Origin of the sequence: Lentzea sp. CC55, assembly GCF_021056325.1 — a bacterium.
Taxonomy (GTDB): Bacteria; Actinomycetota; Actinomycetes; order Mycobacteriales; family Pseudonocardiaceae; genus Lentzea; species Lentzea jiangxiensis.
In genome coordinates this window covers 1-110,229 of sequence record NZ_JAJCXE010000028.1, presented here as the reverse complement: position 1 = coordinate 110,229, position 110,229 = coordinate 1, and the positions used below count along the sequence as shown (strand labels likewise).

At 71.2% G+C, this 110,229-nt stretch carries 95 protein-coding genes; 44 read left to right on the top strand and 51 right to left on the bottom strand.

All coding sequences use genetic code 11. From position 1 onward, the window contains the following. Positions 1-43: 43 nt before the first annotated feature. From L6E10_RS24295 to L6E10_RS24285, 3 genes are all read right to left on the bottom strand, one after another. The gene (locus L6E10_RS24295) at positions 44-364 is read right to left on the bottom strand and encodes a cellulose binding domain-containing protein (RefSeq protein WP_236221839.1); all 321 of its coding nucleotides are present in this window, start codon (positions 362-364) and stop codon (positions 44-46) included. After that, positions 361-696, bottom strand: coding sequence for a lytic polysaccharide monooxygenase (locus L6E10_RS24290; RefSeq protein ID WP_236221838.1), 336 nt, complete (start codon positions 694-696; stop codon positions 361-363). Before L6E10_RS24290 ends, L6E10_RS24295 begins: the two co-directional genes overlap by 4 nt. A 204-nt stretch (positions 697-900) precedes the next feature. Beyond that, positions 901-2,100 carry a serine hydrolase gene (locus tag L6E10_RS24285; RefSeq protein ID WP_236221837.1) on the bottom strand — a complete coding sequence of 400 codons (1,200 nt, stop codon included), beginning with the start codon at positions 2,098-2,100 and terminating at the stop codon, positions 901-903. A gap of 124 nt (positions 2,101-2,224) precedes the next feature. On the opposite strand from L6E10_RS24285, the gene L6E10_RS40925 reads away from it, so the two are divergent. The 4 genes from L6E10_RS40925 to L6E10_RS24265 all read left to right on the top strand — a co-directional run bounded on the left by L6E10_RS40925 (position 2,225) and on the right by L6E10_RS24265 (position 5,941). Next, positions 2,225-3,340: a sensor histidine kinase gene (locus tag L6E10_RS40925; RefSeq protein ID WP_236221836.1), complete on the top strand. Its 1,116-nt coding sequence runs from the start codon at positions 2,225-2,227 to the stop codon at positions 3,338-3,340. A gap of 58 nt (positions 3,341-3,398) precedes the next feature. Further along, the gene (locus L6E10_RS24275; RefSeq protein ID WP_308102867.1) at positions 3,399-4,055 is read left to right on the top strand and encodes a response regulator transcription factor; all 657 of its coding nucleotides are present in this window, start codon (positions 3,399-3,401) and stop codon (positions 4,053-4,055) included. Positions 4,056-4,634: 579 nt separating this feature from the next. Continuing rightward, on the top strand, positions 4,635-5,123 hold the full coding sequence (locus tag L6E10_RS24270; protein ID WP_236221835.1) for a DUF2243 domain-containing protein: 489 nt from the start codon (positions 4,635-4,637) through the stop codon (positions 5,121-5,123). Next, the gene (locus tag L6E10_RS24265; protein WP_236221834.1) at positions 5,120-5,941 is read left to right on the top strand and encodes a cytochrome c oxidase assembly protein; all 822 of its coding nucleotides are present in this window, start codon (positions 5,120-5,122) and stop codon (positions 5,939-5,941) included. The genes L6E10_RS24270 and L6E10_RS24265 overlap by 4 nt, the downstream gene beginning before the upstream one ends. A 37-nt stretch (positions 5,942-5,978) precedes the next feature. Here L6E10_RS24265 and L6E10_RS41245 read toward each other — a convergent pair whose 3' ends face one another. From L6E10_RS41245 to L6E10_RS24250, 3 genes are all read right to left on the bottom strand, one after another. Continuing rightward, the gene (locus L6E10_RS41245) at positions 5,979-6,323 is read right to left on the bottom strand and encodes a J domain-containing protein (RefSeq protein ID WP_374237410.1); all 345 of its coding nucleotides are present in this window, start codon (positions 6,321-6,323) and stop codon (positions 5,979-5,981) included. Between the two features lie 126 nt (positions 6,324-6,449). Further along, the gene (locus L6E10_RS24255) at positions 6,450-6,662 is read right to left on the bottom strand and encodes a hypothetical protein (protein ID WP_236221832.1); all 213 of its coding nucleotides are present in this window, start codon (positions 6,660-6,662) and stop codon (positions 6,450-6,452) included. Positions 6,663-6,932: 270 nt separating this feature from the next. Continuing rightward, the gene (locus tag L6E10_RS24250) at positions 6,933-7,235 is read right to left on the bottom strand and encodes a hypothetical protein (RefSeq protein ID WP_236221831.1); all 303 of its coding nucleotides are present in this window, start codon (positions 7,233-7,235) and stop codon (positions 6,933-6,935) included. A gap of 136 nt (positions 7,236-7,371) precedes the next feature. Here L6E10_RS24250 and L6E10_RS24245 point away from each other — a divergent pair, with 136 nt between their 5' ends. Continuing rightward, entirely contained in the window at positions 7,372-7,689 is a 318-nt protein-coding gene (locus L6E10_RS24245; protein WP_236221830.1) for a MerR family transcriptional regulator, read from the top strand. A gap of 71 nt (positions 7,690-7,760) precedes the next feature. On the opposite strand, the gene L6E10_RS24240 is transcribed toward L6E10_RS24245, so the two are convergent. From L6E10_RS24240 to L6E10_RS24230, 3 genes are all read right to left on the bottom strand, one after another. Continuing rightward, the gene (locus L6E10_RS24240) at positions 7,761-8,411 is read right to left on the bottom strand and encodes a response regulator transcription factor (RefSeq protein WP_236221829.1); all 651 of its coding nucleotides are present in this window, start codon (positions 8,409-8,411) and stop codon (positions 7,761-7,763) included. Beyond that, positions 8,408-9,445, bottom strand: coding sequence for a sensor histidine kinase (locus tag L6E10_RS24235; protein WP_236221828.1), 1,038 nt, complete (start codon positions 9,443-9,445; stop codon positions 8,408-8,410). The genes L6E10_RS24240 and L6E10_RS24235 overlap by 4 nt, the downstream gene beginning before the upstream one ends. A 145-nt stretch (positions 9,446-9,590) precedes the next feature. After that, positions 9,591-10,937: an alpha/beta fold hydrolase gene (locus L6E10_RS24230; RefSeq protein ID WP_236221827.1), complete on the bottom strand. Its 1,347-nt coding sequence runs from the start codon at positions 10,935-10,937 to the stop codon at positions 9,591-9,593. A 280-nt stretch (positions 10,938-11,217) separates the two neighbouring features. Here L6E10_RS24230 and L6E10_RS24225 point away from each other — a divergent pair, with 280 nt between their 5' ends. Next, a complete protein-coding gene (locus tag L6E10_RS24225) occupies positions 11,218-11,691 on the top strand; it encodes a hypothetical protein (protein WP_236221826.1) in 474 nt (157 codons plus the stop codon). Here the strand turns inward: L6E10_RS24225 and L6E10_RS24220 are convergent. The 3 genes from L6E10_RS24220 to L6E10_RS24210 all read right to left on the bottom strand — a co-directional run bounded on the left by L6E10_RS24220 (position 11,675) and on the right by L6E10_RS24210 (position 13,936). Further along, positions 11,675-12,733, bottom strand: coding sequence for an ABC transporter substrate-binding protein (locus tag L6E10_RS24220; RefSeq protein ID WP_236221825.1), 1,059 nt, complete (start codon positions 12,731-12,733; stop codon positions 11,675-11,677). The genes L6E10_RS24225 and L6E10_RS24220 overlap by 17 nt on opposite strands. 168 nt (positions 12,734-12,901) lie before the next feature. Beyond that, positions 12,902-13,132: a hypothetical protein gene (locus L6E10_RS24215; RefSeq protein WP_236221824.1), complete on the bottom strand. Its 231-nt coding sequence runs from the start codon at positions 13,130-13,132 to the stop codon at positions 12,902-12,904. Positions 13,133-13,318: 186 nt separating this feature from the next. Further along, a complete protein-coding gene (locus tag L6E10_RS24210) occupies positions 13,319-13,936 on the bottom strand; it encodes a flavodoxin family protein (protein ID WP_236221823.1) in 618 nt (205 codons plus the stop codon). Between the two features lie 138 nt (positions 13,937-14,074). Here L6E10_RS24210 and L6E10_RS24205 point away from each other — a divergent pair, with 138 nt between their 5' ends. After that, the gene (locus tag L6E10_RS24205) at positions 14,075-14,251 is read left to right on the top strand and encodes a hypothetical protein (protein ID WP_236221822.1); all 177 of its coding nucleotides are present in this window, start codon (positions 14,075-14,077) and stop codon (positions 14,249-14,251) included. Here the strand turns inward: L6E10_RS24205 and L6E10_RS24200 are convergent. Continuing rightward, entirely contained in the window at positions 14,209-15,513 is a 1,305-nt protein-coding gene (locus L6E10_RS24200; protein WP_236221821.1) for an MFS transporter, read from the bottom strand. The two genes, L6E10_RS24205 and L6E10_RS24200, sit on opposite strands and share 43 nt — an antisense overlap. 180 nt (positions 15,514-15,693) lie before the next feature. On the opposite strand from L6E10_RS24200, the gene pdxY reads away from it, so the two are divergent. Further along, entirely contained in the window at positions 15,694-16,545 is an 852-nt protein-coding gene (gene pdxY, locus L6E10_RS24195) for a pyridoxal kinase PdxY (protein WP_236221820.1), read from the top strand. A gap of 102 nt (positions 16,546-16,647) precedes the next feature. Here the strand turns inward: pdxY and L6E10_RS24190 are convergent, their stop codons facing one another. The 4 genes from L6E10_RS24190 to L6E10_RS24175 form a co-directional block, all read right to left on the bottom strand. Beyond that, positions 16,648-17,925, bottom strand: a complete 1,278-nt coding sequence (locus L6E10_RS24190; protein ID WP_236221819.1) for a glycosyltransferase — start codon at positions 17,923-17,925, stop codon at positions 16,648-16,650. Between the two features lie 78 nt (positions 17,926-18,003). After that, positions 18,004-19,428, bottom strand: a complete 1,425-nt coding sequence (locus L6E10_RS24185) for a cytochrome P450 (protein WP_236221818.1) — start codon at positions 19,426-19,428, stop codon at positions 18,004-18,006. A 103-nt stretch (positions 19,429-19,531) separates the two neighbouring features. Then, a complete protein-coding gene (locus tag L6E10_RS24180; RefSeq protein ID WP_236221817.1) occupies positions 19,532-20,665 on the bottom strand; it encodes an aminotransferase class I/II-fold pyridoxal phosphate-dependent enzyme in 1,134 nt (377 codons plus the stop codon). Positions 20,666-21,068: 403 nt separating this feature from the next. Then, a complete protein-coding gene (locus tag L6E10_RS24175) occupies positions 21,069-21,431 on the bottom strand; it encodes a hypothetical protein (RefSeq protein ID WP_236221816.1) in 363 nt (120 codons plus the stop codon). A gap of 234 nt (positions 21,432-21,665) precedes the next feature. Here L6E10_RS24175 and L6E10_RS24170 point away from each other — a divergent pair, with 234 nt between their 5' ends. From L6E10_RS24170 to L6E10_RS24160, 3 genes are read left to right on the top strand one after another with little or no spacing between them, the layout of a single operon-like run. After that, positions 21,666-24,887, top strand: a complete 3,222-nt coding sequence (locus tag L6E10_RS24170; protein ID WP_236221815.1) for a hypothetical protein — start codon at positions 21,666-21,668, stop codon at positions 24,885-24,887. 2 nt (positions 24,888-24,889) lie between these two features. After that, positions 24,890-28,948 carry a hypothetical protein gene (locus L6E10_RS24165; RefSeq protein WP_236221814.1) on the top strand — a complete coding sequence of 1,353 codons (4,059 nt, stop codon included), beginning with the start codon at positions 24,890-24,892 and terminating at the stop codon, positions 28,946-28,948. Positions 28,949-28,960: 12 nt separating this feature from the next. Then, positions 28,961-29,116, top strand: a complete 156-nt coding sequence (locus L6E10_RS24160) for a twin-arginine translocase TatA/TatE family subunit (protein ID WP_236221813.1) — start codon at positions 28,961-28,963, stop codon at positions 29,114-29,116. 60 nt (positions 29,117-29,176) lie between these two features. On the opposite strand, the gene L6E10_RS24155 is transcribed toward L6E10_RS24160, so the two are convergent. From L6E10_RS24155 to L6E10_RS24140, 4 genes are all read right to left on the bottom strand, one after another. Continuing rightward, positions 29,177-29,344, bottom strand: coding sequence for a hypothetical protein (locus L6E10_RS24155; RefSeq protein ID WP_236221812.1), 168 nt, complete (start codon positions 29,342-29,344; stop codon positions 29,177-29,179). Positions 29,345-29,422: 78 nt separating this feature from the next. After that, positions 29,423-30,820, bottom strand: coding sequence for a PLP-dependent aminotransferase family protein (locus tag L6E10_RS24150; RefSeq protein WP_236221811.1), 1,398 nt, complete (start codon positions 30,818-30,820; stop codon positions 29,423-29,425). Further along, positions 30,817-31,137, bottom strand: coding sequence for a hypothetical protein (locus L6E10_RS24145; RefSeq protein ID WP_236221810.1), 321 nt, complete (start codon positions 31,135-31,137; stop codon positions 30,817-30,819). Before L6E10_RS24145 ends, L6E10_RS24150 begins: the two co-directional genes overlap by 4 nt. A 166-nt stretch (positions 31,138-31,303) precedes the next feature. Then, positions 31,304-34,066, bottom strand: coding sequence for a LuxR family transcriptional regulator (locus tag L6E10_RS24140; protein ID WP_236221809.1), 2,763 nt, complete (start codon positions 34,064-34,066; stop codon positions 31,304-31,306). 279 nt (positions 34,067-34,345) lie between these two features. Here L6E10_RS24140 and L6E10_RS24135 point away from each other — a divergent pair, with 279 nt between their 5' ends. Further along, entirely contained in the window at positions 34,346-36,769 is a 2,424-nt protein-coding gene (locus L6E10_RS24135; RefSeq protein WP_236221808.1) for a hypothetical protein, read from the top strand. A gap of 83 nt (positions 36,770-36,852) precedes the next feature. Here L6E10_RS24135 and L6E10_RS24130 read toward each other — a convergent pair whose 3' ends face one another. Both L6E10_RS24130 and L6E10_RS24125 read right to left on the bottom strand, forming a co-directional pair. Then, positions 36,853-38,286 carry an MFS transporter gene (locus L6E10_RS24130; RefSeq protein ID WP_236221807.1) on the bottom strand — a complete coding sequence of 478 codons (1,434 nt, stop codon included), beginning with the start codon at positions 38,284-38,286 and terminating at the stop codon, positions 36,853-36,855. A gap of 131 nt (positions 38,287-38,417) precedes the next feature. Next, positions 38,418-38,900: a DUF4396 domain-containing protein gene (locus tag L6E10_RS24125; protein WP_236221806.1), complete on the bottom strand. Its 483-nt coding sequence runs from the start codon at positions 38,898-38,900 to the stop codon at positions 38,418-38,420. A 335-nt stretch (positions 38,901-39,235) separates the two neighbouring features. Between L6E10_RS24125 and L6E10_RS24120 the strand changes: the two genes are divergently transcribed. The 7 genes from L6E10_RS24120 (at position 39,236) to L6E10_RS24090 (ending at position 45,214) form a co-directional block, all read left to right on the top strand. Beyond that, positions 39,236-39,610: a DUF6153 family protein gene (locus tag L6E10_RS24120; RefSeq protein ID WP_236221805.1), complete on the top strand. Its 375-nt coding sequence runs from the start codon at positions 39,236-39,238 to the stop codon at positions 39,608-39,610. A 57-nt stretch (positions 39,611-39,667) separates the two neighbouring features. Further along, positions 39,668-40,288, top strand: coding sequence for a DUF305 domain-containing protein (locus tag L6E10_RS24115; protein WP_236221804.1), 621 nt, complete (start codon positions 39,668-39,670; stop codon positions 40,286-40,288). 360 nt (positions 40,289-40,648) lie between these two features. Next, positions 40,649-40,930 (top strand): metal-sensitive transcriptional regulator, encoded by a 282-nt coding sequence (locus L6E10_RS24110; protein WP_236221803.1) that lies wholly within the window; start codon positions 40,649-40,651, stop codon positions 40,928-40,930. Positions 40,931-40,962: 32 nt separating this feature from the next. Then, positions 40,963-41,172 (top strand): heavy-metal-associated domain-containing protein, encoded by a 210-nt coding sequence (locus tag L6E10_RS24105; RefSeq protein WP_236221802.1) that lies wholly within the window; start codon positions 40,963-40,965, stop codon positions 41,170-41,172. An 11-nt stretch (positions 41,173-41,183) separates the two neighbouring features. Further along, the gene (locus L6E10_RS24100) at positions 41,184-42,125 is read left to right on the top strand and encodes a hypothetical protein (protein WP_236221801.1); all 942 of its coding nucleotides are present in this window, start codon (positions 41,184-41,186) and stop codon (positions 42,123-42,125) included. Then, a complete protein-coding gene (locus L6E10_RS24095) occupies positions 42,109-44,367 on the top strand; it encodes a cation-translocating P-type ATPase (RefSeq protein ID WP_236221800.1) in 2,259 nt (752 codons plus the stop codon). Before L6E10_RS24100 ends, L6E10_RS24095 begins: the two co-directional genes overlap by 17 nt. Positions 44,368-44,425: 58 nt before the next feature. Next, the gene (locus L6E10_RS24090) at positions 44,426-45,214 is read left to right on the top strand and encodes an alpha/beta fold hydrolase (protein WP_236221799.1); all 789 of its coding nucleotides are present in this window, start codon (positions 44,426-44,428) and stop codon (positions 45,212-45,214) included. 15 nt (positions 45,215-45,229) lie between these two features. On the opposite strand, the gene L6E10_RS24085 is transcribed toward L6E10_RS24090, so the two are convergent. After that, positions 45,230-45,811: a TetR/AcrR family transcriptional regulator gene (locus L6E10_RS24085; RefSeq protein WP_236221798.1), complete on the bottom strand. Its 582-nt coding sequence runs from the start codon at positions 45,809-45,811 to the stop codon at positions 45,230-45,232. A gap of 179 nt (positions 45,812-45,990) precedes the next feature. Here L6E10_RS24085 and L6E10_RS24080 point away from each other — a divergent pair, with 179 nt between their 5' ends. The 5 genes from L6E10_RS24080 (at position 45,991) to L6E10_RS24060 (ending at position 50,605) form a co-directional block, all read left to right on the top strand. Continuing rightward, positions 45,991-46,470 carry a DUF2269 domain-containing protein gene (locus tag L6E10_RS24080; protein WP_236221797.1) on the top strand — a complete coding sequence of 160 codons (480 nt, stop codon included), beginning with the start codon at positions 45,991-45,993 and terminating at the stop codon, positions 46,468-46,470. 88 nt (positions 46,471-46,558) lie between these two features. Beyond that, entirely contained in the window at positions 46,559-46,921 is a 363-nt protein-coding gene (locus tag L6E10_RS24075; protein ID WP_236221796.1) for a BlaI/MecI/CopY family transcriptional regulator, read from the top strand. After that, complete coding sequence (locus L6E10_RS24070; RefSeq protein ID WP_236221795.1) at positions 46,918-47,832, top strand: M56 family metallopeptidase; 915 nt, start codon at positions 46,918-46,920, stop codon at positions 47,830-47,832. Before L6E10_RS24075 ends, L6E10_RS24070 begins: the two co-directional genes overlap by 4 nt. A gap of 151 nt (positions 47,833-47,983) precedes the next feature. Then, positions 47,984-48,301 carry a hypothetical protein gene (locus tag L6E10_RS24065; protein ID WP_236221794.1) on the top strand — a complete coding sequence of 106 codons (318 nt, stop codon included), beginning with the start codon at positions 47,984-47,986 and terminating at the stop codon, positions 48,299-48,301. Between the two features lie 102 nt (positions 48,302-48,403). Next, the gene (locus tag L6E10_RS24060; RefSeq protein WP_236221793.1) at positions 48,404-50,605 is read left to right on the top strand and encodes a DEAD/DEAH box helicase family protein; all 2,202 of its coding nucleotides are present in this window, start codon (positions 48,404-48,406) and stop codon (positions 50,603-50,605) included. 54 nt (positions 50,606-50,659) lie between these two features. Here the strand turns inward: L6E10_RS24060 and L6E10_RS24055 are convergent, their stop codons facing one another. From L6E10_RS24055 to L6E10_RS24035, 5 genes are all read right to left on the bottom strand, one after another. Next, positions 50,660-51,874 carry a putative PEP-binding protein gene (locus tag L6E10_RS24055; RefSeq protein WP_236221792.1) on the bottom strand — a complete coding sequence of 405 codons (1,215 nt, stop codon included), beginning with the start codon at positions 51,872-51,874 and terminating at the stop codon, positions 50,660-50,662. A gap of 131 nt (positions 51,875-52,005) precedes the next feature. Further along, positions 52,006-53,859 carry an FAD/NAD(P)-binding protein gene (locus L6E10_RS24050; RefSeq protein WP_236221791.1) on the bottom strand — a complete coding sequence of 618 codons (1,854 nt, stop codon included), beginning with the start codon at positions 53,857-53,859 and terminating at the stop codon, positions 52,006-52,008. Between the two features lie 125 nt (positions 53,860-53,984). After that, positions 53,985-55,049 carry a cobalamin-independent methionine synthase II family protein gene (locus L6E10_RS24045; protein WP_236221790.1) on the bottom strand — a complete coding sequence of 355 codons (1,065 nt, stop codon included), beginning with the start codon at positions 55,047-55,049 and terminating at the stop codon, positions 53,985-53,987. Positions 55,050-55,177: 128 nt separating this feature from the next. Then, positions 55,178-55,723, bottom strand: coding sequence for a DUF6239 family natural product biosynthesis protein (locus L6E10_RS24040; protein WP_236221789.1), 546 nt, complete (start codon positions 55,721-55,723; stop codon positions 55,178-55,180). Beyond that, positions 55,701-56,255 (bottom strand): hypothetical protein, encoded by a 555-nt coding sequence (locus tag L6E10_RS24035; protein WP_236221788.1) that lies wholly within the window; start codon positions 56,253-56,255, stop codon positions 55,701-55,703. Before L6E10_RS24035 ends, L6E10_RS24040 begins: the two co-directional genes overlap by 23 nt. A gap of 181 nt (positions 56,256-56,436) precedes the next feature. Here L6E10_RS24035 and L6E10_RS24030 point away from each other — a divergent pair, with 181 nt between their 5' ends. Genes L6E10_RS24030 through L6E10_RS24020 form a run of 3 tightly spaced genes read left to right on the top strand, consistent with a single transcriptional unit; the run spans position 56,437 to position 60,158 of the window. Then, on the top strand, positions 56,437-57,609 hold the full coding sequence (locus tag L6E10_RS24030) for an acyl-CoA dehydrogenase family protein (protein ID WP_236221787.1): 1,173 nt from the start codon (positions 56,437-56,439) through the stop codon (positions 57,607-57,609). 21 nt (positions 57,610-57,630) lie between these two features. After that, positions 57,631-58,032, top strand: a complete 402-nt coding sequence (locus tag L6E10_RS24025) for an SgcJ/EcaC family oxidoreductase (RefSeq protein WP_236221786.1) — start codon at positions 57,631-57,633, stop codon at positions 58,030-58,032. Continuing rightward, entirely contained in the window at positions 57,990-60,158 is a 2,169-nt protein-coding gene (locus L6E10_RS24020; protein WP_236221785.1) for a helix-turn-helix transcriptional regulator, read from the top strand. Before L6E10_RS24025 ends, L6E10_RS24020 begins: the two co-directional genes overlap by 43 nt. On the opposite strand, the gene L6E10_RS24015 is transcribed toward L6E10_RS24020, so the two are convergent. Further along, entirely contained in the window at positions 60,148-61,539 is a 1,392-nt protein-coding gene (locus L6E10_RS24015) for an NDP-hexose 2,3-dehydratase family protein (RefSeq protein ID WP_236221784.1), read from the bottom strand. The two genes, L6E10_RS24020 and L6E10_RS24015, sit on opposite strands and share 11 nt — an antisense overlap. Continuing rightward, entirely contained in the window at positions 61,536-62,639 is a 1,104-nt protein-coding gene (locus tag L6E10_RS24010) for a DegT/DnrJ/EryC1/StrS aminotransferase family protein (protein WP_236221783.1), read from the bottom strand. The genes L6E10_RS24015 and L6E10_RS24010 overlap by 4 nt, the downstream gene beginning before the upstream one ends. A 151-nt stretch (positions 62,640-62,790) precedes the next feature. On the opposite strand from L6E10_RS24010, the gene rfbA reads away from it, so the two are divergent. After that, complete coding sequence (gene rfbA, locus L6E10_RS24005) at positions 62,791-63,666, top strand: glucose-1-phosphate thymidylyltransferase RfbA (protein ID WP_090096827.1); 876 nt, start codon at positions 62,791-62,793, stop codon at positions 63,664-63,666. On the opposite strand, the gene L6E10_RS24000 is transcribed toward rfbA, so the two are convergent. The 3 genes from L6E10_RS24000 to L6E10_RS23990 are packed head-to-tail and all read right to left on the bottom strand — an operon-like array spanning position 63,616 to position 66,399. Continuing rightward, a complete protein-coding gene (locus L6E10_RS24000; RefSeq protein WP_236221782.1) occupies positions 63,616-64,602 on the bottom strand; it encodes an NAD(P)-dependent oxidoreductase in 987 nt (328 codons plus the stop codon). The two genes, rfbA and L6E10_RS24000, sit on opposite strands and share 51 nt — an antisense overlap. Position 64,603: 1 nt before the next feature. Continuing rightward, the gene (locus L6E10_RS23995) at positions 64,604-65,767 is read right to left on the bottom strand and encodes an epoxide hydrolase family protein (RefSeq protein WP_236221781.1); all 1,164 of its coding nucleotides are present in this window, start codon (positions 65,765-65,767) and stop codon (positions 64,604-64,606) included. Positions 65,768-65,769: 2 nt separating this feature from the next. Further along, positions 65,770-66,399: a DUF2306 domain-containing protein gene (locus L6E10_RS23990; protein WP_236221780.1), complete on the bottom strand. Its 630-nt coding sequence runs from the start codon at positions 66,397-66,399 to the stop codon at positions 65,770-65,772. 351 nt (positions 66,400-66,750) lie between these two features. On the opposite strand from L6E10_RS23990, the gene L6E10_RS23985 reads away from it, so the two are divergent. Genes L6E10_RS23985 through L6E10_RS23975 form a run of 3 tightly spaced genes read left to right on the top strand, consistent with a single transcriptional unit; the run spans position 66,751 to position 70,141 of the window. Beyond that, positions 66,751-68,082 carry a nucleotide disphospho-sugar-binding domain-containing protein gene (locus L6E10_RS23985; protein ID WP_236221779.1) on the top strand — a complete coding sequence of 444 codons (1,332 nt, stop codon included), beginning with the start codon at positions 66,751-66,753 and terminating at the stop codon, positions 68,080-68,082. Continuing rightward, positions 68,082-69,317, top strand: coding sequence for a class I SAM-dependent methyltransferase (locus L6E10_RS23980; RefSeq protein WP_236221778.1), 1,236 nt, complete (start codon positions 68,082-68,084; stop codon positions 69,315-69,317). The genes L6E10_RS23985 and L6E10_RS23980 overlap by 1 nt, the downstream gene beginning before the upstream one ends. A 23-nt stretch (positions 69,318-69,340) precedes the next feature. After that, a complete protein-coding gene (locus tag L6E10_RS23975; RefSeq protein WP_308102864.1) occupies positions 69,341-70,141 on the top strand; it encodes a TIGR03084 family metal-binding protein in 801 nt (266 codons plus the stop codon). A gap of 174 nt (positions 70,142-70,315) precedes the next feature. Here the strand turns inward: L6E10_RS23975 and L6E10_RS23970 are convergent, their stop codons facing one another. After that, entirely contained in the window at positions 70,316-71,902 is a 1,587-nt protein-coding gene (locus tag L6E10_RS23970) for an MFS transporter (RefSeq protein ID WP_236221777.1), read from the bottom strand. Positions 71,903-72,008: 106 nt separating this feature from the next. Here L6E10_RS23970 and L6E10_RS23965 point away from each other — a divergent pair, with 106 nt between their 5' ends. Further along, positions 72,009-75,137 carry a BTAD domain-containing putative transcriptional regulator gene (locus L6E10_RS23965; protein WP_236221776.1) on the top strand — a complete coding sequence of 1,043 codons (3,129 nt, stop codon included), beginning with the start codon at positions 72,009-72,011 and terminating at the stop codon, positions 75,135-75,137. A 14-nt stretch (positions 75,138-75,151) separates the two neighbouring features. Here the strand turns inward: L6E10_RS23965 and L6E10_RS23960 are convergent, their stop codons facing one another. After that, a complete protein-coding gene (locus L6E10_RS23960) occupies positions 75,152-75,598 on the bottom strand; it encodes a helix-turn-helix domain-containing protein (protein ID WP_236221775.1) in 447 nt (148 codons plus the stop codon). 86 nt (positions 75,599-75,684) lie between these two features. Between L6E10_RS23960 and L6E10_RS23955 the strand changes: the two genes are divergently transcribed. The 3 genes from L6E10_RS23955 (at position 75,685) to L6E10_RS23945 (ending at position 78,755) form a co-directional block, all read left to right on the top strand. Then, complete coding sequence (locus L6E10_RS23955; RefSeq protein ID WP_236221774.1) at positions 75,685-76,629, top strand: carboxymuconolactone decarboxylase family protein; 945 nt, start codon at positions 75,685-75,687, stop codon at positions 76,627-76,629. A gap of 133 nt (positions 76,630-76,762) precedes the next feature. After that, positions 76,763-77,749, top strand: coding sequence for a DUF1702 family protein (locus tag L6E10_RS23950; RefSeq protein ID WP_236221773.1), 987 nt, complete (start codon positions 76,763-76,765; stop codon positions 77,747-77,749). A 7-nt stretch (positions 77,750-77,756) separates the two neighbouring features. Next, on the top strand, positions 77,757-78,755 hold the full coding sequence (locus L6E10_RS23945) for a carboxymuconolactone decarboxylase family protein (protein WP_236221772.1): 999 nt from the start codon (positions 77,757-77,759) through the stop codon (positions 78,753-78,755). 51 nt (positions 78,756-78,806) lie between these two features. On the opposite strand, the gene L6E10_RS23940 is transcribed toward L6E10_RS23945, so the two are convergent. Genes L6E10_RS23940 through L6E10_RS23930 form a run of 3 tightly spaced genes read right to left on the bottom strand, consistent with a single transcriptional unit; the run spans position 78,807 to position 82,335 of the window. Continuing rightward, the gene (locus L6E10_RS23940; protein ID WP_236221771.1) at positions 78,807-80,150 is read right to left on the bottom strand and encodes a cytochrome P450; all 1,344 of its coding nucleotides are present in this window, start codon (positions 80,148-80,150) and stop codon (positions 78,807-78,809) included. Next, entirely contained in the window at positions 80,147-81,808 is a 1,662-nt protein-coding gene (locus L6E10_RS23935; RefSeq protein ID WP_236221770.1) for an FAD-dependent oxidoreductase, read from the bottom strand. The genes L6E10_RS23940 and L6E10_RS23935 overlap by 4 nt, the downstream gene beginning before the upstream one ends. Next, on the bottom strand, positions 81,805-82,335 hold the full coding sequence (locus L6E10_RS23930) for a DUF5987 family protein (RefSeq protein ID WP_236221845.1): 531 nt from the start codon (positions 82,333-82,335) through the stop codon (positions 81,805-81,807). The genes L6E10_RS23935 and L6E10_RS23930 overlap by 4 nt, the downstream gene beginning before the upstream one ends. Positions 82,336-82,831: 496 nt before the next feature. Between L6E10_RS23930 and L6E10_RS23925 the strand changes: the two genes are divergently transcribed. Next, a complete protein-coding gene (locus L6E10_RS23925; RefSeq protein ID WP_308102863.1) occupies positions 82,832-83,686 on the top strand; it encodes an AraC family transcriptional regulator in 855 nt (284 codons plus the stop codon). Between the two features lie 62 nt (positions 83,687-83,748). Here L6E10_RS23925 and L6E10_RS23920 read toward each other — a convergent pair whose 3' ends face one another. From L6E10_RS23920 to L6E10_RS23880, 9 genes are all read right to left on the bottom strand, one after another. Continuing rightward, on the bottom strand, positions 83,749-84,258 hold the full coding sequence (locus L6E10_RS23920; RefSeq protein WP_236221769.1) for a flavin reductase family protein: 510 nt from the start codon (positions 84,256-84,258) through the stop codon (positions 83,749-83,751). A 20-nt stretch (positions 84,259-84,278) separates the two neighbouring features. Then, entirely contained in the window at positions 84,279-84,716 is a 438-nt protein-coding gene (locus L6E10_RS23915) for a thioesterase family protein (RefSeq protein ID WP_236221768.1), read from the bottom strand. A gap of 1 nt (position 84,717) precedes the next feature. After that, complete coding sequence (locus L6E10_RS23910; protein ID WP_236221767.1) at positions 84,718-90,450, bottom strand: type I polyketide synthase; 5,733 nt, start codon at positions 90,448-90,450, stop codon at positions 84,718-84,720. Continuing rightward, the gene (locus tag L6E10_RS23905; protein ID WP_374237415.1) at positions 90,447-91,463 is read right to left on the bottom strand and encodes an enediyne biosynthesis protein; all 1,017 of its coding nucleotides are present in this window, start codon (positions 91,461-91,463) and stop codon (positions 90,447-90,449) included. The genes L6E10_RS23910 and L6E10_RS23905 overlap by 4 nt, the downstream gene beginning before the upstream one ends. Positions 91,464-91,468: 5 nt before the next feature. Beyond that, positions 91,469-93,328, bottom strand: coding sequence for a CRTAC1 family protein (locus L6E10_RS23900; RefSeq protein WP_236221842.1), 1,860 nt, complete (start codon positions 93,326-93,328; stop codon positions 91,469-91,471). Positions 93,329-93,375: 47 nt separating this feature from the next. After that, positions 93,376-94,359: a DUF1702 family protein gene (locus L6E10_RS23895; protein ID WP_236221766.1), complete on the bottom strand. Its 984-nt coding sequence runs from the start codon at positions 94,357-94,359 to the stop codon at positions 93,376-93,378. A 90-nt stretch (positions 94,360-94,449) separates the two neighbouring features. Continuing rightward, entirely contained in the window at positions 94,450-95,418 is a 969-nt protein-coding gene (locus L6E10_RS23890) for a DUF1702 family protein (RefSeq protein WP_236221765.1), read from the bottom strand. 76 nt (positions 95,419-95,494) lie between these two features. After that, entirely contained in the window at positions 95,495-96,151 is a 657-nt protein-coding gene (locus L6E10_RS23885) for a MerR family transcriptional regulator (RefSeq protein WP_236221764.1), read from the bottom strand. Next, complete coding sequence (locus tag L6E10_RS23880; protein WP_236221763.1) at positions 96,124-97,092, bottom strand: hypothetical protein; 969 nt, start codon at positions 97,090-97,092, stop codon at positions 96,124-96,126. Before L6E10_RS23880 ends, L6E10_RS23885 begins: the two co-directional genes overlap by 28 nt. 74 nt (positions 97,093-97,166) lie before the next feature. On the opposite strand from L6E10_RS23880, the gene L6E10_RS23875 reads away from it, so the two are divergent. The 3 genes from L6E10_RS23875 to L6E10_RS23865 all read left to right on the top strand — a co-directional run bounded on the left by L6E10_RS23875 (position 97,167) and on the right by L6E10_RS23865 (position 100,500). Further along, positions 97,167-98,234, top strand: coding sequence for an NAD-dependent epimerase/dehydratase family protein (locus L6E10_RS23875; RefSeq protein ID WP_308102862.1), 1,068 nt, complete (start codon positions 97,167-97,169; stop codon positions 98,232-98,234). An 86-nt stretch (positions 98,235-98,320) separates the two neighbouring features. Then, positions 98,321-99,862 (top strand): acyl-CoA carboxylase subunit beta, encoded by a 1,542-nt coding sequence (locus L6E10_RS23870; protein ID WP_236221840.1) that lies wholly within the window; start codon positions 98,321-98,323, stop codon positions 99,860-99,862. Continuing rightward, positions 99,859-100,500 (top strand): maleylpyruvate isomerase N-terminal domain-containing protein, encoded by a 642-nt coding sequence (locus L6E10_RS23865; protein ID WP_236221762.1) that lies wholly within the window; start codon positions 99,859-99,861, stop codon positions 100,498-100,500. Before L6E10_RS23870 ends, L6E10_RS23865 begins: the two co-directional genes overlap by 4 nt. Here L6E10_RS23865 and L6E10_RS23860 read toward each other — a convergent pair. Next, positions 100,481-101,146, bottom strand: a complete 666-nt coding sequence (locus tag L6E10_RS23860; protein ID WP_236221761.1) for a TetR/AcrR family transcriptional regulator — start codon at positions 101,144-101,146, stop codon at positions 100,481-100,483. The genes L6E10_RS23865 and L6E10_RS23860 overlap by 20 nt on opposite strands. A gap of 69 nt (positions 101,147-101,215) precedes the next feature. Between L6E10_RS23860 and L6E10_RS23855 the strand changes: the two genes are divergently transcribed. Beyond that, positions 101,216-102,235: a carotenoid oxygenase family protein gene (locus L6E10_RS23855; RefSeq protein ID WP_236221760.1), complete on the top strand. Its 1,020-nt coding sequence runs from the start codon at positions 101,216-101,218 to the stop codon at positions 102,233-102,235. Between the two features lie 210 nt (positions 102,236-102,445). Beyond that, the gene (locus L6E10_RS23850; protein WP_236221759.1) at positions 102,446-103,033 is read left to right on the top strand and encodes a hypothetical protein; all 588 of its coding nucleotides are present in this window, start codon (positions 102,446-102,448) and stop codon (positions 103,031-103,033) included. A 23-nt stretch (positions 103,034-103,056) separates the two neighbouring features. Here the strand turns inward: L6E10_RS23850 and L6E10_RS23845 are convergent, their stop codons facing one another. Beyond that, positions 103,057-103,917, bottom strand: coding sequence for a hypothetical protein (locus L6E10_RS23845; protein WP_236221758.1), 861 nt, complete (start codon positions 103,915-103,917; stop codon positions 103,057-103,059). Between the two features lie 370 nt (positions 103,918-104,287). On the opposite strand from L6E10_RS23845, the gene L6E10_RS23840 reads away from it, so the two are divergent. Then, entirely contained in the window at positions 104,288-104,737 is a 450-nt protein-coding gene (locus L6E10_RS23840; RefSeq protein ID WP_236221757.1) for an enolase C-terminal domain-like protein, read from the top strand. Positions 104,738-104,786: 49 nt separating this feature from the next. On the opposite strand, the gene L6E10_RS23835 is transcribed toward L6E10_RS23840, so the two are convergent. Beyond that, positions 104,787-105,560, bottom strand: a complete 774-nt coding sequence (locus L6E10_RS23835) for a FadR/GntR family transcriptional regulator (protein ID WP_236221756.1) — start codon at positions 105,558-105,560, stop codon at positions 104,787-104,789. A 325-nt stretch (positions 105,561-105,885) separates the two neighbouring features. Here L6E10_RS23835 and L6E10_RS23830 point away from each other — a divergent pair, with 325 nt between their 5' ends. Then, complete coding sequence (locus L6E10_RS23830) at positions 105,886-108,258, top strand: RICIN domain-containing protein (protein ID WP_236221755.1); 2,373 nt, start codon at positions 105,886-105,888, stop codon at positions 108,256-108,258. A 510-nt stretch (positions 108,259-108,768) separates the two neighbouring features. Then, positions 108,769-110,109 (top strand): endo-1,4-beta-xylanase, encoded by a 1,341-nt coding sequence (locus L6E10_RS23825; RefSeq protein WP_236221754.1) that lies wholly within the window; start codon positions 108,769-108,771, stop codon positions 110,107-110,109. Positions 110,110-110,229 lie beyond the last annotated feature (120 nt).

The following is a 110,229-nucleotide window of genomic DNA, read 5'->3' as shown; positions in this document are numbered from 1 at the left end:
CTGACTTCGCAATCACCACCGCACCCGGAGGCCTCACCCATGATCAAGCCGACACACCGTCACCAACGTGTTGGCCAGGTACACCTAGACCCGCGAACGGCTCGACAACGCCCACCACGCCCAGCACCGGCACGGGATCAGGACGCGGTGCAGGTGGGGTCGGGGTACCCGCGGTTCCGGAGGCGACGAAACCGAAGGTGGTGGAGGCGCCCGCGCCCACGATGCCGTTGTGGGCGGCGTTGCGGGCGGTGATCGTGGACCCGCTCGTGGTCAGGGTGGCGTTCCACGAGGAGTTGATGCGCTCGCCGTTGGCGAACGTCCAGTCCACCTGCCAGCCGGAGATCGCCGTCGCGCCGGCGGTCACGCGCGCCTCGGCCTGGAAGGTGGCCGAGCAGCCCGCCGAGGGGTTGCCGTCATGGTGGTGGTGCCACCGTCGGTGAAGTTCACGTCGCTGCACGCGTAGTAGCTCTGGTCGAGGTGGCTGGCCTGCCACACCGTGTACAGGACGTGGTGGCCGGTGCGGCCAGGCGCGTTGATCTCGACGGGCGTCCGGGTGCTGGTGGGGATCCTGCCGGTCTGGCCGACGAGCTCCAGGTCGCTCCACTTCAGGGCCTGGGTCTTGGGGTTGAAGCCCTGCTTGGTGGCGTAGACGACGGCCGCTACGCCGCAAGGGACAAGCCCGTCCGCGATGGACAACGGGGTGCGCGTGGTTCGGCGCCCTCGAGTCGGCCCGCACGACGCCGGTCGCGTGGTCGGTCGCCCGGACCGCCCTTGGCTCGACAGAGTGGCTCGACAGAGGTGGTCGTGCCAGGGGCGGTCGAGGCGGCGCCGGGGGCAGCCGCGGTGGCGGGTCGTCCTTCGCGCTGGGGGCGCCGCTGGTCGCACTCCCCCTGTTCGGCATCACCCGCGGTCGCAGAGCGCGTTCTTGACCAGGTCGAAGGACGGGTCCTCGAGCGGCGTCGGCGGGGTGGACGAGTCCTTCGGGATCACCGAGTCGGTGTTCATCGAGACGATGACACCGCGCTTGCCGTCGGGCGTGATCCCGTTGCGGGTCTGGAAGCCCTGGATGTCACCCGCGTGTGACCAGTACCCGCCGCACGCGGTGGGAATCCAGGCGATGCCCAGTCCATAGCGCGCTTCCGGCCACACCGACTGCAGGCTCGGCGCCGGCACCGTCTTCTGCATCTCGGCCAGCTCCGCGGGAGCGAGGAGCCTGCCCGAGATCAAGGCTTCGAGGAAGACCAGCGCGTCGTTGGTGGTGCTGACCAGCTCTCCCGCCGCTTCAGCGTAGGACGGGTTCAGTTCGGTGACGTCCACGGGCTTTCCGAAGCGCAACGGGTCCGCTGTGACGTCCTCCGGGAAGCGCTCGTACGCGGTCGCGTGGGGATGCGGCAGCGCCGTCGAGTGTCCGGGAGCCGAGGTGTTGCGCAGGCCCAGGCGCTTGATGATCCGCTCGTCGACGGCGGCGCGCCAGTCCTGGCCGGTCACCTTGCCGATGACCATTCCGGCCAGCACGTAGTTGGTGTTGGAGTAGCTCCAGCCGGCGCCGGGCGCGAAAGCGGGGGTCTGACGCATCGCGAGGGCGACGAGGTCTGCCGGGGAGTGCTTGTCGAACCGGTGCTGCCGGAAGTCGCTCTCGGTGAACACCGGCACACCGACGAGGTACTCGGGGATGCCGCTGGTGTGCTGGAGCAGCTGACGAACGGTGATCTTGCTGCCGTCGTTCCCGTTGCCGGTCACGACTCCGGGCAGCCACTTTTCGACGGTGTCGTCGAGCGACAGGCGCTTTTCGCCGACGAGTTGGAGCAGCGTGGTCGCCACGAAGGTCTTGCTGAAGCTCGCGATGCGGAAGTGGGCGTCCCACGGCACCGGTGTCTTCGCGTCGGTGTCGCCTTCCCCGCTGCGGACCTTCACGGCACCGTTGGGCGTGCGCAACTCGGTCAGAACGCCGGGGGCACCTTTCGACACCAGTGCGTCGGCATCTTTCTGCAAAGAGGCGCGGGACGCGTCGTTCCCATTTCGCTCGGCGTCGGCCGGCGAACATCCGATGACGAACGAGATTGTGGTCAACACCACCAGTGCGGTCGTTTTCGTGCTCATGAGATCACCGTAGGAGCGCATCGATGCGATGTCGTCATCCTTGCCGGTCGTCCCTTCTACCCCTCTGGTGGTAGGGCGGATCTCCCTTGTTTCCAGGCAAGAATCTCCTGGTAGGGTCCCGCCGGTGCGCAAGCTTCTCCGGCCGACGTGGGCGGACCTCCTTCTCGCCCTGGTCGCCACAGTCCTCACCCTGGCCAATCAGGTGGGATATCTCGGCGCCGATCTCACGCTCGTGGATTTGTCGCTCGCCGCGCTCACGGTGGCGCCTATCGCGATTCGACACGTCGTACCGGTGACGTCCTTGTGCGTGATTCTCGGTTCCTCGGTCGTCTACGCGTTTTTTGGTCATGGCGCAGTGGGCAACTTGGGGCTCGGTGTGGTCATCGGCGTGTTCACAGTCGCCAACGTGCGCAGTTCGCGGATTGCCGCGGTGATGGCAGCGCTGTCGGCGCTCTGCCTGCTGGTGCCCGAATACGTCGGAGAGGTGACGCTGAAGTGGCCGGAGGCCGTGCAGGCCGTCCTGGTCCTGTTCGTCGCCTGGATGGTCGGCGAGAGCTCCAAGAAGTGGGCCAGGCGTGCTGAGGAAGCAGCTGAGCGCGAAGGTCGCGCGGCCGCCGAGGAGCGAGTGCGGATCGCACGGGAGTTGCACGACATCGTCGCGCACCACATGTCCGTGATCTCTTTGCAGGCCGGGGTGGCCGAATACACCCTCGCGTCCGCTCCGGCCACCGCGCGTACCGCGATTTCGGCTGTCTCCGAGTCCTGCCGGCAAGGCCTGACCGAGATGCGCAGGCTGCTCGACGTGCTGCGGGTGGAGGACGAAACCGAATTCCCGGACGTGCAACTCGCGAGCCCGGGCCTCGACGCTCTTCCCGGCTTGGTGGACCGCACGCGCGACGCCGGCCTCACCGTCGAACTCGTGGTGCGGGGCACACCGCGCGCCTTGCCTCCCGGGCAGGACCTCTGCGCCTATCGCGTCGCGCAGGAATCGCTGACCAACGTCCTCAAGCACGCTGGTCCAGCGGCCGTGGAGGTGGTGCTCGACTACCGTGCACACGAACTGATGTTGACCATCACCGATGACGGCGCGTCAAGGCCCCCCAGCGTCAAAGCGAAATCGCATGGCATTCAGGGGATGCGTGAGCGCGCCGAACTCTACGGTGGCGTCCTGGACGCCGGACACCGCTCTCGTCGAGGGTTCCAGGTCGTGCTGCGCCTGCCGATTCCGGACCAGAGCTGATTTCCGAACACCGGACGAATGCACGAGCTGGAGAGATGTGATGGCAGTCCGCGTTCTGGTGGTCGACGACCAGTACCTCGTTCGCCACGCCCTCATGGCGTTGCTCAACGCCGCACCCGGCATCGATCCCGTCGGCGAGGCATCAGACGGCGAGCAAGCCGTGGCGCTGGTCGCCGACCTGGCGCCCGACGTGGTTCTGATGGACATCAAGATGCCGGTCATGGACGGGCTCAGCGCCACCCGTCGCATTCTCGCGATGCGTCCGGAAACCCAGGTGGTCGTGCTGACGACCTTCGACATCCCCGAGTACGTCTACACGGCGCTGACCGATGGAGCCGCCGGGTTCATCATGAAGGACACACCTCCCGATCGGATCATCGCGGCGGTGCGCACGGTCGCGATGGGAGAGATGCTGATCTCGCCGGCCATCACCCTGCGGCTGGTCCAGACCTACGCGCAACGCCATCGCGTCGAGCTCCAGGCGAACACCCGGCTGCCGGACCTCACGCCACGAGAAACCGAGATCCTGCGGCTGATCGGAACAGGATCGACCAACGAGGAGATCGCGAATCAGCTCGCCATCAGTGAAGCAACGGTGAAGACACACGTGAAGCACACGATGCGGAAGTTGAACCTGACCACCCGCGCTCAGGCTGTCGTCGCCGCTTACGAGAGCGGGCTGGTCGTTCCGGGCTCCGCGGCACACGGCGGCTGAGACGTCGACGGTCTCCGCATCGAGCCCCGAGCGATGCTGCGCGGTCCTCTGTGGAGGATGCGTCACAGACGGGTCCGAGAAGACGTGGTGGTCCGCGCCCGGCCAGGTCGGCGCCCGCCAAGGGCCCAGCGCTCGACACCGCACCCGCTCCGCGTCGGGCGCAGGCCGTTCCGCATTGTGAGCGATCGTGCCGAGCAGGTCTTTCGCCACCTCCCGGAACTTCACCGCGGCTCAACACCGGCGGTACCGCGTTCAGACAGCCTGCGCGCTGAATGCCGCCACGTTGAAGCAAGGCGCTCGCGTGGTATCGACCAAGACCGTGAGAACCGGTTGAGCCTTGTGCGATCAACAGCGAGACCGTCACACCGGGCCGAGACTCGGATAGGCCGGCCGTAGCCGGGTACTCAAGCCGATGTGATGAGACGCGCACCGCGGCAAGGGCTGTTCACCGGCCCAGCCGGGGTCGTGGTGACGCTGGTGGAGCAGGCAGAACAACGTCTGACACCTGCGTGCCCACCCCGATAGCGCGAACGTCTCGGCACGACCCGCCACGTCACCGATCGGAGGACTGCGCGCCTGATGAGCGAATCCGAAGGGCAAGCCCTACCGACCTCCGCACCGAAAGCCGTGCTCCTGCCCGGGAGGTCGCTGGCTGTCTGCGCGTTGATCGGCGCGGCGCTGATGGCCGCGGTTGACGAGATCGTGTTCCACCAGATCCTGGCCTGGCACCACTTCTTCGACCGGTCCACCCCGGCGGTGGGGCTGGTGTCGGACGGCCTGCTGCACACCGCCGAGTTGCTGGGCTTGGTGGCCGGGTTCGTCCTGTACGCCGATCTGCGCCGTCGTCGCGCTCTCGCCCCGGCTCATGCTGTGGCCGGGCTGTTCCTCGGTCTGGGCGGCTTCCAGCTGTTCGACGGCATTGTCGACCACAAGGTGCTGCGCCTGCACCAGGTCCGCTACGGCGTGGACCTGCTGGTCTACGACCTGGTGTGGAACGGCGTGGCGCTGGCGCTGCTGGCCGTGGGCGCCGTCCTCGCCGTGCGGGCGCGTCGGCAGGCCGGCTCGTGAGCGACCCTCATCTGCACCACGTGCCCGCTGCGGCGCCCACGGGACTGATCGGGATGGTCATCGCGGTGGTGGCCGTGCTGGCCGCTTCTGCTTATCTGGCGGGCAGCATCCGGCTGCGCCTGCGCGGTGATGCGTGGCCGGGACGGCGGGACGCCTGCTTCACCGCCGGGTGCGCCGTCCTGGTCTACGCGCTCCTCGGACCGCTGCCGGGAGGCCCGTTCACCGCCCACATGGCCCAGCACCTCGTGCTGGCCATGATCGCCCCTGTGCTGGTGGTGCCGGCCCGCCCACTGACCTTGCTGCTGCGGGTGCTTCCGACGCGACCCCGGCGCACGCTGCTGGCCGTGGCGCACTCGACTCCCGTGAGCGTGCTGGTCTTCCCTCCACTGGCGGCAGTGCTGGACGTCGGCGGTCTGTGGCTGCTCTACCGGACTCCCCTGTTCGCCGGCCTTCACCACCAGCCGCTGCTGCACGCCGCGGTGCACGTGCACGTCGTGGTCTCCGGCCTGCTGTTCACCTTCGCCGTGTGCCAACTGGACCCGGTTCGACGCCGCTGGAGCCTGGCCTGGCGCGCCACCGCCCTGCTCGGCGCCGGCGCCGCCCACGCCGTCCTCGCCAAGACCCTCTACGCGGCACCTCCGCCGAGTACCGCCTTCGCCACTGCCGACCTGCACACCGGCGCCCAGCTGATGTACTACGGCGGCGACCTGACCGAAATCGCCCTCGCCGCGATCATCGCCGTCCAGTGGTACGCCGCCAGCGGCCGCACCCTGATCCGCCGGCAACGCCGAGGTGAGGTCAGCTCCGCCTTCCGGTGACCGCAACGAGCAAGGGGGCTCGACTCCGGCGTGGCCGTCAACGGCTCCGGTGGCTGCGAACGGGGCCCACGCGGATGTCCGGCTGATCACGACGGGGATCTCGGACGCGAACCGGGATCGAATTTCCGCCCGCGTCGGGCCGGGTGTCGGCGGTGAACGGCGCGGGGTCACCGGTGGTGCGGCGGCAGGCGTCGCGCAGTTGGGCGTGTGCGGCCACCACCTGGGCCAGCCGTGCCGGGTCCGCGGGCTCTGCGCGGGTGTCCGGGTGGAGAGCGAGCAGAAGCGCTCGGTAGGCCGTGCGGATCTGGGCCGGGGTGGCGTCGCGCGGGACGCCGAGCACGCGGTGCGGGTCGTGTGATGATGGGTTTCGGTGCGTCGGCATGGCCGGATCACTTCCGCGGCCGGGCGGGTGCGACGTGGTCGTCGCGGCGCGACTCGTGCCGTTGTGGACAGTCTCCTGTGGAGGCCGCGTGGTGGGTGGCGTGCGAGCGGGGTTCCGGGCGGCGGCTCATGCCAGGCCTCCGGCGGGGTCCGGTTCGTCGTCGGGCGGAGGCACGACGCGGCGCTGGTCGGCGACATCGGCGGGGTCGGCCTCGATCACCTCTCCCGGGGCCGCGACGTCGCCGGGATCGGGAACACCGTCGAGTGCGATCTCGTCGAGTTCCGGCCAGGCGGGACGCAGTTGGTCGGTCACGTCGTTCCACGGCTTGTCCAGGTCCATCACGAGTCCCCCTTTCGCGGTTGCCGTTCCGGCACGACCCGATGCCCGCCACGGCTTCCGGTAGCCGTGACGGGCGTGATCCAGGCTCAACTCGAAGGTCTGCGAAACGCGTCTCCGGCAAGGCTCGGGCCGTGGCGGTCGCTTTGATCGCGTCACGAGACGCAGACCGGTTGTCGCGTCGAGGCGGGAACCGGCGGGATGACGAGCGAACAGCCACGACGGATCGGCCGTGCCCTGCGCTCTACCACCTCCTGGACAGCGTTCGAGGTGTCACGTCGAGGGTCCGACCGCCGGGCGCGGAGGAGAGCGCTCCCGCGCGCCCACTTCGCGTGCGGTCCGGTCGCGGGCGCCGGATTCCCGGCCGGGCGGTGTGGCCGTCCGCACCGGTGGTGCCGGATGGCGAGACCGCTCGCGCGGATGCCTTCGAAGCGGCGGGACGGGTGACTCGGGGAAGTTCGCGGCCACGATCTCGTCGAACTCCGCCCGCACCCAGCCGAGGTCGGCGACGACCACGTCCGCGAACACCGGCGCGCCGCCGCGCTCGACGTGGGGAACCACGTTCTCGCCGCTCATCTCGATCACTCCCGGGCCACTGTCACCAGGTCATCGACCGACACTTTTCTTATAGCGCGCACTGCAGATTGTGTCAAGCAATCGCCGAAGATAGTCTTGAGCAGCGAATTCACCCAGGTTCAAGGAGCCGTCCACGGTGCCCCTCGACGACCTCGACGACGTGGATCACCCGGCCTACACCACCGGCCAGGCCGCGGAGCTGCTCGGTGTTCAGCAAGCGTTCCTGCGCAGCCTGGACACCGCGGACCTGCTGCGCCCCCACCGCTCCGGCGGCGGACATCGCCGCTACAGCCGCCGTCAACTCGAACTGGCGGGCCGGATCCGCGTCTTGTTCGACGAGGGCCACACGCTCGCCGCGACGGCCCGCATCATCGGGTTGGAGGACGAGCTCGCCGCCGCCCGGAGCCAGATCGTCGAGCTGCGCAGGCAGCTGGGGCAGGTGTGCCGCCACTGACGCCACTTCACGACCGCGGTCAGCACGGACCGCGATCGGCGACACCTGCCTGGACTTCGTCACCGGCCTCGTCAGGAAGGGCTCAGGATGGCGTGCTCGTAGGCGTAGATCACCAGGTGCACGCGAGTGCGGAGGCCGAGTTTGGCGAGTACGCGCGCCACGTGGGTTTTGACCGTGCCTTCGCCGACGGTCAAGGCACGGGCGATCTCGGCGTTGCTGAGGCCTCGTGCCACGTGGCGCAGCACCTCCTGCTCGCGCGGGGTGAGCAGATCCAGGCCGGTCGGTGCGGGGCGGGGCGCGAACTGCGCGAACCGGCGGATGGCGCGGCGGGTGACCTGCGGGTCCAGCAGCCCCTGTCCCCTCGACGCCGCGCGGACGGCCTCGACGAGCAGAGCCGGTTCGCTGTCCTTGAGCACGAAGCCCGCCGCGCCCGCCCGGAGCGCGCCGAACAGGTACTCGTCGACGTCGAACGTCGTCAGCGCGACCACCGCGGGCGCCGGGGTGACCGATTCGGTGATCCGGCGGATGGCCGCCACCCCGTCCATCCGCGGCATCCTCAGGTCGAGCACCACCACGTCCACGCCCAGCCGGCGGGCCTTGTCCACGGCTTCGGCGCCGTCCACGGCCTCGTCGACCACCTCGATGTCCGGTTCGGCGTCGAGGACCAGGCGCAGTGCCCACCGCACGGGCTCTTGGTCGTCCGCGACCAGGGTGCGGATCACCGCTGCTCCCCCAGCGGGAGCCGGGCTTCGACGAGCCAGCCGCTGGGCCGGTTCGGCTCGATCCGCAGGGTTCCGCCGAGCAGCCGGGTCCGTTCCCGGATGCCGCGCAGCCCGGTGCCGTCGGTCGCCGGGCCGGGTGTGGTGGAACCGTTGTCCGCCACGGTGATCACGACGGCGTCCGGTGTGTGGTGCAGGCGCAGGTCCACCTTGGACGCGTCGGAGTGGCGCAGGGCGTTGGTGAGCGCCTCCTGCGCCAGCCGGTAACCGGCGTGGTCGACCAAGGGCGGCAGGGTGCCCGGCGCGGAGCCGTCCCTGGTGAGGGTCACGGTGCGGTTCGGCCCGGTGACGTGGTCCACGAGGGTGTCCAGGTCGGCCAGCGTGGTGCCGTGCGTGGGCAGTGCGGCCAGAACGTCGCGGACCTCGGTGAGCGCGGTGGCCGACACCTCGGCGATCGTCACCAGCGCCCGGTCGGCGACCGCGGGCAGGGAGCGGGCGACGTGCCGGACGGCGTTGGCCTGCATCCGGATCACGGTGAGGTGGTGGCCGACGGCGTCGTGCACCTCGCGGGCGATCCGGGCGTGCTCCTCGGCGATCACCCTGCGGGTCTCTTCCCGGTAGAGGCGTTCGGCGTGGTCGGCGCGGTCGCGGTGCAGGCGCAACGCGGAGCCGGCGGCAGCCGGCGCGATGCCGAGCAGGAGCAGGTCCGTCCACGTCGCGGCCGTCGGTGAGCGGACTCCCGCCGCGGCCAGGACGAGGAACCCCGCCACGGCCAGGACGAACACCGTACGCCGGGGACGGTGGTACGCGGCGGAACCGAACGCGGCCATGGCGGCCAGGCGCCCGGACCACTCCGGCACGGCGACGACGACCACGATCGCGGCGGATGCGAACGCCGTGGTCAGGGGAAAACGACGCCGTAGCAGCAGAGGTACCGCCACCGCGACCGACGCGGCGACCATGACGACCGGGTTCGCGGAGCGGTGTTCGACCAGCCCGAGCACCGACACGACGACCACGGCCACGCCGGCGAACACCGCATCGCCTCCGGCGGTGTCGCGAAGCCGCTCCGGGAACGTCCGCGTGCTCGGTGGAAACGACCACCACGAGCGCGGTCCCGCCGGACGGATGGCAGAACCGGGCATCCGGCGGTCGTCCATTCCCCAGTTGTACACGGCCCGGTCAGACCGATGAGCCGCACCGCGCGTCCGGCGCGGGCAGCTGCCCGGTCAGGAAGTAGCGGTGCACGTGGTCGCGGACGCAGGCGTTGCCGTTGAGGTAGAGCCCGTGGTTGCCCTCCACGGGCAGGTAGGCGCCTCGCAGCTGGGCGGCGACCCGGCGGCCGTGCTCGGCGGGGGTCAGCGGGTCGTGTTCGCCGTTGGCCACCAGCACGTCCGGCATCGGGGGCAACGCCGCCGGCGGGTTGACCCCTTCTCCGGGCACACCCGAGCAGTGCCCGGAGACCCGCCACGGGACCGCCGCCCACCCCAGCCGGGGCGCGACCGCCCGCACCCGGTCCTCCACCCGCTTCACGGCCGGGAAGTCGTCCGGGAAGGGGAAGTCCGCGCAGAACGCCGTCCGGGCGAGACCGACGTCGGACGGACCGGGCCGCGGTGTGATCGCCGTCGTGTCGCCGGCCGCCAGCTGCGCGAGTCCGGTGGCCAGCGCGGGCCAGCCCCTGTCGTTGCCGATCCTCGCCGCGGCCCACCTGAGGACCGCGGACACCTCCACACCGGGCGTGGACAACACGCGGTCCCACACCGCGATCAGGTCCTCGCCGTGCAGTGCGCAACCGGCGTCAGCCGCGCACCACCGCGCCATCCGGTGGAGGTTGTCCTCCGCCGTGACGGCACCGGCCCGAGCCCACTCAGCCGGGTCGCGCCGGGTGTGGTCCAGCACGCTGTCCAGGTACATCCGCCCGACCCGGTGCCCGAAGAGGTCCGCGTACAACTGCCCGTACACCGTGCCGTAGGAGTTGCCGAAGTAGTTGAGCCGGCGCTCCCCCAGTGCGCGCCGGACGGCGTCCATGTCGTGTGCGACCTGGCGAGCGTTGAGGCGCCCCCGGTACGGGCCCATCGCCGCCGCGCAGTCCGCCGCGAACCGGCCGTTGGCGGCGGCGTACTCGCGATGGGCGGACTCGGTCACCGGCGAGGACAGCGGAGCGGGATTCGGACTCGGGCAGGCGACGCCCATGCCGCGCGGGTCGAACACCACGACGTCGAACCGCGCCGCGAGGTCCGCGAACTGGTCGCGATAGCCCGGGAACGCGAAGTTGGGGATGGCCGACCCCGGACCACCGGGGTTGAGCAGGAGGACACCGGTCTTCTGCTCCCGTGCCGGGATCTTCAGCAGCGGAACGGCGATCCGGGTGTCACCGGAAGGACGGGTCCAGTCGGCGGGAACCAGGACTTCGCCGCACCTCAGCCCGTCGTAGCAGTCCCGCCAGTGCAGCCCCTCGGCGGCGGTGGCAGGCCCCGCGCCTCCTGCGAGCACGGCGAGTGCGGCCAGGAGCGTCATCAACGCTTTCATGCCCACGATTCGATCACCCGGACCACGCGGGCGCGTCTGCCTTTCGACAGACATTCCGCTCATCGCGACGACCGGCCCCGCACCGCGCGAAACACTCGCTGGACAGGCCCATTTCACCTGGACGTGTGGCTTGTCGGCGAAGCGGTACCGCTGGGTGCGCGGACCGTGCCGAGTGGACAGCCGTTCGAGGACCGGTCGCTACCCCATCGATCGATGTGCCCTGTGGCACAACGGGCCTAGCGTCGGCGAGGGGAATCCGACCGGACGCGGAGGTGCGTGGATGAAGGTTCAACCGTGGCTCGTGGTGCTCGCCCTCGCCGGGACGCTCGTGGGCGCCGATCAGGTGGACCAGCGGCAGACGACGATCGAGCTGACTTCCAAGCGGACGCTCATGTCGGCGCCGGTGAACATCGCGGTGGGAGGCGGGTTCGTCAGCGGCGGTGAGCTGGCGGACGGGCAGGGCCGGGCCAAGGTGGGCAACGGCTTCTCCCACTGCGGCGTGCTGTCGGTGTCCGTGGCGGTGCCGCCCGCGGTGACGGCGCACTGCACCTCCACCTTCCGGCTCCAGGACGGGGAACTGCACCTGTCCGGCCTGCGTGACTACAAGTCGATCGCCGAAGGCTTCGAGAACACGACCATGGCCGTCATCGGCGGCACCGGCCAGTACTCCGAGGCCCGCGGCGAGGCCAAGGTCACCCGCGTGACGGACAGGGCCGACGTGGGTTACCGGTTCACCATCACGCTGGCGGACTGAGGAGCAGTGCGCCGCCGACCGGCACGCCCGGGACGCGGCGGTTGTCCACGACGACCAGTTCCGGGCGCTGTCCGCCGCGCCACTGCCCACCCGCCAGCGCGATCTTCGCGACGCCGGGCGCGGGGCCGTCCGTCCAGTCCAGGGTTCCGGCGAGGGTGTCCAGCCTCAGGCCTGACAGCGCCTCGGCCGTCCCCGCGCGGGAGCGCGAGGCGGTGACGGCGTGGCAGACGACCTCGAGCGCGGCATGCGCCACGCCGAGCGGTTGCGTCCACGGCATGCCGGTCGCGTTCTCGTAGGCGGCTGCCAGTGCGCGCCCCGCGCCGTCGCCGTGCTCGGGAGTCCAGTAGACGATCGTGGCGATCCGGTCCAGCCGGGCGTGCGCGGCGACGCTGAACGGGTAGGTCAGCCAGCGCGAACAGGTGACCAGCCGGGGACGGGCACGCCGGATGGCCGCGGCGAGGTCGGCGGCGGTCGCGGCCGAGGTCACCACCTCCACCTCCGCCAGGTCGGGCAGGTCGTCGCCGTGCTCGCGGTAGGGCAGGTCGACCAGCACGTGCCCGCGTGCTTCGGCCACCGGGCGGAACCACCGCCGCAGCGCACGTCCCTGCGTGCCGTCGTTCCACAGGCAGCCCACCCGGCGTGCGGCGCCGAGGTGCTCCCACAGGTCGGTGAACACCTCGGCGATGTCGTCGACGCCCCAGCTGAAGTGGAACGCCCACCCCGGCCGGTGGTCGTCGCCGAACACCTCGGCGGCGAACACCTGCCACGGCAGGGTCGTCGACACGCACGGCACCTCCCGCTCGGTGCAGGCACGCGCGACCGCGGGCAGCGTCTCCGTGCCGCCCAGCGTCACGACCGCCCGCACGCCTGCGTCGGCCAGCGCCGACACCGCGGCGCTCGCGCCCTGCGGCGTGGAGCGGCTGTCGTGGACCAGCACGTCCACCGGCCACGGCAGAGCGCCGGCGACGAAGTCCAAGGCCGCGCCCAGCGGCGCGAGCCTCCCGGTCCGCGCGAGGACGATTCCGATCAGTGGCTTGGGCACGTCCGGCACGGTAGCGACGGGCTGATCGCCACGAATGAGTGATCACCCCGTTCGGACACGGCGCAGCACAGCCCACAAAGGACGTTCCGGTGGTGACTGCCGTACCGGGCCCGGGGTGGCGCCGGCGATCCGGCGGACCGGATCGCCGGCGGCGTCGCCGTGGCGGCGTCAGCCGGTCAGGCGCCGGGTCAGCAGTTCCTTGCCCTCGTCGGCGCCCTTGCGGCTCGCCTCCTGGGCGCGCCGGAACAAGTCCGCCAGCTCGCCGTCGCCCGCACGCTCCGCGTCGGCGATGTAGGTCTCGAGCCGCAGCACGTTGCTCAGGCACGCCTCGACGAACCAGATGATGTTGTAGTCCTTGTCCGGCGTGCCCGTGACCTGACCGGTCCCGTTGCTGGACATCCGCTCCTCCTCCTGGTCGGGTTCTCTCCCGGCGTGGTACCCGCGCCTGGTCAGCCGACACGTCCGCTGTCGGGGCCCCACCCAGGCGGAGGCCGCCATACGGGTTCGCCGCACCGCCCGTTCACAACGCGGCGAGGGGTCGCGGCAGGGCCGCGACTCCTTTTCAGCCGCTCACGTGGACAGTCCTCACCGGACCGGCGGGTACTGGTCCTGCTTGAGCAGGCGCGCCAGGTGCGCGGCGTTGCTCGCCAGCTTCTTGTTGGTCGAGGCCACCGGATCAGGCGTCTGATCCAGCTCGATGTAGTCCTTCGGGTTCATGGCCTCGTTGTTCCAGTACGTGCCACCGCTGGCCGGGATGGTGAAGCCGACGTCGTCGAGGGCCTGGAAGCAGTCCGCGATGATCTTGTGCGCGCCGTCCTCGTTGCCGACGACCGCGACCACCGCGACCTTGCCGTAGGTCAGCAGGCGGCCCTCGTCGTCGGTCTCGGACAGCTCGGCGTCCAGCCGCTCCATCACCCGTTGCGCCACGCTGGACGGGTGACCCACCCAGGTGGGCGTGGCCAGCACCAGGATGTCGGCGGCCAACACGCGTTCACGGATCATCGGCCACTCGTCGCCCTCGCCCATGTCCTTCTCCACGCCAGGACGCACGTCGTGGTCCACGACCCGGATCAGGTCACCCGTGACGCCGTGTGCGGCGAGTTCGTCCAGCACCTCGCGGGCGAGCTTGTCGGCGCTCGACGGCTCGGGTGAGGGCTTGAGGGAACAGGTCAGCGCGAGCGCGGTCAACGTCGTGGGAGCCATGCACAGGACCTACCCGCTCCACCCGGCCTCAACCACCGAGAACGAAAGCGACGACCCACATCGGGGAAGCCCGCGTCGAACCCGGCAGCCCGGGTAGCCAGCACTTCGGACCGACTGCGGACGGCGAGGAGGACAGCAATGGAGGAAACGGACATCCAGGCTCTGCACAAGAAGGCCGAGCTCCTGGGCGTGATCAACCACGACGACTTGGCACCGGACGAGCTGCGCAAGGCCGTCGAGGCACGCCAACACGGCGCCGACCCCCGTCAGGCTCAACAGCACGTCCAAGGCGACACCGCTGCCGACGAACCCTGACGCGAGGCGGCCAGGGCGCGGTTGTTCAGCGCCGGACAGAAGACCAGCGTCACCAGGATGAGGAAAACGCCGGCGACGACATAGGAGACCTGGACGCCGAACGCACTGGCGAGAACACCGCCGAGTGCCGCACCGACCGGCCCTCCGATCATGACCACCAGTCTGCTCGACGAGAGCACCCTTCCCAGGAGCTCATCGGGCACGATCTGTTGGCGCAACGTGCTCACCACGACTTTCTCCGCGGTCATCAGCGCGCCGGTCACCATCATCATCACGGCCGCGACCCACGCGTTGGCGACAAGTCCCAGAACCAGAACGGCCGCGCCCACACCGGCTTTGCCCACGATCATCACCGTGCCGGGGCCGAAGCGCTTGCCGGCGGACGCGGCGGCCAGTCCCCCGAGCGTCGCGCCGACCGCGGTGGCCGTCAGCAACAGGCCGAAACCGAGGTCGGGGAGTTCGAGGACGTCCTCGGCCAGCAGCGCGAGCATCGCGAACTGAGCGGTGGCGGCGACGTTGCCGAGGCAGGAAACCACGGCCAGGGCCCGCAGGGTCCGGTTTCCGGACAACCAGCGGATGCCCTCGACGATGTCGCTCCGCACGCTCTTGCGCGGAGCCCCGGTCGTGTTCTCCGGCTTGGCGTTCGCCCGGATCGAGAAGATCAGCAGACCGCTGGCGGCGAACGAGAGAGCGTTGGCGGCGAACGGCAGGATGTTCCACACCGCGAACAGCGCGGAGCCGAGCGGAGGCCCCGCGAAGTCCTCACCGCCGCTGTCCGCCGCGGCGATCCGCCCGTTCGCCGTGGCCAGGCTCCGCGGATCGCGGGAGACGAAGTCGGGAACGGCCGACTGGGCGGCGATGTCGAAGAAGACCTGACCGACGCCCAGCAGGAGCGCCGCGAGCACCAGCCACACCAGGTCCACCCGCGCGGTCAGGACCAGCACCGCGAGAGCGACCAGGACCACGAACCGGCCCAGGTCGGCCCACACCATCACCCGCCGGCGGTCCAGCCGGTCCACCACGACACCGGCGTGCAGCGACAGCAGCACCCAGGGGATCTCGGCGGCCATCACGACGAGGCTCAAGGCCATCGGGCTGCCGGTGCTCTGCAGGACCAGCAGGGGCAAGGCGGCGGCGTGCATGCCGGTACCGGTGGCCGACACGAGAGTGGCGCCGAAAAGCCTGTGGAACCGGCTGTCCAACCTCACCTTGGCGTCATCAGACCTCTTCGCCGGCACGTCGAGGATTCCTCCCGTCAGCACGCCGGCAACAGACCACGACCTTCACCGTTCGCGGTCGGCTCGGGCACCGGCAGCACACCTGCCGGGCACGGTACCGATGCCGGCGGCACCACTACGACCAGTGCGGGCGGTCCTGCGACACGACCACCGAGGTGGTCCAGCGGTGTCACGACGTCAAGGTGTCCGTTCTAGGCTGGGCGGATGAAGGTTCTGTCCATCCAGTCGGTCGTCGCCCACGGCCACGTCGGCAACTCCGCCGCCGTGTTCCCGCTGCAGCGCCTCGGGGTCGAGGTCGTCCCGATCCCCACGGTGAACTTCTCCAACCACACCGGGTACGGCGCGTGGCGCGGTCCGCTCCTGCCGCCGTCGGACGTGGCCGAGATCCTGCTCGGGGTAGAGGACCGCGGCGTGTTCGGGCAGGTCGACGCCGTGCTGTCCGGCTACCAGGGTGGCACGGGCATCGCCGATGTGATCATCGACGCGGTGCGCAGGGTGAAGGCCGCGAACCCGGCGGCGCTCTACGCGTGCGACCCGGTGATGGGCAACGCCAAGTCCGGCTGCTTCGTCGCGCCCGAGATCCCCGTGCTGCTGCGCGACCGGGTCGTGCCGGTGGCCGACATCATCACCCCGAACCAGTTCGAACTGGGCTTCCTCACCGGCACCGCGCCGGCGAGCGTCGAGGAGACGCTGGCCTCGGCCGACCTCGCCCGCGCGATGGGCCCGTCGACCGTGCTGGTCACGAGCGTCGAGCGGCCCGACCGGGAGGAGGGCACGATCGAGATGCTCGTCGTGGACACCGCCGGGTCGTGGCTCGTGAGCACCCCGCACCTGCCGTTCAAGGCGAACGGGTCCGGCGACGTCACGGCCGCGCTGTTCACCGCCCACTACGTGCAGACCAAGGACGCGGCGCTGGCGCTGGAACGCACCGCGTCGAGCGTCTTCGACCTGATCGACCTCACCTACCGCTCCGGTGAGCGCGAGCTGCGGCTGGTGCAGGCCCAGGAGTTCTACGCGACGCCGCGGATGCAGTTCAAGGCCGAGCAGGTGCGCTGAGCCCGAGTCGCGCGGTCGCCACCCCGTGCGGGTCGGTGCCCGGTCACGAGACCGACAGCACCGGGGTGGCGGCCGACGAACGCGTTGTCGAGCAGCGCGCCGTCAGTTGTGCACGGCCGACTGGATTCCCAGCTCCGCGGCCCAGCGCTCGACGACGTCCGCGGCGGCCGTCCGCACGGTGTTCGCCGAGACCCGTGCGCCGAGCTCCTTCGCCCGGTCGGTGCGGTCCAGCGCCGCGTCCACGGCGGCGCCGAGCCGGTCCAAGGTGATCTTGTGGAACGGCAGGCGCACGCCGGCACCGAGCTTCTCGACGCGCCACGCCCAGTAGGCCTGGTCGGCGAGCACGCCGGCGATGACGGAAGGCAGACCGGCGCGCAGGACGGACGCGGTCGTGCCCGACCCGCCGTGGTGCACGGCGGCGCGGCACCGCGGCAGCACCGCGTCGAAGTCGACGTTGTTCGTGACGTACAGGTGGTCCGGCAGCTCGGCGCCGTCGGCGCCGAAATCGCTCCAGCCGGCGCAGATCAGCCCCCGCAGGCCGCGCTCCCGAGTCAGCCGGGCGATGTCGCGCAGCATGGCCGCGGGGTCGGCCACCGGCGTCGAGCCGAAGCCGAAGAAGACGGGCGCGCTGCCGGCGTCCAGCCAGGCGTCCAGGTCGGCCGGCACCTCTTCGCCGAGGCGGGCCCGCAGGTCGGCGGACAGCGCCTGCCACCCGACGATCTCGTGCCGCGGATGCCATTCCGCCGGCCTCGGCGCGACGTCCTCGCTGTACATCGCCACCGACGGGATCAGCTCCACGCGCGGGGCGCGCTGGAACCTCGGGATGCCGAGCACGTCGCACATCTCGTCGATGTTCGGCTTGCTCTCCTGCCAGAACGCCCTGTCCAGCAAGCGCCAGCTGGCCAGGTTCAGCCAGCGCAGTCGCAGGTCGTGGACAGGCGAGAGGAAGCTCGCGTGGTTCCCCGCGTCGAGGACCGGGTACGGGCTGGACGTGCGGTGCGGCACGCCGAGCGCCTTCGCGAGGCACTCGCCGCGGTACACGGTCGTGATCGTCGAGATCACCAGGTCGGCACCTTCTGCCGCGGTGACGCACGCGTCGATGATCGACCGGTTCGCCTCGCGCTCCTCCAGGGTCATCGCCTTCAGGAACGCGAGGACCTTGCCTTGTGCCATGTGGTTCCGCGCCGTCTCGGAGGTCAGGAGCGCGTTCATGTCCGGCTTCATCGGGACGACGTCGATACCGGCACGAGCGACCCACGCCGCGAGGTTCTCGTTCACCGTCATCACCACCGAGTGCCCCCGGCGCCGCAGTTCGTCGCCGAGCGCCACCATCGGCTGGATGTCTCCCCGCGAACCGTGCGCGAGCATCGCCACTCTCATGGGAACTTCCTTCGCAGTGGTCTGTGAACTCCTGTGCGGAAGCGCCGGATCCCCGGTCTTCCGTCCACACCGGACGTGTCAGGTGATGCGGTCGAGGTGCACGGGGAGACCGCCGGTCGGCGACGGGGTGTTCGACCAGTCCCACCGCGCCCGGTAGCCCTCCGGCAGCCGCCACCGGTGCCGCAGCAACAACTCGTGCAGGATCGTCTTGACCTCCAGGAAGCCCAGCACCATCCCGATGCACTTGTGCGCACCGCCGCCGAAGGGCACCCATGCGAACCGGTGCGCCTTGTCCTCCCGGCGCGGTTCGGCGAACCGGTCCGGGTCGAACGCGTCGGGGTCGCGCCAGTACGCCGGGTCGTAGTGGTTGGCGGCGGGCATGACGACCGTGGTGGTGCCCGCCGGCAGGTGGTAGCCCGTGAGGTCGACGTCGCGGACCGTCCTGCGCACGAAGGTGGGCACGGGCGCGACCAGGCGCAGCGACTCCTTCACCACCAGGTCGAGCGTGGTCAGCCGGTCGAGACCGTCGATGTCGGGTGCCGGCCCCAGGGCGACGGACTCGGCACGGGCCCGTTCCTGCCACTCCGGCCGGCGAGCCAGGTGGTACATCGCCGCCGTCGCCGTGGTGGCCGAGGTGTCGAGCGCGGCCACCATCAGGAAGATCATGTGATCGACGATCTCGGTGTCGGTGAACCGCCGGCCGTGCTCGTCCCGTGCGGAGGCGAGCACCGAGAACAGGTCGCCGCCGGCGCTGTTTCGCCTGGCGGGCAGGTCGGCCTTGAAGTACTCCTCGAGCATCCTCCTGCCCCGCAGCCCCGCCTGCCACCTCCCGCCCGGCACGGGAAACCGCGCCAGTGCCGTGGTGCCGTCGACCGCGGCCTTGAACGCCCGCATCACCGGCTCGTTCGTGCCGAGGGCGCGCGCCATGAACACCTGCGAGCCGATGTCCATGGTGAGCCGGGCCATCAGCGGGTGGGCGGCGAGCCGGGCCGGCAGGTCGTCGAGCACCTCGCGGACGACCTGGCCGGCGACCTCCGCGTAGGCGGCGAGCCGGGGCCGGGTGAAGGCCTGCTGCATGATCCGCCGGTGCTGCAGGTGCTCGTCGTCGAGCATCAGCAGGCCACGCCGGAAGAACGGGTCGAAGAACAGGTTCCACCCGGACTGCGAGAAGGCCTTGTCCTTGTTGGTGAGCACGGCCTGGGTGGCGTCGGCGCCCCCCACCACCGCCATCTTGACGCCGAACGCCTTCATCCACGACACCGGTCCGTACCGCGTCACCCTGGCGCGTTCGAACCGCGGGCCGTACCGCATCCACGCGAGCCCGTGACCGACCAGGGGAAGACCGGCGTCACCGGGCACGGCCCGCAGGCCCGAGCCCGGCGGCGGCGCGGCCAGGTGCCCGGTCCGCGCGGTTCCGCCGCGCAGCACCCGCGACTCCAGCCAGCGCGGCACCGGCGCCGTGCTGATCGACAAGCGGCGCGTCTGCTGTTCGTGAACCGTCATGCCGGTTCTCTTTCCTGTCGCAGGTCGGGTATCGGTGCGTGAGGGCGGGGACGGGCGTCGTGGCCGTCCCCGCTTCGGACGGCTCAGCTCCGCCGAACCTGCGTCAAGAGATCACCCGCAACGCACGGCCCACCTTCTCGAACGCCTCCAACGTGCGCTCCAGGTGCTCAGGGGTGTGCGCGGTGTTGAAACTGGTGCGGATGATGCTCCGCCCCCTGGCGACGGCCGGGGGGATGGCCGGGGTGGCGAAGACCTTCTCGTCCCACAACCCGCGCCAGAACTGGAGAGCGGTGCCCTCGTCCCCGACCAGCACGGGGATGATCGGGCTGTTGGAACCGAGCAGGTCGAAGCCCAGGCCCAGGAGGTTCCGGCGCATGAAGTCGACCTTGGCCCACATCTGCTCGCGGTGCTCGGGCTCGGAGCGGATGACGCGCAACGCAGCGAGACTGGCGGCGATGTTCGGAGCGGGCAGAGCGGTGCTGAAGATGAGCAGCCGTGCGGTGTGCTTGACGTGGTCGATGACGTCGGCCGTGCCCGCCAGGAACCCGCCGACGGACGCGAGCGCCTTCGAGAACGTGCCCGCCACGACGTCGACGTCGTCAGCCAGGTCGAAGTGGACGTGCGACCCTTCACCGTGCGGCCCGAGCACGCCGGTCGCGTGCGCGTCGTCGCACACCACTCGCGCGCCGTACCGCCTGGCGACGTCCACGACTTCGGGAATCGCGCCGATGTGGCCGGACATCGAGAAAACGCCTTCGGTGTAGATCACGCGTCCGCCCGGCAGGCCTTCGTCCTCTTTGAGGAGCCGCTCGAGATCGGCGGCGTCGTTGTGCTCGAAGCGCCGCGGGCGGTTCGCCATCAGCCGCGAGCCGTCGATCATGCTCGCGTGGTTCTCGCTGTCGAAGTACAGGATGTTGCGGCGTCCGCCCAGCGTAGACACGGCCGAGGCGGTCGAGAGGAAGCCGGCGCTGAAGACCAGTGCGGATTCCTTTCCGAGGAAGTCCGCCAGTTCGGCCTCGAGGGTCTCGTGGAGCTCGAGGGTGCCGGTCAGGAACCGCGATCCCGAACAGGACATGCCGAAGTCGTCCACCGCGTCACGCGCGGCCTTGCGCACCCGTTCGTCCTGCGTGAGGCCCAGGTAGTCGTTGGAACCGGTGAGGACGTACTGCTCACCGTCCACCACCACGGTGCCGCCGTCGTGCCGGGCCATGGCCTTGAAGAACGGGTACATGCCCATTGCGCGTGCCTGGTCCGCTCGACGCGGGGCCCGCAGATCGGCGAAAGCGTCCACAACGGGTTCACGAAGGAGGCTCGAGGTGCCTCCGATGATGCCAGTCTCGCCCATGGCCGAACACTCCTGGTTCGTTGCTCCGCGAAAATTCCCGCACGACTGATGAAACAGACGTTATTGCACGGAGCACCAAATTCCGCCCATCGCTCAGTAATCGCACAACCGAAAGGGCGTTTCCTCGTCGGCAGGAATCGCGGATGGTCAAGCCATCCGCCGAATTCGAACGCGAAAGCCGAGAACGTGCATTTGCCGAGCCTTTCGGATGCGCCGCTGGAGACCGGACCACGGCTAGTACGGCGATGAGCGGTGACGGCGCCCCCGTGGCGACCGGGGACGCCGTCACCGGCGATCACAGCTCGCGGATGGCGATGTCCCGAACGCCGTTCCAGCACCATCCCGCGCTCGCCGAGCCCCACCGGTAGGGCGAGGAGGAGACGGCGCCGCTGGTGGCGGTGGACCCACCCACGCACGTGACGACGATGTACCAGCCCGCCTCGCCCGGCCACAGGCCGTTGTAGCAGGACGCGTCACCGTGGGTGAAGCCCGCCGTCACGCTCGTGGTCAGCGTGCAGTACATGCCCCTCTTCGGCGTGGACGTGATCACCGATCCCGGCGGCGCCGCGGTCGCCACCGCGGTCGTGCTCGCGATGACGCCGACGGCGAGTGCCCCCGCCACCACCGCCTGCCCCGCCTTGCGCAGCAATTCCTTCATCATGTCCCTCGTTCGTTCCCCTCGTGGCGCGGTCCCTTGCCGCGCAACGTCATCCTGCGGCCGTGCGCCGCGCCCGTGACAGGACCACAAACGCCGGAACTCCGGCAGACCAGTCCACTGGGGACGGAGTGGCAGTGGTCCTGTGCAGTCCACCGGTTAGTGGACCTGACGGCCGGTGGGGACCGCACACGACGCTGGGGCGTGGTTCATTCCCGGACGTGGTGAGGACGTGCGATGAGCGAGAACGATCTGCCGGCCGACGGAGAGCAGGGCAAGGCGGTCAGCCGCCGCCGGTTCCTGTTCCTGGCCGGAGCGGGCGGCCTGGTGCTGGCGGCCGGATCGTCGGGAGGACCGCCCGACGACGTGATCGCCGGCATCGCCCTGACCGCCACCGCGACCCGGACGCTGCACCTGCGCCGCCGGGAGGACTCGCTCAACCTGCGGATCGACCTGTTCAACGCGGACCTGGTGCGGACCGCCACCGGGTCGGAACTGCGCAAGGTCGGCGCGGGCAGCGCGTTCATGGTGGTGCACTTCCCACCGCAGGCGGTGCTGGAGCAGATGCTCACCACCGCGCTGACGACGGGCAACCTGCCGCTTGCCACGAGGGTGTCGGGGCCGAGCCGGCTCGCCTTCGACATCACCGCGGCCCTGCCCATGGCCACGACGGTCGACGCGTTGCTGGCGTGGACCGCGTTCACGCCCCGGCTGGCCCCGACCGCCACCACCACCCAGACCGCGTCCGCGCTCGTGGCGCCGATCGACACCGAGACCGCCCTGGAGCTGCCGTGGCGCATCCTGTTGTCGCCCAACGAGAACGAGGGCTGGAAACACTCCACCGCCCCGGTGACGCGCAACGGGTGGACCGAGCTGTGGCACACCCGGCTGGGCGCCAGGAACGGCTCCGAGGTCGAGGACGGGCCGCAGGCCCGCGCGATGCGGGCGATCTGGCTCGCCGACCCGCAGATGGCGTCGTGGGTGCGGAGCCCGGGGAGCGTGCCCGGAACCGAAGACATCAACCACGTGCTGATGCCGAAGCAGCGGTTCTCCATTGTCCGGCTGTCGGCTGACCCGACGCTGCGCACCGGGGTCCACCCGTCGCTGCCGAAGCCCGTCGAGGTCTCCGGGCTGACCCTGAGCAGCCTCGGCGCGAGCTTCGAGGCCGAGGGCGCGTGGAGCTACCCGGACCACCCCACCCTGCAGCTCAGGGGCTGGCAGCACCGCGCCACCCTGGGTCGCGACCACCACATGCGCACCGAGAACGCGGGTTACCTGTACCCCTACGGCCACCGCGCCTCGCTGGTCGACGTCGCCGAACGCCGGATCGCCCGTCGTCCCAACCCCGACGGCACCCCGGGACCGTGGTACGCCTATCTGCGACACACCCAGTACATCGTGGTGCAGCAGCGCACGGTCACCTACTGGCAGGACGAAGCGCTGGCACGGGACGGGCGTGAACTGCCGTTCACCTCGATCCGCGTGCTCACCCGCAGGACCCCGGAGCTGGCCACCGGCCGCCAGGACTTCGCCGACCCGGCCAAAGCGGTCAGTTCGTTCGTGCCGAAGGCTTCCAGCGCGCCGACCACGCCGTTCCCGTTCCACCTGCGCGGGATCGACCACGAAGGCGGCGAGGTCGACTTCACCGTGCCGGTGGTGTTCGTGCCGTCCGCAACGGCCACCAGCACCACTTTGCTCAACGACATCCGCAGGACGTACAACACCGGCACCACCGCCGACCCGATCGCCGTGCGCACCGCCGACATGGGAGGCCGCAAGATCGCCCTGGCGGACCGCGGCCCGTACCCGGAAGGCAGCACCACGTCCAACGTGGACCGGATCGTGTTCCACGCCGACACCCTCACGACGGCCGGCCGGGCGCCGTTCCACCCCCGCATGGAACGGGCCGTGGTGCGGCTGCCCGAGGTCGCCGCGGTGACCGGTACCGCGATCCCCGCGGCGGCGTTCGAGTTCGCCGAGCCCTACCTGAGCCACGGCATCTCCCCCGAACCCGGGGAACCCGAAAACCCCGAGGAGAACGTCGGCGCGGTCTACCTGGCACTGCACTCGTCCGCACCGCCGACGCCGTTCGGGGTCTCGCCGGCCAACAGCGGCGGCCTGGCCACACCCGGCGGCAGCATCCAGGCGATCTCGGCCAAGCAGGGCGCGGTCGCCGTCAGGCCGATCGACGTGGCCAAGGAGTTCTACGACCCGGCGCAGATGTTCGGCGACGGCACCAAGGCCAAGTTCCTCGGCGGTGTCCCGCTCAAGGACCTGCTGGCCTCGCCGGAGGATCCGCCCGTGCGCAACCCGGAAGCCGCGCCGAAGATGGGCCATCGCCGCGTGCCCGAACTCGGCGTCGACGAGTTCTCGATGTACTGGATGCCGAAGGTCAAGGCCGCGATGGGCTTCGAGCCCGGGGAGAACACGCCCTACCCGCTCGTCCTGAGCTCCGTGTACAGCGTCCCCTACAAGAGCGGTGTGGAGTCCAGCTGGCGGACCAACGCCGAGATGCGCGACTTCACCCTGCACCTGCTCGGCGAGAACAGCGCTTACCACTGGATCAGCCTGGAGTTCAACCACCTCCGGTACGCGTCGGCCAGCGGCATGAAGACGCAGCTGGACTGCAACCTGCGGCAGGTGAACCTCGAGCAGGCTCTCGAGTTCTTGCAGCCGATCGCCGAGAAGTTCTCGATCCTGGGCGGCAAGCTGGAGATCACCGTGACCTCGGCGGGCCTCAGGGCCGGGTTGCGGTTCCAGCTGCCGGAACTCCCGATGGGCCCGTTCTCGATCGCCGAGACCGCGCTCCACGTCGGCGTGGAGGTCCCGTTCGACGGCACCCCGGTGCGGCTGAACTTCGCGCTCAACAGTCGCGAACGGCCGTTCCAGCTGCGCGTCTTCGGGTTCAACGGTGGCGGCTACGTGAGCCTGGCGCTGGGCGCCGACGGGATGGAACGGCTGGAGATCGGCTTCGTCTTCGGTGCGGGGCTCTCGCTGAACGTGGGCATCGCCTCCGGCATCGTCGAGATCGTCGGCGGCATCAGCTACCTGCTGGAGAAGGTCCAGGTCGTCGAGAACGGCACCGAGGTGGTGCGCCAGCAGGTCGGCCTGGTCGCGTTCCTGCGGATCCGCGGGGCCCTGAAGCTCTGGGGCTTCCTCACCGTGTCGGTCGAGTTCTACATGGGCCTGACCTACCTGCGGAAGACCGACGGCAGCTCGGTGCTCTTCGGTGAGGCGTACGTGACCGTGTCCGTCGAGTGCTTCTTCGTCAGCGAGACGTACACCCTCCGCACCCAGCGCGAGTTCTCCGTGTCCCCACCGCCTTCGGCGAGCCGTTCCGCCGGCGGGGACCGCCTGGCCCTGGCGGCGCCGACGATGCCCGCCCACCCCTTCGGCGCCGCCTTCACCCAGCAGGACTGGGCCGGCTACTGCGCCGCGTTCGCACCACTGGGAGCCTGATCATGAGCAGTCAGACCATCACCTGGACCGTGCTGCCCAACGGGCTCACCCCCGCCCTGGACAGGGTCTTCTTCTCCGTGCACGTCGCGCCGCGACTGTCGACCGCGCCCGACCCGGCCGGCTCGCTGAACGACTTCGCGGACTGGCACGACTGGCCGGGCAAGGTGTCCGCGGCGACGTTCGGACTGGAGTTCCCCGGCGTCCTCGACCGGAACGGCGCTCCTCTGCGCGTCTCGGCCAGACGCGTGTCCACGCCGGTGAGCAGGCACTGGAAGGCGCTTTTCCCGCTCTCGTCGAGAGTCGCGGGCCACAAGCTGCCCAAGATCGTCAAACGGCGCCTCCGCTCCTACCCCACCCGGCACGTGCGTGATTTCGTCAACCAGCGCTACGGCCTGTTCGGCGCGCGGTACCCCGAGCAGTTCCCGCCGCTGAACGACCTGGCGGCGGCGGACGCGTTCGGTCCCGTCGGGTTCGAGTTCGACAGCGACCGGACCGGTCCCGGCCTGCAGCGCAAGGAGCGGCTGCGCACCGCGCTGGAGAAGCTGTTCACCCTCGACTCGCAGGACCCGGCCAGGTGGGCGGTACCGTTCCGGCCGGGCGACGCCGCGACCGCCGACGGCATCGGGACGTCGTTCCTGCAGGCCGAGCGGTTCCACCGCAGGCGCGAGCCCGTGGCCGGGGATCCGCCGAGGCTGGATCCGCCGAAGCTCGACTTCCACCAGGTGGTCTCGATGACCCGCGAGCACAACCACCTCCAGCGGCTGCTGGGCCTGGTGCTCGACTTCGAGTCGACCGACCCCGCCCTGCTGGCCCTGGCACAGGGCAACGAGCGGGACACCGAGGTCCGCGTGGTCACCGACCTGAAGCCGGTGCTGGGCGGCGAGGCCGAGGTGCACGTGCGGCCCCTGATGCGGTGCCGCGTGGGCAAGGGCGCGAGAGGCCACGTGTTCACCGCGATCCCGGACGCCGACAGCGACCAGCGCGACCGGATGCTGCGGGTGGGCGACACCGATCGGTTCGCCGTGGTACAGGTGGACCCGGACAACGCGGCGCTGGCCGTGCGCCAGTTCGCCGACACCGTGACCCGTGCGCGTCACGAACAGGGCGGGCAGGTGGTCAAGCGCAGCGGGGTCACGCCGGACACGCAGGCCCTGCCGGCGCTGCACACGGCCGGGTTCTCGGTCGGCAGGCTGTCGCGGGCGTCCCAGCTGGCGCAGAAGGCCGACCGGAACCAGAAGAACAACGACGCCGCGTTCAAGCCGGACGGCGGGAAGATCACCGACGACATCACCCTCAACGCCGACGACGTGGTCCGGGGCTACCGGTGGGACGTGCGCGACGAGACCACCGGGAAGTGGTTCTCCCTGATGTGGCGCGACGGCTCCTACGTGTTCGTGCGCACCGCCGGCGAGGAGGTCGGGGTGCTGGAGGAGACGGCGGCGCAGACCGCGCTGACGACCTCCGGTGCCGCCGGCGACGAGGACCTGTACGTCCAGGAGTCGCTGGTGCACTGGGCGGGCTGGAGCCTGGCCGTGGGCCGGCCCGGCAAGGGACTGGCCGCGGACAACGGCCTCGCCGACAACGAGGGGCCCGGGGACCAGGACTTCCAGTTCCGCACCAGGTTCAAGGCCCGTGCGCTGCCGCGGCTGCGGTTCGGCAGGCGGTACCGGCTGCGGGCGCGGGTGGTGGACATCGCGGGCAACTCGGTGACCGCCGAGCAGGCCGACGCGATGACCGACTCGGCGCTGAGCACCGCGGTGGAGACCTTCCGCCGGTTCGAACCGGTGCCGGCCCCCGAGGTGCTGCTGCGGTCGGTGCCGGGCGAGGCCGAGTCGCTGGAGGTGATGGTGCTGCGCGGCAACACCGGCGGCGACACCGCCGTGGGCACCGTCGACCGCCACGTGCTGCCGCCCCGCACCACGGTCCGGGTCGCCGAACAGCACGGGATGCTCGACCGGACCGCCGACGGCAGGCCGATGGACGCCGTCGCGTACGCCGATCTGGCCACCCGCGACGCCGCCGTGCTGGAGCAGCACGCCTCGGCGCGCACCCTGCCCGCGCCCAAGGACGACCACTGGTACTACGACACCGACACGCTGCCCGTCCCCTACCTGCCGGAACCGCTGGCCAGGCGCGTCCTGGTGCGCGGGCTGCCCGGCGGCACCACGTCCACCACGATCGTCGCGGCCGACCCGGCCACCTGGCCCAGTGCCAAGGGATTCCGCATCCGCCTCCAGCAGGGCGCGCCGGGCTGGTCGTGGAACGGCACGGAGCGCGTGCTGACCGTGCGGCTGATGCCGGGCGACAGCTACCAGCTCCAGCTCTCCGCGCAGTTCAACTCGGCCGACCTGGACCTGATGGCGCTGTGGCCGCTGGTCGAGAAGGGCGCGACCGACTGGAACACCGCCCACCCGTCGGAGCAGGTGAACCTCACCGCGCTCCGGGAGTCGGTCGTCGGCGGACGGCACTGGATGTTCACCCCCGCCAGGACGCTGACCCTGACGCACGCCGTGCGCACACCGCTCGCCGTGCCGGGCATCGGCTCGGTCACCGCCAGGCGGCCGGTCGAGGGCCAGCTCGGCTCGACCTGCGCGGTGCTCGGGCCGTCCATGACGGTCAGCCGCAAGAGCACCGGCAGCGTGGAGTTCGCCGGCCGCTGGAAGATGCCGGTGGACGACGGCGTGAGCGCCGTGGAGCTCGAACGCGAGTTCCGGGGCGCCCCGGTCACCGTGGTGGTGGACCGGACGCTCGGGCCGGCGCCGGACACCGAGACGGTGGAGTTCCAGGCACGGCACGAGTTCGGTGACACGAAGCACCGCCGCGTGCGGTACGAGGTGCGGGCGGTCACCCGCTTCAGCGAGTTCTTCCAGGAGCACCGGGAGGTCGCGTTCAGCGGGGCGGAGCACACCCTCGGCGTGCCGATCGACCCCGCCCACCTGGTCGTGGTCGACAAGCACAGCCAGCAGCGGTACCACCCCGGCCCGCTGGGGAGCACCGCGGACAAGGCCTCCGGCGACTACGTGATCACCAACGCGGCCACCGGCACGTTCCGGCGCACCGACGGCGGCAGGCTCACCTCGCCCCGCACGCTGGAGGTGTCGTTCGTCCGCCCGGAGACGCGCAGCGCGGCCGCGGTCATCGAGCAGAACATCCCCAGCACGGCCCGTCCCGCCGCGCCCAAGATCCGCCAGATCGTGCCGATCTTCCAGTGGGAGAGCCCCGCACCCGGCCAGAGCGTGCGGCGCGGCGGCGGGCTGCGGGTGTACCTGGAGCGACCGTGGTTCTCCAGCGGTGCCGGGGAGAAGCTCGCCGTCCTGATGTGGCCGGACGTGGTCAACGACGCGCCCGAACACATGCGCGGCGTGGTGACCGCGTGGGGCGCCGACGGGGCGATGCATTCGACCGTGATGCCCGACGACGTGACCACGAGCTCCTTCCCGCAGGCCGCCGTCTACGGCTCGGGCTCGCACATGACGGTGCCGGAGTTCCCGGCCACCGAGCTGAAGTTCGCCGCGTACGACGTGGCCTACGACTCGGTTCGCGGTCTGTGGTTCTGCGACATCCGCGTCACGAAGGCGGGTGACGAGCGGCTGCAGAACTACTTCCCGTTCGTGCGCCTGGCGCTGGCCCGCTACCAGCCCAGCTCGGTGCCCGGCTGCGCCCTGTCCTCGGTGGCGACCGCGGACTTCACGCAGCTCGCGCCGGACCGGACGGTCGTCGTGACCGGCACCGGCGACACCCGGACCGTCCAGGTGACCGGCCCCGGTCCCCTGCACACCGACTCCGGCCGGCTCAACGAGGTCCGGGTCACCGTGGAGCGGCAGCTCGACGGCGTGACCGACCCGGTGCTGCGCTGGCAGCCCGCCGCCGGGAGCGTCGCCGGCACGATCTCCAACCCGACCAGCGCCAACGGCATCCAGACCTGGACCGGCACGGTCCTGCTGCCCACGGGGGCCGGTGCGCTGCGACTGGTCGTCGAGGAGTTCGAGGTGCACCGCGACGGCAACGGCGGCACCGCCGCCACCCGCCTGGTCCACACCGACACCGTCCCGCTGGCCTGAGAGGAGAGCGCCGTGCCACTGGGTACGACGGAAGTCTTGCTGATCCTGCTGGTGGTGGTGCTGCTGTTCGGCGCGAGCAGACTGCCGAAGCTGGCCCGGTCCCTCTCGGACGCGCGCCGGGAGCTGCGCCGCGGCGGCGACGAACACGACCGCGACGACGGGAGATAGCGCGAAACGGCCGGTGCCGTCCCCTTCCGAGGAAGGGGACGGCACCGGCTTGCAGATGACTCAGGGCCTGCTGCTCCCACCGGCGCCGTCGTTGTCGGCGTACATGGACACGGGGACGCCCGCGTCGTGCGAGTCGCCGGCGGCCGCTGCCACCGCCTGACCCGCGGTGATGGCGAGAGCGGCGGCCAGGACCACTGCGGCGGCGGCCGCTGATTTGCGGATGTTCACGAGAACTCTTCCCCTCGGTTCTTCTTCCGTTCACCGCGCGTGGACCGCGCGGAGTTCTGGGACGGCCGGTGCCACGGCCTACAGGCCGCTCGCCCGGCCGATCACGGCGTGGCCGGCGCGCAGCACGGCGATCAGCTCCTCCAGCGCCGTGCGCAGCGCCCGCTCGGGCAGGTGCCCGTGCCCGAGGACCAGCGCGTTGCCCGCCGGGCGTCCGGGCAGGTGGAACGACGCCAGCGTGGGCACCTCCACGCCGCGCAGGGCCAGCTCGGCGTGCACCTGCTCGGCGCGGACGTGGCAGGGCAGGTGCACCACGGTCACGCCCGGCGTGCCGAGCGCCGCGAGGCGGACGGCAGGACGCAGAGGAGCGAGCGCGGCCCGCACCAGGGCGTCCTTCCGCTCGAACAGGCGTCCCAGCTGGCGCAGGCGACGCGTGACGTGTCCCCCGGCCAGCAGGTGGGCCATGGCGGACTGGGCCACGGCGGACGGCTGGTCGTTGCCACGGCACACGCTCCACGTCACATCGCTGAGCAGGCTGCGGTGCATCAGCACGTAACCGACCCGCAGCGACGGGGCGAACACGGTGCGGAAGTCGCCCACCGCCACGACACGTGCGCCGGCCAGGTGCAGCAGCCGGGGCAACGGCGCGGCGGAGGGCACGATGTGGTCCTGCGCCACCGCCACCAGGTAGCCGTTCTCACGCCGGGCCCAGTCGGCCAGCTGACGGCGGCGCAGTGCGGGCATGACGGCGCCGCACGGCGCCTGCCCGTCGGGTGAGACCACCACCGCCGTGCAGGACGGTGGCACCACCCCGCTCCACAGGCCGTCCCGGTTCGCGGGCAGCGCCACGGCGGTGGCCCCGGCGTTCTCGACCGCCTGCCCCAGCACCCGCGGGGCCGGGTCCTGCACGGCGACGCGCCGGCCACGGGCTCCCAGGGCGGTCAGCACGTACATCACCCCTTGGGGCGCGCCGGTGGTGATCAGCACCTCGTGGTCCTCCGACACGAGGCCGCGGGTGCGGCGCAGGTGCTCGGTGACCGCCTGGCGCAGTTCCGGCAGACCGCCGCGGGGCAGGTCGCACGTCAGCGGCGGCTGGAAGCTCGCGTGCCGCCACGCCGCACGCCACGCGGCCAGCGGGAACCCGTCGCGGGTCGCCTGGCCGGGGGTGCAGTCGACCAGATCGCAGCGGGGTGCCGCCGGCGGTAGCGCGTGGACGGCCGACGGCCGGTCCGCCGGGCGGCCGGCGACGTAGGTGCCGGAACCCCGGCGGCTCTCCAGGTAGCCGCGGAAGTACAGGACCTCGTAGGCGGCGAGTGCGACACCGCGCGAGACGTCCAGCCGCTCGGCGAGCGTCCGCGTGGACGGCAGCCGGCGGCCGTGGGCCAGCTGCCCGCGGTCGACAGCCGTGGCCAGCTGCTCCGCCAGCTGTTCCTGCAACGGGCGGCGGGCTCTCCGGTCCAGGCTGATCGGAATCGTCAAGCTCTCCGGGTCGCGCATTGTTCCCCCTGTCGTGCGAACGCCGCCTCGACGACGTCCGGACCGACCCTCGTGGCCTCGACGATCCGCTCGAAGGGCACCCCTGCCCGGCGGAAGGTCAGGCCCAGGTGGTCGGGCGTGCCGTCGCTGAAGAGGCAGAAATAGGTGTCGTCACCCGGTATGGCCAGGCAACAGACGAACGCCGCGGTCCCCCCGCTCGCGGCCACCACCGCTCCCATCGCGGCGGCGACCTCGTCCGCGGCCGCGCCGGGCAGGTAGCACTCCACCAGGAACAGCTGCCCGGCCGCCTCCGTCGTCATGCGTCCAAGCCTGCGGTGAAGACACCCCCTGACGAATCGGGGAACGACCCCACAGTTGGGGTCCGTGTCGAAGTCCGTGTTCGCGGTAGCCGGGCCTGAGGCGGCCTTTCGGGGGCACGGTCGGCCGACCCACGTACAACACCGGGTACGCGGGTCGGTACAGGTCTCAGGGCCGCGGCTCCCTCAGGAACTCGAGCCGGCTCAGTTCGCGGCGCGAGCGCACGCCGGTCTTGCGGTAGATCCGGCTCAGGTGGGCCTCGACGGTCTTCGTCGTCACGTACGCCGCCGCGGCCACCTCGCGGTTGCTCAGCCCGCCGGCCACGAGCCGGGCGACGTGCAGCTCCGTCGCGGTGAGGCCGTGCTCGTCGTCGCGGCGCAGCCCCAGCCTGCCCAGCTCGGTGTCGGCCTCGCCCACCCAGCGGGGCGCGCCCAGCCGGTCGAACTCGTGCCGGGCGGCCAGCAGCGCCTCTCGTGCGGTCAGCTTCTCCTTGCGCCGCCTGAGCACCCGGCCGCGCACCAGGTCGGTGCGGGCCCGTTCGAAGGGCATCGGCAGGTCCGGCGCGGAGTCGAGCGCCGCCTGCGCGCCCGCCAGATCGCCGCGTGCCATCCGCACCAGCGCCGCCGACCTGGCCGCCACCGCGGTGATCCAGGGCCGCGGCGCGCGATCGCGGCGGAGCTCCAGGTCCGCGAGCAATGTCTCGGCCTCGGCGACCAGGCCCAGTTCCGCGGTCACCTCGACCAGATCGCCGTACAGCGAGCTGAGCGGGAAGTCCCCCAGCCCGACCACCGCGCAGACCTCCAGCGCGGCCGTCAGGTGCGTCCTGGCCGCCTCCGGCTCGTTGCGGGACAGCTCGGTGAAGCCGAGCACCGCACGCAGGTGCACGGTCACCCACGAGTCGTCCAGCTCGGTGGCGATGCGCAGTCCTTCCTCCGCCGCCTCCCGGGCGGCGTCGTGGTCCCCGCGGTGGGCGTCCACCAGGGCGCGGGTGTAGAGGGAGTAGCCGATCCACGGCCGCTGCCCGGTCTGTTCGGCGGCGTCGACGGCCTCCGCGGCCTCCCGGGCCGCCAGGGGCCAGTCACCGAGCCAGACGTCCAGCTCGGCCAGGTGGACCAGCTCGTGCACGGCGACCGCCTCCTCGCCCCGTTCGAGCAGCGCCTCGCGCGATCGCGCGAACTCCTGGCGTCCTCGCGCCGGGTCGGTGTACTTGGTGACGACGCGCAGCAGGCTGCGCGCCGACCGCGCGTCACGGGACTGCCCGGTCGGCGAGACCAGCTCCGCGGCACGCCGCAGGTACTCGCCGTGCAGCCCTTCACCGGCCAGCAGCTGGTAGTAGGCGCTGCCGGCCAGGACGCACGCCACGAGGTCGTCGGGCGCCGCGCCCTCGTGACCGGTGATCGCCTCCAGCGCCTGGCGCGTGTTGCGGTTGCGCTCGGCGGTGTCGTTCTGGCAGAACAACGACCGGCGCAGGTAGGTCGTCGCGCGCAGCACCGGGTCGTCCCCCGCGCACGCCAGCGCCTCGTCGCTCAGCGCGGTCGCCTCGACCGGCCCGTCCCCGAAGAACACCACGACCGCCAGCTCCAGCAGCGCCGCCGCGCGTTCGGGTCCGGCGGGCAGCTCCGCCACGGCGGCCTCGAACAGCTCGCGGGCCCGTGGCGCGTCACCGGCCGAGAACAGGCACTGCCCGGCGGGAACGAGCAGCCCGGCCCTGCGCACCGGGTCGGCGACGTGGCCGGCCGCCAGTTCCCACAGCCTGGCGGCGTTCTCCGGCGCACCGCGCTGCCGGGCGATGTGCGCGGCCTCGTCCAGCGCGTCGGCCACCTCGGGAGCCGGGCCGCCGGCACCGATGGCCAGGTGGAGCGCGCGGGTCTCGGGGTCGGCCAGCACGGCCGCCAGACGCCGGTGCGCCTGCCGCCGGCGGCCGCTCGGTGCGGCCGAGTAGACCGCCGAGCGCAGCAGCGGGTGGGTGAAGCGGACAGCTCCCGCCACGACCTCGACCACGCCGTGGTCCTCGGCGTCGGCCAGCGCTTCGTGGGCTGCCTCGACGTCGCCCATGGCCGCGGCGAGGAGGTCCGCGGTCGGCTGCGCCAGCGCCGAGGCGTAGAGCAGAGCGTCGCGGCTGCGGGCGGGTAGCGCGACCACCCGGCTGGTGAGCAGCTCGCTCAGCGCGCGGGGTGCCGGCAGCGGCAGCCCCGGCGCGCCGCCGTCGCGGTCCAGCACCCCGGCGAGCTCCAGCGCGTAGAACGGGTTGCCGCCGCAGGCCCGCTGCAGACGGATGAGCGTGGGACGCGGCAGCGGCAAGCCGACCGCGGAGCGCACCAGCCGGTGCAGGGCACCGATGCTCAGTCCGCTCAGGCGCAGGTGCACCAGGTGGTCCTGCTCCGCCAGCCCCGGTGGCGTGTGGTCGCCGGCCTCGTCGCGGACGGACATCACGACCGCCACGCGTTCGTCGGCGAGGCGGCGCACCACGTACTCCAGCACCCGGCCGCTGGACTCGTCCAGCCACTGCGCGTCGTCCACGGCCAGCACGAGCGGCGCGGCCGCGGCCAGCGAGCGGATGACGTTGAGCGTCGCCAGGCACACCGCACGCGGGTCACCCGCGCCGTCGTCGGCGTTGCGGCGGAGCAACGCCACCTCCAACGCGGTCCGTTGCGGCCCCGGCAGACGGGCGAGGGCGTCGTCCGGCACGCGGTCGAAGAGGTCGACCAAGCCGCCGAAGGCGAGCCGTGCCTCGGACTCGACCGGGCGGCACGACAGGACGGTGTAGCCGCGGCAGGCGGCGTCGGCCAGCACCCGCTCCCACAGCACGCTTTTGCCGATGCCCGGCTCGCCGGACAGCAGCAGCCGGGCGGTGCGTTCCTCCGCCCGTACGAGGACCTCGGCCGCCGCGGCGAGTTCGCGCTCACGCCCGATCAGCTGCGAACCGGCCACACTTCCCCCTCCCCTGATCACAACGGTAGTGCGGGGCGGCGGTCTCCCGCGCGGATTTTCGCCACGATCCACCGACAGGTCGCGGTGCGCACTGCGCCGATCGGCGGGACATCCCACGGGCCGCACGGACATCACCGTCCACTGTGGCCGGTCACCCGGCGTCCCGCCGCGCCGGAGTGGCCCACCCCGTCCTGCCCGGTAGTGGTCCTGGGGGAAACCGCACCGCGCCGCGATCGTGGTCTCACAAGCCTTTCCGAACTTCCGAGAAGGTAGTGAGCGATGTCCAGATCGAAGGCGCGTGCCTGGTGGCCGACCGCACTGGTCGCACTCACCGCGAGCAGCCTGATCACGGCTCTCCCCGCCGGGGCGCAAGCGGTGGAAGGGCCGCAGGTGTGCACGCTGAGACCCAACCCGCACGTCACCACCCTGAACCCGTGGGGCAGCTGCGTCTCCGTCTCGGCCGAGCTGGCCGCCCTGCCGGCCGTGGGCGAGTCCGCGCAGCTGACCGTCGAGGTCGCCGCCCAGTTCGCCCGGCCCGACGTGCGCGTCGAGGTGGACCTGCCCGCCGGGCTCGAATGGGAGCAGGTGCCCGCCGGGCTCGGCACCCGCCGGGTGGCCGCGGCCACTCCCACCGACCGCGGCGGGGTGCGCCGCGCCGAGGGCGCCACCGCGCTGGCAGCGGGTGGCACCAGGCGCTTCACCGGCCGGGTCCGGGCCACCACCGCCGGTCCCGCCGACATCGCGGTGCGCGCGGTGGCCGCCGGTGACGAGCACTCCGCCGACCCCGCCGACCACGTCTACCTCACCGTCGCCGACCGCGGCGGCAGGTCCACCCCCGGCATGGCGGGTTCCGCCCACTCCTCCGCCGCCCCGGTGGAGGTCACCGCCGGCCGCGTGGCGCCCCAACTGCCCCATCGGCCCGCCGCTGCCGCCACCGCGCCCGCCGGGACCACCGCCCAGCGCGGGGAGACCACCGCCCTCGCCGGAACGGCCTGTGTCACCGGTGGCTGGGCCTACACCGACAGCACCTTCGCGGTCCGCAGTTCTCCCAACTACGGCGTGCAGGTGTGGGACCGCGACACCGCCGACGGCCACGACCTGCTCGGCGTGGTCGCCACCGACAGCGGGGGCGGCTACACCGTCTGCTTCGACAACACCGACGCCGACGGCGGCACCATCGACGGCGGTCAGGACGTCTACGTCCGGTTCCTCGCCGAGAACAACATGTGGCGGGTGCAGGACCTCGGCGGCAACCTGTACTCCTACGACAGCACCGTCGTGTCCAACCTGGCCGCGGGTGCCACGCACGACTACGGCCAGCTCCAGCCCACCGACCCGCTGCACTGGCTCGGCGTGCAGGCCTTCGACGCGGTCAACGACCTGTGGTACTGGAAGCCGGGCGACTGCTGGGACGACCTCGACGTCGGCTCCTGCCGGCAGATGGTCGTCAACTGGCGCTGGGACTCGGCCGTCGGCCCCCACTACGACCCGAACGAGAACGTCCGCCAGGTCTTCCTGCCCGCCAGCTCCCCCATCTCCCGCGACACCACCGTGCACGAGGCCACCCACTGGGTGATGGACGACGTCTACGAGTTCAGCCCGGTGCCCGGCGCCGGCGGCTGGCACCAGGTCCACACGCAGTCCACGGCGGGCCTGGCCTGGGTCGAGGGTTTCGCCGAGTGGACGCCGACCCAGGTGTACAACGACCCGGTCTGGAACTGGGCGGACGGCAAGACCATCGACCTGGAGAGCGCGACCTGGGGATCCACCTGGGCCAACCCGCCGCTGGGAACCTTCCCCTGGCAGGACGGCGAGACCGTGGAGGGCCGCGTCGCCGGCGCGCTGATCGACCTGTCGGACGCCACCAACGAGGCCCCCTGGGACCGGCTGAGCGACGGCGGCCGCACCCCCGGCCACATCTGGACGACCTTCCTCCTGCACAAGTCCAACACGTTCGCCGAGTTCTGGGGCCACCGCACCGCCGACGGCTTCAACACCGCGCTCACCAACGGCCTGGCCTCGCTCTACCAGAACACCATCGACTTCACCTTCCGCGACCCGCTGGCCGCCAACACCCCGGTGTCGCGGCCGACCCCGCCCGCGACCTCGCACAACTTCTCCTACAACACGGTCAACAACTCGTGGTCCGTGGTGGCCCTGCGCCCGCCCGCGGGCGCCGACTACAACCTGCGGGTGTACGACGACAAGGCCCAGACCGTCCAGAAGGGGTCCAGCGTGGTCGCCGGCGCGACGGACTTCGTGGCGGTGAACTCCAACACGGGGAAGACGCCCCTCGGCGACTTCTACCCGCGCGTCAGCGTCGCCTCCGGCACGGGCGGCACTTACGCCCTGGAGCTGGCACAGGGTTCGACCCTGCTGCACGTGGCCAGCTCGCAGGCCGTGGCCATGACGAGCTCCAAGGTGGTGGCGGTGCGCGACACCATGCTCACCGCGGGCGTGCCGGTGACCATCAAGGTCACTCCGGGCAGCGCGTCCCAGGACGCCGAGCTGTTCGTCGTCGGTTCGGTGGACGGCTCGTCCTCCACCTACGTCAGGAGCCGCGCGACCGCCTCGGCCGGCGCCACGGCCGGCGGCCCCGGCGCGGTGGAGACCATCACCTTCACCCCTGCCGTCAGCGGCTGGCACGGCGTGGTGCTGATCAACAAGGCCGGCAGCGGAACCTACACCCTCCAGCGCCTCTGACCCACCCCTCGACGAGCCGGGTCGCCCCGCGCGGGGCGACCCGGCTCGCGCCGTCAGCTCCCGCCCTCGGCGCGGGCGAACGGTCAGACGTTCGCCGGTTCGCGCTCGGCGTTCGCGGTGACCGCGCGGCGACCGCGCACCGTGCCGCTCGCGACGAGCGCGCCGACGACGGCGATGCCCGCGGCACCGGTGAAGGCGGCGGAAACGCCGGTGGTCAACGCCTCGGGGTCACCGATCTGACCGGCGCCGTAGGAGGCCGCCAGGGCGGTCATGGCGGCGAGGCCGAGTGCGGACCCGATCTGGTAGCTGGTGTTGACGATGCCCGACGCGAGGCCGCCCTCCTCCGGGCGAGCGCTCGAGATGGCCGTGCCCAGCGACGGGATGAACGCCAGCGCCATGCCCGTGGCGGCCACCAGCGAGGCGGGCAGGACGTCCACCCAGTAGTCGCCGTCCGGGCGCACCAGGGCGAGCCAGCCGAGACCGGCGGCGAGCAGGACGAGGCCGGACACGACCATCGCCTTGACGCCGAACCGCGCGGTGAGCCGTGGTGCGACGACGACCATCAGCAGCATGATCGCGGTGGTCATCGGCAGCAGCGCCGAACCGCTGGCGAAGGCTCCCAGGCCGAGCACCTGCTGCAGGTAGAGGTTGAGGAAGAACCACATCGGGATCCACGCGCCGCCGAGCAGCAGCTGCGCGACGTTCGCCGCACCGAGCTGGGGCGTGCGGAAGATGCCCAGCCGCACCAGCGGAGCCTTCCGCTTGGCCTGGACGAGCAGGAAGGTGCCCAGCAGCAGCACGGCCGCGATCAGAGCGGCCACGGTCTCCGCGGAGGTCCATCCGGCTTCGGGAGCACGCACGATCGCGTAGACCGCCACCGCCAGCCCGGCTGTCACGGTGACAGCGCCGAACAGGTCGGTCGAGCCGCGCCGCGCCGTGCCGGCGGGCATCAGGGAAGGGGTGGCGATCAGGGCGATGACCGCGACCGGCACGTTGATGTGGAACACCCACGGCCAGCTGAGGTACTCGGTGATCACACCGCCGAGGAAGACACCCGCGGTGCCACCGGCCGGAGCAGCCGCTCCGTAGATCGCCAGAGCCTTGCCGAGCCGCTTCGGCTCGCCGCCGAAGAGCATCATCAACAGCGTCAGCGCGGACGGCGCGATGAGTGCGGCGCCCGCACCCTGCACGGCGCGGCCCGCGAGCTCCAGCCAGGTGGAGCCCGCCGCACCCGCGGCCACGGAACCCACCAGCAACACCAGCCAGCCGGCGGCGAACACGCGGCGGGCTCCGAGGAGGTCCGACAGCCTGCCCCCGAGCAGCAGCAGTCCGCCGAACGCGACCACGTAGGCGTTGAAGACCCAGGACAGGTCCTCCTGCGAGAACCCGAGGTCCGCCTGGATCCTCGGCAGCGCGACACCGATGATCGAGGTGTCCATGATGACCATGAACTGCGCGGCGGCGATGAGGGTCAACGCCCACCACCTGCGCCGATCAGTCCCCTCTGACCGAGACATTTTAATACTCCTTACGGGTACGGGGTATACGACCTCCACACGTCGGCCGTGACCGGACGCTGGAAGCCCTACCCCGCAGAACGAATATCCGGACGAGCGGTGGCCGCGAGCGCCTCGCGGCCACCGATCACTCAGTGGTGGTGACCCTCGTGGCCGCCGCCGTGGTACTGGTGCACGACGGCGTGCCCCTTGCCGCGCGAGATCAGCCAGCGGTTGACCGGAACGGTGACCACGAACGCCACCGCGAGCGCGAACGCGAGGCTCCCCCAGAACAACCAGCTGGCCAGGCCGGCCTCCATCGCACCGGGCACGATCAGCATCACGCCGTTGTCGACGATCTCCATCACGGCGATCGACACGGTGTCGGCGGCGAGCGCCACACCGATCGCGGCGCGCAGCGGGAGACCGGACTCGAGCACCGGACGGATCGTCAACGCGTACCCGAAGACGAACGCGAGCGCCACGGCGAGGGCGATCGTCGCCAGGTTCGACCAGCCCAGCGCGGTGCCGATGACCATGCCGAGGACCTCACCGATGGCGCAGCCCGTGAGGCAGTGCAGCGTCGCCGAGACGGCCAGCTTCGTCAGACCCGTTCGCCCACCGGTGTGGTTCATCGCCTGCTCCTCTTCTTCCGACCTTGATACCCCAGTGGGGTATGTTGGCGGCCAAGTTACGCCCATACCCCCAGGGGGTGTCAAGCCTTCTTCGCGGAGCGGCAGGACCGAAGACGGAATGCCCGGGAAGACGAGCGGTCACCGTCCACTGGCGCGTCAGTCGCGGCGACCCGAGCCGCCCCGGCTGTGCTGTTGGCCGAGAGACCCGGTTTGCCCGGATCAGGGACCTACTACCCCGAATAGCATTTGAAGCCGGCCGATCTGCTCCTCTTCGAACCAGATCTCGCAGCGACCCGTGGACACCGTTGATGTGACCTACTAGGTAGGGTAGTTACATGGCTCCGGAGACGCACGGCAGGACGATCCAATGGATCCTGCTGTGCGCGCTGTTCCTCGGAGTGGTCGGCATGCATCACGTCAACGTGAGCAACGACGTGCCGCCCACACACGGAACCGTGTCCACGAGTGCACACGGTGCACACCATTCCGGAGATCCCGCGCCGGAGCCTGCACACGACATGCTCCACCTGTGCGTTGCCGTGATCACCGCAGTCGCGTCGTTGCTCCTGTTCGCATGGCCACTGCTGCTGACCACGAAGCGCCTTGTTCCCGCGCGCCTCCAGGCGACGGATACCCGGCCTCGCGCCCCGGAACGACCGCCGAGAGGCGGTCGCGACCTGCTCGGCTCCCTCTGCGTGCTGAGGCTGTGATCAGTCCGGACTCCGGAGACAGATCACACATTTCCCAGCACAGGAGGAAGAAGCTCGATGAGGAAGTCCCTGATCGGATTCGGCGTCGCGGGCGTCGCTGTTCTCGCGCTCGTCACCGGGTGCAGCAGCGGCGGCAACGACATGGGTGGCATGCGGCACGACTCGACGAGCGCGCCGGCTCCGGCCCCCGGCCGGCAGGCGGCGGACCACAACGACCACGACGTGCGGTTCGCCCAGGAGATGATCGTCCACCACCGGCAGGCGGTGGAGATGGCCGAGATGGTGCCGGGTAAGACCACGAACGCGAAGGTCCTCGACCTCGCCAAGCGCATCGAGGACGCGCAGGACCCGGAGATCAGGACCATGACCGGGTGGCTCTCGAAGTGGGGCGCGGCCCCGACGGCGTCGTCGATGCCCGGGATGGACCACGGTTCGATGGACCACGGCACCGGGACCGGCATGATGACCGCCGAGGAGATGGCCGGGCTCGGCCGGGCCACGGGTGCCGGGTTCGACCGCATGTGGACGGAAATGATGATCAGGCACCACCAGGGTGCGGTCGAGATGTCCACCACCCACCTCGGCAAGGGCGGCAACGCCGAGAGCAAGAAGCTCGCGCAGGACATCATCACCGCGCAGCAGGCGGAGATCACCGAGATGCAGGGGCTGCTGAAGTAGGACCGCCCCGTCACACGACGTCCGGGCCGGGTGAACACCAGTTCACCCGGCCCGGACGTGCTTCTCACCGAGTTCGAGGGGGTGCCTCGGCGAGGTCGTGGCCGGCACGGGGGAAGCCGACCTGGATCCACTATAGCGAATAGTATGTAAACCTGCCGTGCAGGCCACATTCTCCCTGCGACGACAAACCCGGTGCCCACGACACTGCGGTGAACCACGTCACGACACATACCCCTACCCCGTATCCCTAACAGGCCTTGCACACCCATACCCCCCTTAGGTATGTTTGCCGCAAGCGCCCGTCGTTCCCCCGGTCAGTCGCGACCGGCCGCGCGACGGACCGATCGACAGGAGCGGCACATGCACGGCTACACGGACAACAAGGAAGCCCACCTCCGCCGCCTGAAGCGCATCGAGGGTCAGGTGCGCGGCCTGCAGCGGATGATCGAGAACGACGAGTACTGCATCGACGTCCTCACTCAGATCTCCGCCGCGACGCGTGCACTCCAAGCCGTCTCGCTCGGGCTGCTCGACGAGCACCTGAAGCACTGCGTCAGCGAGGCGATCACCGAGGGCGGCGCCAAGGCGGACCAGAAGATCGCCGAGGCCAGCAACGCCATCGCCCGCCTCGTCCGCTCCTGATTTCCCAGTCCCATCAGCAACGAGGAGTTCCCATGGCCGAGACCAGCTACACCGTCACCGGCATGACCTGCGGACACTGCGCCAGCTCGGTCACCGAGGAGATCGGCCGGATCGGCGGCGTGCGCAAGGTCGACGTCGAGCTGGACAGCGGCAAGGTCACCGTCACCAGCGACCAGCCGGTCGCCGAGGACGACGTCCGCGCCGCCGTCACCGAGGCCGGCTACACGCTCGTCGCGAGCTGAGAGGGTCCGAGATGAACACCGCCACGAAGGTGAGCGCCTACGCGGGCGTGCTGGCGATCGTCTTCGGCGGCGCCTGGGCCGCCGGCGCCGCGGCCGGTCCGTCCGGTGGCGGCACCGCCCCGGCCGCGATGGACCACGGCGCCACGCAGTCCCCCGCCGGCACCGGCGGCGACGAGCTGCCGCCCGGTCTGTCCGCCGCGGACAACGGCTACGTGTTGAAGCCGTTGCGCACCAGCGCGAACGCCGGCGAGCAGCAGGCCTTCCAGTTCAGCATCGGCACCGCCGACGGCGGCACGGTGACGAAGTTCGACGTGGAGCACGAGAAGCGGCTGCACCTCGTGCTGGTGCGCCGGGACGGTTCCGGGTTCCAGCACGTGCACCCCGAGATGGCCGCGGACGGGACGTGGTCGGTGCCGCTGACCCTGCCCGCCGCCGGCAGCTACCGGGTCTTCGCCGACTTCAAGCCGGAGAACGGCACCAAGACCACGCTCGGCACGGACGTCCAGGTGTCCGGCGCCTACGAGCCGAAGCAGTACGAGACGGACTCGCGTGAGTTCACGGTGGACGGCTACATGGTCCGCCTCGACGGCGATCTGAAACCCGGTGCGGAGTCCACGGTGACCACGACGGTGACCAGGGACGGCAAGCCGGTGACCGACCTGCAGCCCTACCTGGGCGCCCGTGGCCACCTGGTCGCGCTCCGGTCCGCCGACCTCGCCTACCTGCACGTTCATCCGGTGGAGGCACCCGGTGCCGGCCCCGGGGTGAAGTTCGCGGTCGAGGTCCCGACGTCCGGCGGCTACCGCCTCTTCCTGGACTTCCAGCACGGGGGTCAGGTCCGCACCGCGGAGTTCACCCTCGCCACCACGGGCACGGCCGCACCGCAACCGCGGACGCAGCCCACCAGCACGACCACACCGGAGAAGGAGGACGGCCATGACCACGGCGGCTGACGTCCGCACGAGTCAGATCGAACTCTCGATCGGCGGGATGACCTGTGCCTCCTGCGCCGCGCGGATCGAGCGCAAGCTGAACAAGCTCGACGGCGTGCGGGCCAGCGTCAACTACGCCACCGAGAAGGCCAGGGTCAGCTTCCCGGAGTCCTTCACCGCCGAAGAGCTGGTGAAGGTCGTCGAGAACACCGGCTACACGGCCGAGCTGCCCGCTCCCCCGCGGGCCACCGGGAGCGCGGAGGAGGCGGAGGAGGACCCGACCCGCACGCTGCGGCAGCGGTTGATCACGTCGATCGTGCTCACCGTGCCGGTCATCGCGCTCGCCATGATCCCGGCGCTGCAGTTCACCTACTGGCAGTGGCTGTCGCTCACGCTCGCCGCTCCCGTCGTGGTGTGGGCCGCCTGGCCGTTCCACAAGGCCGCGTGGACCAACGCGCGCCACGGCGCCGCGACGATGGACACGTTGATCTCCATCGGCGTCGCCGCCGCGTTCCTGTGGTCGCTGTACGCGCTGTTCCTCGGCACCGCGGGCACGCCCGGCATGACGCACGCCTTCGAGCTCACCGTCCAGCGGACGTCCGGCGCGGGCAACATCTACCTCGAGGTCGCCGCGGGCGTCACCACGTTCATCCTCGCGGGCCGCTACTTCGAGGCGCGGTCGAAGCGCCGTGCCGGGGCCGCGCTCCGCGCGCTGCTCGAGCTCGGCGCCAAGGAAGTCGCGGTGCTGCGGGACGGACGCGAGCAGCGGATCGGTGTCGACGACCTGAGGGTCGGCGACCGGTTCGTGGTGCGGCCGGGCGAGAAGGTCGCCACCGACGGCGTGGTCGTGGAGGGCAGCTCGGCGATCGACGCGAGCATGCTCACCGGCGAGTCGGTACCCGTCGAGGTCCGCACTGGTGACACCGTCGTGGGCGCCACGGTCAACGCCGGTGGCCGGCTGGTCGTGCGCGCCACCCGCATCGGCGCGGACACGCAGCTCGCGCAGATGGCGAAGCTCGTCGAGGACGCCCAGAGCGGCAAGGCGGAGGTCCAGCGCCTCGCCGACCGGGTCTCCGCGGTGTTCGTGCCGATCGTGATCGCGCTGGCCGTCGGAACGCTCGCGTTCTGGCTCGGTGCGGGGTCGGGCGCCTCGGCGGCCTTCACCGCCGCGGTGGCCGTGCTGATCATCGCGTGCCCGTGCGCGCTCGGCCTGGCGACGCCCACCGCGTTGCTGGTCGGCACCGGGCGCGGCGCACAGCTGGGCATCCTGATCAAGGGACCGGAGGTGCTGGAGTCCACTCGCCGGGTCGACACCGTGGTGCTCGACAAGACCGGCACCGTCACCTCCGGGCAGATGAGCCTCGTCGAGGTCCACGCCGCGGATGGCGTGACCGGGGACGAGGTGCTGCGCCTGGCCGGCGCGCTGGAGCACGCCTCCGAGCACCCGATCGCGAAGGCGATCGCCACGGGCGCCACCGACCGCGTGGGCGACCTGCCGGCGGTGGAGGACTTCCGGAACCTGGAGGGCCTCGGCGTCCAAGGTGTCGTCGGCGAGCACGCCGTGCTGGTCGGCCGCGAGCGCCTGCTCCAGGAGTGGAGCGTCGGGCTGAGCGAGGAGCTCACCGCAGCCAAGGAAGAGGCGGAGGCCAAGGGCCGTACCGCCGTGGTGGTGGCGTGGGACGGCGAAGCGCGGGGCGTGCTGGTTGTGGCCGACACGGTCAAGCCCACCTCGGCCGAGGCGATCGCGGGGCTGCGCGGCCTCGGACTGCGGCCGGTGCTGCTGACCGGCGACAACGAGGCGGCCGCCCGGGCCGTGGCCGCCGAGGTCGGCATCGACGAGGTCATCGCCGAGGTGCTGCCCGAGGACAAGGTCGACGTGGTCAAGCGCCTGCAGTCCGAGGGCCGCGTGGTCGCGATGGCCGGCGACGGCGTGAACGACGCCGCCGCGCTCGCCCAGGCCGATCTCGGCCTCGCCATGGGCACCGGCACCGACGTCGCGATCGAGGCCAGCGACCTCACGCTCGTCCGGGGCGATCTGCGCGCCGCGGTCGACGCGATCCGGTTGTCGCGCCGCACGCTCAGCACGATCAAGGGCAACCTGTTCTGGGCGTTCGCCTACAACGTGGCCGCCCTGCCGCTGGCGGCGCTCGGCCTGCTCAACCCGATGATCGCGGGCGCCGCGATGGCGTTCTCGTCCGTCTTCGTGGTGAGCAACAGCCTGAGGCTGCGGGGCTTCCGCAGCGCGAACGAGCAGACCGTCTGATTCGTGGCCCGGCTCGCCGCCGTGCGAGCCGAGCCACTTCCACACCGAGGGGGCAGTGGTGCAGGACAGGTACGTCAGCAGGGCGGGCGCCAGGATCGCGTACGAGCTCACCGGATCCGGTCCGCTCCTCGGCTACGCCCACGGCGTCTTCCTGAGCCGGGCAGCGGTCCGCCGGCTCCACCTCCTCGACTTCGACGCCCTCGCGGCCGATCACCGGCTGCTGACCTACGACCAGCGCGGGCACGGGCACTCGACGGGCCGCCCGGTCGCCGACGACTACCACTTCGAGAACTTCACGCTGGACCTGCTCGCCCTGCTGGACGAGCTGGACCTCGACGAGCCGATCGACTTCATGGGCTCGTCACTGGGCTGCGACGTGGCGTTGCGCGCCGCCATCGCGGCACCGAGCCGCTTCCGCCGACTCGTGCTGATCATCCCGCCGGTGGCGTGGGAGCAGGGCCCGAACCGGACGAGTCGGTGGTACACCGACAACGCCGAGTCGATCGAGTCCGGTGGCGCCGCGCGCTGGCGCCGGAAGTGGGCGCGCAGGGAGCCGTTGCCGATCTTCGCCGACTTCCCGTCCTTCGACCTGCCGCCGGACATCCCGGACGACCTGCTCGCCCCGGTCCTGCGCGGTATCGGCCAGTCGGACCTGCCGTCGCCCGAGGAGATCGCGGCGCTGCCTCATCCGGCGCTGATCCTCACGTGGGACACCGACCCGCTGCACCCCGTCCCGACCGCGGAACGGCTGCACGGACTGCTGCCCGGATCGGCCCTGCACGTCGCGAGGACCGTCGCGGAAGTGCAGACCTGGACGAGCCGCATCACCGGCTTCCTGGCCGGCTAGCCACCCTCGGCTCGATCAGCGGCCACCGGGCCGGAGGCCGGCCAGCACGACCTCCACGAGGCGGCGCACCGCGGCCCCGGACGGCAGCGAGGCGGCTGCCGCCAGCGCGTGGACGCAAAAGGCGGCAAGCTCCTCGGGTGCCACGTCCCCCCTGACCTCACCGGCCGCGGCCGCGTCCACCAGGAGATCGCGGATCAGGTCGCGGACCTGGTTCCGCGCCTGGGCGACGTGCTCGCCGCGGTGCAGGGCAGCCACGAGGCCGGTGTCGAAGTGCCCGCGGGAACCGCGGGAGACGGCGGCGAACGCGTCGAGAACCGCTTTCAGGCGTTCGAGCGGACCGCCGGCCCGGTCGCGGACGTCGGCGAGGTGCGCGAGGTGGTGCGCGATCTGCTCGGCGTGCCACGCGAGCAGGATCGACTCGACGTCTGGGAAGTACTTGTAGAGCGTCGCCCGTCCGATTCCGGCCTGCTCCGCGATCTGGGACATCGTCACGTTCAGCAGTCCTCGATCGGCCACCAGAGCCGCGGTGGTGGACAGGATCGCGTGGCGCACGTCGCGACGGTGCGTCTCGATCGTCTCGTTCCACAGCCTTGGCACGTCCTCATCCTAGATGATCGAGACACGATGTCTTGATAAATACACTATGTCTCGTAAACTCGTCCCATGGCTGCCGCACCGCGCTGGGTGAAGATCATGGGAATCGTCGTGGCCGCGCTGGTCGTGCTGCTCCTGATCGCGCTCGTGCTGCCCGTCGAGCACGGACCGGGCATGCACCGATGAGGCCGCAGCTGCGCAAACTCGCGCTCACCGCGCACATCGCGTCGTCCGTGGGCTGGTTCGGAGCGGTGCTCACGTTCCTGGCCGTGGCCATCGTCGGCGTGACCGCCCAGGACGACCAGGTCCTCCGCGCCGCGAACCTGATCGCACAGCCGGTGGTCCGGTACGTCGTCCTGCCGTTCGCGGTGGCGTCCCTGCTCACCGGCCTGCTGTCGTCGCTCGGCAGCACGTGGGGCCTGTTCCGGCACTACTGGGTGATCTTCAAGCTGGTGCTGAACGCCGTCGCCACCGCGGTGCTGCTGATCTACACCGGAACGGTCGACCGCTTCGCCGCCGTCGCCGCGGATCCCTCCGCGGACCTCGCGCCGCTGCGAACGCCGACCTTCGTGGTGCACGCCGGTGGCGCGGTGGTGGTCCTGGTCGTCGCGATGGTGCTCGCCGTCTACAAGCCGCGCGGCACGACCGGCCTCAGGCTCTGAGAGCGGGCGGCAGGGTCGCCGCCAGCATCCCCGCAGCCTCCTCCCGACCACCGGGCATACTTCTCGTCCTGCGGGAAGGGGTGAAGTGATGCGTGGACTGGGTGAGCTGGAAGCCGCCGTCATGGACGTGCTCTGGCACGCCGGAGAACCGCTGAAGGTGCGCCAGGTGCTCGAACGCCTCGACACCGGCAAGCAACTCGCCTACACGACCGTGATGACCGTGCTGGACAACCTGCACCGCAAGGACTGGGTCGCCCGCGAACTCGAGGGCAAGGCCTACCGGTACGAGCCGACGACCAGCCGGGTCGAAGCGGCCTCGAACGCCGTGCGCGACATCCTCGTCGCCTCCGGCGACCCGGAAGCCGCCCTGCTGCACTTCGCGCAGTCGGCGACGGCCGAGGAGTCGGCCGTGCTGCGCAAGGCGTTCCGCCGCAAGGCCGCCGGGACATGACCGTCGCCCTGGCCCTGCTGCTCGCGTCCGCCGCGGCCGGCTGGCTGGCGCCACCCCTGCTGCGGAGCCTGGGCGACCCGGTGGTCGCTCTCGTCGGGTGGCTCACGTCGATCGTCGCGGTCGTCGCCACCTCGGCCGTCGCGGTGGTCTTGCTCCTGCTGCCCGAGCACGGCCTCTCCACCCTGCACCACTGCTGGGAGTCGGTGGTCCACGGCGCCACCCCCACCGTCGAGGTGCTCAGCGGCATCACCGGCGGCGCCCTGCTGACCGGGCTGCTCGTCCGCTTCGCCGTCGTCGGCGTGCGCGGCGCCCGCCGACGCGCCCGAGCCCGCGAGGAGCAACTCGCGGTGCTCCGGCTCGCCGGACGACGAGAAGCCGGCGCGCCCGCGACGGTGTGGCTCGACCACGAACGACCCCTGGCGTTCAGCCTCGCGGCCAAACCCGGCGTCGTGGTCGCCACCGAGGGACTTCACCTCCACCTGACCCCCGGCGAGGTCGACGCCGTCCTGGACCACGAACGGGCCCACCTCACCGGCCGCCATCACCTGCTGGTGGCCGCCGCGGACGCCGTCGCCACCGCGTTGCCCGTCCTGCCGCTGTTCAAGCGAGCGGGCAGCACGATCCGCGAGCTGGTCGAGATGTCGGCGGACTTGACCGCGGCCCGCACCCACGGCGCGGACACCGTCCGCACCGCCCTGCTGCGCGTCTCGTGCCACGGCGCCCCGGACTCGGCGCTCGCGATGGGCAGGGACGCGATCGACGCCCGGCTCGAACACCTGCGGCGGCGGCCCCGGACGCCGAGCCGCGTGGGCAGAGTCCTCTCCGGCACGCTCACCGGCCTCACAGCCGTCGCGCTGCCCCTCGTCACCGCTTCGACGACGATGTTCACGCTGATGCTGCTGACGTGCTGATCCGCCGTGCTCGGCGGCGCCGATCTCGGAACAACGCGGAAGCCTCGGCCGGCGTGCGAACCCAGGCCGGATGTCGGTCGTTCGACCGACTGTGCCCGGCCGCACCGGTGGATACCTTGCGACGGACGTCCGCAGCAGCTGGAGGAGCACCATGACGACCACCCGGCGGATTCTCACCGGTCTGGCCACCGCAGGTCTGTTCGTCTCCGTCCTCGGCGCGGGATCCGCCGCCGCCGCGACCAAGGGCAAGATCTACATCTCCAACAACTGCGGCAAAGCGGTCTCCACGACGATCCACCGCACCAGCGGCGAGATGATCGCGGGCACCTCGGCTGCCCCGGCCGGCAGCTACTACGGCTACCCGGTCTACCCCGGCACCTACGTGGTCCGCGTGCCCGCCGGCAACCGCACCGTGACGATCCTCGACCTCGGCGGCAAAGCGCACACAGCCGTCGTCAGGGCGTGCTGAACCGTCCCGGTGCGTCCTGTTCCTTGATCGAAACCCGGTGCTGTGGCCACCGGGTGTCGATAACGTGACCATGTGACTGCTGACAGCCATGACGACGGTGCCGTGTCCAGACCCAGCCGTGCGGGCGCGGCCTGGTCGGCGCGGGACACCGCGGTTCTGGTGGACGGGATCCGGCGCGGGACGCCGCTGAACGAGCTGGCGCGAGCGTTGCAGCGCACGACCGGCGCCCTGCAGGCGCGCTGTCAGGTGCTCTTGCCCCCGCGACTGCGGCCTGCTTCGCGGGCGGATGCCGCAGCGGTGTTGCGCGAGCACCTGGCGGCCGAGCCGGCTTTCGACGTGGCAGCGGGAAGTCCGAGCCGTGCGTCGAGCCGGCAGCGGCAGGACGGCCGCGGGACCGCGGCGGTGCCGGTGCGGCTGAGCACCGAACAGCGGCGGATGATCGACGCGGTGCGGGCCGGGCGCGACGTCATCGTCGACGCGACGGTGGGATCGGGCAAGACCACGGCGATCCAGGCGTTGTGCACCGAGGTGGGCCGGAGCCGGAAAGTCCTGTACCTGACCTACAGCAAGCTGTTGAAGGCGGACGCACAACGCCGGGTGAGGCACGCGAAAGTGCAGAACTACCACGGCATCGTGTACCCGTCGCTGGTCGAGGCGGGCATCAGGTGCGGCATCGGCGAGTCGATCCGGCGGTTCAACGCGGCGTTCACCGAGCTCTCGGCGGGTTTCCCCAGGTTCGACCTGCTCGTGGTCGACGAGTACCAGGACATCAACGAGGAGTACGCGCAGCTCTTGCGCAACATCAAGTCGCTGAACCCGTCGATGCAGACCGTGCTGGTCGGCGACCTCGCCCAGAAGGTGCAGTCGAACACGACGCTGGACGTGCAGCGGTTCACCAGGGAGATCACCCGGCAGGCCGAGCTGATGCCGTTCACGCAGTCCTTCCGGGTCGGTCCGGAACTCGGGGCACTGCTCAGCGAGGCGTGGAACAAGCCTGTCGTCGGCGTCAACCGATCGCAGACGATCCAGTACGTCTCCTACGACGAAGCGCTCGAGTTCATGGCGGCGAAAAGTCCCGGCGACCTGCTGTGCCTGGGCAGGCGCAACGGGCAGATGGCCGAGGCGTTGAACCACCTCGAACGCAAGCACGGTGACGTCTTCAACAAGAAGACCGTCTACGCCTCCATCCGGGACGGCGACAGCTCGGTGACCTACAACGACGACACCGCGGTGTTCACGACGTTCGACTCCAGCAAGGGTCTCGAACGATCGGCGAGCGTGGTGTTCGACTACGACGAGACCACCTGGGACATGCGCTGCGGGTTCCCCGGCGTCGACAAGACGGTCCTGCGCAACGTCTTCCTGGTCGCGGCCTCCCGGGGGAAGGACGAGGTCGTCTTCGTGCGATCGGAACAGTCGCACCGGCAAGCCAGGAGCATCGGCTTCATCCCCGTGCAGCGGTTCACCGGGCTGCTGGACGACGCACTGCCGAAGTACGAGAAGCCGTTGCTGGCATCGGATTGCTTCGACTTCACCTATGCGGAGAACCTCCAGGCCTGTGTCGACCTGCTGGACCGGCGGCGCCTCGACGACGGCACGGGCGAGGAGATCGACATCGACCGCGTCGACGGGCTGATCGACCTCTCCCCCGTGGTGGGGCACTACCAGGAGGCGGTGTTCTTCGACAGGTACAACCCGGCGGCCGAGGTGCTGCTGAACCCCAAACCGATCGCGAAGCGACTGCGCGCCCTCCTGAACGAGGACCCCTGGCACAACTCGCTGGTGCTGACCGCTGTCGACACGGACCAGATGCGCTACGCGGAACAGGTCACGCGGAAGGTGGGCGATGAGGTCCGTGACGCGGTGACGAGGCGGCTGGCGACACAGCTTCCCCCCGACTGCGAGGCGCAGGTGTCGATGACCCTGTCGGGGCTGGCTGTCGCCTCGTCCGCGGCGACGCCGATCACGTTCGCGGGTGTCGCGGACGCCGTGCACGACGGCCGGGTCTTCGAGCTCAAGTTCGTCTCCGAGCTCGATCACGCCATGTTCCTCCAGCTGGCGCTCTACCTCGTCATGAGCGGGCACCGGACGGGCGTGCTGTGGAACACGCGCACCGATGAGCGCTGGGCCGTGCGGGTGCCTGACCGCGAGAGGTTCATGCACGCCGTCATCGTGTGCGTGACCAAACAGCGCTACCGGACCTTCCAGCCGGCGACACCACCACAGCACCAGATCGGCAGGCTTCGCGGGATCTCCGACGGCCTGCTCACCCGGCTGCGCCGGGCCGGACGGCCCTCGCGCTGATGCGGGAAACCCGAGCCGCCGGTCGACGTGCACGGACGTCGACCGGCCTCCCGGTCAGGCCAGCAGTTCCACGGGTCCGGCCAGGTGCCGGAGTTCGGCGTTGCACATCATGAGCCGCTTGGCCGGAAGGTGCCGCAGGTAGTGGTCCACGTCGGCGCCGAGCGCGAACACGTGCACCGGTACGCCCGAGGCGCGGCCCGACTCGACGGTGTCGCGCAGCGCGGCCAGCACGGCCGGGTGCCGGGTCTGGTAGGTGGCGGCGACCCGGTGGTTGCCGCGGTCGGCCGCGAGGTAGAACTGGATCAGGTCCTTGGTGCCGACGAACAGCTCGCTGGCGCCCGCCGCGCAGAACTCGGCCGCGGAGTGCACCGCGGCCGGTGTCTCCACGAAGACGCCGAGCGGGGTGTCGGCGGTCAGGGCCAGGTGGTCGCGCAGGCGCAGGAATTCGGTGCTGTCGTTGATGAACGGCACCGCGAAGCTCAGCCGGTCCGCGGCCGCGCCGAAGTGGTCGGCCACGTGGGCGCGCAGCGAGCGGAACGCGGCCGGGTAGTGGTGTTCGGCGAGCAGCCACCGAGCTCCGTGCAGGCCCATCTCGGGGTTGGGCTCGGCGTCCACCTCGGCCCCGGCGGTCATCCGTGCGGCGTCGTCGGAGCGGAGGTCGAGCAGCCGCATGACGAGTCGTTGCCCCGGGAGGAGTTCCTCCACCATCGAGTGCAGTTCCGCCGCGACGGCGACGCCGTAGCGCTCGGCTTCGCGCGGCCCGGCGCGAAGGGCGTCGACCGGGCTCAGGCCCGCGCTGAGGCACAGGAACTCCTCGCGGATGAAGTAGCTGTCCACGTGCGGGGTGAGGTCGTTGGTGGAGCGGATGTCCGAGGCGTCGGCGATGACCACGCAGATCGACTCGACGTCACCGAGGCCCGAGATGGAGGGTCTCACCTGGTGCTGCACGTGTTCGGCGTTGCCGTGGAGGACCACGCCGCGGTCGAGCCGGATGGTGATGTCGCCGGCGAGCGCGTCCAGGTCGTGCGGGTCGACGCGCAGGACGGGGATGCCGCGGGAGCGGCACAGCGACTGCATGTGGCCGGTCCGGCCGCCTCGTGCGCAGATCACGGCAGCGGACGACAGGATGGCGTCGTAGAGGTGCGGGCCGAGCTCACCGGTCAGCAGGACAGCACCGGCGACGGGTTTCCCCGTTCGGTTGCAGGTGCCGCGGACGGTCTTGAGGGGTCCGCCGACCAGTACGTCCGCACGTGTCTCGCGAAGGTTCACAGGCGTCCTTCCACCATTCCCTGGCCGGAGCGCCGCGGTCGGCAGGGCGTGGGCGGCGCACTCCGGATCGTTTCGAGGATCGCAGCCGCCGAACCGGCCGCGCATCTTCCGGAATGCCCGGTGCCCGCGCGTCAGCCGGTGGGCGTGGCCGGCTCGTCGAGTCCCAGCAGGGAGCGGAGGTCCCTCGGTGTCACCGACAGGTCGTTGAGCTTCGTCGCGGCCACCGCGTTCACCGCGAACCGGAGCGTGGTCGTCGTGAGCCCGCCGTCACCGGCCAGCGCCTCTCGCGCGGCCGTCAGGCTCTCGTCGAGGCGCAGCGCCAGTTCCTCGCGGTCACGCCGCCGTCGAGCGGCCATCCTGCGCGCTTCGAGCGAGACCGCGCGTGCGAACGCCGGTGCGCTCGGGTCCGCCGCCCCGTCGCCGGTCCGGTCGTCGTAGCAGGACTCGAGCCGGCGCAGCACGTCCGCGGCGACACCGACGGAGTGGTTCTTGATCGCGGCGAGGTTGAACGCGAACGCGCCCATGCGGCCGTACCGCACGATTTCGTCGCCCTCGCGGGGACCGCCGACCACCGAGATCGGGCCGGACGGAACACCGGCCGGGCCGAGCAGGACACCGGTCTCGTCCACCTCCACCCCGCGGCCGGTGCGCCCGTGCCGCACGGCCAGACCGCGCGCGAGCAGGTTCGTCCACAGAGGAGAGCCGACTCGCCCGTAGTCCGGCTCCCGGCCGAAGTTCGAGATGACGAGGTCCGCCTCGACCGTCCGATCCGAGTCCTCTGTGGACACCGTCAGCGCCAGCGTGCCGTTGCCGGTGTCGGCGATCCGGGTCACCTTCCCGGTCGTGACGGTGATCTGCCCGTCACCGGTCATCGCCGTGTCGACGACCTCGGTCGTGTACGCGACGGCGCTCACCCGGAGGGTGGCGAGCACACTGCCGTAGCCGTCGAGGAGCGCGCGCAGATCGGGTGTCGGCACGCAGCGCAGGAGTTCGGGCAGGTGGGGCTCCCAGGACTTGGCCACCCGTTCGGTGACCACCGCCGGTGCCACGTCGGGGTGCTTCTCGGCCACGACGGCGCAGGCCCGGTCCCATTCGTCCTTCACGCGCCGGACCAGGTCACCGGGGCCTTCGTAGTCGCCGCGCAACCGCGGCGGAGGCAGGTCGAGCACCTGGTGGCGGTGGTCCGCCGGGTAGGTGCGGATCGTCAGACCGGACCGCGAGATCATGTGGATCTTCCCGGTGTGCCCGCGGCGCAGGAGCAGCGCCGCGGAGTCGTAGCCGGTGAGCAGGGTGCCGATGATCGCGACGACGGCGTCCGGCCGCACGGCCTGCACGCGCTCGACCCCCGCGGCGGAGTAGGGGTGCCGGACGAACGACGGGTGGTCGAGCACCTCGGCCGCGAACGGGTGCGCCCGCTGCTCCAGTCCTGTCGCGATGACGAGGTGGTCGGCGCGCAGGCGCACCCGCGACGACCCGGTACCGCCGAGCGGCGCGGGTTCGCGTGGCAGGGCGAAGTTCTCGACGGTGACGTGCACGTCACCGGCGTCGACCGTCACGTCGACCACCTCGCCGTCGGCCTCGGTCAGCGTCACGCCCGCCGACGCCTCGCGCGCGGCTTCGGCGAGGCGGTCGGCGAGGTAGTCGGCGTAGATGCGGCGCGGCGCGGGCCCGGACTCGGTGAACGTGACGTCACGCCACTCCGGCGCCCAGCCGGTCCGGTCCGCGCTGGTGTTGGCCCACGTCACGAAGTCGTCGACGTCCTCGCGGAACATCGACATGCGCCCGGCCTGGATGTTGAAGACGTGGTGCCAGGGGTTGCCCGCCGGGTGGTAGGCCACGCCGGCGTTGCGGTGCTCCGGGGTGCGCTCGACCAGCACGACCTGCAGTGGTTCTCTGGCGAAACGCAGGAGCCGGACCGCGGTGGCGGTGCCACCGAGTCCCGCTCCGACGATCACCACCCGCCGGGATCTGTCGGAGAATCGCACCCTGGTCGTCACTCCTGTTCGCACGACTCGGCCGGCTCCCGGCCACGGCTTCGGCTCGCGGTGGGCGGAGAGCTCACCGGTTCTGGACGTCTTGCACGATCACCGCGTGCCCGGCGGGCGTCGCGTCAGACGCCGAGTGCTTCCGCCGCCAGGGCGGTGCCCTCCACGCGAGCGGCGATCTTGGCGAAAGCGGTGTCGCGGGAGGTCGAGGTGTCGTCGGCGAACGGCGAGAAGCCGCAGTCGTCGCAGGTCCCCATGCGGTCTGCGGGAAGGAAGCGGGCCGCCTGGAGAACGCGGTCGCGCACGACCTCCGGCGTCTCGACGCGCGGGTCGATGGGGTCGATCACGCCGAGGAACACGACAGCGCCGGCCGGGGCGTGGTCGCCGATGATCCGCAGGACCCGTTCGCGGTCGGGCTCACTGGCCAGCTGGAGGTAGAACCGGCCCGCGTTCAGCGCGAAGAGGTCGGGCAGGAGTTCCGCGTAGTCGACGTCGAGGCTGTGGGTCGAGTCCTGGTCGCCACCGGGGCAGGTGTGGACGCCGATGCGTGCGCGTTCCTCGTCGGAGAAGCGGTCGAGCACCTGGTTGTTCAGCTCCACGAAGCTGCGCAGCAGGCCGCGGCTCGGGTCGAGTTTGAGCGACAACCTGCCCTCGGTGAAGTCCATCTGGACCGAGGCGGCGCCGGCGTCGAGGCAGCGGCGGATGTCGGCCTCGCTCTGGTCGACGAGGTCGGCGAGGAATTCCTCGCGCGGATAGTCGGCGAGCCCGTCGGAGGGGTAGAGCAGGCTCAGCGCGGAAGGCGCGATCACCGCTTGTTTGACCGGCAGGTCGGTGTGGTGCGAAACCGCGCGAAGGTACTTCTCCGCGAATGACGCGTAGCGGAAAGGACCTCCGGTCAGGCGCGGAAGCCGGCGGGTGTGCCCGTCCGCGAACGGGATGACCGCCCCGTCACCGGCCAAGGACGTGGCGCCGTCGAGCGGGTAGGTCGCGAAGCTCGACTTCGCCTGTTCGCCGTCGGTGACCACGGGCGAACCGGTCGCCTCGAAACGGCGGACGGTGTCGGCGACCGCCCGCTGCGTCACAGCGTCGAGTTCGGCCTGCCCCAGCCTGCCGGAAGCGAACGCGGACAGTCCCTCGACGAGTTCGGGGGAACGAGGAATGCTGCCGATCGGCTCGGTTGGAATGGGCAAGGCTCCCCCTTGGCGCGAGGTGTGGGACAGACCGGGAATTTCGCCCGAAAACTAGCAGTGCGATCACGGAAGAACATCGGTGCACAATGTTCGCCACCCGTGTGGTGGATCAAACTGCCGGTTGTCCGCTACAACGAGCCACCTGCCGCCACCGATCCCGTGAACGCCACCACCGACAGTGCGAGGGCCCCCGCGACCACTCGCAGAACGACACGGCCGGCGCGTGATCTCGGCACGCAGAACGTCATCCACGACACCGCGGTCAGCGCCGCCAGGAAGGCGCCGGCCTGGTCGGCCGGAGCACGGAGCACCGCCGTCACGAACGCGGCGGCCACCAGCCACGGTGCCACGACCACGACCCGTGCGATCAGGTGCGGGCCGCGCCACCAGAGGACGAACGGGACGATGCCCGCGGCGAGCAGGACCACGATCGCCTGCGGTGGCAGCGCGAACGAGGGGAAGAGCAGCATCGCCACCAGGAACGTCGTCGTCGACGCGCCCGTCACCAGCAGCGCGTCGATCCGGCGCGGAGGTGGCGTCACGATCCGCATGAGCGCGAACCCCGCCACCGCCGGAACCGAGAGGTAGCCGATCAGGTAGAGCAGCACGGGCCCGAACAGCACCGGCACCGTCGAGCCGTGGTCGTGCACGTCAGGCCGCCGCGCCGACCGCACAGGTGCAGCGCATCTCCGCCCTGTCCTGCGGGGAGGGCCTCATGTGGAAGTACAGGGCGACCACCATCGGCACGAACACGATCAGGTTGTAGAAGAGGTGCAGCTCCACCCGCGGCAGCACCAGCTGCAGAATGCTGACCGGTACCGGGCCGCCGAGCAGGTTCCGTCCCGTCAGCGCCTGCACCAGCAGCAGCAAATGCTCGAAGTGGTGCCAGAACTGGATCCACAGAGCGGTCTTCCACCATTTCTTCGCACGGCCGGTGAATCCCGGAGCCAGCACGAAGAAGCCGATCAGCATGATGACCGCGTAGCCGTAGTGCATCCATTCGGACGTCACCAGCCACGGAATCCACAGGCCGAGCACACCGCCCGCCTGCGGACGCGGCCAGCCCAACACGAACACCTGGATCGCCTGCACGATGTGCTCGGCCCAGTGCGCGATCACCACGAACGCGAAGAGGTTGAGCGCGAGACGGTGCCAGCGGTCGTTGAGTGAGCCGGGCGCGGACCGCGCCCCGGCGTGAGTCGTCATGGGTCAGCTCCATCTCCGAAGTCGCCGAGCGAGCCGGACGTTACTGGGCGGTCCGCGAGGTTCCTTCTTCCAGATTGCGCAGATCGCGGTGGCGATTCTGCAATTCGAGAGAAGCGCTCGGGCACCGCGCGCTGCCAGGATCGGCGAGCGGGACATCCACACACACTTTCCGGAGGACAGGTTGAACTCCCAGTCGCGCACGGAATTCGTGCAGAACGCCTCGAAACTCGTTCCGCTGCTGCAGTCGCACGCGTTGTGGCACGAGGAGAACCGCCGCCTCCACGACGACGTCGTCGACGCCATGACCGAGGCCGGTCTCTACCGGATGCGCGTGCCCACGCGGTACGGCGGCCTCGAGACCGACGCCGGCACGACGTTCGAGACGATCAGCCAGCTCGCGCTCGGCGACGGGTCGGCGGCCTGGAACGTCGCGGTGAACGCGGTCAGCTGCTGGCTCGCCGGCCTCTTCCCGGACTCCGTGCAGGACGAGGTGTTCGCCGACCCCGACTCGCGGGTGTGCTCGGTGCTGAGCCCGACGGCGATGGCGACCCCTCACGACGGCGGCGTGGTGATCAAGGGCGGCTGGCAGTTCGTCAGCAACGCGCTGCACAGCAAGTGGCAGGTCGTCCTCGCCATGGGGCCGACCCCCGACGGCAGCAGCCTCTGGCCGTTGATGGCCGTCGTGCCCATGTCCGACCTCAAGATCGTGGACGACTGGCACCCCTACGGGCTGCGTGGCACCGGCAGCGTCACCACCGTCGCGGAGGACGTGTTCGTTCCCGCGGAACGCGTGCTGCCGCTGATCCTGGTGCTGCAGGGCCAGTACGCCTCGCAGGCCAACGCGGGGGCGCCGATGTTCCGCGCGCCTCTGATGGTCACGGGCTCGGCGACGTTCACCGGCACCGCGATCGGCCTCGCGAACGCTGCCAGGGAGAACTTCTTCGACCGCCTGCCCAACCGCAAGATCACCTACACGAAGTACGAGAGCCAGCGCGAGGCTCCCATCACCCACCTGCAGGTCGCCGAGGCCGCCATGAAGATCGACGAGGCGACGTTCCAGGCCACCCGCCTCGCCGAGCACATCGATGCACGACAGGCAGACGAGCCGTGGTCCGTGCACGAGCGCGCACGCGCACGGGTCGCTCTCGGCCGCGTCTTCGACCTGTCGAAGCAAGCGGTGGAGGTGCTGGCCACCGCGAGCGGCGGCTCATCGCTCTACAACACCGTGCCCATCCAGCGGATCCTCCGCGACGTCCAGGCCCTCAACATGCACGCGCTCATGCACCCCAACACCAACTACGAGCTGTACGGGCGAGTGCTCTGCGGCCTCGAACCGAACACGGACTACCTCTGACCCAGCCGGAAAGGACACACCATGTCGGTCACCGAACTCGGTGCGGAGCAGATGCACGAGCTGCCCGCCAAGATGATCGAGACCTGGGCCACCAACGACGGCGCGGCGTTCAGCGAACTGTTCACCGAGGACGCCACCCTGATCCTGCCGAACGACATCTTCCTGCGCGGCCGTGACGGCATCCGCGGGTTCATGACGCAGGCGTTCGGTGGTCCTTACCAGGGCACCCGCGTGTTCGGCGAGCCGCTCGACGCGCGCTACCTCGGCGAGGACGCCGGCGTGATCGTCACCCAGGGCGGCGTGCTCGCGCCCGGCGACACGGCGGTCGCGCCGGAACGCGCGATCAGGGCGACCTGGGTGCTGGCCAGGCAGGACGGCCGATGGCTGATCGCCGCGTACCAGAACACCCCGATCAACGCCTGACCAGATCCGTGCCCCGCCGGTCGAACGGTGGTTCCCGGTGGGGCACGGATTCCCACCCCCTGCTCGAACGCGACTCGGCGCTGCGGGCGGTGCTGTCCGGTCCACCCCAGGTCGTCGTCAGCGGCGGCCTCGGGTGCGGACGCACCGCCCTGCTGCGTGCGGCGCTCGAACGGACGACGGCACAGGTGGTGGCCGCCACCGCCGTCAGGTCCGAGCGCACTGTCGCGCACGGCGTCGCGCACCAGCTGGCACCGCACCTCTCACGGTCGCGGCCCACGCTGGTCGTGGTCGACGACGTGCAGCACGCGGACCCCGAGTCCGTCGGCTTCCTGGTGTGGCTGCGCCGTTTTCCGAACATGCGCGTAGTCGTGACGCACGCGGCGACGGACTCGCCTCATCGCGCCGAGCTGTCGACGTGGGCCCAGGTCTGGCTGCGTCCGCTCGCCGCGGAGTCGCACGGGCCCAGTGGCGGCAACCCGGCGCTGCTGGCAGCGTTGCGCGAGGACGGCGGCCAGGTCGGTCCCGTGACCCGCAGGACGTTCCTGGACCTGGTGCGCGGCAACGGTCCCGCGCTGTTCGAGGTCGCGTGCGGACTCGCGGTGCTCGGTCCTCGCAGCGCTCTCCTAGGCAGGTTGACCGATCGGCATCCGCAGGCCGCCACCGCGCTCACCGCGGTGCTCACCGACAGCGGGCTGCACGACGGCACCCGGTTCCGCCTCCCCGGGGCGGAGGAGGTCCTGCTCGGCGCGCTCGCCCCCGCGGAGGCCGTCGCGCTGCACCGCCGTGCCGCGGAACTGCTGCACGACCTGGGCGCGCCGGACGCCGAAGTCGCCGAGCACTGCGTTGCCGCCCACTCGGTTGACGCCTCCACGGGCGGGATCTCGCTGCTGCGGCGGGCGGCACGGACCGCCACACCCGCGTTCGCCGCCGAGTGCCTGCGGCTCGCGCTGAGGAACCGCGACGACGAAGCCTTGCGCGTCGAGCTCGGCCGGGCTCAGTGGCACACCGATCCGGCGGCAGCGGTGCGCACCCTGCTCCCCTGCACCGCCGACGATCCCGTGGTGCTGCGGGCGCGGTGGTGGCAGGGCGACTTCTCCCCCGCGCCGCCCACGCGCCCGACCCCGGAGCTGTCGTTGTGCCACGAGTTCCTGACCGGACGGCCGTTGCTGCCGGTCGACCCCGAGGCCGTGCTGCGACGACGTGGACCGGACACCGCGCCGGAAGCCGTCGCCCAGGCGCTGCGCCTGGCCGGGCCCCGCCACTGGCGGACGGCTCCCGCGGACGAAACCTCCGCCACCCTGCTCGCGTTGCTCGACGCCGTCCGGGCGGAGGACCGCTGGCACCGGGGTGACGTCGTGGCCGCGGCCGAAGCCGCCGAGTCCGCGCTGAGCCGCCTGGGTCCGGACGGCTGGGGCGCCGCCCTCGGGTTACCGCTGCGGTTCGCGCTGCTCGCCGACGCCGCGCTCGGCAGGGAGTCCGGCCCGCGCCCCGTGCCGGACGCCGTGTCCCGCAGCGTCTTCTGGCTGCCGTACCTGCGGGCTCGAGGCCGCCACCACCTCGCGCTGGGCCGGCCGCACGCGGCGCTCGACGACTTCACGGCGTGCGCGGACCGGCTGGGTGCGGCCGAGGCGAGGATCGCGCTCGGGCAGCCCGGGAAGGCGACAGCGCTCCTGGAGGAGGAGATCACGGCCGCGACGGACCCCCGCACGACCGGGATCGCGCTGCGGCTGCTCGCCGGGGTCTCGGCCGGCGCGGACCGGACGAGGCTGCTGCGCGACGCGGTGCGCAGGCTGGAGCACGCCGGTGATCACCTGGAGCTGTCCCGCGCGCTCGCCGACCTCGGCCACGACCGGCACCAGCGGGGTGCGCTGCGCGAAGCCCGCCTGCTCGGCAGGAGGGCCCGCCGGGAGTCGGGGCTGCCCTGCGAGCCCGTCGCGGCGCCGGCGGTCCTCAGCGCCGCGGAGCGCAAGGTCGCCGCACTGGCGTCCGCGGGGCACAGCAACCGCGAGATCGCCCGCAGGTTGTACGTGACCGTCAGCACCGTCGAGCAGCACCTCACCCGCGTCTACCGCAAGCTCGGGATCGCGGGACGGGAAGACCTCCCGCGCGAGCTGCTCACGACGTGAGGCTGTGCAGGCACGCCACCAGAGTCCGGGCCTGGACGTTGACGTAGTGGCTGTGCCGGAGCAGTCCCACGAGCTGGTGCGGCACCACCCAGCGGAAGTCGGGGTGCTCCAGGTCCTCGTCCACCTCGATGATCACGTACCGCGTGCGCGGGTGGAAGAACCGGCCGCCCTCCTCCGAGAGCACCGCGTCGAAGCGGATCGACGACGCCGGGGCGTTCAGCGCGAGGTCCAGGAACGGCGGACGGGCGGCCGCGGGCAGGACGTCGAAGTTCGCCGGCGTGCACTGCACGGTCGGCGAAAGCTCGGCCACGTCCAGGAAGCCCGGTTCGGCGCTCGCGCGCACGAACGCGTGGAGCACGCCGCCGATCCTGCGCACCACCAACGCGGCCAGGCCCGTGCCGTGCGGTTCGATCATCGGCTGGGTCCACGTGCGCACCTCACGTCCGCTCGCCCGCACCTCGACCGCCATCACGTCGAAGAACCTGCCGGTCTCGTGGGTGATCGCGTACTCGGTGCGGTGCCAGTCGCGCACTTCGTGCAGCGGGATCAACTTGGTGCGCAACTCGGTGCGCACCCGCACGTCCGTGATCCACCGCAGGATCTCGTCCTCGCTGTGCACGCCGCGCACCGCGGGCCCGCACGACCGCGCGACCACGTCGCGGAACCCGTCGCCCGTGCCGGAGAGCTCGCCTGCGCCGGTGAACGGCAGGCACGACAGCACGGTCCGCGCGTCCATGTTGACCAGGTCGTCGACGAGCAGCAACCGGTGGACCTGGCCGAGCGTGAGCCAGCAGAAACCGTCCAGCAGCTCGACGTCCTCGCTCACCGACACGATCATGTTCCGGTTGCGCTTGCGGTAGAACCACGCGCCCTGCTCCGACTGCCGCACGTCGGCGACGACGGTGTGCCCGGAGGTGTCGCGGAAGTAGTCGAGGTAGGGCACGTCCTGGCCGCCGTGCACCCTCGTGTAGTTGCTGCGGGTGGCCTGCACGGTGGGCGAGAGCTGCAGGCCGTTGGGGTTGCCCGGTTCCGGCTTCGCCTGCATCAGCAGGTGCAGGCGGCCGCCGAACTCCTTGACCAGGATCCCGAGGATGCCGACCTCGGGCTGGTTGATGATCGGCTGGGTCCAGTGCGGGACGGCGTTGCCCGGCATGTCGACGTCGAGGCCGTTGACGGTGAAGAACTTGCCGCTGGCGTGCACGATGTCGCCGCTGCCCGGCAGGGTGTACCAGCCGTCGAGGGCGTCCAGCGGGATCCGGCGGGTGTGCGTGTAGCACTGCTCCGCGAGCCCGGCGAACCAGCGGTGGAAGTCCGGCAGGTCGAGGTGCGCGCCCTCGACGTCGTGCGCGGACAACGCGATCTGCGTGGAGATGCTCGTCATCGGAGCACCTCGTGCAGCGCGTCGATCACCTTGTCCTGCACGGACGGGTCGAGCGAGGGGTACATGGGCAGCGAGAAGATCTGCTTGGCCAGTGCCTCGGTCACCGGCAACGAGCCCGTCGCGTAGCCGAGGTGGTCGAAGCCGGTCATCGTGTGGACGGGCCACGGGTAGCTGATGTTGAGGAAGATGTCGCGGGACCGGAGCTCCTCGATGATCCGGTCCCGGTCCGGGTGGCGGACCACGTAGACGTAGTAGACGTGCTCGTTGCCGTCGGCGACGTGCGGCAGCACGAGCTCGGTGTCCGCCAGGCCTTCGGCGTACCGCCGGGCGACGGCCCGGCGGCCCGCGAGGTAGGTGCCGAGGCGGCGGAGCTTGCGCCGCAGGATCTCGGCGTGCACCTCGTCGAGCCTGCTGTTGTGGCCCGGGGTCTCCACGACGTAGTACCGCTCGGCCATGCCGTAGTAGCGCAGCCGCCGCAGCCGTTCCTCGACCTTGTCGTCCGAGGTGATCACCGCGCCGCCGTCGCCGTACGCGCCGAGGACCTTGGTGGGGTAGAAGGAGAACGCCGCCGCCTCGCCCATGCCGCCGGCGATCCGCCCGTGGTGGGTGGCGCCGTGGGCCTGGGCGACGTCCTCCAGGACCGGGATGCCGTGCGCCTCCGCCAGCGCCTGCAGCGGCGCCATGTCCACGCACTGGCCGTAGAGGTGCACGGGCAGCAGGCACTTCGTCCGCGGGGTGATGGCGGCGGCCACCTGGCTCACGTCCATCAGGTAGTCCGACGGGCGCACGTCGACGAACACCGGTGTGGCGCCCACCGAGTCGATGGCGACCACGGTCGGTGCCGCCGTGTTCGACACGGTGATGACCTCGTCGCCCGGCCCGACCTGCAACGCCCTGAGCGCGAGCACGAGCGCGTTCGTCCCGTTGTCGACGCCGACGCAGTGCCGCACGCCGTGGTAGGCGGCGAAGTCGGACTCGAACCCGGCGACGCTGTCGCCGAGGACCAGCCGGCCGGACCGGAACACGCTGTCCACCGCGTCGAGGATGTCGTCGCGCTCGGCTTCGTACTCAGCCAGGTAATCCCACACCGACGTTCCCACGGCGCTACCTCCGAGTGTGTTTCCGGCGAATCACCACAATTAGATTCACGAGCGCCCCGGCACCCAACCCCTAATGCCCCCTACCGCCCTGCGGAGCGCATTATCGAACAAATACCGCGGGTTCCCTCCGCCGCTGCCGTTAACTGGATTCGTGAAGGGAATCATTCTCGCCGGCGGCACCGGTTCCCGGCTGGGCCCGATGACCGCCGCGATCTCGAAGCAACTGCTCCCGGTCGGCGACAAGCCGATGATCTTCTACCCGTTGTCGGTGCTCATGCTGAGCGGGATCCGCGAGGTGCTGATCATCTCGCTGCCCCGCGACGTGCCCCTGTTCCGGCAGCTGCTGGGCGACGGCAGCCAGTTCGGCATCCACCTCGACTACGCCGAACAACCGCGGCCGAACGGGCTGGCCGAGGCTTTTCTCATCGGAGAGGAGCACATCGGTGGCGATTCCGTCGCGCTCGTGCTGGGCGACAACGTCTTCCACGGTCCCGGATTCCAGCGCGTGCTCGAGAAGCACAGCACCGCGGTCAAGGGGTGCGTGCTGTTCGGTTACCGGGTGAGCGATCCGCACCGGTACGGCGTCGGCGAGCTGGACGACACCGGGCGGCTGGTGTCGCTGGAGGAGAAGCCGGCGCGGCCGAGGTCGGACCTCGCCGTCACCGGCCTCTACTTCTACGACAACGACGTGGTCGACATCGCGCGGCAGGTGAGGCCGTCGGCGCGCGGCGAGCTGGAGATCACCGACGTGAACCGCGTCTACCTCGACCGCGGCCTCGCGAAGATGGTCGACCTCGGCCGCGGCTTCGCCTGGCTCGACACCGGAACGCCGGAGGCGCTGCTGGAAGCGAGCCAGTACGTCCGCACCCTCGAGCAGCGCCAGGACGTCGGCATCGCATGCCTGGAGGAAGTGGCTCTGCGCATGGGTTTCATCGACACCGACGCCTGCCTCGCCGCTGCTCGCAGGTACGGCAACTCACGATACGGCCGGTACATCACGGAGATCGTCCGCGAGTTCGGCGGCTGACCGCCGGTACCACGCCACGGTGCGGCGCAGTCCCTCCCGCAGCGGCACGGGCGCCGTGCCGTCGATCTCCCGCATCCGGGTCAGGTCCAGGTTCCGGCTCGACCGGCCCTCGGGCTTGCCCGGATCGGTCCTGAGGCGCACCGGCCTGCCCAGTGCCTCTCCCACGAGCCGCGCCAGTGCCAGCACCGAGACCTGTTCGCCTGTTCCGATGTTGGCCACGCGGTGCACCGGGTGTCCGACCATCGCCAGCACCGCCCGCACGACGTCGGTCACGTAGATGAACGTGCGGGTCTGCTCACCGCTCCCCCAGATCTCCACCTCCTCTCCCGCGTGCACGCGGGAGATCAGCCTCGGGATCAGCCGCAGCGACCGGGGACCGAAGTCGTCGCCGGGGCCGTAGATGCTGGTGGGCCTGGGCATGTGCACGCGCATCCCGTGCTCGGCCGCGTACTGCTCGGCGAGCACCTCGGCGTACACCTTGGACAGGTAGAAGCCGTCCTGCGCGAACCTCATGTCCGTGTGGTGGTCCTCGGTCTCCCTCGTCGGCCACGGCACGGAGCCCGCGTAGACGTCGCTGGAGCTCAGCAGCACGGTGTCCGCGACCCCACCCCGCCGCGCGCTGTCGAGGACGTTCGACACCATCCGCATGTTCTCGTCGATCATCGTGCCCGCGCGCAGCCGCTTGTCCTCGGGTGTCCCGTCCACGGCCGCGCTGTGCACGACCAGGTCGACGTCCCCGGCCGCCACGAGCCGGGCGAGACCGGTCCTGTCCAGCAGGTCGAGCCGGACCGGCCGCAGGCGGTCGTGCGGCGGCAGGCGGAGCACCCCCGACCGGCACGGGCACAGCACGGTCGCACCGCGGGCGACGAGCTCCTCGGCGAGGTGCGCGCCGAGGAAACCCGTCGCCCCGGTGACCAGGGCGGTGCGGCCCCGCATGTCAGCCTCCGACCGCACCGAAGAACTTCCTCACCTCGCGGACGAACGCCTCCGGCTGCTCCATCGCGGCGAAGTGCCCGCCCCGCGGCACCTCCGACCAGGAGACGATCGCGGGGTAGTCGGCCTCGGCCAGCGCACGGACCGGCGCGACGACGTCCCCGCCGAACACGCTCACCCCCAGCGGGACCGGCACGGGCTCCGGCCGCACCCCCGGCGTGAAGATCGCACCGAGCTGGGGACCCGCCTCGAAGTACAGCTGCGCGGACGACGCGGCGGTCCCGGTCAGCCAGTACAGCGTCACGTTCGCGAGCAGCATGTCGCGGTTCACCGCGTCCTCCGGCAGCTCGGCCGCCGGATCCGTCCAGTCCTTGAACTTCTCCACGATCCACGCGAGCAGGCCGGCCGGGGAGTCGTTCAGCCCGAAGGAGACGGTCAGCGGCCGGGTGGACATCAGCTTCAGGTAACCCGACAGCTCCCGGTCGAACCGCTGCAGCCCGCCGAGCCGCCCGAAGTCCTCTTCGGACAGTCCGGCCAGTTCGGCCGGATCACCGGACGGCACCGTGACGAGCATGTTCACGTGCACCGCCCGGACGTGCTCCGGATCGCGCCTGGCCAGTTCCAGCGAGATGAACGAACCCCAGTCGCCGCCCTGCGCGAAGTACGCGTCGTAGCCCAGCCGGGCCATCAGCTCCGCCCACGCCCCGGCGATCCTCGGAAGGTCCCAGCCAGGCTGTTCCACCGGACCGGAGAAGCCGTGGCCCGGCAACGAGGGCACGACGAGGTGGAACGCCTGGGCGGGGTCGCCGCCGTGCGCCCGCGGGTCCGTGAGCGGGCCGATCACGTCCAGGAACTCGATCACCGAGCCTGGCCAGCCGTGCGTGAGCAGCAGGGGCCGCGCGTCCGGTTCCGGCGATCGGACGTGCAGGAAGTGCACGGTCGCGCCGTCGATCTCGGTGACGAACTGGTCGTAGGAGTTCAGCCGCCGCTCCACCGCCCGCCAGTCGAAGTCGGTGGACCAGTGCTTGGCGAGCTCCCGCAGGTACTCCGGTGGCACTCCGCGCTCCCAGCCCGTGCCGGGGATGGCGGCGGGCCAGCGGGTCGCGGCGATCCGGGTGCGGAGGTCGTCGAGCCGGCTGTCGGGCACGTCGATCCGGAAGGGACGCATGGTCAGCCTTTCACGTTGGCGGACAGTACTTTCCGGTGCTTGGTCCGCTCGATCCACCACTGGGCCACGAGCAGGTTGAACACCCACACGCACCACCCGACCATCTCGAACAGCAGCGCCTGGTCGATCCGCGCGGTCCACGGCAGCTGCACGCCGAACACCGGCACGACCCCGAGCAGGAACAGCGCGAGCCGCGTGCCGACACCGTCCATGATCAGCGCGAAGCTGTAGATCATGTACCGGCGGTGGTCGGCGTACCGGTGCCTTCTCGCCATGCGGTACGCCACGACCGTGCTCAGCAGCAACAGCAGGCCGAGCACGAACCTGCCGACCCTGCCCGGTCCCGCGGCGATCTCGCCGGAGAACAGCAGCAGGACGGGCGTGGTCACCGCGACCGGCAGCGCGCCACCGAAGATGTAGACGATCCCGCTCGTGCGGTGCAGTCTCGGATACCTGCCGCGCACCCACGTCGACATCTGCAGGCAGGCGGTGAGCAGTCCCAGCGTGCCCGCGACGATGTGCAGGACCAGCAACGGGTAGTGGATCGAGGAGCCCTCGACGATCGGCGACAGGGACTTCGCCGGGTCGAGGTCGAGGTAGGGCGGTAGGGCGTAGACCAAGAATGCCACCACGAGCGCCACTAACGCTATCCACCAAGGGTTTCGCCACACGGGTCTGGACGCCGGCCTGGGCGTCGCCGCGGGCGCGCGATCGGAGATCGGAGCGAGCTGATCCGTCACTGAACTTCCTCCTCAGCCTGCGAATTCCACCCGATGCGCGCGCCCGCTGACCGTAGCTTTGGACAGCGGCACTTCCTTCTCGCAGATTGCGCTGCCGACGCCTTGCAATCCGGGGTCGGAAACCCAGGGGTGCCAGCGGTTTCACGCTCCGCAACCTCGGAGATGCGCACGCTGCTCCGCGCGACTCAGGATGGCCGTCGCCGTGCCTGCGTCATCCGCTTTCGCCCTCTGAGGAGCAGCCGCATGCGAGTCGTGTTCACCCCCTGGCCAACGCCGTCGCACCTGAACCCGATGGTTCCGCTCGCCTGGGCGCTGCAGAGCGCGGGGCACGAGGTCTGCGTCGCCGCGCATCCGGCGCTCGCCGACGCCGTCGCCGCGGTCGGGCTGACCGGGGTGTCCCTCGGAGCCGCCGACAGCGCACCGGCCCTGATGGGACCGGGACGTCCGACACCGCCGGAGACACGCGCGCGGCTCGAAGAGACCGGACGCGCGCTCGGCCCGTTCAGCCCGGCCGAGCAGAACCTCTGGGACGTCTTCTGCCAGTTCATGCTGCCGCCCATCTGGGACTTCCACCCGGTCGGCGCCACCGCCTCCGACGCGCTGCCCGTGGTCGACGAGTTCGTGGACTTCTGCCGCGCCTGGAAGCCGGACCTCGTCGTGTGGGACGCGTGCTTCCCCGCGGCGGCCATCGGAGCGCGGGTGAGCGGCGCGGCGCACGCCCGGCTGCACTGGGGTCTCGACTACTTCGCGTGGGTGCTCGACCGCGTCGGGACGAACTGGAACCCGCTGGCGGAGACCGTTCGTCCCGCCGCCGAGCGGCACGGCGTCGAGGTGGACCGCGATTTGCTGCTCGGCCAGTGGACCATCGACCCGCTCCCCGCGGGCATGCGGCTGCCGGTGGCCACCAGGACGGTGCCGATGCGCTGGATCCCGTACTCCGGCCAGACCGCCGTCCCGGACTGGCTCCACGCCCCGCAGGACCGGCCGCGCGTCGCGCTGTCGCTCGGGCAGTCGCGGCGGCTGGTCATGAAGGGCGGCTGGGACCACGTGCCCGGCCTGCTGGAGATGGTGTCCGAACTGGACGTCGACGTCGTGGCGACGTTGAACGAGACGCAGCTGGCCGGTGTGCGCGAGGTGCCGGGCAACGTGCGCGTCGTCGACTACGTGCCGCTCAACCAGCTCCTACCGACGTGCGCGGCGTTGATCCACCACGGCGGCGTCGGCACGTTCTCCGCGGCGGCCGGCCTGCGGGTGCCGCAGCTCATCCTCGACTCCGGGGGTGAGGAGGGACTGCTCGCCGAGGGGGAGGCCGGCACCGAATGGGCACTGGCGGCCAAGGACATCGAGTCGTCGGACACCGCGGCGTGGGTGGTCGGCCAGGGCGCCGGGCTCACCCTCGACTTCGCGCGGCACTCGATCGACGTCATGCGCAAGCGGGTCATGCGGGTGATCGAGGACCCGTCCTTCGCGCAGGGGGCGCACCGGCTGCGGCTCGACGCCGCCGCCGCGCCGAGTCCTGGTGAGCTCGTGCCGGTGCTGGCGCAGCTCGTCGAGCAGCAACGAGCGGGGGCGTGATGAACGACAACCGGAAGAACTCCGTCTGCCACGTGTGCGCCGGTGTCGTGCGCGAGTTCGCCGACTTCGGGTCGCAGCCGCTCTCCGACGCCTTCGTGCTGCCGGGTGATCCGGCCGGCGACTTCCGCTTCCGGCTCGCCGTCGGGGTCTGCGAGTCCTGCACGATGGTGCAGCTGATGTCCGAGGTGCCCCGGGACCGGATGTTCCACCACGACTACCCCTACCTGTCGTCGGGCTCGCGGTTCATGCGCGAGCACTTCGCGGCGCTGGCCGCCCGGCTGCGCCGCGACGAGCTGACCGGGCCGGCGCCGTTCGTCGTGGAGATCGGCTGCAACGACGGCGTGATGCTCGAGTGGTTCGCCGCGGAGGGCGTCCACCACCTCGGGGTGGAACCGTCCGGCGGGGTGGCCCAGCGCGCCGCCGCGAAGGGCGTGCAGGTGCGCAACACGTTCTTCGACGAGCCGACCGCGGTGGAGATCCTCGCCGAGCACGGCCCGGCCGACGTCGTGTTCGCCGCGAACACGTTGTGCCACATCCCCTACATCGGATCGATCCTGCGGGGCGTCGCCGCGCTGCTCTCCCCCGGCGGCATCTTCGTCTTCGAAGACCCGTACTTCGCCGACATCGTCGAGCGCAACTCGTTCGACCAGATCTACGACGAGCACTTCTTCTTCTTCACCGTGCGTTCGGTGCAGTACATGGCCTTGATGCACGGACTGGAACTGGTCGACGTCGAACGGCTCACCGTGCACGGCGGCGAGCTGCGGTACACCCTGGCGCGCAAGGGAACCCGCGCGGTGTCGCCGGCCGTCGCCGAGCTCGCCGCCGAGGAGGAGCTGTCCGGCCTCACCTCGCCGGCCACGCTCACCCGGTTCGCCTCGAACGTCGCACAGATCAGAACCGACCTGGTGGAGCTGCTGCGGTCGTTGCGGGCGGAGGGCAAGAGCGTCGCCGGCTACGGCGCGACCGCGAAGAGCGCGACGGTGCTCAACTTCTGCGGCATCGGACCGGACCTCGTGCCGTTCATCTGCGACACCAGCGTCACCAAGCAGGGCCGCGTCACCCCCGGCTCGCACATCCCCGTGCGCCCACCGGCCGCCTTCTCCGACCCCTACCCCGACTACGCGGTGCTGTTCGCGTGGAACCACGCCGACGAGATCCTGGCCAAGGAGATCGGGTTCCGGGAGTCGGGCGGCCGCTGGATCCGTTACGTGCCCGACGTCCACATCGTGTAGCCCGGTCCCAGGAGGACAGACGCGTGACCGAAGAGAACGTTTACCTCGCACTGAAAGCCGAGGGCGAGGAGGTCGACCGCATGGTCGCCCCCCTCACCGAGTCGCAGTGGTCGCTGCCGACCCCCGCGCCCGGCTGGACGATCGCCCACCAGATCGCCCACCTCACCTCGACCACCCGCATGGCGGGCCTAGCCGCCTCCGACCCGGCGGCGTTCGCCACCCTCGTGGCGGGCATCGGGGCCGACTTCGACGGGGCGGTCGCGGGAGCGCTGGCCCCGTTCCTCTCGCTCGGCCCCCGCAAGCTGCTCGAACGCTGGCGGGCCGAACGGCAGGCCGCGGGCAGCGCGCTGTCGTCCGTGCCGGACGGCCGGCTCGTGCCGTGGCTGGTGAACCCGCTGCCCGCGCCGGTGCTGGCCGCCGGCGGCATGATGGAGCTCTTCGCCCACGGCCAGGACATCGCCGACACCCTCGGCATCCGCCGCGAGCCGACCGGCCGGTTGAAGCACCTGTGCGGGTTCGGTTTCCACACCATGACGTTCGGCTACCTCGCGCGGGGGCTGACGCCACCGCAGAAGCCGTTCCGCTTCGAGCTGACCGGGCCGTCCGGTGAGCTGTGGACGTTCGGCCCGCAGGACGCCTCGCAGCGGATCTCGGGACCGGCGCTGGACTTCTGCCTGCTCGTGGCCAGGCGGCGGCACCACGCCGATCTCGCGGTGGTGGCCGAGGGAGAGGAGGCGCTCGGCTGGCTGGAGGTCGCACAGGCCTACCGCGGGCCGGCGGGAGCCGGACGGGAGGCCGGGCAGTTCTCGAGCCTGCCCGCGTGACGCGATGACGGGAAGGGCCGGGGACTCCCCGGCCCTTTCCGCGTGCGGACGACGTGCGAGCACGAGTGGGCCCGGCATCGAGGGGGGACGATGCCGGACCCACCCGCGGGGTGGTCGCGCCGCGACCGGACGATCAGGGGATCGTCGTCGTCACCAGGTCGCGGCGCGACCGGGTCACCGGGCTTCCCGGTCCGCCGCCAGGGCGACTCCCGCGTCGGCCGGGGCCGGTGACTCCTCGCCGGTCTTGCCGACGTGCCGCAGCAGGGCGACCGTCAGGCCGGACAGCACCACCAGGATCACCGCGGCGACTCCCGCCGCGGTGTTGACGCCGCTGGTGAACGCCGCACGGGCGGAGTCGAGCAGCGCCGCACCCGTGTCGGCGGCCAGTCCCTCCGCCGCCGCGACGGCGCCGCTGATCGTCTCCCCGGCCGCCGCGGCGGCCTCCGCGGGAACCCCCGGCGGTACCGCGACGAGGTTCTGGTAGACCGCCGCCGCGATCGTGCCGTAGGTCGCGACGCCGATGGCCACGCCCAGTTCGGTGCTCGTCTCCGACACCGACGCGGCGGAGCCGGCGCGTTCCTCCGGCGCCGAGCCGACGATCATCTCCGTGCCGAGCGAGCCCATCGGACCGACACCGGCCTGCACCAGGACGAACCCGAGCAGCACGACCAGGAGGCTCGTGGCGGTGCCGACCTGGGACACGACCGCGAGACCGGCCGCCGCCACCAGGAGACCGGCGGCGGCCACGTAGGCCGGGCGGACCTTCTGCGCGATCTTCGGCGCCACCAGCGACGTGACGATCAGCGCGGCCGCGGCCGGGATCAGCCACAGGCCGGACTCGACGGCCGAGTACCCGCGGACGGTCTGCAGGTAGAGGCTGAACAGCATGATGCTGGACGAGATCGTCGCCGAGGTCAGCAGCATGACGACCAGCGCGCCGCTCAACGTCCTGCTGCGGAACAGCTTCAGGTCGAGCAGCGGGCTGTCGAGCGTGCGCTGGCGCAGCACGAACAGCACGCCGAACACGATGCCGACGAGGACCGACCCGCCCGCGACCGCGCTGAAGCCGTGCTGCGCGATCTCCTTCAGGCCGTAGACCACGGGCAGGATCGCGAGCAGCGACAGCACCACGCTGAGGAGGTCGATGCGGCCGGCGTCCGGGTCGCGCATCTCCGGCAGCAGGACGGGGGCGGTGACCATCAGCAGCACCATCACCGGCACCGCCATCAGGAACACCGATCCCCACCAGAACCAGCCGAGCAGGGCGCCACCGATCACCGGGCCGATGGCCATGCCGCCCATGAACGAGCTCAGCCAGACGCCGATCGCGAAGCCGCGCTGCTTGGCGTCGGTGAACATCGTCATGATCAGCGCGAGGGTGGACGGCATCAGGGTCGCGCCGGCGATGCCGAGCAGGGCCCGCGCGAAGATCAGCATCTCCGGGGTCGTCGAGTAGGCGGCGATCACGGAGGCGACGGCGAACGCGGCGGAGCCGTACAGCATCAGCTTGCGGCGGCCGATGCGGTCGCCGAGGGTGCCCATGGTGACGAGGAAGCCCGCGATCATGAACGCGTAGATGTCCATGATCCAGAGCTGCTGGCTGGCCGACGGGTTCAGGTCGGCGCTCAGCTGGGGTTGCGCGAGGAACAGCACGCTCAGGTCGAGCGACAGCAGCAGCGTCGGCAGGGCGAGCACCGCGAGGCCGATCCACTCCCGCCGCCCCGCCCGCGTGGTGTCCTCGGCCGGACCGGTCGAATCCATGAACTTGTCCTTCCGTGTGGTGCCATGGCCGGCACCCGAACTCATCGATCCGGGTCACCCTGCGCGTCGGCACTGTCGGAATTCTTTCGGCCGGTATCGTGTGCGCATGTTCTTCGCGGTGCTCGGGCCGCTCGCCGTCCGAACCGCCGACGGCCGCCCGGTCGAGATCCCCGAGTCGAAGGTGCGGGCACTTCTCGCGAACCTGCTGGCGCACCGCAACCGCCCGGTGTCGGCGACCGCGCTGATCGAGGACCTGTGGGGCGACGACCTGCCGGTCAACCCGACGGGCGCCCTGCAGACCAAGATCTCCAAGCTGCGCCAGGCCCTGGCCGCGGGCGAACCCGGCGCGCGCGACCTGCTCGCCTCCCAGCGGCCCGGCTACGTGCTGCGGACCGGCGCGGGCTGCGTGGACGCGGACCGGTTCGCCGCCCTCACCACCGCCGCGCGCACCAGCACGGACCTGAGCGAGCGCGCGCGCCTGCTCGGCGACGCGCTGGCGCTGTGGCGCGGGGCCGCCTTCGCGGACTTCGCCGGGGAACCGTTCGCCCGCGCCGAGATCACCCGGCTGGAGGAGGACCGGCTGTCGGCGGCCGAGGAGCTGGCCCAGGCCCGGCTGGAACTCGGCGAGCACGCCGCGTTGCTCGGCCAGATCGGCGACCTGGTGGCGGCCCACCCCCTGCGCGAACGGCTCCGCGAGCTGCACATGCTGGCGCTCTACCGGGCCGGGCGGCAGAGCGAGGCGTTGGCGTCGTTCCGCGAGGTGCGGGCGCTGCTGCACGACGAACAGGGGCTCGAACCCGGTGAGCGGCTCGCCGAGCTGCACCGGTCGATCCTGCGCCACGACCCTTCGCTCGCACCGCTGGGCAGGCGCCCCGCCACCCTCCCCGTGCCGCCCACCGAGCTGATCGGCCGGGACGAGGCCGTCTCCGGCGTCTGCGCGCTGCTGGGCTCCTCGAGGCTCGTGACGCTCACCGGATCGGGTGGCGTCGGCAAGACCCGTCTCGCGGTGGAGGTGGCGACCCGCACGGCCGCGCGGTACCCGGACGGCGCCTGGCTCGTGGAGCTCGCGACGATCACCGAGGGCGGTCTTCTCCCGAGCGCGGTGATGGCGGCGCTCGGCATCAGGGACGTGCCGGGCACCGAGGTGCTCTCCGAGGCCGTGCGGACGCGGCGGATGCTGCTGGTGCTGGACAACTGCGAGCACCTCGTCACCGAGGTCGCGGCGGTCACCGAACGGCTGCTGGCCGCCGCGCCGGGTCTGCGGGTGCTCGCGACGAGCCAGAAGCCGTTGCGCATCGCGGGCGAGTCGGTGTGGACGGTCTCACCGCTCGACCTGCCCCCACCCGGCACGCCACCCGACGTCGTGGAGCGGTCGAGCGCGGTGAAGCTGTTCGTCGCCCGGTCGGCGCCCTCGTTCACGCTGGACGCGGGCAACGCCCGGGCCGTCGCCGAGCTGTGCACCCGGCTCGACGGGGTGCCGCTCGCGCTGGAGCTCGCGGCGACCAGGGCCCGGTCGCTGGGGCTGCGCGAGCTGCTGGCCCGGCTCGACGACAGGTTCCGGCTGCTCGCGGACGGCTACCGCGACGCGCCACCGCGCCAGCAGACGTTGCGCGCGATGATCGACTGGAGCTGGGAGCCGCTCGACCCGGTCGGTCGCGCGGTGCTGCGCAGGCTCGCCGCGCACTCCGACGGGTGCACGCTGACCGCGGCCGAGGCGGTGTGCGCGGGCGGGACCGTCGCGGCGGCCGACGTGCTGGACGCGGTCGCGGACCTGGTCGACCGGTCGCTGGTCACCGCCGTCGACACACCGGACGGCACCCGGTACCGGCTGCTCGAGTCGGTCGCCGCCTACTGCCGCGAACGGCTGGCCGAGGCCGGCGAGACCGAGACCGTGCAGGAGGCGCACCGGCGGTACTACACGGCGCTGGCCGAGACCGCGGAACCGCACCTGCGCGGACCCGCCCAGCGCGAGTGGCTCGAACGCCTCGACGCCGAGTCCGCGAACCTGCGCACCGCACTCGACACCGCGGACGGTCCCGGCGCGCTGCGGCTGGTCAACGCGCTGGCCTGGTACTGGTACCTGCGGGGCAGGCTGTCCGAGGCACGCAGGGCGCTGTCCACCGCCCTGGCCCTCGACACCGCGCGCTCGGCGGAACGGGCCCGCGCCTCGGCGTGGCACGCGGGCATCACGTTCCTCGGCAGCGACGTGGCGGACCGGGCGGCCGCGCGTGCCGCCGCGCTCGCCGCGTACGACTCGCTGGACGACCCGCGGGGCAAGGCGTTCGCCCAGTTCTTCCTCGGCTTGGTCGAGGCGGACTTCGGCGCCCAGTCCACCAGCGAGGACCTGGTGAACCGCGCGCAGGAGACGTTCGGCGAGCTGGGCGACCGGTGGGGTGTCGCCGCGACGCTGAGCCTGCAGGCGATCCGCGCGCACACCCGAGGCGATCTGGAGTCCCTGCGGCGCAACGGTGCGCAGAGCCTCGCGCTGTTCCGCGAGCTCGGCGACCGGTGGGGTCAGCTGCGCGCGACCGAGGCGCTCGGTGGCCTCGCCGAGATCGAGGGCGACTACGAGGAGGCGGCCCGCCTGCACCGCGACGGCCTGCGCATGGCGGAGGAGCTGCGCCTGTGGCCGCAGGCGGCGGACCGCCTGAGCTGGCTGGGCCGCGTCTCGATGTTGCGCGGTGACCACGCGCGCGCCCGCGAGCTGAACGAACGCGCCCTGCGCCTGTCCCGTGAGCAGAGCTACAAGCCGGGCCAGATCTTCGCCGAGATCAACCTGGGCCTCATCGCCCGGCGGGCGGGGGACCTCGAGGCCGCGGAACGCCACCTGCGCACCGTGCTGGAGTGGGAGTGGGAGCCGGGCATCGGGTTGTGGCTCATCCTCACCGAGCTCGGGTTCGTCGCCGAACAGCGCGGCGACACCAGGACCGCGAGGGCCCGGCACCTCGAAGGACTCACCGTCGCCCGCTCGCTGGGCGACCAGCGCGCGGTCGCCGTCGCCATGGAGGGGCTGGCGGGGGCGTGCCTCGCCGACTCGTTGCCGGCCGAAGCGGCACGGCTGCTCGGGGCCGCCGAGGCGGCACGGCGGTCCGCCGGAGCCATGCTGACGGACGCCGAGCGGGCGGACCGCGACCGGGTGGAAGCCGGGGTGCGGCAGCGCCTGGGCGAGGAGTTCGCCGCGGAGTACTCGCACGGGTTCGAGTCGAACGGCTCCTCGGCGGTCGTGCCGCTGTAGCGGGTGCCCGCGGGTCAGGCGCGGTTCGACCTCGTCGCCACCTCACCGGGACGGGCCGGCTCGCCGCAGTCCGGGCACATCAGGCACGCGACCAGTTCCCCTTCGCACGGCGTGTGCAGGGCGGTGCGCGGTGGTCCGTCCGGCGACGGCACGTTCCGGTCGCCCCACTGCATCAACGCGACCACCACGACCGCGAGCTCCCGGCCGGCCGCGGTCGGGCGGTACTCGTACCGCGGCGGGTGCTGCCGGTAGGCAACGCGTTCCAGCACACCGTGCTCCACCAGGCCGCTGAGCCGGTCGCTGAGCACGTTGCGGGCGATGCCCAGACTCGCCAGCAGGCCGTCGAACCGCACGACGCCCAGCAGCACGTCCCGCATGATCAGCAACGTCCAGCGCTCGCCCACCACCTCGAGCGCGCGGGCGGCTGAGCAGACCTGGTCGTCGTACCTTCGTCCGAGCATTCCCCATGCTAAACCGCCAGTTGCGTGATCGAACCGACGTACCGTAGCGTTCCGGTGAGTAGCATCATGCAACCGTTGGGGGCCCGATGGCGCGCTCGCTGCTCCGCAAGGCCCTGCGCGGCCTCTCCCTCGCCCAGGTCCGGCACGTGACGCCGGTCCCGTTCCGCAGGGCCGGCCCCGAGGTCCTCGAGGTCTACCGCGCGGTCGAAAGCGAGTTCGGCGTGCTGGCACCCCCCGTCGTGCTGCACGCGGCGGCACCCGCCGTGCTGCGGGCGTCCTGGGTGATGCTGCGGGAGGTCGTGCTCGCTCCCGGCCGGCTCGACCGCGGCACCAAGGAGGCCGTCGCGGCGGCGGTGTCACAGGCCAACGAGTGTCCCTACTGCGTCACCGTCCACACCGCGACCACGGCCAGGTTCGGTGGCGGCAGGGTGGATCTCGCGGACACAGGGCGGTTCACCGCCGACGAGCTGCCGGAGGTGCTCGGCGTCGCGACGACGCTGCAGTACTTCAACAGGATGGTGAGCGTCTTCCTCACCGAACGGCCGATGCCGCCGTACGCGCCCGCCTTCATGCTCGGTCCCGTGACGAGGATGCTCACCGGCCTCATCGCGTCCGCCGGGAGCGCCCTGCCCGGACGCAACCCGCTGCCGGAGGCGCCACTGCCCGACGAGCTCGCGTGGGCGGCGGGCAGCCCGGTCGTCGCGCAGGCCCTCGCCCGCTCGAAGGCCGTCTTCGACTCGGCACCGGTCCCGGAAGCCGCGCGGGTGCTGCTCGCCGCGGAACTGTCCACCTGGGACGGCGGACTCAAGGGGCCGAGCCGGAGGTGGGCGTGGGACGCGGCCGCCCGCGTCGGACCGCGGGACCGGGCGGCGGTCAGACTGGCGCTGCTGTGCGCGTTCGCGCCGTACCAGGTGGACGACGAGGTGATCCGGGACGTGCGGGCGGACGACGCCGCGCTGATCGAACTCGCCGCGTGGGCGAGCATGGCCGCCGCGGTCCGCGCGACGGCGCTGACGAAGTCCCCGGCCTGAATATCCGGCCGCGCATTGCCGTTGTCCGATTTTTCTTTTCTCCGGGAGCAACGTGAGAGAAGCGACCCGACCGGAAGGTGTGCCAGCATTGAACGGTGGATAATCGCCTTTCCAAGAGGAGGTCCCACCGGAAATGTCAACCACGGGACTGATTCGCAAACGGTTCGTCACGCCGGACGCCTCGGACGTCCTCTTCGACCGGCGCGGGTTCGCCGTCGACACACCCGCGCGCGCCCAGCTCGAAATGAGCGCCCTGCAGCTCGTCTACGGATTCGAGTTCGGCATCGAGCACAAAGACCACGGCTCGATAATCGCGCGGCTCGACGCGCTGTCCCGCGAATACCGCGGCTTCGCCTACGAGGGCGCCACGATGGCGCTGGCGCTGCGCGACGCCCTCACCCCGCTGCCCGGCCGCAGCCACGTCGAGCAGTTCCTCGCCGGACCCCACTTCACCTCGGCACCCGCGTCGAAGCACATCTTCATGGCCTACATCGGCGTGGGGTTCGCGCTGGCGAGGTTGCCGCGAATGCTGTGGTCACGGGCCATCCCCGACGCGCGCAAGCTCGCCGACCACCCGTCGCTGAGCTGGTTGATCATGGACGGTTACGGCTTCCACCTCGCCTACTTCGACCACGTCTCGTGGGTGGAGGACCACCGCGTCCCCGGACGGCTCGCCTGGCCCGGTCCCGCCGCGTACACGAACCGGGTGATCGACCACGGCATCGGGCGGGCCATGTGGTTCATCCACGGCGGTGACGTCGACCGGCTCCTGAAAAGCATCAGACGCTTTCCCCAGGACAGGCACGCGGACCTGCTCAGCGGAGCGGGACTGGCCGCTTCCTATGCGGGCGGAGTCACCGAGCAGGAACTCGGGAAACTGGTCGAAGGAGCCGGTGACCTGTTGCCGGAGGTCGCCCAGGGCGCGGTTTTCGCGATGCGCGCCAGGGTGGTCGCCGGCCTTGTGACGCCGCACAGCGAAATGGCCGCCCAGGTGTTCTGCGGGCGCAGCGCGGAGGAATGTTCGGAAATCGCCGCGAAGGAGATCGAGGACCTCCCCGAGGACGGCTCCGTGCCCGCGTACGAGGTTTTCCGCCAGCGCGTCCAGAACTACTTCCGGTGAGGCCGCCATGTCCGGAATCGTGAAGCACGTCGAGGTCGTCCCGGCGAAACGGGCGACCGGCCTGGTCCGCGAGGTCTACGCGCAGTCCGCGAAGGAGGTCGGCCGGCTCGTCGAGGCGGTGACGATGTTCTCCGCCGCGCCCGCACTCCTCGCCGCGTCCTGGGCGGCCTTCCGCGAACCGCTGCTGGCGGGCACGGCGCCCCGCGTCAGCAAGGAGGCGGTGGCCGCCACCGTGTCCCGGCTGAACGAGTGCACCTACTGCGTGGACGCCCACGCGATCATGCTCCACGGCGGCGGCGCCGGGTCTTTCGCCACCCAGCTGCTGTCCGGCGCCGGCGCGGACGAGCTCGACCCGGCCCTGCGGCCGTTCGCGGCGTGGGCCGAGACGCCGGTGCGGCCGCCGTTCGCCGCGGACCACACGCCCGAGTACGTCGGCGTCCTGGTGTACTTCCACTTCCTCAACCGCGTGATCAACGTCCTGCTGGACGGCACGTTCCTGCCCGGTCCCCCGCGGGCGCGGGCCATTGCCCGGCGCGTGGCCGGCAGGGTGATGTCCGGCAAGGTCACCGCGCGGAACGAGACCGGTCGCGCGCCCGGTCTGCACCTCGGCACACCACTGCCGGGAGGCTTCGGCTGGGCGGCCGGCTCACCTGCCGTCGCCGCCGCTTTCGCCACCCTGGCGAACGCGACCGCCGAGGCGGCGGCCCACCTCCCCGGCGAGACACGCCACACCCTCGACACCGTGGTCCCGGAGCGCCTCGTCCGGCCACCGGGCATCAGCGCGTCCTGGGTGGACGAGCACCTGCACGCCCTCGGGCGGAAGTCCGTCCCCTCCACCCGGCTCGCACTGCTCACCGCGCTCGCGCCGCACCAGGTCGGCGACGACGACGTCGCGCGGTTCCGGGACCAGTACCCGGACGACCGCGACCTGCTCGGGCTGCTGTCCCTGGCCGCGCTGACCGCCGCCCGGCACCTCGGCGAGCAGAAGGCCGGCATCGTCCACTGAGGACATGCGAGAAGTGCCGATGGCTGGTCGCCATCGGCACTTCCGCTGTGTTCACCAGGTGGACACGGTCATCGGCAGACCGTCCCGCATGCGCAGCGTCAGCATCGGCTCCGGCACCGCCGCCCGTCCCGGCACGCCGGTGAGCCGCAGCGCCCTGGTGACCGTCGCCAGCACGAACGTCGCCTCCATCATCCCGAGGTGGTTGCCGACGCAGTAGCGCGGTCCCGCGCCGAACGGGATGTAGGCGTAAGCCGGCCGGCCCGCCGCGTCACCGGTGAAGCGGCCGGGGTCGAACCGCTCGGGGGCCTCCCAGAACGCCGGGTGCCGGTGCAGCGTGTAGGGGCAGATCAGCACGTCGGCGCCCGCCTCCACGCGGTACCCGCCGATCACGTCGGCCTCCCTGGCCTGACGGGGCAGGATCCACACCGGCGGGTACAGCCGCATGACCTCCTGCAGCACCGCCGACGTGTACGGCAGCGCGTGCAGGTCCTCGAACACCGGCATGCGGTCACCCAGCGCGCCGGCGACCTCGTCGTGCACCGCGGCCGCCACGTGCGGATGGCGGTCGAGCAGGTGGAACGCCCAGCTGAGCGTGCTCGCCGTCGTCTCGTGCCCGGCGAGGAGCAACGTCACCAGTTCGTCGCGCATCCGGCGCCGCCCGACGGCCGCGTCGGTCTCCGCGCGCGTGGACTCGACCAGCCGCGACACGACGTCGTCCCCGCCCGCCCGCGCACCGTCGGCGCCGAGCCGGTCCACGACGTCCTGCAGGTCGGCGCGAGCCCGGCGGAACCTCAGCTGGCGCGGCAGCGGCACCCAGGTGGGCACCGCGCTGAGCGACATCATCTCGAACATCGCCTGGTCCTGCACCGCCTCGAACGACGCCCCGAGCGTGTGGAACTCGCTGAGGTCGGCGTCGAGCAGGACCCGCCCGAGCACCCGCAGCGTCAGATCGGTCATCTCCGCACGGATGTCGACGGTCTGCCCGCGCAGCGACCGGAGCCTCTGCGCCGTGTCCGCCGCCTCCTGGGCGATCACCCCTCCGTACCGCGCCATCCGCTTGGCCTGGAACACCGGCTGGATCACCTTGCGCTGCTTGCGCCACAGCTCACCGTCGCTCGTGAGCAGGCCGTCGCCCAGCGCACGCCGGGCGTGCGTCAGGCCGATGCCCTTGACGTAGTTCGCGGCGTTGTCCGCGAGCACGTGCTTCGCGTGGTCGGGGTGGTTGAAGTAGTTCAGCGTCTTGGGCCCCAGGGGCAGCCGCACGACGTCGCCGTACCGGGCCGACATCGACGACATCACCCGCAACCGGTTCCTGGCCATGCTCGCGAGCACCGCGAGGGTCGCCCGCCGCGGCGGGCCGGGAGCCACCGCGGCGGGCGCGACCGCCGTCGTCATTCCGCCACCAGGTGCGACACCAGCGGGAGAACGCCGTTGCGCGCCGAGGTCTCCCCGTCCGGCGACGGTGCGCCGTAGGAGACGTCGACCCCGCGTCGACGAGCCGCCCGCACGATCGCGGGTACCGCGCGTTCGGCCAGTGCCGCGATCGTCATCGCCGGGTTCACCGTCAGCGCACCCGGCACCGCGGAGCCGTCCGTCACGAAGATGCCGGGATGCCCGCGCAGCTCGTGGTTCTCGTCGAGCGCCGACGTCGCCGGGTCGTCACCGATGCGGCAGGAGGACAGCGGGTGCACGGTGTACGCGCCCACGACGTCGTTCGTCCACGGCATCACCCGGGACATGCCGTCGCGTTCCAGGATGTCGCGGACCGCGGCGTCGGACTCCGCCCAGCCGCGCCGCGTGTTCTCGGTCGGCTGGTAGCTGATCGTGCCTCGGCCGAGCATCTGCTGGGAGATGCGGTGGGCGTTGCCGGTGGGAGGAGGCGGGCCGAAGACGCCCTCGTTGTCGTCCTCGGACATCGTGAACACCGTCAGCCACGACCTCCAGCGGCGCAGGATCTCCTTCTTCTCCACGCCGAACCAGGTCGGACCGGTGGCATCGGGCACCTGGGCGAGGATGGTGCCGAGGCCGGGCGGGAAGTACAGCTGCTCGAGCGAGAAGCGCGAGTACTCGGGCAGCGAGCCGTCGAGCCGGTCCCAGCTCGCGACGCAGGGGCCGCGGCCGATCTGGTTGGCCTGGAAGGTGACCGCCTCGTCGATGCTGATGCCGAGCACCTCGCGCACCCGGTCTTCGTTCAGGATCGCGGTGTTGAGGCGTTCGCCGTTGCCCGAGAAGTACCGTCCGGCCGCGTGCGGCATCGCGCCCAGCGTGGGCTCGGAGCGTTGCAGGATCACGGGTGTGGCGCCGGCGCCGGCGGCGAGGACCACGACCTTCGCGTCGATCGTGCCGGAGCCCGTGGACACGCGGTAGTCCTCGCCGTCGATCACGTTGTAGTGCACCCGGTATCCGCCGCCGTCCGTCGTGGACAGTTGCTGGACCTCGTGCAGCGGCCGGATCTCCGCGCCGTGGGCGAGCGCGGCGGGCAGGTAGTTGAGCAGCAGCGAGCGCTTGGCGTCGAACTTGCAGCCGGACATCATCCAGTTGCAGTTCGTGCACAGCGCGGTGTCGATGGCGGCGGGCACCGGGTTCGCGGTGTGGCCCGCGTGTGCGCAGGCGGCACCGAAGAGACCGCCGCCGTAGGTCATCGTGTCCCAGTCGGTCGTGCTGATCGGCAACGCCTCCGCGACCCGGTCGTACCACGGTTCGAGGCTGTCCCTGGTGATCGCCGCCGGCCACATGCGCCTGCCGATCGAGCCCTGGCGGTCGAAGACGAACCGGGGCGCCCTGGGCATGGCGGCGAAGTAGACGACGCTGCCGCCGCCGACGCAGTTGCCGCTCAGCACGCTCATGCCGTCACCCACGACGAAGTCGAACACGCGGGTGGACGACGAACCGAGCCGGAAGTCGTGGTCGAACTCGTCGGCCTGCAGCCAGGGGCCGCGTTCGAGGACCACGACCCGCGCGCCACCGGCGGCGAGGTGGTAGGCGGTGATCGCGCCGCCGAACCCGCTGCCGATCACCACCACGTCCGTCTGCTCCACTGTGGACGCACTCATGCCGGGCTCCCTGAAGGTGTCGTGTCCGGGTGACGGCGCGCGAGGGGCTTGCCGTAGGTGTAGTCGGGGAAGCGCCACAGGCCGTCGGGGTCCGGCGGCGCGAACCCGATCGTCAGCAGCCCGGGGTGACCTGCCGCGATCGCGTCGGTCGTGTGCATGTGCGCGCCGGTGTCGAAGGCCATGTTGCTGAACAGCGCGATGCCGACCCAGACCTCCTTCTCCGGGTGGCCGGGCGTGGTCAGCAGTTGCACCACCGCCGTGCGGTCGCCGAACGGCAGAGCGACGAACGGTGGCAACGCGGGGTCGAGCTCGATGTCGTGCTCGGCCGCGTACGTCGCCGCGTGGTTGTTCAGCAGGCCCGCGAGCGGGTCCAGCAACGCGGCCATCCCTCCCTCCGGCATGCGCAGCAATTCGATGGCGCCGGCCGCCACGGCACCGGGACCGGCGCTCGCCCCCGCGACCGCGACGTCCCCCGGCCATCTCTTCTCGCCGGGCACGATCGTGTCCGCGAACGCCTCGAACGTCATCGTCGTGACGTCGTTCTGCCCTGTTTCCGCTTCGCTGGCGGTCACGTGCGCGTCCTCCTGTCGTGTTGGTTCGGGCGAACGCCCGGCTGTGGGGCAACATTGACTTTCACAGGCCGAACCACCCGTTCGGCGGAAGACACGGAAGGCGGCCAATACCAGCCGAGGCTTTCCGTGGACACCATTCTCGCGATCGTCGCCCGAACGGCGCATCTCCCGGATTGCGGTCTCGATAAATGGAAGATCAACTCAAGAGGTGGGATGATCCCCTTCGCACACGGAGAGCGATGGGGAAACACCACACCTGGGAGCGCGCCCACAACTCCGGGCGGTTCAGGACATTGGGCCGTACGGACCAACGGGCCAGGTCCGGCGTAAAGCACTGCCATGCACTTCGCGCATAGGCGGAACGTACAGGTGACATAGCAACCATGAATCGCCTACCGAGAGTGAAGCCATCAGAGGAGCGCTATGCCTGAATCGCGCCTTGCCTGGCGTTTTGCCCACTGCTAGCTTCGGCTGGAGCGATTCCAACGCACTTTCCCAACAACTGGATAATCCGCTACATCCACCGCAACATCCGATTGGGGGGCCAATGGACAAGCTCGGCGAACAAGCAGTCGCGAGAGTCGTCGGTGCCATGCAGACGAACCTGGGCGAGCGGATAACCATCGACGACATGGCGAAAGTCGCCATGTTCAGCAAATTTCACTTCACCCGCGTGTTCCAGCGGGTTACCGGAGTATCACCGGCGCGCTTTCTCTCGGCCTTGCGACTGCAAGAGGCCAAACGGTTTCTGGTGGCGACCGACCTGAGGGTCACGGAGATCAGCCACCGGGTCGGCTACAACAGTCCCGGCACGTTCAGCTCGCGGTTCAAAACCAGCGTCGGACTCTCGCCCACCGAGTACCGGCAGCTGCGCGGCCGGACGACGCGCATCTCCGTCGACAACCGCAAGAACATCGTGGTGCGGCGCACGAGCTCGGTCAGCGGCCGGATCCACTGCCCCGCCGAGTGCGAGCCCGGCCCGACGTTCGTCGGCTTGTTTCGCGACCCGATCCCGCAGGGGGCGCCGATCAGCTGCGCGGTGCTGCCGGGGCCGGGTCACTTCCAGCTGGAGAACGTGCCGGAGGGCGCGTGGCACCTGCTCATCCACACGGTGCCGGCGGGCAGTGAACACACCGCGGACCGCACGCCATCCGTGGGTTCGCACGGGCCGCTGGTCGTGTCGAGCAGCACGGTGGCGCACGTCGTGGACGTCGTCCTGCGCCCCATGTCCGCCATCGACCCTCCGGTGCTCATGGCGTTGCTCGACGTCCGGACCACCGCGCTGGAAACTTCACGGGCGAGCTGAACACGGACGCGAAAGGCGGGTCACCGGTGGTGACCCGCCTTTCGCGTTGGCGTCCGGGTGGTTCAGGCCGACAGACCGGAGTGCTCCAGCGCGTGGAAGCTGCCGTTGAGGAACAGCAACGCGTTGCGGCCGGCCGGACCGTCGGTCGCGAGGAGCCTACCGAGGAAGATCGTGTGGTCGCCGCCGTCGTAGGTGCGCCACAGCGTGCATTCGAACCGGGCGAGCGCGCCGCCGATGAGCGGCGCGTCGATCCTGGTGCCCGGCACCCAGTCCACCGCGTCGAACTGCGCGTGACCCGCCGGCCGCCACCTGCTGGCGAAGTGGCGTGCGACGTCCTCCTGGTCCGCGGCGAGCACGGACACCCCGAACGCCCCTGTCTTCGTGAGGTGCCCGTGCATCGAGGCATCACGACCGACGCACACGAGCACCAGCGGCGGGTCGAGGGACACCGACGTGAAGGAGTTCGCCGTCATGCCGTGCGGCGCCGAACCCCCGACGGTGACGACGGTGACGCCCGTCGCGAACGTGCCGAAGACTCGCCGCAACGTCTTCGGGTCTTCGAACTCGTCCATGGAGGTCTCCCCCGTCATGATCAGGCCGCCGCCGGGGCGTACCGCTCGAGCGCCAGGCGCAGCGAGTCGGGCACCCGCGCCGGCCTGGTCGCGTTGTTCGGGCCGCGCATGCACGCGACCCGCTGGGCGCCCCGCGCCACGAGCTTCTCCGACCCGTCCGGCCCGACCAGCACGTAGTCGAAGCCGAACTCGACCTGGGTCTGCGCCAGCTCGACCAGGGTCATCCTGACCGCCAGCTCGTCGAACGCGGTGAGCTCGGCGTAGAACTCGCAGTCCACCTTCAGCGTGAAGAGCTTCAGGTCGTCCTGGAGCTCGGTCAGCACGTCGGGGGCGTGCCGCACCAGGAACATCTCCCGGCACCGGCCCTGCCAGCGCAGGTAGTTCACGTAGTACACGTTGCCGACGAGGTTGGTCTCCTCGAAGCCGACCGTGTGCCTGATCTCGAAGTACGACTCCACGTCAGCTCCCCTCCACCAGCAGCACGGCGGCGACCACGGGATCCGCGACCCCGCGCAGCGCCGTCACCAGCGTCGCGATCCTCAGCCCCGGCGCGGTGAACACCACCCAGCCCTCCGGCCCGCCCGGTTCCGGCGTGAGCGGGGTGTCGAGCGGGAGACCCGCCTTCTGCAGGCACTCGACGGCGGACCACACGCGGGTCGCGGCCACCGCGAACGGCTCACCGTCCCCGGCCAGCAGCGCCGCCGTGCGGTGGCGCCGGCCCAGCAGCCCCTGCCACACCTGGTCCTCCTGCTCACGCACCTCCTGCAGGTCGCAGGCCGTCACGCGGTCCGCGGCCACGCAGAGGGTGACCCCGGCGGCGTGGGACGCCGACACGACCACCCCGGCGCCGACCTCGGGCCGGCCGTCGGTCCGGTACCGGACCTCGGTCTCGCGTCCCAGCAGCCGGCTCACCCCGAGCGCCGTGCTCCTGCGCCGGGTCGCCCGGTCGGCGCCCGCCTCGCGGTCGGGTTCGACGACCACCGCGACCCGGTGGCCCAGCAGGCCCTCGACCTCCCGTTCCAGGTGCGAGCCCAGCAGCGGGGCCACCCACGGTCCGGCGGACCCCTTGCGCCGCACGGCACGCAGGTGCAGGCCCTCCCACCTCTCGACGACCTCGTCGCCGTCGAACACCGCGATGTCGTAGACGTAGGTGTCGCCGTCGCGGTGGCGTTCGGTGGCGCGCATCCGCACCTCACCGGCGCCGATGCCCGAGCCCGCGGCGTACAGGCGGTCGATCCGTTCCGGCAGCAGCGTCCCGTCCGGGACGCAGACCTGGTTGCCGTGCATCAACGCGTCCCGCATGCCGGGGTCGGCGAGCAGCAGCTCGGCGGGCAGGTAGCCGGCGAACCCGTCCGGGTGCGCGCTCAGGGCCACGTCGGCGCTGACGTCGCGGGCACGGGCCTCGTGGAAGCGCCGCAGCCGCTGGAACCTCGGGCCCTGGAACATGGTGTCGCCGTAGAGCTGCGCCGCCGGGTCGAGCGCGACCGGGGGCAGACCGGTGTGCACGACCGGGTCCTCCTGGGGAACCGCCTTGCCGTACGAGAGCCGGGCCACGAAGTGGTCCGCCTCGAACGCGGTCTCGGAGCTGCGGATGGCCACGTCCACCACGTCGTCGGCGGTGACCACCGCGGCGATCCGGATCGTCGTCGTGCCGCGCGGCGGCACCACGATCGGCCGGAGGAACCGGATCCCGGACAGCACGGGGGTGGACTCGCGTCCCGTGAGCGCCGCGGCGACCTGGGTCATCGCCTCCATGCCGTAGACGGCGGGGAACAGCAGGTTGCCGTCGAGCAGGTGGTCGGCGAGGTAGAGGTCGGTGCCCGCGTTCAGCTCCACCTCGGTGACGAGCTCGACGCCGTGGTACCGGACCAGCGGCTTGTCCACGAACCTCAGCAAGGGCAACGGCGGCAGGTCGTGCCGCACGGTGTCGACGCCCTCGGTGCGGCCGCTGACCACGACGACGTCCGGCGTCCGCGGATCGACGAGCAGCCGGCGCAGGATCCGCACGCCCTCGTCGGGCGGGATGGGGGTGACGCCGTCCCGCGAGAGCGACTCGACCACGGCGAGCCGCTCGCCCATGCCGACACCGGACCACACCGACCACTCGAGACACAGGGCACGGCAGGACGGGTGGGTGTCGGCGAACTCGCGGGTGAGCGCGGCCAGCCAGTCGTTGGCGGTGCCGTAGTGCGCCTCGCCGCGCAGCCCGGAGCGGCCGATGATGCTGCCGAAGGTCACCAGCAGCCGCAAGGACCCCGCGTCGACGGCATCGAGCACCGCGCGCAGGCCGTCGAGCTTGGGCGCCATCGTCGACCGCAGCCGTTCCGCGTCCACCGCGGGCAGCGCGACCGGCTCGTTGCGCCCGGCTCCGTGCAGCACGGCGGTGACGGGGCCGAGCGCGGCCTCCAGCTCACCGACGGCGGTCCGCAGCCGTTCGGCGTCGGTGACGTCGGCCACCGCGTACGCGACCTCGATGCCCCTCGCCCTCATGCGGTCGAGGTTCGCGGCCAGTTCGGCGTCCGCGGAGATCTCGGACCTGCCGAGGACCGCCAGCCTCGCGCCCCACTCCTGGGCGAGCGAGATCGCGCACTCGGCGGTGATCCCCTTGCCTCCGCCCGTGACCAGCAGCACGTCGGTGTCGGTCAGCGGCCGGATCTCGGCGGCCGGAGCCACCGGCAGTGCCCGCATCGTCGGCACCGTGCGGGTCATTTCGCGGTCGTACCGCACTTCGCTGAACGCCGTCGTCGACAGCACCTCCGGCAGCACGACGTCGCACCCCGACCCGGCGGGCAGGTGCACGATCGTCACCCGAACGCCGGGCGCCTCCAGCCGCAGCGTCTTCGCCATGGCCGCCGCGCCCGTGTCGTGCTGCACGAGCACGAACCGGCCGCCGTTGCGCGCCGCCGCGGACTTCGCGCCGCGCAACGCCAGCTCCAGGTGCCGTTCCTCGCACACCTCGGGCAGGCACACGAGGACGCCGTCCCCGGTTCCCCCTCGTTCGAGGTCGCGCCGCAACCGTTCGGCGAACGGGTGGCCGTCCTCGGCGTAGAGCTGCCACTGGCCGTTGTCCTCGGCCACCGCCGCCGGCCGCAGCGGAACCGGTTCGTCGTCCACGACGAACGCCCGCGCCCACGGTCCGGCACCGGTGACGACCGCCGCCGCGGTGTCGGTCTCCCTGGCGGTGGCGCTCAGGTCGTCGAGGGCGTCGGCCAGTTCCCGCACGGTGGCGGTGGCGAAGTTCGTCGGCGCGCTGGCGGGCGGCACCCCGAGCCGCTGGGCGGCCTCGTTGACGAGCTGGCCCACGGTGATCGAACTGAGGTGCAGGTCGTCGAGCAGCCTGCTCTCGGGGGCGACCGCCTCGCTCGGCAGTTCGGCGCGCGCGGCCGCCATCTCCCGCAGCACGTCCACGGTGGACGTCGCGGTGCCGACGACGGTCATGCCCGCCACAGCCGTCACGACCAGGTTGGCCGCGCCGACCGACGTCTCCGGCGCCTGCTCGCAGGGACTCGCGAAGAACGAGAAGTCCTGGCCGATCCGCAGCGGCCGCACCAGCCTGTCCGCGAACAGCGGCCGCAGGTCCAGCGCTGCCCCGGTGACGTGCGCGGCCCCGACGACGCCGAGCAGCGACACCAGCGACTCGTCGTCGGTGTCGAGCGCGACGACGGGCACCTGCGCCACGTCGGCCGCGAGCGCCGTCAGCACCCGGCCGGGACCGACCTCGACGAGCAGGTCCGCGTCCTTCGCCGCGACCCCGACCGCCTGTGAGAACAGCACGGGGTCGGTGATCTGGGCGCGCAGCAGACCGGGGACGTCCACATCGGACGGCAGGGCCTCCCCCGTCACGGTCGACACGACGTGCCCGCTGACCGCGCCGAACTCCTCGGCGCTCAGTTTGGCGTGCAGCGCGTCGGCCGCCGGAGCCACGAGTGGTGAGTGGAACGCGTGCGAGACCCGCAACGCCGTGGCCTGCACACCCTCCCGGGCCGCCGCCTCGACCGCCGCCGCCACCGCGGCCTCGCTGCCCGCGACGACCGTCTGCTTCGGACCGTTGTACGCGGCGATCACCACCGGCAGCTCGCGGACGAGCTCGCTCACGAACTCCGCTGACGCGCCGAGGCTCGCCATCGTGCCCGAGGCGCTGTGCTCGGTCATGGTCGCGCCGCGCACGGACGCCACGCGCAGCAGGGTCTGTTCGTCGATCGCCCCGGCCCAGTGCAGCGCGGTGATCTCGCCGAGGCTGTGGCCCACCGCGACGTCCGCCGTGACGCCGAGACCTGCCAGCACCCGCAGCCCCGCGAGCGATCCGGTGACGATCCGCGGCTGGGCGACCGACGTGGCGACCATGTCACCCGACGCCGGCAGCGCCGCCCGTTCGTAGACCTCCCGCGCGGCCGCGAAGCGCCTGCGCATCGCGCCGCCGCTCGTTCCCCGGCCGGAGCCCTGGCCGGGGAACAGGAACCCGACCGTCGCCGGTTCCGCGGCGTGACCGAGGAAGCCGCGGCCGTCCGGCGCGAACCACGTCGTCACACCGGAGTCGGCCGCCTCCAGCACGCGGGTGAGGCCCTGCACGGCGTCCTCGGGCGACCGCGCGACCACGGCCGCCCGGTACGGCCGGTCCGACAGCCCGGCGTGCAGCACCGCCGCCAGGTCGCCGAGCTGTGCGTAGGACACCCGTGCCGTGAACTCGGCCAGCTCGCTCAGCCTGGCCCGCAGCGCCTCCGCCGAGTCGGCGTCGACCAGCAGCACCTCGGCGTCCTGCGCGGCGCGGGACATCTCCAGCGCCCGCGCGTCGGGGGCGCGCAGCGGCACGGACGACTCGAGCACGACGTGGGTGTTGATCCCGCCGAAGCCCATCGCCGTGACGCCGGCCCGCAGCGGGGCGTCCGCGGGCCACGGCTCGGCGGTGCGCAGGACGCGCAGGTTCGCCCGGTCCTCCGCGAGCACGGGGTGCGGGTCGACGCAGCCGATCGTCGGCGGCAGCGTCTGGTGGTGCAACGCCAGCGCGGCCTTGATCAGACCGGCCACGCCCGCCGCCGCCTTGGTGTGCCCGATCATGCCCTTGATGGTGCTGATCGCGGCCGGGGAGGCCGCCGGGTTCGCCGCCGCGCGGGCCTGGGACAACGCCCGCAGCTCGGTCGCGTCGCCGACCTCGGTGCCGGTGCCGTGGCCCTCGAACATCGGCACGGTGTCGACGCCGAACCCGGCCCGTTCGTAGGCGCGGTCGAGCGCGAGCCGGTAGCCGCTGACCTCGGGGCGGGTCATGCCGCCCCAGCCGTCGGACGACACGCCCCACCCGGCGACCGTCGCGTAGACGCGCTGGTGCGGCTGGACGTCCTCCTCGCGCATCAGCACGACCATGCCGCAGCCCTCGCCCGGCCAGAACCCGTTGGACCCGCGGTCGTAGACCCGCATCTCCGACCGGGCGAGCGCCCCGGTCTTGGCGAAACCGACGATCTCGAACGGGTCGATCGACAGGTCCACCCCGCCCGCGACGGCGACGTCGAGGTCTCCGTCGACGAGCCGGCCCGCCGCCGTCGCCACGGACAGCAGCGACGAGGAACAGGCTCCGTCGACGGTGTAGCCGCCGCCGTTGAGGCCGAAGTAGTTGCAGACCCGGCCGGCGATCGTGTTCGCGAGACCACCGGCGAGGCTGTCCTCGTCGATGGCGGGGAACGGGTTCTTGTAGGTGGCCTCCAGATCCGCGAGGAAGCCGGCGAGCTCCTCGTCGTCCCAGCCCCTGGCCTTCAGCGAGGCGGCGACCGTGCGGCGCACGTACGGCCACCGCAGCCTCATCAGGTTGGCCCTGGCGAACTCGCCGGTCAGGGTGTTGCCGACCACGACACCGGTGCGTTCGCGGGGCAGGCCCTCACCACCGGCGAACCCCGCGTCGGCGAGCGCCCTGCCCGCCGTGTCGAGCGCGAGCCAGTGGGTCAGGTCGGTGGAGCGGTAGGTGCTGCCCGCGATGCGGTGTGCCACCCGGTCGAACTCGTAGCCCTCGATGACGGCGGCGGTGCGGGCGTAGAAGCGGTCTGGTGTCGCGGGGTCCGGGTCCCAGTAGTCCTCGAGGCGCATCCGCTCGTCCGGGAGCCTCCGAAAGGCCCTGCGGCCGGCGAGCGCGTTCTCCCACAGCTCCCGCGCCGACGTCGCGTCCGGATAGCGGCAGGCCACACCGACGATCGCGATCTTCGTCATGCCGGTACGACCTCCTTGCCCGTTGTCGAGGGAGGCGAGACGACCTGGCCGTTCTCCGTGGAGCTCTCGACCGCGGCCGCGGCTTCCTTCGCCGCGAGGGCCTGGCTCGCCTCGAACTGCTCACGCGACCTGTTCACGAAGTGGATGCCCCACAGGAACATGCCGCGGATCAGGCACACCAGCGCCGTCGCGAAGAACAGGCCGTACGCGATGTGCACACCGGTGAAGAAGCCGTACGCCAGGGCCACGCCGCCACCGAACGCGATCTGCGAGATCGGTTTCGACGGGCTCGTACCGGGGTCGGTGATCATGTAGTTCGTGAACAGCACGAACGCGACGCCGGTCATGGTGAGCAGCGCGCCGGGGATCGACGTGCCGAACAGGATCCCCCTGACCACCGACTGGACCACGAAGAAGAACAGCCACGACAGGATCAGCCACATGCGGCCGGTGAGCTTCGCGTTCAGCATCGTGCCGGCGGTGACGATGATCGCCGGGATCAGCCAGTCGAACAGGCCGTGCACGTTCTCGGTGAAGTGGTAGGGCGGCACGATGCTCGCCCAGGGGAAGATCAGCAGGATGACCGCGATGCCGAAGTTCGACGGGTTCATGTAGTGCCGCAGCCGGCCGCGCACCGGTGCCCGCAGCACCCACTTCGCGCCGACGGCCACGGTGACACCGAAGATCATCACCCAGATCTGGTCGTTGACGTAGATGAGCATGTTCATCGCGAGGCTGGTGATGTGCGCCGGGTAGAGGAACTCGACCACGCCGCGCACGCCGTTGCCGGTGAACCTCGGTGGCCGTCCGTCGATCCTGGACCCGACGAGCTCGAGCCCGATCTCGACGGTGTAGCCCGTCAGCAGCGCGATGAACGGCCACAGCCACGGTTGCTCGAACCCGAGCACGGAGTAGCCGATGATGTTGAACACGGTCATCGACATCGCGAAGTTGCGCAGTGCCTTGACGACCTTCGGGTCGTGCCGGGGCACGGTCGCCGCCACGTCCGTCACGTCCGTCACCTCTCCTTCGCCTCGGTACCGAGTTCGAGCGTGTGCCTGCCGGGGTCGAGCGTCAGCGTGTCCTCGCGGGTCGCGCCCGAGCGGTCGCGCCAGTTGATCCGCACCTCGACGGGTCCGTCCGCCTTGCCGAGTCCGATGTGGACCTCGTGGCTGCGCTTGCCGGAGTGGCCGCCGCCGCCGTCGACGTGGCCGATGAACGTGCGGCCGTCCCTGGTCTTCGCGGTGACCTGGGCGCCGACCGCGGGCGACCCGCCGTCGTGGCACAGCCGCAACGTGAGAGCGCTGCCGCGCGACGGGCCGGAGTTGCGGTAGAACACCGGTTCCGCCCACTGCCGGGCCACCGCGAGGTCGAGCCTGCCGTCGCCGTCCGCGTCACCGGTGGCGATGCCGCGGGTGGGGACGGGAATGGCGAGGCCGAGCTGATCCGCGATGTCGACGTACCGGTCGCCGTCCTTGACGTAGAAGGCGAGGCGGTGGTTGCCGCCGACGTCGTCGCCGACCGTCACGCGCGGCCAGGACACGGGGTGGCGCAGCGCGAGGTCGTTGGCGGTGGCCAGTTCCTGCAGCTGGGGCCACCTGTTGACCTGGCCGCGGACGAAGCCGGTGGCCTGGGCGATCGCGGGTTCGCCGGAGTTGGCGAAGTCGGCGATCTTGACGTCCCAGCCCCAGCCGGACCACGCGGTGCCGGCCGGCGCGCTCACGTCCTCCCACGGCGCCTCGCTGTTGGCGAGCTTGGCGCGCAGCACGTCCCGGTCGCCGGACTGGGACATGAACTGGAAGTTGCTCTCCTGGATGCCGTACGACGTGGTGATGTTGCTGACGAACATGTCGTACACGCCGTCGCGGTTGAGGTCGCCGAAGTCGACGCCCATGCCCTTGAACGAGTCCTGGCCGACGACCTTCGACTTCGGGGTGAGCGCGGTGCGGACGCCCTCGACCGGTGCGAGCACGATCCGGCCGGGCGTGGACCTGTTGTGGAACATGCGGTCCGGGCCGAAGTCGTTGGCGAGGTAGAGCTCGGGCAGCAGGTCCCCGTCCAGGTCGGCGGCGGACGCCGCGAGCTCCCAGCCCTTGGACGAGTCCAGGCCCTGCACGCCCTCCTGCACCTCGAAGCGGGCTCCGGCCGCCGACGCTCCCGTCCAGCGCAGGAAGTAGTTCTCGCCGCCGTTGTAGGCGGCCGACATCGAGTCGTTCATCTCGACACCGCCGCTGACCGACGGGTCGAGCACCGGGCCGTGCGGGAAGTAGTTGCCGATGAAGACGTCCGCGTGGCCGTCACCGTCGAAGTCGGCGACCGCCGCGGCGTTGCTGTTCCACTGCGGGCCCGTGTAGCGGCCCGCGGTGGAGTTCGCGCCGGGCACCAGTTCGGTGGCGGTGTAGGAGGCGGCGGTGAGCCCGTCCTGGCCGTCCTTCGCGATGTGCACGATCGGCGTGCGGCCCCACAGGTACACCAGCAGGTCGACGCGGCCGTCCTCGTTGAAGTCGCCGGGCACGCAGCCCATGGGCGCCATCACGTCGTTCATCGGCAGCGAGCCGGGCGAGAGCGCGAACGCCTGGTAGCGCTCCTCCTTCGCGCCGGGTGCCGGGGTGACCACGACTTGGTCGATCCGCGGGTCGACCAGGCACAGGTCGTTGGCGAGGCCGTCGCCGTCGAGGTCGTTCATCGCGATCGCCGCGCCGACGGAGGAGATCCAGGCGTCGATGTGGGAGTAGTCCTTGTTGACCTTGCGGATGGTCTGCTGGTCGAACCCGCCCGGGAGCGAGATCGACATCGAGGTGAAGCCGTAGCCGCTCGCCACGTCGCGCTTCTCCTCCTGCGACGCGGCGGGCAGCCGGGCCATCAGGAAGGTCACCATCACGAGAACGAGCGCCAGGATCCCCGGCAGCTGTTTGCGGGCCCAGTTCACTGCTCCACACCTCCTGAGTGGACGTACTGGTCGGCGAAGCCGCGCCGCCACAGCTCGTAGGCGGGGACGTCGTCCCGCCCCGGCCCGGCCGGCTTGAGGGCGCGGACCCGGTGCGCGGCCTCGTCCGCGCCGGTGCCGCACAGGACTTGGGTGGCGATGTGCGTGTGGTCGACCGCGAGGCCCGCGAGCACGCGGGCTTCCGCGGCGAACGCGCTGCCCTGGGCCACCACCGCGCGGTGGCGTCCCGCGTGCTCGGCGAACCGGCGCAGCTCCTCGGGTCCCGCGCCGCCCGCGTAGGTCGCGGCGAGGCCCGCGCCCGCGTACAGGTCGGCCCGCCGCGTGTCGGGGAAGCCGTCGACCAGCTCGACGACCCTGGCGGCGTCCGCACCTCCCACGAACCACAGCGCCCTGCCGATGCCCTGGTCGATCGCGCGGTTCGCGTACCAGGCCGGGCCGGAGAAGGGCCACGGGAAGTCGGGTTCGCGGTAGTGGCCGTGCACGTACTTCGCGGTGTGGAAGTACGCCTGGTGGAAGCCGTAGCCGTCGAGCAGGAGCCACTGCAGCAGCTCGTCGCTCACCGCGAGCCGCGGCCAGCGGAACCTCGGCACGCGGGCCATCGCCCAGCCGACGCCCACGTAGACCATGTAGACGTGCTTCGCGCCCGCCCCCGCGAGGAACTCCGCCACCCGCCCACCGCCGCCGAACGGCAGCGCGTCGAGCGTGGCGAACCCCATGCCCGCGCCCTCGTAGGCGAAGCCGCGGAACTGCGGGGGCACGGTGTCGAGGTGTCGCTCCACCTCGGCGGGCGCGCGTGCCTCCACCGCGGTCGCGAACCCGAAGAGGAAGTTCCGGCCGATGCTTTCCAGCAGTTCCTTCGCCGCCTCGTCCTTGTGGTGAAATCCACGTACTGAAAGCGTTGCCTCCGAACTCCTGGGCGTCAGCAACCGACGCCGCAAAGCGCGCCATCCCGCCTTGGTCACGATGCACTCTCCCCAAACATACGATTTCCAGCCACCATTCTTTGCATCACCGAGGCGGTCTGACATCTTCCAGCATGCTCGACCCTTTTCTCACCGCGTGAAATGTGCGCGAATGCGACTGCGCCACCGTTCGTATTCGGGCTCGGGGCCCGGTTCGCCGGCGGAGGTGGAGGAGGTCTCGACGAGGGTGACCGCGGCGGCCGCGGACAGGTCGCCCAGCGCGTGGACGGCCTGTCCCGCGCGGTCGTCCACGTGGCCCGCCGCCGCCTTGGCCATGACGGCGAGTGCGGCCCCCAGCGCGAGCTCGGGCGCCTGCTGCCCCGCCTCGGCCCGCAGCCACGCGAGGTCCGCGGGGGTGGCGCCCCCGGCGAAGGTGGCGGCGAGCCCGACACCGCTCCAGAGGTCGGGCCGGCGGCGGCCGGCGAACTTCCGCACGGCGCTCGCGACGGCCTTCACGTCCGCGCCGTGGATGAACCACAGGGCGCGGCCCAGCCCCTGGTCGAAGGCCCGCGGGAAGTAGGACGGCGTGTCCTGCCACGGGTACGGCTCCGGTGAGCGCTGCCCGGCGACCCAGCGTCCGGGCTGGAAGTAGGCGCGGTCGAAGCCGTAGCCGTCGACGGCCAGCCAGGTGATCGCCGGGTGGTAGCGGACGCCTTCGAGATCGGGCACCACCTTGCGCCACAGCGGCCGGGGCAGCCGGGCCATGGCGAAGCCGATGCCTATGTAGGCGAGGAAGAGGTGCGGGAGGCCGGGACCGCGCAGCAGGTCACGGGTGCGCTTGCCCCGGTCCATCGCGTCCAGGACCGTGCAGGCCATCGTCGCGCCCTCGTAGGCGAACCCGCGCAGCTCGGGCGCGACGAGCGACAACCTGCGTTCCAGCTCCCACAGCCCGCGGCAGTCGATTCCCCATTCGAATCCCGCGATCACGGTCTGCGGAATCTGTTCCAGTGCCCGGGTCGTCTCCGACTCCGGAATCGAGAAACCGCGCGCCGCGAACGTGACGTCCACGAGAGCCGGTGTGAAAATCAATCGTCTGATGGAACCGAGCACCGTCGACATCAGCGCTCCTCTACTAGGCTCCTCCCATCTTCATCCGGACCTGTGGAAATTTGCATCTTTCCAATTGCGGTGCCGCTCAGCCGTTCTCGACCGCGAGGTCGTGGCCCAGTCTGCGGGCAGCCGTGAGCGCCACCGCGCCCAGGACGACGGACACCAGCAGGCGTTCCGCGCACTCCCTCGTGGCACCGGCGCCACGCGCCTGGTCCGCCTCGGCGGCCGCGACCGCCGTCCCGGCCCTCAGGTAGGCCTCCAGCAGGGCGTCGTCGGGCGCGTGTCCCGCGAGCTCCAGGCTCGCCAGCACGCCGGCCAGCTCGGCCGCGGCGGCGTTGTCGTCCGCGACCTCGCGCCCGTCCCTCGCCAGCACCTCGTCGACGCGGTCGCGCCACTTCGCCCGCGCCTCCCCGAGGGAACCGGGCGCGGTGGCGTCAGGCGCACTGGTGCGGGAGATCGCGGTGAGCACGTCCGGCACCCTGACGTCGCCGCTGCCGCCGACGAGCTCGGCAACCGCGGCGACCGGCAGGCCGCCGCGGTCGACGAGTGCGCGCACGACGCGGAGCCTGCGGACGTGGCTCTCGTCGTAGCGCATCTGGTTCGGCCCGGTCCTCCTGCCGGGGTGCAGCAGGCCGGACCGCAGGTAGAACTTGATCGTCGGAATGCTGACCTGCGTGAGGCCGCTCAGCCCCGCGATCCGCAGGCCCTCGCCCGTCACGCCCATGGCGCCGTCGGGTACCACGGGATCAGCTCGCGGCGGGCGAGCAGTCGCACGTCCCAGTACAGGAAGGTGAAGACGCCCACGGTGATCAGCGCGACGCCGGTGATCACCGCGAGCCGCACCGGCTTCTCCGTCAGCCACCGCCGGACCCGGTCGCCCAGGAACGCCGCGGTGGCCACGAGCGCCAGGGCGAGCACGGCGATGTTGCCGAGGGACTGCAGGCAGAACGCGGCAGCTCCGTAGAGGGGGTTGCCGCTCTCCGCCGCGTCGCGGAACAGCTGGCGGAACAGGCCGAACGGGCGGCCGATCAGGAACCCTCCGATGAGCACACCCATGAACACCATGGGGGCGTTGGGGTAGCGCTTCGCGATGCGCGCGAACGGGTCGCGGACCACGCCCAGCGCGGCGAGACCGAGGTAGGTCATCGTCAGGCCGATCACGCCGAACACGACCAGGGACTGCACGCTGCGGCCGGACAGCGTGCCCGCGACGTTCTGCGCGGTCGAGAACTGGGGCATCGAGGTGCCCACGAGTCCGACGACCGCGCCGTAGACCGCGGACACCGACAGCATGCCCGCCGACAGCCACAGCAACGGCTTCAGCGCGCCGCGGACCCGTTCGGCACGGCTGCTGGAGCCGCCCAGCATCGGCGCCATCGCCCCGAACGCCGCGATGTTGCAGGCGGTGAACGTACCCGCGAGACCCGTGACGAACGCGAACGCGATGCCGGCGGCCGCCCCGGCGATCGGCGTGGCCTTGGCGTCGTGGCCGAGCAACGTGTTCGCGACGTTGTCCCCGATGGTCGAGTCCACGAAGTGCGCCGACCACACGACCGTCAGCCCGAAACCCGCGAGCGCGCTCAGCAGGACGATCAGCCCGCGCCTGCGCGGGAAGTGGCCGTTGACGAACGCGGATGTGGCGATCGGCCGCACAGGTGCCGGTGCGGTTCGTTCCGTCGACATGGGTGTTCTCCTCGCCGCCTACATTCATCCACAAAGGACTTGCGCTGCTGCGCCTATCACAGAATGGAGGTGGCGTGCCGACAATCGCTTATTCCAGAGTGCGCGGTTGTGGCGCGGCGGACATCGCACGCTCGAAGAAGCAGCACGACCGCCGCGCGGGCAGGCTGGCGTTCGTCGTCGCGGCGAATGGGGTGCGGATGCTGGTGAGCGTGACCGGAGGGACGGGTTTCGTCGGATCGCACTCGGTCGCGGCGGTCATAGCGGCCGGGCACCGGGTCCGGCTCCTCACGAGGAACCCGCGGGCGGTGCCGGAGGTGCTGCGCCCGCTGGGCGTCGATCCCGCCGGCGTCGAGGTGGTCGCCGGTGCCGCGACGGACCCCGGCCGGGTGGCGGAACTGGTGCGCGGCGCGGACGCCGTGCTGCACGCCGCCGGTGTCTACTCGTTCGACCGGCGCCGGCGCCGGGAGATGCGGCGCACGAACGAGCTCGCCACCGAGGCGGTGCTGGGGGCGGCGCGGAAGGCGGGGGTCGGTCGGGTCGTGCACGTGTCGAGCTTCGTGGCACTGGGCGGCACCGTGCTCGACGAGAACTCCCCCGTGACGTCGTCTTCCGAGCCGTACGCGGCGTCGAAGGCCGCGGCGGAGGAGGTCGCGCGGGAGCACGGCGCCGTGATCAGCTACCCGCCCGCGCTGCTCGGACCGCACGACCCGCGGCTGGGCGACCAGACCGCGCGCCTGCGGGCCACCCTGCGCGGGCTCATGCCGATCTGGCCGACCGGCGGCTTCCCGCTGGGCGACGTCCGCGACACGGCGGCGATGCACGCCCGTCTGCTCACCGGCGGTCCGTCCCGGTGTTTCGGGCCCGGCCGGTTCGTCTCGACGCGCGACTACGTCCGGACGTTGCGGGAGGTCACGGGGCGCCGGTTGCCCGCCGTGTTCCTGCCCGCCGCGGCACTGGTGCCGGTGGGCGTGGCCGCCGACGCGCTGCAGCGGGTGTGGCCGTGGCCCGTCCCGGTGCAGGGCGGGGCGATCCGCACGTGCCTCGCCGCGCAGAGCACCGCCTCGTCCGGGCCCGTCCGGCCACTGGCGGAGACGATGGCCGACACCGTGCGCTGGCTGCGCGACGCGGGGAGGGTGGCATGACCGACCTGTCCGAACGCTCGCTGCGGCGGGTCGACTTCGTGCCGGTGACCGTGCCCCGTCCCGCGCCGGCGGCGGAACCGCGTTCGATGCGGTCCGTGCTGGACGAGTCCGACCGGCTGCGGTCGCGCATCGTGGCCGGTGACGAGAACGCCGTCGCCCGCCAGCACGCGCTCGGCAAGCACACCGCCCGCGAACGGCTCGACCTGCTGCTCGACCCCGGCTCGTTCACCGAGATCGACCTGTACCGGCGCCACCAGGCGAGGGGGATGAAGATCTCCGAGAACCGGCCGCACACCGACGGTGTGATCGCGGGTTCCGGCACGATCGACGGACGCCGGGTGTTCGTCTACGCCCAGGACTTCTCGGTGTTCGGCGGGTCCCTCGGCGAAGCGCACGCCTCGAAGATCCACAAGGTGATGGACCTGGCGATCTCCACCGGCTGCCCGTTGATCGGGCTCAACGACAGCGGTGGCGCCCGCATCCAGGAGGGGGTGATGGCCCTCAACGCCTACGGCGGCATCTTCCGCCGGCACGTGGCGGCGTCCGGGATCATCCCGCAGATCAGCGTCGTGATCGGTCCCTGCGCGGGCGGCGCCGCCTACTCCCCCGCGCTGACCGACTTCACGTTCATGGTGCGCGGCACGGCGAAGATGTACCTGACCGGACCGGACGTCGTCGCGGCCGTCAACGGCGAAGTCGTGACGCACGAGGAACTCGGCGGTGCGGACGTCCACGGCAGCCAGTCCGGTGTCGCCACGTTCGTCCACGACGACGAAGAGACCTGCCTCGCGGACGTGCGGTACCTCGTGTCCCTGTTGCCCGCCAACAACCTCGACACCCCGCCGCACGACGGACCGGTCGGCGCCACGACCGACGAACGACCGCGGCTCGCCCAGCTCGTCCCGGTGGAGCCTAACAAGCCGTACGACATGCGCTCGGTCGTGGCCGAGGTGGTGGACGACGGCGAGTTCATCGAGGTGCACGAGCACTGGGCAGGGAACGTGATCTGCGCGCTGGGCCGCGTCGACGGCCGGCCGGTGGGCGTCGTGGGCAACCAGCCCCTGGTGCTCGCCGGCGTGCTCGACTCGGCCGCGGCGCAGAAGGCGGCGCGGTTCGTGCGGTTCTGCGACGCCTTCAACATCCCGCTGATCACGCTGGTGGACGTGCCCGGTTTCCTGCCGGGCACCGCCCAGGAGCAGGGCGGGGCGATCCGGCACGGCGCGAAGCTGCTCTACGCCTACTGCGAGGCCACGGTTCCGCGCATCCAGGTGATCATCCGCAAGGCCTACGGCGGCGCGTACATCGTGATGGACTCCCGCTCGATCGGCTCGGACGTGTCCCTGGCCTGGCCCACCAACGAAATCGCGGTCATGGGAGCAGAGGGAGCGGTGAACGTGTTGTTCCGCAAGGAGCTCACCGCCGCGGCCGACCCGGCGGCGTTGCGGGCGGAGCTCATCGCCGAGTACCGGGAGCAGCTCATGCACCCGCACTACGCGGCCGAACGCGGCCTGGTCGACGACGTCATCGACCCCGCGCAGACGCGGGCGGCGATCGCACGCGGTCTGGAGATGATGAGCACCAAACGTGCCTCCGCCCCGCCGCGCAAGCACGGGAACGTGCCGCTGTGAGCGCGCCCGACCACCTGCTGTACCGGCAGGTCCGCCTCGACATCGGACTCCTGGCGACACGGCGGGTCGGCGCGGTGCCGGTGCCCGCGTGTCCTGGGTGGACGGTGACGGACCTGGTGGCGCATCTGGTGGAAGTCGCGGCGAACGTGGCCGCACGGCTGGGTTCTCCTGCGGGCACGGTTCCACGAGGCATCACCGACGTCGATCTCGCCCTGGCGGAGTGGGAGCGCGTCTGCCACGTCCTCGAGCCGCTGGTCGAACTGGAGGGCCCGCGCTCGGCCGGGCGGATGGTGATGGACGCGTTCACCCACCTCCTCGACCTGCACGCCGCCCTGGACGTCCCGCCCGATCCCGGGCACCCCGCCTACCCCAGCACGCTGAACCTGCTCATCGGCGGCTTCTCCGCCTCCGTGCGGGCGCACGGCCTGCCCGCCCTGCGGATCGAGAGTCCCGCCGCCACGGGGACGGCGGGAGACGGCCCGGTCGTCCGCACGCTGCGAGCCGGTACCCACGACCTGCACCGGAGTCTGGCCGGCCGGCGGTCCCACGCCGAGATCGCGGCGCTGGACTGGGACGGCGCGCACGAACCGTGGCTGCCCGCCTTCAGCTGGGGCCCGTTCACCCCGCCTGCGCGCTGAGCTCGCGCTCGATGCGCCGGCGTGACGACCGCACGGACCGCACCGCCGCTTCCGGCCGGTCGCCCGCCCCCACCATCAGTGCGACGAGCTGCGGCTCGAACAGCGCCTCGCCGTCGAGCGGCGCCGCCAGGTACCCGCCCAGTTCCAGGGTCACGAGGCCGTGAGTGGCGATCCACATCTGATGTGCGACGTGCGCGACGTCGGCGTCGGCGAACCGGCCCGCCGCCACGCACCTCGCCACGCACTCCACGACGCTCGTCAGGGTGTACCGGCCGTGCTGGCGGTCGTCGTCGGTCAGCGAGAAGCCGCTGAGCGACGCGCCCCCGAACATCACGCTGTACAGGTGCGGGTTGGCCAGGGCGTTCATCCGGTACGCCCGGCCCAGCAGCGCCATGTCCGCGACCGGGTCGGACGTCGACCCCACGGCCGTCAGGTGGCGCTCCAGCCGCTGGAACCCTTCGTGCACCACTTCCCGCACCAGGCCGCTCATCCCGCCGAAGTAGGTGTACACGGCCATCGTCGAGGTACCGGCCTCCGCCGCGATCCGCCGCGTCGAGAGGGCCTGGGGTCCCTCGGTGGCGAGCAACGCGGCGGCGATCTCGATGAGGGTGGTGTGGGTGCGCGGGTCCATTCGGCGTGGGCTCACCTTTGACATTGTTGCATAACGGCGATATGTTTAGCACAACGCTGTTATGCATAGGTCGGAGGTGCGACCGTGGAAGCACTCCTCGTGGAGGGTCAGCTGCCCGCGAACCTGCACGGCAGGTTCCTGCAGTCCGTCCCGCATCCCGCACACGGCACGGACCCGGTCTCGATCACCGGCGTCCGCCTCGCCGGCGGCACCGCGACCTGGCACCGCGCCCGCACCGACCTCTCGTTGCTGGGCACCGTGCCCACGCTGGCCCCGGCGGTGCGCGACGGCCTGCGCGTCGCCCGGCCGGCGCAGGACCCCCGCACCGGCGAATGGCACACGATCGCGACCAGGCCGGGCTCCCCGCTCGCCGAACACGTGACGATGAGCGCGGCGAGCGCGGTGCGCCGGGGCCGTTGTTTCGTGCTCAGCGGCCCCGCGCGCATCGACACGGTTGCTCTGACGGCGGACCACGTCGTCGTCCTGGACCTGTCCGTGGAACACGACCGCGCCACCGAGCTCATCGGCCTGCGCGCCCCCTACACCTGGCGGCCGGGCAAACAGGCGCGGATCGGCCTCCTGCCACGCCGGTCCCGGGGCAACCCCCTCTGGTTCCCCGTGTCACCGTGCTTCGTGCCGGAGGCGGTCAACGCCTACGAGGACGGGCCGGAGGTCGTCCTCGACGCGGTGCGGCACACCTCGCCCACCGGACCCCGGGAGCTGACGCGCTGGACGCTCGACCCGAGCACCGGCACCGCGAGCGAGGAGCGCCTGCTCAGCGCCGACTCCGCCGTCGTGGCCGCCCCGGAACGCGGCCGACGGCACCACACCGTGTACGCGGCCCGGGACACCGCGGTGTCCAGGCACGATCCGCACACGTCCACGACCTACGACTTCGGCCCCGGTCACCGACTCGGCCAGCCCGCGACGGCCGGCGACTGGCTCATCGTCCCGTTCCACGACAGCACGTCGAGCAACCTGGCCGTCTTCGACACCGCGGACCTGACCTCCGGCCCGCGCTCCGTCGTGAGGCTTCCCGTCACCGTCCCGGTCGCGACGCGCACCACGTGGCAGCCATTGCTCGAACCCGTGCGCGAGACATAGGACTTCTTCGACAACAGCGTTGGAGCCGTGGCGGCACCGGTTTCGAGGCACTGCGTGACCGGCACTTGCCGGCGAACTCGGCCGGGAAGTTCACGCCATCGCGCTCCGCGGACTCCCACAACGCGGTAACGCCGCTACGGCCTTCTGCGACAGGCCGACCGCCATCAACTGAGCGGAGCCGCCCTCGTGTCGCAAAGATCGTTCCTCATCGTGTGCCTCTTGCTGGGAGCGACGGCATGCGGAAGCGGAGAACAGCAGGCGGCACCGTCCTCGAGTTCGTCGGCAAGCACCACCACCAGCACCACCACGACGACCACCGCAGCGCCGGCCGCCACGTTCAACGCTTCGGCCAACGACGTCATCACCGCGTTGAACATGCAACTTCCGCTCATCCACGAGGGCGCACAGCAGTTGCCGACCACCGTGCAGGCCGGCGGCATTTTCGGCGGTCGCGTGTCATCCGACGTCGAGGTCTTCGTGAAGCCGCAGACCAGCGCTTTCACGAAGGTTCATGCAGTAACCGTGCACGTCACGGGCTCCGGCGGCGCGTTCCGGACCCCGGCGCGTCTCCTCAGCGGGGTCGGCACTTCACTGCACCAGCTGTCCCCTGAGGCCGCTGACCGGTTCCGGACGGACGCTCTGCCAAAGCTGTCCTCGATCACGCAGACCCGCACCACCATGACGATCAAAGGGTTCTACGACCTGACCGCCGTCGTGCGCGATTCGTCATCGCTCGCGTTCGTGTTCACTCCGGTCGGGGTGACGCCGTTGTCGTCGTACGACACGCTCGGCAAGTAAGACACCGCGATGACGAGCGGCCCTCACACCCGCGTACCGGCCGGCTCCGGCAAGGGCTCCTTCTGCCGCGTGTTCGCCGAATAGTGGGCGACGGCGATCGCTCCGGCGATCGCCAGGACGAACCCCGTGGTCGCGGCGATCACGTAACCGTCGCGGACGTTGTCACCGAGGTAGACCAGCCCGACGAACGACGAAAGCGCCGTGTTGGTGGTGAACATGATCGCGGTGACCCCGGTCGGACCGCCCTTCTGCAGCGCCATCGCGAACAGCGCCGCCGCGGTGAGGCCGTTGAGGACGATGGACCAGGCCGCCGGTTCCAGCACGAGCCGCCACACGGCGTCCGGGAGGTGGAGCGTCCGCGCCGAGATGCCGACGACGCTGTAGGAGACACCGGAGCCGAACGCCAGTGCCACCGTCGCCCCGACGTGGTGGTGGCGCCGGGCGTAGAGGACGATCGCCGCCACCGGGATCGGAACGGCCAGGAGGAGCCACCGCCAGTGCGGTGGCAGGGCCTGTGCGGGACCCGGCTCCGCGGACACGCCCAGCAGGACCAGACCGCTCGCGCCGACCACCAGCGCGCCCCATCCCCGCGCACGCAGGTGGGCACCCATGAAGCTGCTGATCATGGCGGTCACGCCGACGCTGAACGCGAGCATCGACTGGACGAGGAACAGCGGCAGCCGGTGCAACGCCGCGGAGGCGAAGGCGAATCCCAGCAGGTTCACGCCGAGACCGAGGAAGTACAGCCACTGACGCCAGAGAGCGATGAGATCCCGCGACGACCCGCCGTGCGCGGCCACACGCCGCACACCCATCGCCTCGAGGATCGAACCACTGCCTGACGCCAGGGTCGCCAGCACGGCGAAGACGTAACCCAGTGCCATTCATCCATTGTGTCAGCCGGTGACCGGCGTGCTTTCAAGGTCCCCGTCGAGAACGGCTGATCCGGCGGTCACCGCGATAGCGCACTATGACTTGCCGCCATTCCACCGCAAAGAAATCCAGTCCCCATTACTCCATATGGAGCAATGGAGGTAGACGCATTACGTGATCAAGGCAAAGCACACGAATTCACGGAAAGCTCTGAACGTTCCTATGAGGACGCTCTCCATCACGCAGAACGTCCACATCGGATACGGCGGCCCTGCCCCGGGGTCCCGGTCGTCACCGGGCACCCCGCTCGGCGGTCGAGCAGCTCCAGGAACCGCTCGCGCATCATGCTCCGGCACTCCTCCGGACTCCACCCGCAGTCCCGTGCAGGCGCTGTGCCGCGCGGTGGGCATCGTGCAGCCGGCCGCGCTCTGGGGCACCACCCACTTCCTGAGGGTCGCCGCGCTCGCGCACGCGCCCGACCTGCCGGTCAGCCCGATCGGCACGACGCCCGCCGGTCTGCTGCACGCCGCCACGTCGGTCCCTTACCACCTGGTGAGCGAGTTGCCGGGGCTCCAGCCGCCGGTGGGCGTCTCCGTGGACCTGCGCGTGGAGGACGGCGCCTACGTCCTCGGCGACAGTCCGGGCTTGGGCGTGCGCGTGGACGAGAAGTCGGTCGCCCTTGGCGCGCCACCTGCCGCCCGACCGGCCGGCCGGTGGCGCGCACATCCGCCCCGAACGCGCCGGGCGCCGTCTGCACGCGGTCGAGACGGCCTGAGGAGACCGGCCCTTGGCACCAGGGACCGCCTGTCCGGCGTCCGCTCGCCGCAGTGACTTCCGCCGGTACCGCCACGCGGTCCGGTCGCAGGTGCGGCGAGCGCTTTCACCGGTTCAGCCGGCCGGGGTCCCCTGCTTCGCCGCGGCGCACGAGCCACGCCTCGGTGATGTGGGTGAACATGGCCTCCGCCGCCCCGGCGGGGTCGTGGGCGGCGATGCGGTCGAAGACGCGCCGATGCCCGGCGTTCGACGCCTGGCACAGCTCGCGGCTGCTCTCACCGCGGTACCCGGCCGTGTGGAGGACCTGCGACTGCAGCGAGCGCACGACGCCGCGGGCGATGCGGTTCCCCGACGCCAGCATGATCGCGTCGTGGAAGAGGCGGTCGTGCTCCTCGTACTCGGCGACGTCGTCAACGAGCTCGTCCATCCGGTCCACCAGCGCCCGCAACCGGTCGACGGTGTCGTCATCCGCGGTGCGCGCGGCGACCTGCGCCATGTCGGACTCCAGCAGCCGCCGGGTCACCACGAGGTCGTCCAGGGTCGCGAGGCTCTCGTCCTCGGCGATCGCGGCGAGGAGCACCTGCTCGTCGAGCATGTTCCACTGCACCGGCGGGTTGACCGTCGTGCCGGAGCCTTGGCGCACCGTGACGAGGCCTTTCTCCTGCAAGACCTTCACCGCCTCGCGGATCACCGTCCTGCTCACCGAGAAGGTCTCGCAGAGCACCGGCTCGGGCGGCAGCGCCATGCCGGCGGACCAGCTGTGCCGGACGATCCGCTGCACCAGTTCCGCGGTGACGGCCGCGGCGAGGCTGGCCGGTCTCCGCGTCCACACCGGATCCGCGGACGCGCCCTGCTCCGCCTGCCGTCCTGTCGTCGTCATGCTCGGCTCCGTTGCGCTGCGCCGTGGTGCTCCCGGCCCGCAGTGTACGGACCACCGTTGACGTCACACGTCATACGAGTTACGTTCGGAGTGTTCCGCTGGCCGGCTTCCGCACCGCGCCGGCACCGTTCGCTCCGCCCGAACGGAACAGTCCCGACCTGAGCACCGAACGCCGCGACCCGGCGTTCCGCGAGCGCTCGGCGACCGGACGCCGCCAGTCTCGTCGCGTGCGTTCGCACCTCACCCACGTGGACGTGGTGGCGCGCCGTGCTCCGAGCGTCCACAGGCCCCCGCCAGCCGCCGCGCACCCACCTCAGGAGGTCCCTTGTCCACGTCCTCGTTCCCCGCTGCGCGGCGGCGAACAGCTCTCGCCGCCGTCGCGGTCGTGGTGGCCGCGGCGGTCGCCACCGCTCCCCCGGCCTCGGCCGCCACGACCACTCTCCACGCTTCTCCGTCCGGCACCGGCACCGCCTGCACCGCAACCGCTCCGTGCTCGCTGCCGGCCGCGCAGTCGGCCGTGCGGTCCCGCACCGGCACGATGTCCGGTGACATCGTCGTGGAGCTCGCCGACGGGGTGTACCGGCTCTCGCAGCCGTTCCGGCTCACCGCGGCGGACTCGGGCACCAACGGCCACCGCGTGCTGTGGCAGGCGGCCGCATCGGCTCGTCCCGTCCTCAGCGGCGCCAGAGCCGTCACGGGCTGGACGGTCGCGGACGCCGGCAAGAACATCTGGCGGGCGAACGTCGGTGCCGGTCTCGACAGTCGTCAGCTCTACGTCGACGGTGCGATCGCCACCCGCGCGCGCACTCAGGTCAACCGGTCCGACTTCACCTTCACCGACAGCGGCATGCGCTTCTCCAACGGCGCGCTGAGCTACCTGAACACCCTGGCGAACCAGAACCGGGTCGAGGTGGAGAGCGTCAACTCCTTCACCGACAGGTACTCGCCGGTGCAGAGCATCAGCGGCAACTTCCTGACGATGCAGCAACCCGCGTGGAACAACAACACCTTCGGCTACGACACGCTCAACAACCCGTTCCGCGCCGGCCCGCTCTACCTGGCCAACGCGTACGAGTTCCTGGACGCGGCGGGTGAGTGGTACCTCAACCCCGGCACCGGTGTCCTGTACTACATCCCCCGCTCCGGGCAGAACATGAACAACGCCGGCGTCGAACTGCCGGCGTTGCAGTCGCTGGTCTCCGTCGGCGGCACCTACGACGCGCCCGCGCACGACATCTCGTTCAGCGGCATCACCTTCACCGGCACCTCGTGGCTCGGCCCCAGCAGCAACCAGGGGTACGCGGACCAGCAGACCGGTGCCTACATCTCCGGCAACTGGAACTGGCCGGCCGACCGGCTGAACTCGTGCCGGAGCGGCTGCCCGGCGTTCGAGGCGGTCCGTCCACATTGGTCTCAAATGCCCGCCGCCGTCCAGATCTCCGCGGCCAGCCGCGTCACCTTCACCGACTCCCGCTTCGTCAACCTCGGGCAGACCGCGATCGGCATCGGCAACGACGCGAACGCGCACAGCAGCGGGGTCGGGCTGGGCGCGTCCGGCATCACGATCACCCGCTCGGAGATCGCGCACAACTCGGCGGGCGGCGTCGTGGTCGGCGGCGTGCGCGCCGACGCGCACCACCCGGGCGACCAGCGGATGGTCAACCGGGACATCATGGTCAGCCACAACCGCGTCCACGACCTCGGGATCGAGTACCGGGGAATCGTGTCGGTGCTCAACACCTACGTCACCAACGCGACCGTGGCCCACAACGAGGTCTACAACCTGCCGTACTCCGGCATCTCCCTCGGCTACGGCTGGGGCTCGAACGACGCGGGCGGCAGCAACCACTACGCCGGCCGGGGCCTCTACAACTACCAGCCCCGCTACACCACGCCCACCACCGCATCCGGCAACAAGCTGCTCAACAACTACGTCCACGACGTGATGCAGCAGATGACCGACGGCGGTTGCATCTACACACTGGGCTGGAACCCGAACGCGGAGATCCGCGGCAACTACTGCTTGCGCACCAACGGGTTCTTCGGGCTCTACTTCGACGAGGGCTCCAAGTACTACCGCGCCACGGGCAACGTCTTCTCCGCCACCGGGACCTGGGCCACCGCCAACTACTACGGCGGCGAGAACATGGGCAACTGGACGCTCACCGGCAACTGGTCGAGCAACGGCAGCAGCAACATCACCAACGGTGATCGCGGCAACGTGGTGAGCGGCAACGTCGTCGTCTCCGGCGGCAACTGGCCGGCCGGCGCTCAGGCCGTGATGGCCGCCGCCGGACCGGGTGGCACGGACGGACGGGAGAACGTCACCGTCGCCGGCCTCCAGTCGGGCCGTTGCCTCGACGTCGCCACCACGGCCGGCAACAGCACCGCGAGGTTGTGGGACTGCGGCGGCGGCGCGAACCAGCGCTGGACCTACACCTCCGGCAAGCAGTTCACGATCGGCGGCAGGTGCCTCGACGCCTCGGGTGGCGGCACCGCCAACGGCACCGCGGCGATCCTCTGGGACTGCCACGGCGGCCTGAACCAGCAGTGGAACGTCAACGCCGGCGGCAGCGTCACCGGCGCGCAGTCGGGGCTGTGCCTCGACGCCAGTGGCAACGGGACGGCCAACGGCACACCGGTCGTGCTCTGGACGTGCCACGGCGGCGCGAACCAGCAGTGGAGCCTGCGCGGCTGACCGGCCCGGGCGGAGCGACGAGCCGCCGGCACCCCGTTGCGGCGCACTGCGCCGGACAGGGCGGCCGGCGGCGTCGTCATGCACTCGAAAAGCTGGCAGTGTTAGCGCTCACTTCGACTCAGAAGTCTTTCATTCGACCCTTTTCGGCAGCATTCGACTGCGTTCGACGTGCCTTTTCACCACTCTTCCTGGCCGCTTTCCTCCATCCAGCGCAATTCCGAGGAAAAGTCGTGTTCGCCTTCTTGTGAGCGTGAACACAGAGCTGCAACACTCCTGGACGACGCACTCGCGGTCGTGTGAGGAAGGGGATGGCGATGCAGCTCCTCCACCGAAGACGATTCGGCTTCAGCACCTACCTCCCTCCGCACCGCGGGTGACGGAGACGCACCACAGCCGCGATTCCGCGCGCACGAGAGCCCCGGCACCGCCGCACCGGGTCTCCTCGGCGTGCACCGGATCGCCCCATCCACCACGCCCGCATTCCGGGCACGTCCGGTGAAAGTGTGGAAGATGAAACTGACATCGAGGTCGGTCTCACTCGTCCCGATCGTGTCGACAGCAGCGGCGGCGGCCCTGGGCGCCGTGCTCGTCGTGTCCGTCCCCGCCAGCGCGGCGACCACGCTCGGCGCCGCCGCGGCGCAGTCCGGCCGCTACTACGGCACCGCCGTGGCGGCGGGCAGGCTGAACGACCAGACCTACGTGAACATCCTGAACACCGAGTTCACCATGGTGACAGCCGAGAACGAGATGAAGTGGGATGCGACCGAGCCCAACCGCGGCCAGTTCACCTACTCCGGCGGAGACCGCATCCTCAACCAGGCCGTGGGCAACGGCAAGCGGGTCCGGGGTCACGCCCTGCTGTGGCACCAGCAGGAACCGGGCTGGGCCCAGCGCCTGGAAGGCGCCGACCTGCGCCGGGCCATGATGAACCACGTCACCCAGGTCGCCACCCACTACAAGGGCAAGATCTACGCCTGGGACGTGGTGAACGAGGCGTTCGCCGACGGCGGCAGCGGTGGCCGGCGCGACTCCAACCTCCAGCGCACCGGCAACGACTGGATCGAGGCGGCGTTCCGCGCCGCCCGTGCGGCCGACCCCGCGGCGAAGCTCTGCTACAACGACTACAACACCGACAGCATCAACCCGAAGTCCACCGGCATCTACAACATGGTCCGCGACTTCAAGGCCCGCGGCGTGCCGATCGACTGCGTCGGGTTCCAGTCCCACCTCACCAACAACGCGCCGCCGGACTACCAGGCGAACCTCCAGCGCTTCGCCGACCTCGGCGTCGAGGTGCAGATCACCGAGCTCGACATCGCCGGCAGCAACCAGGCGAACGCCTACGGAGCGGTCACGAGGGCGTGCATGGCGATCCGTGCCTGCACGGGCATCACCGTGTGGGGCATCCGCGACACCGACTCGTGGCGCGGCGGCGAGAACCCCTTGCTGTTCACCGGATCCGGCGCCAAGAAGCCCGCGTACAACGCGGTGCTCGACGCGCTGAACGCGGGAGGCCCCGGTCCCACCACCACGACGACCACCACGTCCAACGGCCCCGGCCCCGGTGGCTGCACCGCGTCGGTGTCGTTGAACCAGTGGAACGGCGGGTTCGTCGCCACGGTCAAGGTCACCGCCGGATCCGCCGCACTGCGCGGCTGGCGGGTGACGACGACCCTGGCGAACGGGACGGTCACCTCCTCCTGGAGCTCCAACCGCAGCGGCACCAGTGGCACCGTCACCTTCACGAACGTGGACTACAACGCCAACGTGCCCGCGGGCGGCTCCACCGAGTTCGGTTTCCAGGGCACCGGCAGCGGTTCGGGGCTCACCCCCTCCTGCACCGCCACCTGACGTTCCGCAGCACACACCACCGGAGGACGGCTCCAGCGGCTCGGGCGTGCGCCCGGGGCCGCGGAGCCTCCCTGCCCCCAGGAGACGACGATGGCCACGAAACGAAGGTTCTGGGCGACC

Excerpts from the sequence above, each read along its gene's own strand:
- L6E10_RS24285 (WP_236221837.1), bottom strand. The coding sequence starts at position 2,100 with ATGAGCACGAAAACGACCGCACTGGTGGTGTTGACCACAATCTCGTTC.
- L6E10_RS24270 (WP_236221835.1), top strand. The coding sequence starts at position 4,635 with ATGAGCGAATCCGAAGGGCAAGCCCTACCGACCTCCGCACCGAAAGCC.
- L6E10_RS41245 (WP_374237410.1), bottom strand. The coding sequence starts at position 6,323 with ATGCCGACGCACCGAAACCCATCATCACACGACCCGCACCGCGTGCTC.
- L6E10_RS24255 (WP_236221832.1), bottom strand. The coding sequence starts at position 6,662 with ATGGACCTGGACAAGCCGTGGAACGACGTGACCGACCAACTGCGTCCC.
- L6E10_RS24250 (WP_236221831.1), bottom strand. The coding sequence starts at position 7,235 with ATGAGCGGCGAGAACGTGGTTCCCCACGTCGAGCGCGGCGGCGCGCCG.
- L6E10_RS24230 (WP_236221827.1), bottom strand. The coding sequence starts at position 10,937 with ATGAAAGCGTTGATGACGCTCCTGGCCGCACTCGCCGTGCTCGCAGGA.
- L6E10_RS24225 (WP_236221826.1), top strand. The coding sequence starts at position 11,218 with ATGAAGGTTCAACCGTGGCTCGTGGTGCTCGCCCTCGCCGGGACGCTC.
- L6E10_RS24215 (WP_236221824.1), bottom strand. The coding sequence starts at position 13,132 with ATGTCCAGCAACGGGACCGGTCAGGTCACGGGCACGCCGGACAAGGAC.
- L6E10_RS24210 (WP_236221823.1), bottom strand. The coding sequence starts at position 13,936 with ATGGCTCCCACGACGTTGACCGCGCTCGCGCTGACCTGTTCCCTCAAG.
- L6E10_RS24205 (WP_236221822.1), top strand. The coding sequence starts at position 14,075 with ATGGAGGAAACGGACATCCAGGCTCTGCACAAGAAGGCCGAGCTCCTG.
- pdxY (WP_236221820.1), top strand. The coding sequence starts at position 15,694 with ATGAAGGTTCTGTCCATCCAGTCGGTCGTCGCCCACGGCCACGTCGGC.
- L6E10_RS24190 (WP_236221819.1), bottom strand. The coding sequence starts at position 17,925 with ATGAGAGTGGCGATGCTCGCGCACGGTTCGCGGGGAGACATCCAGCCG.
- L6E10_RS24185 (WP_236221818.1), bottom strand. The coding sequence starts at position 19,428 with ATGACGGTTCACGAACAGCAGACGCGCCGCTTGTCGATCAGCACGGCG.
- L6E10_RS24180 (WP_236221817.1), bottom strand. The coding sequence starts at position 20,665 with ATGGGCATGTACCCGTTCTTCAAGGCCATGGCCCGGCACGACGGCGGC.
- L6E10_RS24175 (WP_236221816.1), bottom strand. The coding sequence starts at position 21,431 with ATGAAGGAATTGCTGCGCAAGGCGGGGCAGGCGGTGGTGGCGGGGGCA.
- L6E10_RS24170 (WP_236221815.1), top strand. The coding sequence starts at position 21,666 with ATGAGCGAGAACGATCTGCCGGCCGACGGAGAGCAGGGCAAGGCGGTC.
- L6E10_RS24165 (WP_236221814.1), top strand. The coding sequence starts at position 24,890 with ATGAGCAGTCAGACCATCACCTGGACCGTGCTGCCCAACGGGCTCACC.
- L6E10_RS24145 (WP_236221810.1), bottom strand. The coding sequence starts at position 31,137 with ATGACGACGGAGGCGGCCGGGCAGCTGTTCCTGGTGGAGTGCTACCTG.
- L6E10_RS24135 (WP_236221808.1), top strand. The coding sequence starts at position 34,346 with ATGTCCAGATCGAAGGCGCGTGCCTGGTGGCCGACCGCACTGGTCGCA.
- L6E10_RS24130 (WP_236221807.1), bottom strand. The coding sequence starts at position 38,286 with ATGTCTCGGTCAGAGGGGACTGATCGGCGCAGGTGGTGGGCGTTGACC.
- L6E10_RS24125 (WP_236221806.1), bottom strand. The coding sequence starts at position 38,900 with ATGAACCACACCGGTGGGCGAACGGGTCTGACGAAGCTGGCCGTCTCG.
- L6E10_RS24120 (WP_236221805.1), top strand. The coding sequence starts at position 39,236 with ATGGCTCCGGAGACGCACGGCAGGACGATCCAATGGATCCTGCTGTGC.
- L6E10_RS24115 (WP_236221804.1), top strand. The coding sequence starts at position 39,668 with ATGAGGAAGTCCCTGATCGGATTCGGCGTCGCGGGCGTCGCTGTTCTC.
- L6E10_RS24110 (WP_236221803.1), top strand. The coding sequence starts at position 40,649 with ATGCACGGCTACACGGACAACAAGGAAGCCCACCTCCGCCGCCTGAAG.
- L6E10_RS24105 (WP_236221802.1), top strand. The coding sequence starts at position 40,963 with ATGGCCGAGACCAGCTACACCGTCACCGGCATGACCTGCGGACACTGC.
- L6E10_RS24100 (WP_236221801.1), top strand. The coding sequence starts at position 41,184 with ATGAACACCGCCACGAAGGTGAGCGCCTACGCGGGCGTGCTGGCGATC.
- L6E10_RS24095 (WP_236221800.1), top strand. The coding sequence starts at position 42,109 with ATGACCACGGCGGCTGACGTCCGCACGAGTCAGATCGAACTCTCGATC.
- L6E10_RS24080 (WP_236221797.1), top strand. The coding sequence starts at position 45,991 with ATGAGGCCGCAGCTGCGCAAACTCGCGCTCACCGCGCACATCGCGTCG.
- L6E10_RS24075 (WP_236221796.1), top strand. The coding sequence starts at position 46,559 with ATGCGTGGACTGGGTGAGCTGGAAGCCGCCGTCATGGACGTGCTCTGG.
- L6E10_RS24070 (WP_236221795.1), top strand. The coding sequence starts at position 46,918 with ATGACCGTCGCCCTGGCCCTGCTGCTCGCGTCCGCCGCGGCCGGCTGG.
- L6E10_RS24065 (WP_236221794.1), top strand. The coding sequence starts at position 47,984 with ATGACGACCACCCGGCGGATTCTCACCGGTCTGGCCACCGCAGGTCTG.
- L6E10_RS24035 (WP_236221788.1), bottom strand. The coding sequence starts at position 56,255 with ATGACGACTCACGCCGGGGCGCGGTCCGCGCCCGGCTCACTCAACGAC.
- L6E10_RS24025 (WP_236221786.1), top strand. The coding sequence starts at position 57,631 with ATGTCGGTCACCGAACTCGGTGCGGAGCAGATGCACGAGCTGCCCGCC.
- L6E10_RS24020 (WP_236221785.1), top strand. The coding sequence starts at position 57,990 with ATGGCTGATCGCCGCGTACCAGAACACCCCGATCAACGCCTGACCAGA.
- L6E10_RS24015 (WP_236221784.1), bottom strand. The coding sequence starts at position 61,539 with ATGACGAGCATCTCCACGCAGATCGCGTTGTCCGCGCACGACGTCGAG.
- L6E10_RS24000 (WP_236221782.1), bottom strand. The coding sequence starts at position 64,602 with ATGCGGGGCCGCACCGCCCTGGTCACCGGGGCGACGGGTTTCCTCGGC.
- L6E10_RS23995 (WP_236221781.1), bottom strand. The coding sequence starts at position 65,767 with ATGCGTCCCTTCCGGATCGACGTGCCCGACAGCCGGCTCGACGACCTC.
- L6E10_RS23985 (WP_236221779.1), top strand. The coding sequence starts at position 66,751 with ATGCGAGTCGTGTTCACCCCCTGGCCAACGCCGTCGCACCTGAACCCG.
- L6E10_RS23980 (WP_236221778.1), top strand. The coding sequence starts at position 68,082 with ATGAACGACAACCGGAAGAACTCCGTCTGCCACGTGTGCGCCGGTGTC.
- L6E10_RS23970 (WP_236221777.1), bottom strand. The coding sequence starts at position 71,902 with ATGGATTCGACCGGTCCGGCCGAGGACACCACGCGGGCGGGGCGGCGG.
- L6E10_RS23965 (WP_236221776.1), top strand. The coding sequence starts at position 72,009 with ATGTTCTTCGCGGTGCTCGGGCCGCTCGCCGTCCGAACCGCCGACGGC.
- L6E10_RS23960 (WP_236221775.1), bottom strand. The coding sequence starts at position 75,598 with ATGCTCGGACGAAGGTACGACGACCAGGTCTGCTCAGCCGCCCGCGCG.
- L6E10_RS23955 (WP_236221774.1), top strand. The coding sequence starts at position 75,685 with ATGGCGCGCTCGCTGCTCCGCAAGGCCCTGCGCGGCCTCTCCCTCGCC.
- L6E10_RS23950 (WP_236221773.1), top strand. The coding sequence starts at position 76,763 with ATGTCAACCACGGGACTGATTCGCAAACGGTTCGTCACGCCGGACGCC.
- L6E10_RS23945 (WP_236221772.1), top strand. The coding sequence starts at position 77,757 with ATGTCCGGAATCGTGAAGCACGTCGAGGTCGTCCCGGCGAAACGGGCG.
- L6E10_RS23940 (WP_236221771.1), bottom strand. The coding sequence starts at position 80,150 with ATGACGACGGCGGTCGCGCCCGCCGCGGTGGCTCCCGGCCCGCCGCGG.
- L6E10_RS23935 (WP_236221770.1), bottom strand. The coding sequence starts at position 81,808 with ATGAGTGCGTCCACAGTGGAGCAGACGGACGTGGTGGTGATCGGCAGC.
- L6E10_RS23930 (WP_236221845.1), bottom strand. The coding sequence starts at position 82,335 with ATGACGTTCGAGGCGTTCGCGGACACGATCGTGCCCGGCGAGAAGAGA.
- L6E10_RS23920 (WP_236221769.1), bottom strand. The coding sequence starts at position 84,258 with ATGGACGAGTTCGAAGACCCGAAGACGTTGCGGCGAGTCTTCGGCACG.
- L6E10_RS23910 (WP_236221767.1), bottom strand. The coding sequence starts at position 90,450 with ATGACGAAGATCGCGATCGTCGGTGTGGCCTGCCGCTATCCGGACGCG.
- L6E10_RS23900 (WP_236221842.1), bottom strand. The coding sequence starts at position 93,328 with ATGGTGACCTTCCTGATGGCCCGGCTGCCCGCCGCGTCGCAGGAGGAG.
- L6E10_RS23890 (WP_236221765.1), bottom strand. The coding sequence starts at position 95,418 with ATGTCGACGGTGCTCGGTTCCATCAGACGATTGATTTTCACACCGGCT.
- L6E10_RS23880 (WP_236221763.1), bottom strand. The coding sequence starts at position 97,092 with ATGTCGACGGAACGAACCGCACCGGCACCTGTGCGGCCGATCGCCACA.
- L6E10_RS23870 (WP_236221840.1), top strand. The coding sequence starts at position 98,321 with ATGCGGTCCGTGCTGGACGAGTCCGACCGGCTGCGGTCGCGCATCGTG.
- L6E10_RS23845 (WP_236221758.1), bottom strand. The coding sequence starts at position 103,917 with ATGGCACTGGGTTACGTCTTCGCCGTGCTGGCGACCCTGGCGTCAGGC.
- L6E10_RS23835 (WP_236221756.1), bottom strand. The coding sequence starts at position 105,560 with ATGACGACGACAGGACGGCAGGCGGAGCAGGGCGCGTCCGCGGATCCG.
- L6E10_RS23825 (WP_236221754.1), top strand. The coding sequence starts at position 108,769 with ATGAAACTGACATCGAGGTCGGTCTCACTCGTCCCGATCGTGTCGACA.